Origin of the sequence: Helicobacter labacensis (assembly GCF_003660285.1) — a bacterium.
Classification (GTDB): Bacteria; Campylobacterota; Campylobacteria; order Campylobacterales; family Helicobacteraceae; genus Helicobacter; species Helicobacter labacensis.
The window spans coordinates 1-115,343 of sequence record NZ_QXQQ01000002.1 but is presented as its reverse complement, the minus strand read 5'-3'; the positions used below and the strand labels follow the sequence as shown (position 1 = coordinate 115,343).

Annotated in this window: 107 protein-coding genes, 1 tRNA gene and 7 pseudogenes (1 of these 115 running past the window's edge); 64 read left to right on the top strand and 51 right to left on the bottom strand. The window is 48.1% G+C overall.

The features are described 5' to 3' along the window. Together fliW and EAO33_RS01550 are read left to right on the top strand one after the other, a co-directional pair. Window positions 1-235: the 3' portion of a flagellar assembly protein FliW gene (fliW, locus tag EAO33_RS01555; protein ID WP_120944322.1), read on the top strand. 176 nt of this gene lie to the left of the window's left edge; the window shows 235 of its 411 coding nt (coding positions 177-411); its start codon lies off the left edge, out of view; its stop codon occupies window positions 233-235. A gap of 2 nt (window positions 236-237) precedes the next feature. Next, complete coding sequence (locus EAO33_RS01550) at window positions 238-1,311, top strand: UDP-N-acetylglucosamine--N-acetylmuramyl-(pentapeptide) pyrophosphoryl-undecaprenol N-acetylglucosamine transferase (protein WP_120944320.1); 1,074 nt, start codon at window positions 238-240, stop codon at window positions 1,309-1,311. Here the strand turns inward: EAO33_RS01550 and EAO33_RS01545 are convergent. Both EAO33_RS01545 and EAO33_RS01540 read right to left on the bottom strand, forming a co-directional pair. Beyond that, window positions 1,302-1,577, bottom strand: coding sequence for a competence protein ComB (locus EAO33_RS01545; protein ID WP_120944349.1), 276 nt, complete (start codon window positions 1,575-1,577; stop codon window positions 1,302-1,304). The two genes, EAO33_RS01550 and EAO33_RS01545, sit on opposite strands and share 10 nt — an antisense overlap. Then, a complete protein-coding gene (locus EAO33_RS01540) occupies window positions 1,577-1,846 on the bottom strand; it encodes a TrbC/VirB2 family protein (RefSeq protein ID WP_120944318.1) in 270 nt (89 codons plus the stop codon). Before EAO33_RS01540 ends, EAO33_RS01545 begins: the two co-directional genes overlap by 1 nt. A 345-nt stretch (window positions 1,847-2,191) precedes the next feature. Here EAO33_RS01540 and EAO33_RS08980 point away from each other — a divergent pair, with 345 nt between their 5' ends. Both EAO33_RS08980 and EAO33_RS08975 read left to right on the top strand, forming a co-directional pair. Further along, on the top strand, window positions 2,192-2,425 hold the full coding sequence (locus EAO33_RS08980) for a hypothetical protein (protein WP_162982165.1): 234 nt from the start codon (window positions 2,192-2,194) through the stop codon (window positions 2,423-2,425). A gap of 145 nt (window positions 2,426-2,570) precedes the next feature. After that, the gene (locus EAO33_RS08975; RefSeq protein ID WP_162982164.1) at window positions 2,571-3,494 is read left to right on the top strand and encodes a putative barnase/colicin E5 family endoribonuclease; all 924 of its coding nucleotides are present in this window, start codon (window positions 2,571-2,573) and stop codon (window positions 3,492-3,494) included. Window positions 3,495-4,115: 621 nt separating this feature from the next. Here EAO33_RS08975 and EAO33_RS01530 read toward each other — a convergent pair. Together EAO33_RS01530 and EAO33_RS01525 are read right to left on the bottom strand one after the other, a co-directional pair. Further along, a complete protein-coding gene (locus EAO33_RS01530) occupies window positions 4,116-4,664 on the bottom strand; it encodes a YtfJ family protein (RefSeq protein ID WP_120944316.1) in 549 nt (182 codons plus the stop codon). Window positions 4,665-4,872: 208 nt separating this feature from the next. Continuing rightward, window positions 4,873-6,867, bottom strand: coding sequence for a methyl-accepting chemotaxis protein (locus tag EAO33_RS01525; RefSeq protein ID WP_235852977.1), 1,995 nt, complete (start codon window positions 6,865-6,867; stop codon window positions 4,873-4,875). A 101-nt stretch (window positions 6,868-6,968) separates the two neighbouring features. Here EAO33_RS01525 and EAO33_RS01520 point away from each other — a divergent pair, with 101 nt between their 5' ends. Further along, a complete protein-coding gene (locus tag EAO33_RS01520; RefSeq protein WP_162982163.1) occupies window positions 6,969-7,889 on the top strand; it encodes a tetratricopeptide repeat protein in 921 nt (306 codons plus the stop codon). Between the two features lie 27 nt (window positions 7,890-7,916). Here EAO33_RS01520 and EAO33_RS01515 read toward each other — a convergent pair whose 3' ends face one another. From EAO33_RS01515 to EAO33_RS01465, 12 genes are all read right to left on the bottom strand, one after another. Further along, window positions 7,917-8,186, bottom strand: a complete 270-nt coding sequence (locus EAO33_RS01515) for a glycine-rich domain-containing protein (protein WP_162982162.1) — start codon at window positions 8,184-8,186, stop codon at window positions 7,917-7,919. A gap of 64 nt (window positions 8,187-8,250) precedes the next feature. Next, complete coding sequence (locus tag EAO33_RS08970; RefSeq protein ID WP_162982161.1) at window positions 8,251-8,394, bottom strand: hypothetical protein; 144 nt, start codon at window positions 8,392-8,394, stop codon at window positions 8,251-8,253. Window positions 8,395-8,596: 202 nt separating this feature from the next. Continuing rightward, window positions 8,597-9,313 (bottom strand): SIMPL domain-containing protein, encoded by a 717-nt coding sequence (locus EAO33_RS01505; RefSeq protein WP_120944308.1) that lies wholly within the window; start codon window positions 9,311-9,313, stop codon window positions 8,597-8,599. 20 nt (window positions 9,314-9,333) lie between these two features. After that, entirely contained in the window at window positions 9,334-10,473 is a 1,140-nt protein-coding gene (locus EAO33_RS09805; protein WP_120944306.1) for a methyl-accepting chemotaxis protein, read from the bottom strand. 9 nt (window positions 10,474-10,482) lie between these two features. Continuing rightward, window positions 10,483-10,974: a PAS domain-containing protein gene (locus tag EAO33_RS01495; protein ID WP_120944304.1), complete on the bottom strand. Its 492-nt coding sequence runs from the start codon at window positions 10,972-10,974 to the stop codon at window positions 10,483-10,485. Window positions 10,975-11,042: 68 nt separating this feature from the next. Then, window positions 11,043-11,207 carry a hypothetical protein gene (locus EAO33_RS09695; protein WP_268877445.1) on the bottom strand — a complete coding sequence of 55 codons (165 nt, stop codon included), beginning with the start codon at window positions 11,205-11,207 and terminating at the stop codon, window positions 11,043-11,045. Further along, complete coding sequence (gene lhgO, locus EAO33_RS01490; protein ID WP_268877444.1) at window positions 11,168-12,244, bottom strand: L-2-hydroxyglutarate oxidase; 1,077 nt, start codon at window positions 12,242-12,244, stop codon at window positions 11,168-11,170. The genes EAO33_RS09695 and lhgO overlap by 40 nt, the downstream gene beginning before the upstream one ends. Further along, window positions 12,245-13,204, bottom strand: a complete 960-nt coding sequence (glaH, locus tag EAO33_RS01485) for a glutarate dioxygenase GlaH (RefSeq protein ID WP_120944302.1) — start codon at window positions 13,202-13,204, stop codon at window positions 12,245-12,247. It lies immediately after the preceding gene. 273 nt (window positions 13,205-13,477) lie between these two features. Further along, complete coding sequence (locus EAO33_RS01480) at window positions 13,478-14,908, bottom strand: NAD-dependent succinate-semialdehyde dehydrogenase (protein ID WP_120944301.1); 1,431 nt, start codon at window positions 14,906-14,908, stop codon at window positions 13,478-13,480. Then, window positions 14,905-16,173 carry a 4-aminobutyrate--2-oxoglutarate transaminase gene (gene gabT, locus EAO33_RS01475; protein ID WP_162982160.1) on the bottom strand — a complete coding sequence of 423 codons (1,269 nt, stop codon included), beginning with the start codon at window positions 16,171-16,173 and terminating at the stop codon, window positions 14,905-14,907. Before gabT ends, EAO33_RS01480 begins: the two co-directional genes overlap by 4 nt. A gap of 59 nt (window positions 16,174-16,232) precedes the next feature. After that, window positions 16,233-18,212, bottom strand: coding sequence for an ATP-dependent helicase (locus EAO33_RS01470; RefSeq protein WP_120944298.1), 1,980 nt, complete (start codon window positions 18,210-18,212; stop codon window positions 16,233-16,235). Between the two features lie 12 nt (window positions 18,213-18,224). Further along, window positions 18,225-18,785 (bottom strand): YceI family protein, encoded by a 561-nt coding sequence (locus tag EAO33_RS01465; RefSeq protein WP_120944296.1) that lies wholly within the window; start codon window positions 18,783-18,785, stop codon window positions 18,225-18,227. Window positions 18,786-18,869: 84 nt separating this feature from the next. On the opposite strand from EAO33_RS01465, the gene EAO33_RS01460 reads away from it, so the two are divergent. Further along, a complete protein-coding gene (locus EAO33_RS01460) occupies window positions 18,870-20,138 on the top strand; it encodes a tetratricopeptide repeat protein (protein ID WP_120944294.1) in 1,269 nt (422 codons plus the stop codon). Here EAO33_RS01460 and EAO33_RS09320 read toward each other — a convergent pair. From EAO33_RS09320 to napA, 4 genes are read right to left on the bottom strand one after another with little or no spacing between them, the layout of a single operon-like run. Next, window positions 20,135-20,899 carry a ribonuclease H family protein gene (locus tag EAO33_RS09320; RefSeq protein WP_235852976.1) on the bottom strand — a complete coding sequence of 255 codons (765 nt, stop codon included), beginning with the start codon at window positions 20,897-20,899 and terminating at the stop codon, window positions 20,135-20,137. The genes EAO33_RS01460 and EAO33_RS09320 overlap by 4 nt on opposite strands. Next, a complete protein-coding gene (gene napH, locus EAO33_RS01450) occupies window positions 20,899-21,711 on the bottom strand; it encodes a quinol dehydrogenase ferredoxin subunit NapH (RefSeq protein ID WP_120944292.1) in 813 nt (270 codons plus the stop codon). Before napH ends, EAO33_RS09320 begins: the two co-directional genes overlap by 1 nt. Further along, window positions 21,711-22,442, bottom strand: coding sequence for a ferredoxin-type protein NapG (gene napG / locus EAO33_RS01445; protein ID WP_120944290.1), 732 nt, complete (start codon window positions 22,440-22,442; stop codon window positions 21,711-21,713). Before napG ends, napH begins: the two co-directional genes overlap by 1 nt. 3 nt (window positions 22,443-22,445) lie before the next feature. Further along, window positions 22,446-25,262, bottom strand: coding sequence for a periplasmic nitrate reductase subunit alpha (gene napA / locus EAO33_RS01440; protein WP_120944288.1), 2,817 nt, complete (start codon window positions 25,260-25,262; stop codon window positions 22,446-22,448). A gap of 199 nt (window positions 25,263-25,461) precedes the next feature. On the opposite strand from napA, the pseudogene EAO33_RS01435 reads away from it, so the two are divergent. From EAO33_RS01435 to EAO33_RS01375, 13 genes and pseudogenes are all read left to right on the top strand, one after another. Beyond that, window positions 25,462-26,116, top strand: a pseudogene (locus EAO33_RS01435) (phosphatase PAP2 family protein). A 12-nt stretch (window positions 26,117-26,128) separates the two neighbouring features. Beyond that, complete coding sequence (gene fliF, locus EAO33_RS01430; RefSeq protein WP_120944286.1) at window positions 26,129-27,832, top strand: flagellar basal-body MS-ring/collar protein FliF; 1,704 nt, start codon at window positions 26,129-26,131, stop codon at window positions 27,830-27,832. Beyond that, window positions 27,833-28,861, top strand: a complete 1,029-nt coding sequence (gene fliG / locus EAO33_RS01425; RefSeq protein WP_120944284.1) for a flagellar motor switch protein FliG — start codon at window positions 27,833-27,835, stop codon at window positions 28,859-28,861. It abuts the gene before it with no gap. Beyond that, window positions 28,854-29,645, top strand: a complete 792-nt coding sequence (gene fliH, locus EAO33_RS01420; protein ID WP_120944282.1) for a flagellar assembly protein FliH — start codon at window positions 28,854-28,856, stop codon at window positions 29,643-29,645. The genes fliG and fliH overlap by 8 nt, the downstream gene beginning before the upstream one ends. Window position 29,646: 1 nt before the next feature. Beyond that, a complete protein-coding gene (gene dxs, locus EAO33_RS01415) occupies window positions 29,647-31,494 on the top strand; it encodes a 1-deoxy-D-xylulose-5-phosphate synthase (RefSeq protein ID WP_120944280.1) in 1,848 nt (615 codons plus the stop codon). Between the two features lie 73 nt (window positions 31,495-31,567). Next, window positions 31,568-32,557 carry a tRNA dihydrouridine synthase gene (locus tag EAO33_RS01410; protein WP_205589477.1) on the top strand — a complete coding sequence of 330 codons (990 nt, stop codon included), beginning with the start codon at window positions 31,568-31,570 and terminating at the stop codon, window positions 32,555-32,557. Then, the gene (locus EAO33_RS01405; RefSeq protein ID WP_120944343.1) at window positions 32,557-33,555 is read left to right on the top strand and encodes an outer membrane beta-barrel protein; all 999 of its coding nucleotides are present in this window, start codon (window positions 32,557-32,559) and stop codon (window positions 33,553-33,555) included. Before EAO33_RS01410 ends, EAO33_RS01405 begins: the two co-directional genes overlap by 1 nt. 84 nt (window positions 33,556-33,639) lie before the next feature. Continuing rightward, window positions 33,640-34,086 (top strand): TonB-system energizer ExbB, encoded by a 447-nt coding sequence (exbB, locus tag EAO33_RS01400; protein WP_120944276.1) that lies wholly within the window; start codon window positions 33,640-33,642, stop codon window positions 34,084-34,086. Between the two features lie 2 nt (window positions 34,087-34,088). Then, complete coding sequence (gene exbD / locus EAO33_RS01395; protein ID WP_120944274.1) at window positions 34,089-34,478, top strand: TonB system transport protein ExbD; 390 nt, start codon at window positions 34,089-34,091, stop codon at window positions 34,476-34,478. Continuing rightward, the gene (locus EAO33_RS01390; protein WP_120944272.1) at window positions 34,444-35,262 is read left to right on the top strand and encodes an energy transducer TonB; all 819 of its coding nucleotides are present in this window, start codon (window positions 34,444-34,446) and stop codon (window positions 35,260-35,262) included. Before exbD ends, EAO33_RS01390 begins: the two co-directional genes overlap by 35 nt. A gap of 116 nt (window positions 35,263-35,378) precedes the next feature. Further along, window positions 35,379-35,880: pseudogene (gene petA / locus EAO33_RS01385) on the top strand (ubiquinol-cytochrome c reductase iron-sulfur subunit). 10 nt (window positions 35,881-35,890) lie between these two features. Further along, window positions 35,891-37,123, top strand: a complete 1,233-nt coding sequence (locus EAO33_RS01380) for a cytochrome b (protein ID WP_120944270.1) — start codon at window positions 35,891-35,893, stop codon at window positions 37,121-37,123. Then, on the top strand, window positions 37,120-37,977 hold the full coding sequence (locus tag EAO33_RS01375; protein ID WP_120944268.1) for a c-type cytochrome: 858 nt from the start codon (window positions 37,120-37,122) through the stop codon (window positions 37,975-37,977). Before EAO33_RS01380 ends, EAO33_RS01375 begins: the two co-directional genes overlap by 4 nt. 30 nt (window positions 37,978-38,007) lie before the next feature. On the opposite strand, the gene thrC is transcribed toward EAO33_RS01375, so the two are convergent. Beyond that, on the bottom strand, window positions 38,008-39,447 hold the full coding sequence (gene thrC, locus EAO33_RS01370; RefSeq protein WP_120944266.1) for a threonine synthase: 1,440 nt from the start codon (window positions 39,445-39,447) through the stop codon (window positions 38,008-38,010). A gap of 80 nt (window positions 39,448-39,527) precedes the next feature. Between thrC and EAO33_RS01365 the strand changes: the two genes are divergently transcribed. Beyond that, window positions 39,528-41,219 (top strand): MBL fold metallo-hydrolase, encoded by a 1,692-nt coding sequence (locus EAO33_RS01365; protein ID WP_120944264.1) that lies wholly within the window; start codon window positions 39,528-39,530, stop codon window positions 41,217-41,219. Between the two features lie 75 nt (window positions 41,220-41,294). Here EAO33_RS01365 and EAO33_RS01360 read toward each other — a convergent pair whose 3' ends face one another. Further along, window positions 41,295-41,804, bottom strand: a complete 510-nt coding sequence (locus EAO33_RS01360) for a flagellar FLiS export co-chaperone (protein WP_205589474.1) — start codon at window positions 41,802-41,804, stop codon at window positions 41,295-41,297. Between the two features lie 118 nt (window positions 41,805-41,922). Here EAO33_RS01360 and EAO33_RS01355 point away from each other — a divergent pair, with 118 nt between their 5' ends. The 5 genes from EAO33_RS01355 to EAO33_RS01335 all read left to right on the top strand — a co-directional run bounded on the left by EAO33_RS01355 (window position 41,923) and on the right by EAO33_RS01335 (window position 45,759). Next, window positions 41,923-43,233, top strand: coding sequence for a M99 family carboxypeptidase catalytic domain-containing protein (locus EAO33_RS01355; protein WP_120944262.1), 1,311 nt, complete (start codon window positions 41,923-41,925; stop codon window positions 43,231-43,233). Then, on the top strand, window positions 43,234-43,899 hold the full coding sequence (locus EAO33_RS01350) for a 3-methyladenine DNA glycosylase (protein WP_120944259.1): 666 nt from the start codon (window positions 43,234-43,236) through the stop codon (window positions 43,897-43,899). It abuts the gene before it with no gap. Beyond that, the gene (gene hemE / locus EAO33_RS01345; RefSeq protein ID WP_120944257.1) at window positions 43,886-44,911 is read left to right on the top strand and encodes a uroporphyrinogen decarboxylase; all 1,026 of its coding nucleotides are present in this window, start codon (window positions 43,886-43,888) and stop codon (window positions 44,909-44,911) included. Before EAO33_RS01350 ends, hemE begins: the two co-directional genes overlap by 14 nt. 3 nt (window positions 44,912-44,914) lie before the next feature. Further along, a complete protein-coding gene (locus tag EAO33_RS01340) occupies window positions 44,915-45,112 on the top strand; it encodes a hypothetical protein (protein WP_120944255.1) in 198 nt (65 codons plus the stop codon). A gap of 83 nt (window positions 45,113-45,195) precedes the next feature. Then, the gene (locus tag EAO33_RS01335; protein ID WP_120944253.1) at window positions 45,196-45,759 is read left to right on the top strand and encodes a hypothetical protein; all 564 of its coding nucleotides are present in this window, start codon (window positions 45,196-45,198) and stop codon (window positions 45,757-45,759) included. 373 nt (window positions 45,760-46,132) lie between these two features. On the opposite strand, the gene EAO33_RS01330 is transcribed toward EAO33_RS01335, so the two are convergent. From EAO33_RS01330 to rpsO, 7 genes are all read right to left on the bottom strand, one after another. Further along, window positions 46,133-46,948, bottom strand: coding sequence for an outer membrane protein (locus EAO33_RS01330; protein WP_162982159.1), 816 nt, complete (start codon window positions 46,946-46,948; stop codon window positions 46,133-46,135). A 29-nt stretch (window positions 46,949-46,977) separates the two neighbouring features. Continuing rightward, a complete protein-coding gene (gene flgD, locus EAO33_RS01325; RefSeq protein WP_120944251.1) occupies window positions 46,978-47,955 on the bottom strand; it encodes a flagellar hook assembly protein FlgD in 978 nt (325 codons plus the stop codon). Between the two features lie 31 nt (window positions 47,956-47,986). Continuing rightward, window positions 47,987-48,742: a flagellar hook-length control protein FliK gene (locus tag EAO33_RS01320; protein ID WP_120944249.1), complete on the bottom strand. Its 756-nt coding sequence runs from the start codon at window positions 48,740-48,742 to the stop codon at window positions 47,987-47,989. 244 nt (window positions 48,743-48,986) lie between these two features. Further along, window positions 48,987-49,388: a hypothetical protein gene (locus EAO33_RS01315; protein ID WP_120944247.1), complete on the bottom strand. Its 402-nt coding sequence runs from the start codon at window positions 49,386-49,388 to the stop codon at window positions 48,987-48,989. A 70-nt stretch (window positions 49,389-49,458) separates the two neighbouring features. Further along, window positions 49,459-49,866 (bottom strand): hypothetical protein, encoded by a 408-nt coding sequence (locus EAO33_RS09315; RefSeq protein ID WP_235852975.1) that lies wholly within the window; start codon window positions 49,864-49,866, stop codon window positions 49,459-49,461. 89 nt (window positions 49,867-49,955) lie between these two features. Beyond that, window positions 49,956-50,693, bottom strand: coding sequence for a hypothetical protein (locus EAO33_RS09310; RefSeq protein WP_235852974.1), 738 nt, complete (start codon window positions 50,691-50,693; stop codon window positions 49,956-49,958). Window positions 50,694-50,700: 7 nt separating this feature from the next. After that, window positions 50,701-50,973 (bottom strand): 30S ribosomal protein S15, encoded by a 273-nt coding sequence (gene rpsO, locus EAO33_RS01305; RefSeq protein ID WP_120944245.1) that lies wholly within the window; start codon window positions 50,971-50,973, stop codon window positions 50,701-50,703. 112 nt (window positions 50,974-51,085) lie between these two features. On the opposite strand from rpsO, the gene flhA reads away from it, so the two are divergent. The 8 genes and pseudogenes from flhA (at window position 51,086) to pseC (ending at window position 61,648) form a co-directional block, all read left to right on the top strand. After that, window positions 51,086-53,284 carry a flagellar biosynthesis protein FlhA gene (gene flhA / locus EAO33_RS01300; RefSeq protein WP_120944243.1) on the top strand — a complete coding sequence of 733 codons (2,199 nt, stop codon included), beginning with the start codon at window positions 51,086-51,088 and terminating at the stop codon, window positions 53,282-53,284. Window positions 53,285-53,294: 10 nt separating this feature from the next. Further along, window positions 53,295-54,382, top strand: a pseudogene (locus EAO33_RS01295) (DHH family phosphoesterase). A gap of 26 nt (window positions 54,383-54,408) precedes the next feature. Next, the gene (locus EAO33_RS01290; RefSeq protein ID WP_120944241.1) at window positions 54,409-55,089 is read left to right on the top strand and encodes a hypothetical protein; all 681 of its coding nucleotides are present in this window, start codon (window positions 54,409-54,411) and stop codon (window positions 55,087-55,089) included. 6 nt (window positions 55,090-55,095) lie between these two features. Beyond that, a complete protein-coding gene (pheS, locus tag EAO33_RS01285) occupies window positions 55,096-56,094 on the top strand; it encodes a phenylalanine--tRNA ligase subunit alpha (protein ID WP_120944239.1) in 999 nt (332 codons plus the stop codon). Beyond that, complete coding sequence (gene ytpR, locus EAO33_RS01280; RefSeq protein WP_120944237.1) at window positions 56,094-58,388, top strand: YtpR family tRNA-binding protein; 2,295 nt, start codon at window positions 56,094-56,096, stop codon at window positions 58,386-58,388. Before pheS ends, ytpR begins: the two co-directional genes overlap by 1 nt. Then, entirely contained in the window at window positions 58,388-59,710 is a 1,323-nt protein-coding gene (gene aroA, locus EAO33_RS01275; protein ID WP_120944235.1) for a 3-phosphoshikimate 1-carboxyvinyltransferase, read from the top strand. Before ytpR ends, aroA begins: the two co-directional genes overlap by 1 nt. After that, the gene (locus EAO33_RS01270; protein WP_120944233.1) at window positions 59,691-60,515 is read left to right on the top strand and encodes a 4-hydroxy-3-methylbut-2-enyl diphosphate reductase; all 825 of its coding nucleotides are present in this window, start codon (window positions 59,691-59,693) and stop codon (window positions 60,513-60,515) included. Before aroA ends, EAO33_RS01270 begins: the two co-directional genes overlap by 20 nt. Window positions 60,516-60,520: 5 nt before the next feature. Further along, window positions 60,521-61,648, top strand: coding sequence for a UDP-4-amino-4,6-dideoxy-N-acetyl-beta-L-altrosamine transaminase (gene pseC / locus EAO33_RS01265; RefSeq protein ID WP_120944231.1), 1,128 nt, complete (start codon window positions 60,521-60,523; stop codon window positions 61,646-61,648). 1 nt (window position 61,649) lies between these two features. Here the strand turns inward: pseC and EAO33_RS01260 are convergent, their stop codons facing one another. From EAO33_RS01260 to EAO33_RS01230, 6 genes are all read right to left on the bottom strand, one after another. Continuing rightward, the gene (locus tag EAO33_RS01260) at window positions 61,650-62,156 is read right to left on the bottom strand and encodes an isochorismatase family protein (RefSeq protein ID WP_120944229.1); all 507 of its coding nucleotides are present in this window, start codon (window positions 62,154-62,156) and stop codon (window positions 61,650-61,652) included. A 22-nt stretch (window positions 62,157-62,178) separates the two neighbouring features. Beyond that, window positions 62,179-63,906 (bottom strand): OmpP1/FadL family transporter, encoded by a 1,728-nt coding sequence (locus EAO33_RS01255; protein WP_120944227.1) that lies wholly within the window; start codon window positions 63,904-63,906, stop codon window positions 62,179-62,181. A gap of 7 nt (window positions 63,907-63,913) precedes the next feature. Continuing rightward, complete coding sequence (locus EAO33_RS01250; RefSeq protein ID WP_235852973.1) at window positions 63,914-64,531, bottom strand: HP0838 family lipoprotein; 618 nt, start codon at window positions 64,529-64,531, stop codon at window positions 63,914-63,916. A 9-nt stretch (window positions 64,532-64,540) separates the two neighbouring features. Then, the gene (locus EAO33_RS01245) at window positions 64,541-65,101 is read right to left on the bottom strand and encodes an LPP20 family lipoprotein (protein ID WP_235852980.1); all 561 of its coding nucleotides are present in this window, start codon (window positions 65,099-65,101) and stop codon (window positions 64,541-64,543) included. A gap of 152 nt (window positions 65,102-65,253) precedes the next feature. Next, complete coding sequence (locus EAO33_RS01240) at window positions 65,254-66,621, bottom strand: Na+/H+ antiporter NhaC family protein (RefSeq protein WP_120944221.1); 1,368 nt, start codon at window positions 66,619-66,621, stop codon at window positions 65,254-65,256. Between the two features lie 404 nt (window positions 66,622-67,025). After that, entirely contained in the window at window positions 67,026-67,574 is a 549-nt protein-coding gene (locus EAO33_RS01230; RefSeq protein WP_120944219.1) for a phosphorylase family protein, read from the bottom strand. Window positions 67,575-67,652: 78 nt separating this feature from the next. Between EAO33_RS01230 and EAO33_RS01225 the strand changes: the two are divergent. From EAO33_RS01225 to EAO33_RS01190, 8 genes and pseudogenes are all read left to right on the top strand, one after another. Next, a pseudogene (locus EAO33_RS01225) lies at window positions 67,653-69,261 on the top strand (inorganic phosphate transporter). Window positions 69,262-69,329: 68 nt separating this feature from the next. After that, entirely contained in the window at window positions 69,330-70,619 is a 1,290-nt protein-coding gene (locus EAO33_RS01220) for a hemolysin family protein (RefSeq protein ID WP_120944337.1), read from the top strand. Between the two features lie 10 nt (window positions 70,620-70,629). Next, window positions 70,630-72,108, top strand: coding sequence for a TolC family protein (locus EAO33_RS01215; protein ID WP_235852972.1), 1,479 nt, complete (start codon window positions 70,630-70,632; stop codon window positions 72,106-72,108). Window positions 72,109-72,116: 8 nt separating this feature from the next. Continuing rightward, complete coding sequence (locus tag EAO33_RS01210; protein ID WP_120944217.1) at window positions 72,117-73,109, top strand: HlyD family secretion protein; 993 nt, start codon at window positions 72,117-72,119, stop codon at window positions 73,107-73,109. Continuing rightward, window positions 73,109-74,167: an ABC transporter permease gene (locus EAO33_RS01205; protein WP_120944332.1), complete on the top strand. Its 1,059-nt coding sequence runs from the start codon at window positions 73,109-73,111 to the stop codon at window positions 74,165-74,167. The genes EAO33_RS01210 and EAO33_RS01205 overlap by 1 nt, the downstream gene beginning before the upstream one ends. Further along, window positions 74,164-75,267 carry an ABC transporter permease gene (locus EAO33_RS01200; RefSeq protein WP_120944216.1) on the top strand — a complete coding sequence of 368 codons (1,104 nt, stop codon included), beginning with the start codon at window positions 74,164-74,166 and terminating at the stop codon, window positions 75,265-75,267. The genes EAO33_RS01205 and EAO33_RS01200 overlap by 4 nt, the downstream gene beginning before the upstream one ends. Beyond that, complete coding sequence (locus tag EAO33_RS01195; RefSeq protein WP_120944214.1) at window positions 75,260-75,937, top strand: AzlC family ABC transporter permease; 678 nt, start codon at window positions 75,260-75,262, stop codon at window positions 75,935-75,937. The genes EAO33_RS01200 and EAO33_RS01195 overlap by 8 nt, the downstream gene beginning before the upstream one ends. Next, window positions 75,934-76,275 (top strand): branched-chain amino acid transporter permease, encoded by a 342-nt coding sequence (locus tag EAO33_RS01190; protein ID WP_120944212.1) that lies wholly within the window; start codon window positions 75,934-75,936, stop codon window positions 76,273-76,275. Before EAO33_RS01195 ends, EAO33_RS01190 begins: the two co-directional genes overlap by 4 nt. Here the strand turns inward: EAO33_RS01190 and EAO33_RS01185 are convergent. Continuing rightward, window positions 76,272-76,934 (bottom strand): outer membrane beta-barrel protein, encoded by a 663-nt coding sequence (locus EAO33_RS01185; RefSeq protein WP_235852971.1) that lies wholly within the window; start codon window positions 76,932-76,934, stop codon window positions 76,272-76,274. The genes EAO33_RS01190 and EAO33_RS01185 overlap by 4 nt on opposite strands. 84 nt (window positions 76,935-77,018) lie before the next feature. Between EAO33_RS01185 and EAO33_RS01180 the strand changes: the two genes are divergently transcribed. The 5 genes from EAO33_RS01180 to EAO33_RS01160 are packed head-to-tail and all read left to right on the top strand — an operon-like array spanning window position 77,019 to window position 82,053. After that, window positions 77,019-78,134 (top strand): MlaE family lipid ABC transporter permease subunit, encoded by a 1,116-nt coding sequence (locus tag EAO33_RS01180; RefSeq protein ID WP_120944210.1) that lies wholly within the window; start codon window positions 77,019-77,021, stop codon window positions 78,132-78,134. 7 nt (window positions 78,135-78,141) lie between these two features. Next, complete coding sequence (locus EAO33_RS01175) at window positions 78,142-78,918, top strand: ABC transporter ATP-binding protein (protein WP_120944208.1); 777 nt, start codon at window positions 78,142-78,144, stop codon at window positions 78,916-78,918. Further along, window positions 78,903-79,778, top strand: a complete 876-nt coding sequence (locus tag EAO33_RS01170; RefSeq protein WP_120944206.1) for an MlaD family protein — start codon at window positions 78,903-78,905, stop codon at window positions 79,776-79,778. The genes EAO33_RS01175 and EAO33_RS01170 overlap by 16 nt, the downstream gene beginning before the upstream one ends. After that, window positions 79,775-80,353 (top strand): hypothetical protein, encoded by a 579-nt coding sequence (locus EAO33_RS01165; RefSeq protein WP_120944204.1) that lies wholly within the window; start codon window positions 79,775-79,777, stop codon window positions 80,351-80,353. The genes EAO33_RS01170 and EAO33_RS01165 overlap by 4 nt, the downstream gene beginning before the upstream one ends. Before the next feature lie 8 nt (window positions 80,354-80,361). After that, window positions 80,362-82,053, top strand: a complete 1,692-nt coding sequence (locus tag EAO33_RS01160; protein ID WP_120944202.1) for an SEL1-like repeat protein — start codon at window positions 80,362-80,364, stop codon at window positions 82,051-82,053. On the opposite strand, the gene waaF is transcribed toward EAO33_RS01160, so the two are convergent. Next, on the bottom strand, window positions 82,033-83,031 hold the full coding sequence (waaF, locus tag EAO33_RS01155) for a lipopolysaccharide heptosyltransferase II (RefSeq protein ID WP_120944200.1): 999 nt from the start codon (window positions 83,029-83,031) through the stop codon (window positions 82,033-82,035). The genes EAO33_RS01160 and waaF overlap by 21 nt on opposite strands. 86 nt (window positions 83,032-83,117) lie before the next feature. Here waaF and EAO33_RS01150 point away from each other — a divergent pair, with 86 nt between their 5' ends. From EAO33_RS01150 to EAO33_RS01100, 11 genes are all read left to right on the top strand, one after another. Next, entirely contained in the window at window positions 83,118-84,710 is a 1,593-nt protein-coding gene (locus tag EAO33_RS01150) for a methyl-accepting chemotaxis protein (protein WP_120944198.1), read from the top strand. Between the two features lie 54 nt (window positions 84,711-84,764). After that, window positions 84,765-88,337 (top strand): DNA polymerase III subunit alpha, encoded by a 3,573-nt coding sequence (dnaE, locus tag EAO33_RS01145; protein ID WP_120944196.1) that lies wholly within the window; start codon window positions 84,765-84,767, stop codon window positions 88,335-88,337. Beyond that, window positions 88,337-89,089 carry a pseudouridine synthase gene (locus tag EAO33_RS01140; protein WP_120944194.1) on the top strand — a complete coding sequence of 251 codons (753 nt, stop codon included), beginning with the start codon at window positions 88,337-88,339 and terminating at the stop codon, window positions 89,087-89,089. Before dnaE ends, EAO33_RS01140 begins: the two co-directional genes overlap by 1 nt. Before the next feature lie 3 nt (window positions 89,090-89,092). Beyond that, window positions 89,093-90,445 (top strand): restriction endonuclease subunit S, encoded by a 1,353-nt coding sequence (locus EAO33_RS01135; RefSeq protein WP_120944192.1) that lies wholly within the window; start codon window positions 89,093-89,095, stop codon window positions 90,443-90,445. A gap of 9 nt (window positions 90,446-90,454) precedes the next feature. Further along, window positions 90,455-91,528 (top strand): DNA-methyltransferase, encoded by a 1,074-nt coding sequence (locus EAO33_RS01130; protein ID WP_120944190.1) that lies wholly within the window; start codon window positions 90,455-90,457, stop codon window positions 91,526-91,528. A gap of 52 nt (window positions 91,529-91,580) precedes the next feature. Continuing rightward, entirely contained in the window at window positions 91,581-93,185 is a 1,605-nt protein-coding gene (locus EAO33_RS01125) for an SLC13 family permease (RefSeq protein ID WP_120944188.1), read from the top strand. A gap of 3 nt (window positions 93,186-93,188) precedes the next feature. After that, entirely contained in the window at window positions 93,189-93,965 is a 777-nt protein-coding gene (locus EAO33_RS01120) for a phosphatidate cytidylyltransferase (protein WP_120944186.1), read from the top strand. A 4-nt stretch (window positions 93,966-93,969) separates the two neighbouring features. Continuing rightward, window positions 93,970-95,082: a 1-deoxy-D-xylulose-5-phosphate reductoisomerase gene (gene dxr, locus EAO33_RS01115; protein ID WP_205589472.1), complete on the top strand. Its 1,113-nt coding sequence runs from the start codon at window positions 93,970-93,972 to the stop codon at window positions 95,080-95,082. Between the two features lie 53 nt (window positions 95,083-95,135). Further along, window positions 95,136-95,636, top strand: a complete 501-nt coding sequence (locus EAO33_RS01110; protein WP_120944182.1) for a ferritin — start codon at window positions 95,136-95,138, stop codon at window positions 95,634-95,636. 398 nt (window positions 95,637-96,034) lie between these two features. Continuing rightward, on the top strand, window positions 96,035-96,649 hold the full coding sequence (locus EAO33_RS01105) for a hypothetical protein (protein WP_120944180.1): 615 nt from the start codon (window positions 96,035-96,037) through the stop codon (window positions 96,647-96,649). Between the two features lie 10 nt (window positions 96,650-96,659). After that, a complete protein-coding gene (locus tag EAO33_RS01100; RefSeq protein WP_407920451.1) occupies window positions 96,660-97,796 on the top strand; it encodes a DNA methyltransferase in 1,137 nt (378 codons plus the stop codon). Between the two features lie 40 nt (window positions 97,797-97,836). Here EAO33_RS01100 and EAO33_RS09305 read toward each other — a convergent pair. The 7 genes and pseudogenes from EAO33_RS09305 to EAO33_RS01070 form a co-directional block, all read right to left on the bottom strand. Next, window positions 97,837-98,057: pseudogene (locus tag EAO33_RS09305) on the bottom strand (methyl-accepting chemotaxis protein); the annotation flags it as partial. A gap of 540 nt (window positions 98,058-98,597) precedes the next feature. After that, window positions 98,598-98,828 (bottom strand): annotated as a pseudogene (locus EAO33_RS09300) (PAS domain-containing protein); the annotation flags it as partial. A gap of 334 nt (window positions 98,829-99,162) precedes the next feature. Further along, the gene (locus tag EAO33_RS01090) at window positions 99,163-99,795 is read right to left on the bottom strand and encodes a DNA polymerase III subunit delta' (RefSeq protein WP_120944176.1); all 633 of its coding nucleotides are present in this window, start codon (window positions 99,793-99,795) and stop codon (window positions 99,163-99,165) included. Beyond that, window positions 99,792-100,304, bottom strand: coding sequence for a HobA family DNA replication regulator (locus EAO33_RS01085; RefSeq protein WP_120944174.1), 513 nt, complete (start codon window positions 100,302-100,304; stop codon window positions 99,792-99,794). Before EAO33_RS01085 ends, EAO33_RS01090 begins: the two co-directional genes overlap by 4 nt. Next, window positions 100,304-101,506, bottom strand: a complete 1,203-nt coding sequence (locus tag EAO33_RS01080; RefSeq protein ID WP_120944172.1) for an aspartate kinase — start codon at window positions 101,504-101,506, stop codon at window positions 100,304-100,306. Before EAO33_RS01080 ends, EAO33_RS01085 begins: the two co-directional genes overlap by 1 nt. After that, window positions 101,507-101,977: an RNA pyrophosphohydrolase gene (locus tag EAO33_RS01075; protein ID WP_120944170.1), complete on the bottom strand. Its 471-nt coding sequence runs from the start codon at window positions 101,975-101,977 to the stop codon at window positions 101,507-101,509. Window positions 101,978-102,067: 90 nt separating this feature from the next. Beyond that, window positions 102,068-102,370, bottom strand: a complete 303-nt coding sequence (locus tag EAO33_RS01070) for a c-type cytochrome (RefSeq protein WP_120944168.1) — start codon at window positions 102,368-102,370, stop codon at window positions 102,068-102,070. Between the two features lie 53 nt (window positions 102,371-102,423). On the opposite strand from EAO33_RS01070, the gene hemW reads away from it, so the two are divergent. Further along, window positions 102,424-103,482 carry a radical SAM family heme chaperone HemW gene (hemW, locus tag EAO33_RS01065; protein ID WP_120944166.1) on the top strand — a complete coding sequence of 353 codons (1,059 nt, stop codon included), beginning with the start codon at window positions 102,424-102,426 and terminating at the stop codon, window positions 103,480-103,482. A 10-nt stretch (window positions 103,483-103,492) separates the two neighbouring features. Here hemW and EAO33_RS01060 read toward each other — a convergent pair whose 3' ends face one another. The 6 genes from EAO33_RS01060 to rpsU all read right to left on the bottom strand — a co-directional run bounded on the left by EAO33_RS01060 (window position 103,493) and on the right by rpsU (window position 108,736). Then, window positions 103,493-105,034, bottom strand: a complete 1,542-nt coding sequence (locus EAO33_RS01060; RefSeq protein ID WP_120944163.1) for a flagellin A — start codon at window positions 105,032-105,034, stop codon at window positions 103,493-103,495. 84 nt (window positions 105,035-105,118) lie between these two features. After that, a complete protein-coding gene (accA, locus tag EAO33_RS01055) occupies window positions 105,119-106,042 on the bottom strand; it encodes an acetyl-CoA carboxylase carboxyl transferase subunit alpha (RefSeq protein ID WP_120944161.1) in 924 nt (307 codons plus the stop codon). A gap of 8 nt (window positions 106,043-106,050) precedes the next feature. Next, a complete protein-coding gene (locus EAO33_RS01050; protein WP_120944159.1) occupies window positions 106,051-107,295 on the bottom strand; it encodes a beta-ketoacyl-ACP synthase II in 1,245 nt (414 codons plus the stop codon). A gap of 39 nt (window positions 107,296-107,334) precedes the next feature. Continuing rightward, window positions 107,335-107,571 (bottom strand): acyl carrier protein, encoded by a 237-nt coding sequence (gene acpP, locus EAO33_RS01045; protein WP_120944156.1) that lies wholly within the window; start codon window positions 107,569-107,571, stop codon window positions 107,335-107,337. 181 nt (window positions 107,572-107,752) lie between these two features. Next, entirely contained in the window at window positions 107,753-108,514 is a 762-nt protein-coding gene (fabG, locus tag EAO33_RS01040; RefSeq protein WP_120944154.1) for a 3-oxoacyl-ACP reductase FabG, read from the bottom strand. Between the two features lie 9 nt (window positions 108,515-108,523). Then, window positions 108,524-108,736 (bottom strand): 30S ribosomal protein S21, encoded by a 213-nt coding sequence (gene rpsU, locus EAO33_RS01035; RefSeq protein ID WP_120944152.1) that lies wholly within the window; start codon window positions 108,734-108,736, stop codon window positions 108,524-108,526. Between the two features lie 97 nt (window positions 108,737-108,833). Between rpsU and EAO33_RS01030 the strand changes: the two genes are divergently transcribed. Beyond that, window positions 108,834-108,910 (top strand) — tRNA-Arg (locus tag EAO33_RS01030). 3 nt (window positions 108,911-108,913) lie between these two features. On the opposite strand, the gene gdhA is transcribed toward EAO33_RS01030, so the two are convergent. Continuing rightward, window positions 108,914-110,257, bottom strand: a complete 1,344-nt coding sequence (gdhA, locus tag EAO33_RS01025) for an NADP-specific glutamate dehydrogenase (protein WP_120944150.1) — start codon at window positions 110,255-110,257, stop codon at window positions 108,914-108,916. 56 nt (window positions 110,258-110,313) lie between these two features. Between gdhA and prfB the strand changes: the two genes are divergently transcribed. The 5 genes and pseudogenes from prfB to EAO33_RS09690 all read left to right on the top strand — a co-directional run. Next, the gene (prfB, locus tag EAO33_RS01020) at window positions 110,314-111,405 is read left to right on the top strand and encodes a peptide chain release factor 2 (RefSeq protein WP_120944148.1); all 1,092 of its coding nucleotides are present in this window, start codon (window positions 110,314-110,316) and stop codon (window positions 111,403-111,405) included. 52 nt (window positions 111,406-111,457) lie between these two features. Next, on the top strand, window positions 111,458-112,189 hold the full coding sequence (gene cheZ / locus EAO33_RS01015) for a protein phosphatase CheZ (protein ID WP_120944146.1): 732 nt from the start codon (window positions 111,458-111,460) through the stop codon (window positions 112,187-112,189). Window positions 112,190-112,198: 9 nt separating this feature from the next. Beyond that, a complete protein-coding gene (locus EAO33_RS01010; RefSeq protein WP_120944144.1) occupies window positions 112,199-113,464 on the top strand; it encodes a peptidase U32 family protein in 1,266 nt (421 codons plus the stop codon). A gap of 190 nt (window positions 113,465-113,654) precedes the next feature. Next, window positions 113,655-114,656, top strand: coding sequence for a hypothetical protein (locus tag EAO33_RS01000; RefSeq protein WP_120944140.1), 1,002 nt, complete (start codon window positions 113,655-113,657; stop codon window positions 114,654-114,656). 101 nt (window positions 114,657-114,757) lie between these two features. After that, a pseudogene (locus EAO33_RS09690) lies at window positions 114,758-115,343 on the top strand (outer membrane beta-barrel protein); the annotation flags it as partial.

The following is a 115,343-nucleotide window of genomic DNA, read 5'->3' as shown; positions in this document are numbered from 1 at the left end:
ATTGCTCTTAGAATTGGACGCTAGCTCAGAAGTGGAGGTCTATTGTGTGGTGGTGGTGCAAAAGAATTTAGAGGATTCGATGGTGAATTTTCTAGCTCCTCTCATCTTTAACCCGCGCAATGCTTATGCCGCCCAAATTCCCCTATCCATCATGGATTACCCGGATTTTGGTTTTAGAGAAACCATTAAATCCTTTGTACCACCTGTGCAAGCCAGTGCGCGTGCCAGCTACTAGCCGTGTTTGCTATCAGTGGTGGGGGAACAGGGGGACATTTGTGTGTCGCCAAAGCCTTAGCCCAAGAATTGCTCAATCGAGGTGAATCTCTAATTTATGTGGGTAGCACGGCCGGGCAGGATCGCGCGTGGTTTGAAACAAGCCCCTTATTTGTAGAGCGTTATTTTTTAGAAACCAGTGGGGTGGTTAATAAGAGTTTTATGAGGAAAATCCCAGCCCTTTGGGCGCAACTCAAAGGGGCAAAAAAGGCGATGGGCTTACTTAAAACCCACCGCGTGCGCGCGCTCATCAGTGTGGGGGGCTTTAGTGCTGGACCGGGGAGTTTGGCGAGCATTTTATCGCACACCCCCTTATTTATCCACGAGCAAAATGCCATCCAAGGCGCGCTCAACAAATACACAACCCCCTATGCCAAGCGCGTTTTTGGCAGTTTCACCCCCCCCAAACCCAATCCTAAATTCAGCCAAACCCCCTACCCCGTGCAAGAAATCTTTTTTGAAAAGGCGCGTATCCGCCACAAGATTGAAACAATTTTATTTTTAGGCGGATCGCAGGGGGCGAGCGCGCTCAATGATTTCGCGCTTTTATGTGTGAGAGATCTCCTCCAAAGGGGCTTGAGAGTAATCCACCAATGCGGGGCGCATCATTTCGATCGCATCGCCACTTTATACAAGGGTTTGGGTATCTTAGAGAGTGTAGATCTCTTTGCTTTTGAGACGAATTTGGTAGAAAAAATGCACCAAGCAGACATTTGCGTGAGTCGGGCAGGGGCTAGCAGTGTGTGGGAACTTTGTGCTAATAATTTGCCAACCCTCTTTGTGCCCTACCCGCACGCAGCCACAAACCACCAATATTTTAACGCGTTAGAATTCGAACAAGCAGGCTTGGCTAGGATTGTCCCCCAACGCGCCTTGCGCCCCCCCCAACTCTTTGACTTCATAGAGTGGTTGCAGACCCCCCAAACACAAGGACCCTTGATTTCTCAAGTGAGTTGGGGTTTGAGAAATAAAATCTCTAGCAATGGAGCGCGCGTGATTGTAGACCAGATCCTAGCTGATCTTTCCCCTCAAGCATAAAACGCATCACTGGAGGTTTTGAGTTTAGAACGCGCGATTAAAATATCCGCGATGTCTTCATCAAAAAATTCCAACACACTAAAGAGTAACAAAAACCCCCCATACAACAATAAGGCATAGAGAATACCCAACCAGGGCAATAGCACAAAGGGAATGAAGATAGCTAAAATCCAAGACTTAGCGTTCAACCATAAAAACTTGTCTTTCATGGAAATCTCTTTGAGATTAGGCACAGAGATCACCAATACCGGATAAGCTAAGCCCATCAAAACAACCCCATAAACCACGAAGCTAGAGCGGGGGCTTTAAAAAAGAGCATGATCCCCAACACCACGCCTAAAATGGTGAAGAAAATCTCACGCCAACGATCTAAATTGCGCCACACATAAAAGGCTATACCAATAAAAATTAGCATCAAAATCCCCTTAGCCGTGTTGCTCTTTAATTGCGCCTCAATCGCGCTAAAAAAATCCTCCGTTCCCTGTGCGCATAACACCCCGCCTCCCAAAACCCAGATCGCCCAAAAACGCCTCATTTCTCACCTCGCATTCGTTGTTACATGGTGGCACATGCACGCCCACATTAGGATAAAGGTCAATACACAAACCCCAGCCCTGCATTGTATCCTAATCCCCTAATAACGCCCTTTTATTTTCTATAAAATCGCCATGTCTAACTTTAGCTAGCCTCACTGAGGAGAGGGCAATTCCTAATTTCTTTAACTCTCTTTTAATCCACAATCTTAAGGGGGTAATGGAAATCCCTACGCTTAATAATAGAGAATTACCTCAAAAAAAGGCGGGGAAGTTTTACAGGCGACTTACCCGAACCTCCAATAATCGCTAGGTCCGCAAACACATCGCATTCGTTCACTACAGCGTTGCGTAGCGGGGTAAATCTTAAAAATCCTAGCACAGTTCCGCTTAATTGGCAAATCCTCAAAGAGGGCAGGACAGAAGGCTTAAATAAGACACGGATACTAAAAGCCCTTTTTAGGGCAAGAGAGTTTAGAAATAGCGCACCTAGTGTGTATGAAGTGCGCCGCCAAGAGATAAGCCGTTTAGCAGGGTTATTGCAACTAGACTACCAAGCCCAAGCCAGCGCGCTTTTTTAACAAAGCTCAAGCGCAAGAAGGGGGGTTTAAAGAGTTATTAGAGGGGCTAGCCCAGCCTAGTAGCCAGTTAGAGGCTAGCAACATTTTAAAGGGTGTAGAAAGCATTGAGGAGAAACTAGGCTACTATGGCGGGGATAGCACAAGAGTGGATGACTTGCTAAGAGGGGCGGTGATTGCGCCTAGAGAAAACATTAGTGCGCAATTTGACCATGTTTTAGAAGGCTTAGAAGCTAGCCCATCTATTAAAGACATTAGCCCAAGATTCATTAAAACCCAAGATGGCTACACAGGGGCACACATCAATTTTACTTACAATGGCGTGCCAAGTGAGATACAAATACACACGCCTGAGAGTTGGGGGGTGAAAAAGCAGTTAGACCCGCTTTATAAGGCTAAAAGAAAACTCCAACTAGAGGGGAATTTAAGCAGAAAAGAAGCCAAAGAACTCAGACGCAAGATGAAGGCGATCGCTCAAGAGTCCGACTTAGATAGCAGTTTATTCACTTCGTTTAAGCTCACTTCGCCACAAAAATCACCGCACCAATCTGTAGTCGTGAAAAACTCCTTATCGGACTTAAATGCCACCCAAGAACCCCCCCTAAATTCAAAAGCGGGTTCTTCTTCAGCATCCGGCAACGCATACAACCGCTTAGATTCAAAATTAAACCAAAAATCCACATCTTTAAGTGGGGGTAAGGGAATAGATGAAGCCATTGACAAGCCTTTAGATAGTGTGATCAAAGATAGCACAACCCCGCTTAAGATTGAAGCCAATCCCGCCTTTGGGGAGAACTTTGCAGAGTATGCAGGCAAGGGCAAAGAAGCAGTCGCAAAGCTTTTAAAAGAGCAAAGAGGGCAGGTAGCTGGGGCGTTTTATAGAGAGGGGTTGGGGCATATTAATTTGGTGTGGGGAGCAAACGCACAGGATTTAAAAGGCTTAAAAGATGTTAATGGCAAAGCCCTTAAGCCCTATGGTTTATCTAAAGTCTTAGAAAAACACCTTGGTGATTTTAAGGGGTTTGAGGGGGTAGACATACAGCAGAAGGTGGCAAATGGTTTAGAGCATTAATCAAAAATGGGGAGCTTACGGACGAGAACAATGTAAAAACCATCATCGGCAAGCACAACGGCGCAACTTATTAGGGTAGGTTTATCTAAAAGAGGAGTAACAACAATACTGGTGTTCTTTTGCTTAAGGCAGGCATGAAAACAGACGCGTGAGCGAAGGGTATACCAAAGCTATTGCCCACAATTTAGACCATCAAAAACATTACCAACCGTGCCGTAAAGCCCCTAATTTTAGCTATGGAGGAGTATTCAAAGTAGGAGAATAGGATTAAGCATGACAATACGCGATGTCAAGCTAAAAAGAAAAGCGGATCCCATCCATTCTTTTATCCCGTAGTGAGTAGGCTCGCTTTTGCAAAACGCTTTAAGCGTTGAAGGGTTACAAAGCCATACCAACTAAACCACCCCCAAACTCCTGTGTGCATGCGCCTTTTCCCTTATATTCCTCAACCCCCTCGTTGTGAGAGATTGGTTGGGGATAGTGGAAAATACGCAAAGCGCACAGCATGCATCTCCAAAGCAAGACTTGCGCATTAGAAAAACAGTAACAGCACAGATTACCAATGAATAGCTTTGAAAACCAGCTACATGTTGGACTTCAAAATAGCCCCCAAAGAAATCCCTATTCTTGCTGTAATTTTTTAGCCAAGTCAATCACTTCTTGGATTTGAGCATCACTTAGCTTGCCCTCATGCATAAAGTGCACTTTACCCGCTTTGTCTAGTACCACCACTAAGCTTTCTTGTTTTTTCAAATCCCAAGCTTTTTGTACCACCCCCTCATTGTCCATCACCACTTGACTCTTAGGGTGTTGCCTCTTAGCCTTTTTGGTTTCTCCGCGCACAAAAAGCCCTGTGCCCATGATGGCATCATCTACATTAATGATATTAGTGGTTTGGTATTTATTCTCATCAAAATGCTGGGCGACAATTTTATCCATTAGGGGCTGATTCTTTGCCTTGACACTCTTGCGCCCGGCGATGTGTTGTAAGATACGCACTTTACCGGGTAAATTTTTACTAGCCCACACCCTGTATTGGATAGAATCTCCATTCAAGATCAACTCACCTTTATCTTGCACCACTACATCTGGCAGGGACTGATTGAGGGTAAAATTGACCCCATGCGCCATGCTCAAAGACAATAACAAACTACCCAATAATTTTTTCATAACACTCTCACTTTCAAATTGAGATTTAGAAATTATACTATGTGTTGTTAAACCCATAAAAGTAACTCCAAATGGGGTTTGGGTAGCCATGATGTTTAACTAGCCCACAGAAATACATTCTACTAGCGCTTGATCCTAAAGCGGTGTTTGGCGCACACCAAAGCCCTATGAACACTAAAACTTGAAAAAATTAAGAGTGGGCGCGTAATTAGACTTTAAACATACGCAAAAAGTCGTTTAAATCGATGGTTTGTTGGTTGAGTTCGTTAGAGGATTTTTGCATAGAATCGTTGATCTTTAATAAATCCTGCACACAGATAGCGATTTTATCCCCATTTTCAAGGATGCTTGTGGTGTGCTCGTTGATTTTATGGGTATTGTTAAGATTGATCAAAGATTGATCCACCGCGCTCACAATCACACTAGAGAGATGATTCATATGCTCTTGCATTTGGCTGGAGTGCTGGGATAGGGCTTGCATTAATACTAGATTGCCTTTTCTTTCTTGATTCATCTTGGCGATGGTTTCTAAAATGTGCTTAATGATGGCTTCGCTCTCTGTGATATTTCTTTGGGTGCGCTCTGCTAAAGCGCGCACTTCATCAGCTACCACCGCAAAGCCCCTGCCATGTTCGCCCGCGCGCGCGGCTTCAATGGCGGCGTTCAAGGCTAATAAGTTCGTCTGATCGGCAATCTCCGTGATCGCATCTAAGACGCTTTGGATATTCTGTGCCTCTGTGGATAGGGATTGCATTTCTAAAGCGTCATTTTCTTCGCTGGCTTTATTGCGCTGGACATGTTCGTCAATCACGCCCACCGCCGTCTTGGTTTCAGACACATTTTTAAGCACGCCCTCTAAAAGCTCTCTAGTAGAAATGGACACCGCCACGCTCTCATCCAATATTTGGCGGCTAGAGTGGCTTAAATCCGTGTTGCTGTGGCTGATTTGCTCGATTTGCTTGGAGTTGGAGTCTAAATCTATAGAAATGGCGCTTAAAGACTTAGAAATAGCGCTATTGTCCTGCACCTGTTTGAAGATTCTTTGCAAGGTGTCGCGCATGTATTCAATGAAAACATTCACCGACTTTGTCATCAAGCCTATTTCGTCATGGGCTGCAATGGTGATCTTATCTGTGAAAGCCTTGTTGTCTATGATGTAGCCTAGCGTCTTATTCACCTTTTGCAATCTCTTAAAAATATCGCGCACCACCAAGAGGGATACAGTGGTGGTTAGCGCAACCAGCAACACCTCACAGATTGCTAAAAATTCAAAGTGGTGGGTGTTCTTGGTGATCTCCACCTCAGTTAGCTTTGTGATATCCGCGCTGATGCCATCTTCGACCTGTTTGAGCAAATTGATCTTTTTTGTGATGGTGTCAAACCAAATGGTGGGGTTGATGCCAAAATTGCCTACAAGGTATTTTTCTCTCAATCTTGCGCGCATGGCTTGGACATCTTGAAAACTAGAATCCTTAGAAACTTGTTTGAATAACGCCACGCTTTTGGCATCCCCAAAGGATAGAAAATATTTTTCAAAGACCTCTTGTTTAGCCACTAAAGCGATGAATTTAGTGTAATTGGGATCGGCTGAGGCATTGGCAATGAAGATTCGATTCGCCGTGGCGCGCTCTAGCCCGGACATCTCTTTGGCGTAGAGAAAACTAATATAGCCCATCACAGCGTCAGAGATTTTAGGGTTGGGGATGATGTTGATGGATTGCAACACGCTATCTAAGAAGAGATCGATGCTTGTAGTGAAGTAGCTAACCGTGCTATTGACAAGGGCTTTTTTGTCCTTAGATTCCATCGCGTTGCGCACTTGGGACAAGTTGTCCAAAGAGGCAAGCCCTCTTTGCAAAGCCTGTTTATAACTAGCGTCCAAATGCGCTATAGAGGCTAAAACACTTTTGAGCTCTTTTAGCTTGGTGTCTGTGTTGCGTCTTTGGACCAGTAATTCCTTAGCAAATTGCACTCCATTGCTGGAGAGAAAACCTGCGCTCATCCCGCGCTCTTTTTGCATTTCATGCACCAATGCGGAAAGATATTTAGACACCTCAATCTGGCGCGCTAGATCCTTATTGCGCGCTAAGGAGTTGTAGGTGCTGCGCAACTGCCAAAACATGAAAGACAACAGGGCAACCATTGGGATGGAAATGATCAAAATGATCTTGCTTTGTAGTTTCAGGTTATTGAACAAGCCCAACAAAGACTCCTAGTAAAAATGCTATTGTAATTAAAATAGGCAAATTAAGGTAAATGCTAATGCGCGTTGGTGTAGGGCACATATTGTGCTTAAATGTGGCTATGAAAAAGTTATTGTGCATCGCCTCTCTTCTAATGAGCCTGTGCGTTGCCCAAGATAAGGGCGCGCATGCGCTAGAAATGGCTAATAAAGCACTTGCACAAAACGATTACCAAAAAGCCATAGACTACTTACAAAAGGCGATGACCAGTAATACACTTACACAAAGCGATTATAAAAAAGCTATAGACTACTTACAAAAGGCGGCGGATTTGGGGAATATGGAGGCTTATGGCGCGTTAGGGTATTTGTATTCTCTAGAGGTGCGCACACCCACCTTCCACATCCCCAAAGACCCACAAAAAGCCATACATTACTATAAAAAGGTAGCAGATTTAGGGAATTTAAAGGCATGCTTTAACTTGGCACTACTCTATAGAGAAACCCGAGATTATAAAAACGCTCTGATCTATTTGCAAAAAGCCACTAAATTACCGGACAAAGACGCTGTAGCTAAAGTGTATTTGCTACTAGGCTATATGCATGATGTGGGGCAGGGTGTCCCTAGAGACGCGCAAAAAGCCATGCACTACTACCAACAAGCCGCGGATTTGGGGAATATGATGGCTTATTACAATATCGCTATGATCTACAAACGCGCTAAGGATTATGATAAGGCGTTGCAAATCCTTAAAAAGGCGGCAAAAATGGGATACAATGCGGCTTATTATGGTTTAGGAAAGATGTATGATAAGGGACAGGGCGTGGCGCAAGATTACAAACAGGCATGGCACTACTACCAACAAGCCGCTAAGTTGGGTTATGCGCAAGCTTTTTTTAAATTAGGGGACATGTTAGATAAAGGTCAAGGCGCACCTCAGGATAAACAAAAGGCACGCGCATATTACAAAAAAGCTTGCGATAAGGGCGACCGGGCGGGGTGCGTGGTGTTGGATTTGATCAAAGATGGGATCACCAAATGAGAAATACGCCCCCTCCCCCCATAAAGGCTATTTACATTTTGCAGGGTTGCAAGGACCCGGGTTGCCAACTAAGGATTCTCCAAAGTGGTGCGCATAAAACTTGCGGGTTCTCTCAAACGCCCGTTCCAAATCATCCGCATCGCCCTCAAGCCCAAAATAAGGGTAGTGGTGCAAATACTCCCCAAAGAGGAAAAGACAATCTTGGGTGTAAGCGCGCGTGTCTAGGATATGCATGTGCCAATATTCATCCAACTTTTCATTGGGCGCAAAATCCACATCCGGATAACAAATTTGCAAAGCCAACCAACCTTTATAAAGAGAACAAAGGTGATTAACCTCCTCTTGACTCTTGCCATAATGGCTAACAAGCTTTGCGTTGAGCTTGGTCAATGCTATTAACCAAACTCAAGGCATTGTCCATAACAGCGGTCGCTACGAACTCCGTATTTTCAGGGAGTGCTACCTGTGTGTCGCCAAACTGGCGGGCTACAGAAACCTCAATCATGAGAAACCTTTCCCAAGTAGATTTCCTAACCTAACGCAAACCACCCCAAGGGGAGAACCCACCCACTTAGGATAACTTAGGACACGCTTAAAAAGGTAAGCTCCACTGCTTATAGCCACGCGCTCCACTACACCGCGCTTTAAGGTGCTAGCAGTGGGATTATCCTTTGGGGCGCAGGTGTTGCAGATCCATGCCATTAGCCCTACAGACAGCGCAGGGTAAGGCGGGCGTTTAGGTTTAATTGCATGTGGCGGGGCGCGCTTTCATGGGCGTTGGCAAAGCGGGTAAAATTGTCTTCATTGGTGTAAAAACTGAGGTTTTTGATATAGCACTGCTTGCTGAGAGTCTTGGCAAAGAGCGCGCTCTGGGCTTGGGCTTGGGCTAGCAAAGCGTCTTGTAAGCGCAGGCGATCCTTGCTATTGGCATGCAGGTGCAAAGCGGGGGTGTTTAGCACAAAGAAGGCGTTGTCTGCGGCGATCTTGGCGACCTTATCGCGTAATTGCTCGTAAGCACCCATCTTAGCCACCCCAAAGGTGCACACCATGCTCGCATAAAGTCTATGCCCCGTGAGGGTTTGCTTGTGCTCCACAAAGCTGTAATTGGGGCGCAGGCTGTAGGTGGCTTCTTGGCAAACCTGATTCTTTCTAGCTAAAAGATTGATCTGGGCAAAAGCCTCTTTAATGCTCTCCTCTTGGGCGGCACTCAAATCTGGCGTGTTCAACAAGGCGTTACCGCTACTAAAGATCAAGTGCGCGCTGTAGGTTTCAGGCACAGCCTGCTGGCTTTCCTTGAGCTCTAGGATCACTTGGGTGGCTTGTCCCCTTGTGTGCTTACCTAAGACAAAACGCTCAAAGACCAACCCGCCTATAAACACCCCCAAAGCCAACACCACCCCTAAAGCTAGTTTCACATACACCATTATTAAACCTTTTTCTTTTCTCAAGGGACTTCTGTGGCATCTAAACTACCCAAACGCGCCACCATCGCTTCTACTTCTTCAGCGTTGTAATGCCCCTTGATGTGATCTAGCACTTCTTGGATCAACGCTAAACTCTCTGGTCCGACTGCCTTGTCTAATTCTAAATTGGTCGCCTTATTGGTTACCACACCTCTGTAAAGATTCATTTTCAAAACAATCCATTCGATGCGGCGTTTGAGATGTTCCAAGCCCGTTTCTAATTCTTTGGAGCTGTCCGAACTCTTGTGGCTATTGCTCACAAACAAATTCAAAATCTTCAAAAACTCTTCAAAATGCCCCTGAATTTCCCCACTCAGGGAACTCACTTCCCCAAACTCTTTACCTAGTTTGATGATGTCCTCTTGGAAGTGGCTAAAGCTGGCTTTAATACTGCTGACTTCTTTAGTTACTTTCTCGGCTAATTTGCGGATTTCATCGGCTACCACCGCAAAGCCCCTCCCATGCTCCCCGCTTCTAGCTGCTTCAATGGCGGCGTTCAAAGAGAGTAAGTTAGTTTGATCGGCGATGTCGCTAATGACATTGGTAACTTGCATGACAAAATCCATTTTATTGCGCAAGTCGTCCATCACCACATTGACATTGTTACAATTATCATTGAAATGCAACAAATCCTTATGGATGGCTTCAATTTGATCTTGGGTGCTCAGGGAGTCGTCCTCAATGGATTGCATCAACTCCTTATTGTGCGCGCATTGCTTGACTCGAGCGTCTAAATCGGCTAGCACATCTCTAATCCCGCGCGCGCCCCCGTCCATCTCCGCAAGTCTAAAGACGATCTCAGAGTTATTAGCCACCACGATCCCCTCCACGCTCTTATCCACATGCACGGCGTATTGCTTAAACACCCCCCTATAGCCCTCATGGAAGATATTGCGGTAATCCTTGCCCTCATAGGCGGCTTTCACGCACGCGTCCATTTCCCTAAAAACCGATTCGATCTGATCTAAAAGATCATTTAAACCGTGCGCGATGCCAGCATAAGGGCTTTTTTCATCGATCTCGATGATGCGGTGCTCTAAATGCCCATCCCGCACAGCCCCCACAAACTCCGCAATTTTTTGCAATAGGTCATCCTTACCCTTTGTCAACCAACCTAGCATGCGCGATCCTTATAGTCTTTGTAGTTTATTGACCCAAGCGTCATAAGTGTAACCCTCAGCTTGGAGGGTTTCTTCTAAGAGCATGGTGCTGGCTTGTATACCTCCACGCTTCTCTGCCTCTAGGAGCTTTTGGTATAACCCGCTGACAATGCTAACGGCTTTCCTATTGGGCGCGCGCCGCACAGAGTAGTAGCCCACCACCATGCCATTAGCGTCCACAGAGGCGGTTACATTGGCAAAAACCCAATAAAAATCCCCATCAAAGGTTTTATTCTTGACATAGGCGAAGATCTCTTGTTTTTGCTTGATCGTCGACCACATCATCTTGAAGATCAACTTTGGCATGTCCGGGTGGCGCACCACACTATGGGGCTTGTGTAGCAAATCCCTTTCCCCATTGCCCCCCACAATGTCTATAAAGGGCTTGTTGGCATAAGTGATGACCCCCTTTGTATTTGTCTTGGTTACCAAAAAGTAATTGCGATCCACGAATTTTTCCACAACATCCCTTCAAAGCAAGGTTAGGATATTCTAGCGCATTTTGCTAAAATTCGTCAAAAACGCGCGCCTCATTGTAAGATTTTCTCTAATTGTTGCAAAATGTAGCCCCCTATGGGCAGGGCTGAAGTGGCCGCTGGGCTGGGCGCGTTGCACACATTGAGGGTTCTAGGCGTGTTGCAAAAGAGAAAATCCTCTATGAGCTCCCCTTGCGCGCTGATCGCTTGGGCGCGCACCCGGCCGGGTGGGGGCTTAGATCCTCTAGGCGCAAGCTAGGGCAATACTTTTGCACTAAGGCTAGGTAACTCTTTTTGCAAAAAGAGTGTTTGAACTCGGCTAACCCGGGTTTAAAGTATCTGGCAATCACTCTTCTTACCCCCTTGTGGGCGATCATTTCTTTGATGTCCTGCCAATTCACATCGCTTTTCAAATAGCCCTCTCTTTTGAAGGCAAGCACGGCATTAGGTCCCACGCTCACGCTCCCATCGATCATGCGCGTCAAATGCACTCCTAAAAAAGGCATGCTAGGATCAGGAATGGGGTAGATGAGATGCTTGACAATGTGGTTATGGCGTGGGGCAAGCTTGAAATACTCTCCTCTAAAGGGGCAGATGGTAAAATCCGGGACAATCCCTAACATTTTGACCAATCTATCTGCATGCAAACCCGCACAGGTGATGAGATAATTGCACTCAAACACCCCGCTAGTGGTTTCGATCTTCACTCCTCTAGCGTGTTCGCACAAAGCAAACACCTTGGCATTGTAGACAATCTCCCCGCCCTGTTGTTGGAAACGCGCGCCCAGCGCTTGGGTGATCTCAGGGTAGCTTACGATCGCGCTAGTGGGGAAGAAGATCCCGGCTAAACCCGTGATATTGGCTTCCATTTCTTGGAGCTCTTTAGCGTCCAAGCAGATACGCTCTAAACCATTCTGCTTTGTGCGCTCCAAAAGGGCTTGCATGCGCTCTAATTCTAATTCATCGCTAGCGACCAATAACTTGCCGCACTCCTCATAAGCGATCCCATTATCCTTACAAAACGCCTTAGTGGCTTTATTGCCCTCATAACAAAAACGCGCCTTGAGGGTGCCCGGGGTATAATACACGCCCGCGTGAATCACCCCGCTATTGCGCCCGGTTTGGTGCAAGGCACTCCTAGCCTCTTTTTCTAACAACGCCACCTTGAAATCTGGATACTTTTGCAACAATTGCATCGCCACTGAGTGCCCTAAAATCCCCCCTCCCACCACGACACAATCGTAAATGCGCGCCATTTAGAAGTGTTTGAAGTCTTTGTAACGGCTGAAAGGGTTGGTGCTAAAAGAGAAATACCCCCTTTGACGCATCAATTCGCGGCGTAAATTCTTGTGGGGTTGGAATTTATCGCGCCCGTGCAACCAAAAGAGATTGTTGATGAGCAAGAACTGCCCTACGGGCACGGGAAAAGAGAGCTTGGCTTTAGAGTTCTCTAGCGAATCGCCCAAATCGGCTAGATACACGCCCTCTTCATAATCCTTAGGTTGGGCGAATTGGTCAATGTAAAGCATCACGGGTTTAGCTTGGCTGTCCGCCTCAAACACCGGGTGGTAAACATCGCTGGTAACATTTTTGCTAGGGGGAGCTGACCAACGCATCACCCTTTTAGCCATGTGGTGGTTGTAAAACTTGTCTAGCTCCTCCCAATCATCAAGGTGCAGAAGTTGCGAATCGCCCCCCTCCATGTTTTGCTCATCGATCTTATACATCAGCACATAGTCGGTAACCTCATTGACAAAGGTGCCATCGTTGTGGAGCTCTAGGGGCTTGTCTGGTTTGCGTAGGTAGCTATCCGAATTGTCGGTATTGAGCACCGCCCAGCGCGCATAAAACTGCCCGGTCATTAGATCAAAGTTAGAACGCCCAATCAAATGCACGAACGCGGTGGCGATCTTCACCATTTCATCGCCCTGTTCGGCGCGGTTTACGCCCTGAGGGTCGACTAATAGGGCTCCGGTTTGGCGATCCCCTAGGGCTTTTTCCAAAAAGGGTTTGAGCTGGTGATCGCAAAGCGCGTCCAACATCTGTGCCACCCTGAAGCGCAAGAAAGACTTATATTCCAAAGCCTGCACAGGGTAAACCTCAACAGATTTGAGAAAGGTTTCAATGGTGTCTTGGGACAGAGTTACTTGCAAAAGGCGTGGGGAATAGGGGGTGGGTTTGACATTAAAAGCGTCTGTTTGGATTAGATAGGCCATGGACTCTCCTTTATAGTAGATTAAACTTTTAAAGCCCAAAGTGGCTAGCGATCGTAATGGTTGAGAATTTTAAAGCCAGCCTGCGGGCATTCTAGCACAAACAAGCCACTACGCCCCTTCTTGTGTAGATTCTAGCGTGGCTTGGAGAGTGCATTGGGAATAAACTTAACACAAAATTTAAAACCCCTCTCCAACACAGCGCATGCGTGCGCTTAAAACAACACTGGGGATCTGGCTAAAACCCACAATCTAGGGTTCTCCAACTCTCATCTCTTATTCTTTGAGATTGACGCATAGGTATTTGATCTCTAAATAATCCTCTAGACCATATTTAGAGCCTTCTCTGCCTAGCCCGCTTTGCTTGACCCCTCCAAAGGGCGCGGTTTCTGTGGATACATGCCCGGAGTTTACCCCTACCATGCCGTATTCTAAGGCTTCACCCACTCTAAAGACGCGCGCGAGATTTTGGGTGTAAAAATAAGCCGCTAAACCGTATTGTGTGTCGTTAGCCTTAGCGACCACCTCCTCCTCACTCTCAAAACTAAATAAGGGAGCTAGGGGACCAAAAGTTTCCTCTTTAGCCACCAGCATGCTCTGATTCACCCCGGTTAGAATCGTGGGTTCAAAAAAGCTGGCTCCTAGCGCGCTAGGTTTACCCCCACTAAGAATGTGCGCGCCTTTAGCAGTGGCATCGCTAATGTGCTCTTGCACCTTTTCTACCGCTTTGAGATCAATAAGGGGACCTTGGGTGGTGTGGGCTTCTAGACCATTACCCAGTTTCAAGCCCTCCACTTTGGCTTTAAGCATGTGGGCTACTTTCTCATACACGCCTTTTTGCACATAAATGCGGTTGGCGCACACACAAGTCTGCCCGCTATTGCGGAATTTAGAGAGTAAAATCCCTTCTATAGCTTGCTCTAAATTAGCGTCCTCAAAGACGATAAAGGGCGCATTGCCCCCCAACTCTAAAGAGAGTTTTTTAATGCTCTGAGCGCTTTGCGCCATTAAAACACGCCCCACTTGAGTAGAACCCGTGAAGCTGATTTTACGCACTGCCTCACTCTCACACAGCACTTTAGAGATGAGGCTCGCCTTCCCACTCACCACGCTAAACACCCCCTCAGGCACGCCCGCCTTATGGGCTAATAACATCAAGGCATAGGCACTTAATGGGGTTTGTGTGGCCGGTTTAACAACCATAGAACACCCACAAGCCAAAGCAGGAGCGGCTTTGCGCGCGATCATGCCACTGGGAAAATTCCAAGGGGTGATCGCCCCACACACCCCGATGGGCTGTTTGAGCACAAAGATTTTTTGGTTAAGCACCACGCTAGGCAGAATATCCCCCTCCACACGCCGCGCTTCCTCGGCAAACCAGCGCAGATAATTAGCCCCATAGACAATCTCTGAGCGGGCTTCTTTGAGAGGCTTACCCATTTCCTGAGTAAGAATACGCGCCAAATCCTCAAGGTGCTCTAGCAACAACTCCCGCCACTTGAGTAAAATATTGGCTCTCTCTAGGGCTAACTTGCTAGCCCACGCCTTTTGGGCGCGCTCAGATTGGGCGATAATTTGCTCTAATTCCTCTTGATTCACACTTTTAACATAGGCGATCTCTTGTAGAGTGGCCGGATTGAGCACGGGGATAAAACCCTCTTTGGGGCGTTGGCTCACAAAGGGGTGATCTAACAGTTGAAAATTCATGCCATGACCTTTCTAATGGATTGGGTGATGATATTTAAGGCACGATCAAATTGTTCTTGGGGGATGGTTAGGGGGTAGAGAAAACGAATCACATTCCCATAACTCCCGCAAGTCAATAACAAGAGCCCTTGATCCATCGCCTCTTTTTGCACAGCCTTTGTCAACTCTGGGCTGGGGTGGTTGTCCTTAAAAAACTCCACAGCCACCATTGAACCTAGCGCACGCACTTGGGCGATCTCCTTGAGGCGTTCTTGTTCTTTGAGTTCTTGAAGAGTTGCTTTGAGTTGCGCGCCTAGTTGTTGGGCTCTTTGGTTGAGCTTTTCTTCTTTGATGATCTCTAGCACCTCTAGGGCGGCAGCTGTAGCTAATGGGCTACCCGCATAAGTCCCCCCCAATCCCCCCGGGCTAGGCGCGTCCATGATCTGCGCCTTGCCCACGATCCCAGAGATAGGAAATCCCCCCCCCAAACTCTTAGCCATGCAAATGATGTCCACATCTGTGTTAAAATGCTCCATCGCAAAAGTCTTGCCCGTGCGCGCAAAGCCGGTTTGCACTTCATCAGCGATCAAGACAATCCCATGCGTGTTACAAAAGGCGCGCAACCCCTCTACAAAGTCAGGGGGGGCGGGGTTAAACCCTCCCTCACCCTGCACGGGCTCAAAGATGATAGCCGCTACATCTAAAGGGGAAATAGAAGCCTTACAAATGTGCTCTAAACTCCTCAGGGCATCTTGTGTGCTGATGCCATGCAAGGCGTTGGGGTAATAGGCGTGGTAAACCCCCGGACTCCCCACGCCTAGCTCTGCTTTATAGGGGGTAACCTTGCCTGTCATGCTCACCGCCATTGCAGTGCGCCCATGGAAAGACCCCCCAAAGGCGATCACGCCATAACGCTTGGTGTGCGCTTTGGCGATCTTGATGGCGTTTTCTGTTGCCTCCCCTCCGGTGGTAAAAAAGCATGTCTTTTTAGCCCCCTCAATGGGGGCTAGATCGTTGATTTTTTCGGCTAATGTAACATAACTCTCATAGGGGCTGACTTGGTAGGCGGTGTGGGTGAATAAATCCAGCTGTTTTTTAACCGCCTCAATTACGCGCGGGTGTCTGTGCCCCACATTGAGCACCGCAATACCGGCCGCAAAATCTATAAAAGTGCGTCCGTCCGTGCTTTTAATCGTGGCGTTATGCGCCTCCTGCACAAACCAATCGCACACAATGCCAATTCCCTTGGGTGTGGCTGCTACCCTACGGCTGAGTAAATCTCCCATATCCAATCCTTTATTTAAAATCACCTTTGGCATTGTATAGAAATTATTCTAACTAGGCGTTAAGATTTAGGCGCGATGAGTCCGGCCTCTTGCAAAAAACAAGAGGGCTCATAATCGATGCGTCTTTGTCTATCTTGCTTGGCATAGGAGAGATAGAGGTGATCTTTAGCCCGCGTGGTGGCAACATAGAATAACCGCCTCTCCTCCTCCAAGCTCCCGCTCTGTTTGGCTAGCTTGGTGTTGGGGAAACGCCCCTGCATCAAGTCGATCACATACACTTCTTTAAATTCTAACCCCTTGCTGGCATGCACGCTGAGCAAATGCACCCCCTCTCCGCTGGAAGCCTCTCTAGCCCCTAGGATCATCGCGTTCATAAAGTCCTTGAGGGTGTGGTAGGGCTTGGCTAAATTTTCTAGCAGAGCGATTTTTTCTTGAATCCTGAGCCTAGCCTCTTGGGCGCGCTGGGAATCCACACTCCCATCTTTATTCTTAACGCGTTGGGCACTTAACTTTTCTACAATCTCTTCCCACCACATGGACGCAGCAATGTGGGCAATGCTTTGGCTAGGCTTAAAGGCGCGCGCGCGCCCACAAAGATCAAAGAACGCGCCCAAAAAACGCGCTATGGGGGGAGTGATCTTAGGGTGGCTTAAGAGAGCATGGGTTTTAAAAGCCACAGGCACATCAAAACGCGCGCTATTTTCTGCGCTAAATTGCGCTGCAAACAAGCCCATTTGGGGATTTTGGAAAGGCTTTTGGGCATTAGGGTTGAGCAAGCCCTTTAAACTATCCCCATCGCCCAAAGTTTGCAAGGCATGGTAAAACTCCTTAGCCAAAGCCACGCCCACCCCCGGAGCGTGGTTAAAAATTTCTATCGTGGCGACCATGTCCTTAGGGTGGCTTAAAAATGCGCACACATCTAGGGCTAATTTGACCTCCTTACTCTCAAAGAAGCTCAAACTCCCCTTGCGTTTAGAAGGGATGCCCAGCTGGCGCAAAGATGCCTCACAACCATCTGCGCTCGCGTTATTCCTAAAGAGCACTGCCACTTCCTCCCACCCTCCCTTGTTGCGCGCGATATGGCGCGCGATTCCTTGATATTGGGCTAATAATTCGTCGTATTCTAGCAGGGTGGGTAAGGAGGGGCTAGTGGTTTTGAGCACTTCTAGGCTTTTGGGGTAGAGGCGCGGGTTGTGGGCGATAACCCGGCTGGCTAATTCTAAAATTGCTTGGGAGGAGCGGTAATTTTTCTTGAGGGTGAAGACGCGCGCATGGGGGTGTTTGCGCGTGAAATTGCCGATGATAGAAATGTCCGCCCCATTGAAAGCGTAAATACTTTGATCGTAATCGCCCACACAAAAGAGGCTAGGGGGCTTGAGCGCGTCTAGGATGGAATCTTGCAGGGGGTTTGTGTCTTGGTATTCATCGCAGAGCACTTCCACAAAGCGTTGGGTAGGCGCGATGTCTTGGCGGTAGAGCAAGAGTAGATCGTTGTAATCCACATATTGGTGTTCTTGTTTCAGAGCGTTGAAACGCTCTAGAATCTCTTCATAGATCAGCGCGTAGGGTTCTTGCTTGGGCGCGCGCGCGCCCAACCACTCCCCAAAACTCTCTGGGCTTTGCGCGTTGGTGTAAAGAGAATACAAATCGTAGAGATGCCCGGGGCTATAGAGTTGCTCTGTAAGAGCGACCGGGGTGCTCTCTAACACACCTTTAAGCAAGAGGGCTAATTCCTTGGGTTGTTTCAAGCCCAAATGCGGGTAAATCTCTTTGAGGTGGCGATAAGCAATCGCGTGGAAAGTGCCCGCTTGGATTGATTGGGCATGCGGAGTGTAATTAGCCAAGCGCGCCTTCATCTCTAAGCTGGCTTTATTAGTGAAAGTCAAAAGCAAAATCTCTTGGGGGCGCACCCCTTGTTCTAAGAGGTGTAAGATGCGCCCTATGATGGTGGAGGTTTTGCCCGTGCCCGCAGAGGCAATCACCAAGTTATACCCCAAAGGGGCTTGCAGGGCTTCTTGTTGTTCGGCGTTGAGTTGCAAAAACCAACCTTGTTATTTTTGGGCAGCTTCCACTTCAATATTGAGAGTTACCACATCGCCTATTTTGAGAGTGGACATGTCAGGGGCGAATTTGAAATCCGATCGCTTGATCTGACCGCTTAGAGAAAACCCAAGTTTTTCTGTGCCATTGATCTTAGCTACCCCCCCAATTTGGCTTTTTAGCACCACTTTTTTAGCCACTCCAGCGATGTTTAACACGCCCACCACGCGCCCCTTTTCCTTGTCCACTTTCTCATACTTTTGCATCACAAAGGTGATATTAGGGTGTGTGCCCGTTTTGAAAAAGTCATCAGAGCGCAGGTGATCGTCCCTGTTTTTGTTATTGGTGTCTACAGAAGTGGCTTTGATCGTGGCTTCTAATTTTTTAAAGATGTGGCTGGCTGGATCGAAGTCAATTAACGCGCTGTAATCCTTGAAATCCCCCATCACATAGCTAATTTTGAGATGTTTGATCTTAAAACCAACCCGGCTATGGGCTTTGTCAATTTGGTAAGTTTTTCCCATCAAGAGCGCGCTCAATACACACAAAACCATTAGGGGACGCAACAACATACCATACTCCTTTTTAGAAAATGGCGATCATTATAGCACATGCTTTATGCTAGAATAGGTTAGGATTTTTAATGAGGAGCGAAAATGCGTATGGCGTTGTGGATTGGGGGTATTGTGCTAGGTGTGGGCGTATTAGGCGCGCTAGAGGGGGTAGATGCCTATTTGGCTGAGGCTAAGAAGGCTTATAGAGATCGCCACTATTCTAAAGCCCTAGAGTATTATCAAGAGGCTGCAAATTTGGGGAGTGCAGAGGGGTATAGAGGTTTGGCAAACATGTATCTCATTGGGGCGGGGGTGAAACAAGATTCCCAAAAGGCGCGCGCGTATTTTAAAAAAGCGATGGAGCTCAGACACGAACCCCAAAAACCTCCACACTCTCCCAAGAGCATAACCACTACGCCCACACAAGCGCAGGACTACATGCGCCTAGGGGAGGGTTATGCCAAGGGGCAGGGGGTGGCTTTGGACTTCAACAAGGCGATGCAAGCCTTTGAAAAAGCCGCCAAATTAGGCGATGGGCGCGGGTTTAACGCCATAGCGGACATGTATTACAATGAAAACCAAGGGGTGGAACAAAATTACCCCAAAGCTCTGGAGTATTACCAAAAAGCTGCCAAAATGGGACAGGCTAGAGATTTTAGATTGGGGATGATGTATGCTAAGGGACAGGGGGTAGCGCAGGATTACGCAAAAGCCCTAGAGTATCTCCACAAAGCGGGTAAAAAGGGCGATGGGCGCGCGTGGCAACAACTAGGTTCTATGTATTTTGAAGGCAAGGGCGCGCCCTTAAATTACCAGCAGGCGCGCGCCTACTACCAAGAGGCGATCAAGTGCTATTTAGAGGCCGGACAACAAGGCGATGGACGCGCGTTTTTGCGCTTGGCACAGATGTATGAAAGAGGGCAGGGGGTAGCACAGGATTACGCAAAGGCTTTTGAGTATTACCAGAAGGCTACAGATTTGAAAAGCGCAGATGGGGCTTACCACTTAGCCACCTTGATTTTGCGCCATAAGATTCAGGGTGTCAGCGAAGATAGATCGCAAATTAGCGCGCGCTACCAACAAGCCATCGCTCTTTACCAAGAAGAGGGTAAAAATGGGGACGCAAGCGCTTACGCCAAGCTGGGCTTTATTTACCAACATGGGCTCTATTACAATGGCTGGTTACTCAATAAAGATGCCAAGTTAGCCCTAGAGTATTACCAAAAGGGCGCGCAAATGGGGAACGCGCAGAGTTATTACGAAATAGGGGAGGCTTATAGGCGCGCCCAAGGAGCCCCCTATGACTTACAAAAAGCCAACCAACACTACCAAAAAGCTTGTGCGCTAGGTTATAAAAGCGCATGCCACTAGGCGCGCAAATTGACAATGGCATCTACGACTTTATTGCACCCGTCTTCATTGCGCCGACACCATTTGTATTCTATGTCCGTAAAATCGCATTCTAACACGAAACCCTCACTTTTCAAGCGGTAATTGTTGATCACCGCTTGGTTATCCCCGATGACAAAGAGCTTGTAGCCAGACTCCAATCTATGGGTTCTCAGCATGGCTTGCAGGTGTTTCATGCCTGTTACAATGGCTTGTTTTTCAGCCCTAAAACTCTCATTGAGGCTAGAGTGTAGGGGGCATTTGTAGCGGTTGATCTCTTCAAAATACCCATCTTTAAACACATAGAGGCAAAACCCGCACATCACTTCATCCTCTCTAATCCCCGCATCGGTGTAAAGAAAGTAGGCGTTTTCCAAGTCTTTAGAATCGTAATCTTTAAAAATGGTTTGTTCTAGCGCGATGGTCTTCTCCCCGATGTGATCGTAGGTGCTTTTTGGAGGAATATAGGCGCTCTTGGGCTTACTAGGTGCGCTCTTAGGCGCGCCCAAATAATCCCCTAAATCGCTCAATTCGCTGATCTTAAAGCTCCTGATCTCTAGTCTGCCCTCATAGCTCGTCTTGATCTCATGCAAGCAGGCGCAAATTTGGGCTAAGGCATTGGCGTAGATGGGGTGCAAGATATACACCCCCCCAATTAATTTAGAAAACCCATAACGGCATAGCACTCCCTCAAGCGCGTCCATACCCCCATTATCCTTATTCTCAATGCCTAAACACCACATCACAATCCTTTATCTTTAATTTGTCCTGCGCCAAAACTCCCCTTAATATCCAAGAGACTAAAGCCAAGCGCGTCATCGGCACACACCTCAATGCAACGCCCACAGCGCGTGCACTCTCCAGAATTGACAGCCGCGCTCTTTAAACCCACCATCCATAACACCTGCACTTCCGGGCACACCTCAAAGCACAGGTTACAGCGCGTGCAACGCGTGGCGTGGTGTTGCACTTTTAAAAGCGCGTAACGCCCCACTAGCGCGTAAAACGCTCCCAAAGGGCATAAATGCGCGCAGATGAGCTTATCCCCCACCAAGCTATCCACACAAAAGAGCCATAAAGCCACCCCCACCCACGCGCTAGTGCCAAAGATGATCCCTCTTTGCACGATCCCAATATAAGACACACTCTCAAAGGCGGGCAGGGACAAAACAAAGGAGAGGATCAAGCTCAAAGCCAGCAAGACATAGCGCGTGGCTTTAGGCATCTGCAAATAGGCGCGCGTGAGGCGGAGCTTGTGGCGCACCCATGCCGCGCCATCCACGATGGGATTAATCGGGCACACCCACGCGCAAAAGGCGCGCCCCAAAAATAAGCCATAGACTCCTAAAATGATGAGCGCGCCTAGCAGGGCTTCCCCACTCCAAGTTAAGCTAGCCAAGTAAACCTGTAGCACCGCAAAAGGATCGCTCAAGGGCACATGATCCAAGAGCACGGACGCGCTCAAATTGCCTCTTAAAAACGCATGCGCCCCACTCCATGCAAACAGAGCCAAAATCCCCGCTTGGGCTATACGCCTAGACACAAGATAGCGCATTAGAGATCGCCTTGGTTGAGATAGTCCATCGGGTTGTCCTTATGGGGAGTTTGTGGGGTAGAGGGGCTAGCAGGAGGGGGCGCGCCCATTTTGAGATAGTGCGAATCAGCTTTGCCACTCACAAACGCGCTGGGCAACACTCTAATGGCGGGTTCTTGAGTGATGCACGCGCGCTCGCACAACCCACAGCCCACACACACGCTAGGCTCCACCACGGGCAACATGTAGGCGTGTTTATTGGTGCGATCATCGTGTTTGAGTTCTAGTTTGATCGCCTTGTCCATCAAGGGACACACCCGGTAACACACATCGCAACGCACCCCCCAAAACGCCACACAAGAATGTGAATCCACCACCGCGATCCCCATTTTGAGAGAAGTTATGCCCTGATCGGGTTTGAGGTGTTTGTGATCTAGCGCGTCTGTGGGGCAGGCTTTAATACAGGGAATATCTGGGCAGAGATAGCAGGGCACTTGGCGCGCTTGGAAAAAAGGAGTGCCCACTTTAGGAGAGTCTAGCAAGCTGGCTAATTTGAGCGTGTCATAAGGGCAGGCACGCACACATAGCCCGCAACGCACGCACGCGCCTAAAAAACGCGCCTCATCTTGCGCCCCCGGGGGTCTAAGGGCGTAGGCGCGTTTAGCTTTGAGCAAGGTGGCTAAGAAAAACCCACCCCCCGCGCACAAACACGCCCCCCCGATCGCCTTTTGCAAAAAAGCGCGCCGTTGCATGCCCTAAACTTTGGTGATCTTCACCGCGCACTTTTTGTAGTCGGTCTGCTTGGAAATAGGGCAGGTGGCATCTAGGCAAACCTTATTGATGAAGACATTTTCATCAAACCAAGGCACATAGACTAACCCCACAGGGGGGGTGTTGCGCCCGCGCATATCCACGCGCGCCTTGACTTTGCCCCGGCGCGACTCGATCCACACCGCATCGCCTTGGTTTACGCCCAACCTCTCCCCGTCTTTTTCATGCATGTAGCAGAGAGCTTCAGGCACCGCCCTAAAGAGTTCAGGCACGCGCATCGTCATCGTCCCGCTATGCCAGTGCTCTAACACCCGCCCGGTGGCTAGCCAGAAAGGGTAATCTCGATTAGGGCGTTCAGGGGCTTTCATAAAGGGTCTAAAGAAAATCTTCGCCTTGTTTTCTAGACTCTTGGGCGTGGTGGTGGTGGGGGCTTTGAGATCCCCGCTGACAAGCGTCTTCATCGCCTTGCCATAAAAGGCAAAATCGCTATCAGGAGCGGCTTTTTTGGCGTAATGGTCGTAACGCGTGTTGAAACGCCAGCGGGTTTCTTTGCCATTGACAACAGGCCATCTCAAGCCCCTGACATGGTGGTAATCATCAAAATACGCCAAGTCATGCCCATGCCCGATACCAAATTTGCGGTATTCCTCCCAGAGGTATTTTTGCAAAAAGAAACCATAACCTTTAAAGACTTTGCCATCGCTACCCACCACTTCGCGCTTGTCCCCCCACATGTCTGAATTGGGCGCGCCTTTGGCAATAGGATCAGTGCTTTTATAGCGTTTGGCATGTCTATTGGCAAACAACACCTCATAGAGGGTGTCGCTGTCTTTATAGCCCATTTTGCGCGCTTGATCTAGCACATTGGGCAGAGTGAGTTTGTCATCGACTCTTTGTTCCTTCCACACATCTTTGAGCTTGAAGCGTTTGGCAAATTCAAAGATCTGCCAAGTGTCGCTCATGGCATGCCCCACAGGGGTTACTTGTTGTTTCCAGTGCTGGGATCGCCGCTCAGCATTCCCATAAGCTCCCCATTTTTCATAAATCATCGCGCTGGGCAAGATCAAATCCGCCACTTTAGCACTAATACCCGGATAGCAATCGCTCACCACGATAAAGTTATCCATCTCTCTAGCGGCTTTGATCCAGTGGTTGGCATTGGCGGTGTTTTGCCAAGGGTTATTCACTTGCACCCAAATGAACTTGACCTTGCCATCTTCTAGCGCGCGCATCATTGCCACGAAGTGGTAGCCGGGTTTGGGGTTGATAGTGCCATGGGGCACATGCCAGAGTTTCTCGGCAATTTTGACATGTTGAGGGTTGGTAACCACCATGTCAGCAGGCAGGCGGTGGGCAAAAGTGCCCACCTCTCTAGCTGTTCCGCACGCGCTAGGTTGCCCGGTGAGAGAAAACGCCCCACTTCCGGGTTTGGCTTGCTTGCCTAGTAAAAAATGCACCATATAAGCCTGTTCGTTGACCCATGAGCCTCTGGTGTGTTGGTTAAAGCCCATTGTCCAAAAACTCACCACCTTGCGATCCTTTTCTATGTAAAGTTTGGCAAGTTTTTGCAATTTGTGTTTGAAACTCTCTAGGGATTCGTGCGCATCGCCCTTAGCTACCTGCGCCACATACTCTAAAGTGTAGGGTTCTAGGGCTTGTTTGAATTGGGCGAAGGTGATCTCCCAGTGTTTGCCCGCTTGGTGGCTGTGTTGCATTTTTAAGACATCACCGGCCTTAAGCCCTAAGTGCTTGAGCGCGGTGGCTTCTTGCGCGTCCAAAGTGATGGCGCGCTGTTTGGCGACTGTGTCCTTTTCGCTGGGTCTAAAGCCATGGTGGCTGGGATCTTCGCGCATGCCATAGCCAATATCGGCATACCCGGTGGCAAAAACGATGTGCTTGTCAATGAAGTCGCGATCGATAGCCTCAGGGTGGTTGTAGACGATCTCTCTAGCGATGTAATTCCAAATGGCTAGATCGGTGTTGGGGGTGAAGATGATTTCCATATCTGCCACGCTAGAGGTGCGGTTGGAAAAGGTGGTGAGATTGACCACTTTGACCTTGTCTGGATTATTCAATTTGTGATCGCTCACCCTAGACCATAAAATGGGGTGCATTTCAGCCATATTAGCCCCCCAAGTGATGATGGTGTCCGTAGCCTCTATATCGTCATAACACCCGCTAGGCTCATCAATCCCAAAGGTTTGCATAAAACCAGCCACCGCACTAGCCATGCAATGGCGCGCGTTGGGATCGATATTATTGCTCCTAAAGCCGGCTTTGATGAGTTTGCTGGCTGCATAACCCTCTTGGATCGTGTATTGCCCGCTCCCAAAAATCCCCACCCCGGTTACGCCTAGCTCTTGGTAATACTTTTTGAATTGCTTTTCCATTTCATCAAAGGCTCTTTGCCAAGAGACCTGCTGGAACTTGCCCTTTTTGTCAAATTCCCCCCGCTCGTTGACCCTAAGCAAGGGTTGCACCAAGCGATCCGCTCCATACATGATCTTGGCGTTGAAGTAGCCTTTGATGCAGTTCAAACCCCGGTTGACAGGGGCAAGTGGATCGCCCTTTGTGGCGACAATTTTGTCGTCTTTGGTGGCGACCATGATCCCACAACCCGTGCCACAGAAACGACACACCGCCTTGTCCCATTTCCAATCCGCTTGGGCGTGCTGGGCTTTAGCGGCTAGACTTGGGGGGGTGAGTAGCCCTGCGCTACCTAAGGCTGAAGTGATCGCTACGGATTTTAAAAACTCGCGTCTAGTGGTGTCTTGTGCGTCATCATAGGGTTGATTTGCCATGAGGATCTCCTTAATGTGGATTTGGGTTATTATATTCTAAAATCCGTTAAGGTAGGTAACCATAGGCTATTTATGCTTACTTTTTATCATTTTTTGGCTATCATTGGCGCATTGTTGGGCTTACAATATCAATGGAGCAGAGTCAATGGGGAGTCCCTATAAGCATCTGGTGAGTAACGCGCCTAGAGTATCGCCTACCATGCGTAGATGGGTGGGTTTTATATGGCTATTGGGGGGTGTGCTGTGGGTGTTGTTTGCCCTAGAGGTGTTTTGTGTCAAAACACACCAAGAGTGGGTGGGGCATTTGGACCAAGTGGTGATCGCTTGGGCGCGCGCCTACCCCATTCCTGTAGCGCAAAGTTCTTATGTCAAGTTCGTGGACACCATAACTTTTTTTGCCAAGTCTAAGTTCACTCTAAGCCTAGCCGCGTTGGTGGGGCTTTTTTATATTTTTGTCAAAAAAAATAAGGTGTTGGGCTTGGGGTTCTTCTTGAGCATTGTGTTGGGCGAGAGCGCGCTAAAGGCTTTGAAATTGTGGATCGCGCGCCCTAGACCTAGCACGAATGGGGAGGTGGCTTTGGCGCATGGCTTTAGCTACCCTAGCGGGCATGCCTTAGCGGCGAGTTTGTTTTATGGCTCATTGTTGGTGCTGGTGTGTATGGGTTCTAGCCCTGCGCGCACTAAGTGGGCTTGGGGGTTGATTTTATTGTTGTGGATTTGGCTGATGATGTATACAAGAGTGTATTTAGGGGTGCATTACCCTAGCGATGTGTTGGGGGGGGTTTTTGATGGGCATGGCGTGGGCTTGTTGGTCTATGGGGCTGTATGTGGGATGGCTGAAAAATCCTAGATGAGTGGGGTAGCGCGTGGATTTTAAAGGTTTATTCCAACAGATCATAGACCTCTTTTCAAGGCTCAATAAAGCCCAAAAGATCACCATTGTGAGCGCTTTTGTGCTGGTGGTGGCTTTTTTGATCTTCTTGCTTGTCTACCCCACACGGGGCAAAGACGCGCTTTCAGACTATGGGGTGCTCTTTGAGGGCATGGACAATAGCGATAACGCGTTGGTGTTGCAGTATTTGCAACAAAAGCAAATCCCCTACAAGATTCCCAAAGACGATACAATCCTCATCCCCAAAGATCGCATTTATGAGGAACGAATCGCCCTAGCCTCTCAAGGGATTCCTAAAACCAGCAAGGTGGGTTATGAAATCTTTGACACCAAGGATTTTGGGGCGACTGATTTTGATCAAAATATCAAGTATGTGCGCGCCACTGAGGGAGAGTTGAGTCGCACTATTGAAAGCCTCACGCCTATAGATAGGGCTGATGTGCACATTGCCATCCCTAAAGATAGCGTCTTTGTGAGTAAGGAGATCCCCCCTAGTGCCTCGGTGATGCTCAAAATCAAGCCCAACATGCGTTTATTGCCCAAACAGATTGTGGGGATCAAGAACTTGATTGCCGCGTCCGTGCCTAAACTCACTCCGGAAAATGTCAAATTAGTCAATGAAAATGGCGAACCTTTGGGCGAGGATAATGAATTGGACAGCACGCGTGAGTTAGCCCAAGCCCAATTACACTACAAACAGAATTTTGAAAACCTATTAGAAAACAAGATCACCAATATCCTTACACCCATTGTGGGGGGGCGCGATAAGGTGGTGGCTAAGGTGAGCGCGGAATTTGACTTTAGCCAAAAGAAAAGCACCAAAGAAACCTTTGATCCTAACAATGTCGTGCGTAGCGAACAGAACATGGAGGAAAAAAGAGAGGGCTACCCTAAAAAGCAAGTGGGGGGGGTGCCCGGGGTGGTGAGCAATATCGGACCTGTTCAGGGTTTGGCTAACGATCAGCTCAGAGAGAAATACGAAAAATCCACCAACACCACTAATTACGAGGTTGGCAAGACGATTAGCGAGATCAAGGGAGAATTTGGGGTGTTGACGCGCTTGAACGCGGCGGTGGTGGTAGATGGGCGTTACAAGAAGGTGGATAAAGATGGGGTAGAAAGCATTGAGTATATCCCCTTGAGCGCAGAGGAGATGGATAAGATCAACGCGCTAGTCAAGCAAGCCATAGGCTATAACCAAAATCGTGGCGATGCGGTGGCGGTGAGCAATTTTGAATTTAACGCCAAAGCCACCAAGTACTTGCCTATGACCGCTTATGAGAAATTCGTCCACACCGCCGAACGCTATTTAGGACCTTTCTCTTCACTCTTTAAATACCTCATCATCGCTTTGGTGCTCTATGTGTTTTACAAGAAAGTCATCACCCCTTTCAGCCAGCGCATGCTAGAAATCCACCCCGATGAGGAGGAACAAGTGCAATCGCTTTTTGCCGTGGATGAGGACGATGATGAGGAAGTGGATCGGTTTGGAGAAATGCGTAAAAAGGTGGAAGATCAATTGGGCTTGAGCGCGAGCTTTGATGAAGAAGATGTGAAGTATGATATTATGCTAGAGAGGGTGCGGGGCGCACTCAAGGAAAAACCTGAAGAGGTGGCTTCTTTGTTTAAATTACTCATCAAGGATGAGGTGGCGATCACGAGCACGAAAGGAAACTAGATGGCAAAGCTAACTCCTAGACAAAAAACCCAACTAGACGAATTTACCATGTCTGAAAAGTTGGCGATCTTACTCATGCAAGTGGGGGAGGAAGCCACAGCGGGCATTTTGCGCCATTTAGATGTGGATTCGATCACCGAGATTAGCAAGCAGATCGTGCAATTAGACGGGACGGATAAGGCTGTGGGGGCGGCGGTGCTCGAGGAATTTTTTGCGATCTTGCAATCTAACCAATACATCAATAGCGGGGGGTTGGAATACGCGCGTGAGCTCTTAGTCAAAGCCTTGGGTCCCGAGCAAGCCAAGGTGATTTTAGAAAAACTCAGCCGTTCTTTACAAACCCAAAAGAATTTCGCCTACTTGGGGCGTATTAAGCCCCAACAGCTTGCCGACTTCATCATCAACGAACACCCTCAGACCATCGCCTTGATTCTAGCCCACATGGAATCCCCCAATGCAGCTGAAACCTTGAGTTTCTTCCCTGATGACATGAAAGCGGAGGTGAGCATTAGAATGGCGAGTTTGGGGGATATTTCTCCCCAAGTGGTCAAACGCGTTTCCACAGTGTTAGAGAACAAATTAGAAGCCCTCACTAGCTACAAAGTAGAGGTGGGAGGTTTGCGCGCGGTGGCTGAAATTTTCAACAGATTGGGGCAAAAAGCGGCTAAAACCACTCTAGCGCGCATTGAAAACATTGATGCCAAATTGGCTAATGACATCAAAGAGATGATGTTTACTTTTGAAGACATCTCTGGCTTGGATAATTTTGCGATCCGTGAAATCCTCAAGGTTGCCGACAAAAAAGACCTCACCTTAGCGCTCAAAACCTCTACGGAGGAGCTCAAAGCCAAATTCCTAAGCAACATGAGTAGCCGGGCTAGCGAACAATTCATCGAAGAGATGGCTTATTTGGGCGCGGTTAAAATCAAGGATGTGGAATCCGCCCAGCGTAAGATCATTGAGATCGTGCAATCCTTAGCCGAAAAAGGCGTGATCCAAATGGGCGGTGAGGAAGACATCGTTGAATAATTTTGGCGAAGAGAATTTGATCGCTAAGGACGATCTTAGCAAGCACACCATCGCGCGCTATGAATTCAAATCCATCGCCGATTTAGCCCCTGAGCCCGAACCTGAAAAGCCTGCCCCCCAACGCGCCCCCCAGCCTGAACCCCCCGAACCTGTCTTGACCCGTTCGATCCAGCTAGAAAACGAATTGATCGAATGCTTATTGAAAAAGACCGATGAGCTCTCTAGCCACTTGGCTAAGTTGCAAATGCAATTTGAAAAAAGCCAAGAAGAAAACCAAACCCTTTTGCAACAAGCCCGCGAGGATAGCTATAAATTGGGCTTTAAAGAGGGTGAGGAAAAAGCCCGCAACGATCTGAGCGCGAGCGTGGATGCAGAAAAAAAGCATCTCTTGCAATCTCTAAGCGCGATCGACCAGCAGATGCAACAATCCCAAGCCCATTTAGAAACCTTAGAAAAGGAGCTCAGTAGCATCGCTGTGGAGATCGCTAAAGAAGTCATTATCAAAGAAGTAGAGGAAAAGAGCCAAGAAGTCGCTCTAGCCCTAGCTAAACAACTCTTGCAAAATATCATGGACGCGACTGACATTTGCGTGAAAGTCAATACCCTAGACTACCCCTTTTTATCCCAACACCTCAAAGACATGCCTAAAATCAAGCTAGAACCCAATGATGCCATCGCTAAGGGTGGGGTGTTAATCAGTAGTAGCCATGGCAATATTGATGGGAGTTTGATGTCCCGTTACAAGAATCTCAAAGAGAGTGTCTTAGACAATTTGAAGGTATAAGATGGAAGCGCTCAGGGAGTTGGAAGTTTACGGGCAGACAAGCGCGCATTTACAGAAAGTTTGCGCGCTACTAAGAGAAAGGATTTTGGAGGTTGTGAGCGCTAAGGGTGGGCATTTGAGCTCGTCTTTAGGGGCTATTGAGTTGATCGTGGGTTTGCACAGTGTCTTTGATAAGAATAAGCATCCCTTGATCTTTGACACCAGCCACCAAGCCTACGCGCACAAACTCTTAACAGGGCGTTTTGAAACCTTTTGCACCCTGCGCCAGCTTGGTGGCTTGAGCGGGTTTTGTTGCCCTAGCGAGTCGGTTTATGACTACTTTGTAGCCGGACATAGCTCGACGGCGCTCTCTGTGGGGGTGGGGGTGGCTAAAGCCTACGCGCTTAAAGGGATTGGCGATGTGCCTGTAGCAGTGGTGGGGGATGGGAGTTTGAGCGCGGGCTTGGCTTATGAAGCCTTGAACGAATTGGGGGATCGCAAATACCCCCTAGTGATTTTACTCAACGACAATGAAATGAGCATTGCCAAGCCCATTGGGGCGATCAGCAATGCCCTATCCCAACTTATGGCAGGACCTCTTTACCAGTCCCTGCGCGATAAGATCAAGGCGATTTTAAAATCCATGCCTGAGGGGGTGAGCTATTTGGCAAACCGCTTTGAAGAATCTTTCAAACTCATCACCCCCGGGATTTTATTTGAGGAGTTGGGGATTAGCTACATGGGTCCCATAGATGGGCATGACATAGAAGCCATTATCCAAGCCCTTAAATTGGCTAAAGAAACCAAGGGACCCTTGTTAATCCACGCCCAAACCACTAAGGGCAAGGGCTACAAGATTGCCGAAGGACCTTATGAAAAATGGCATGGCGTGGGACCCTTTGATCTAGCCACTGGTTTACCCACAAGCGCTAAAGATCGCAACAAACCCCTAAGCCCCACAGAGGTCTACTCCCAAACCCTCTTAGACTACGCTACTAAGGATGTTAAAATCGTGGGCGTAACCGCGGCGATGCCCGGGGGCACGGGGTTAGGTAAGCTCATTGAAGCCTATCCGGATCGCTTTTGGGATGTGGGAATCGCCGAACAGCACGCGGTAACCTCCATGGCTGCTCTAGCTAAGGAGGGATTTAAACCTTTCGTGAGTGTTTACTCCACCTTTTTACAGCGCGCCTTTGATCAGATTGTGCATGACACAGCGATCATGACTTTACCTGTGAAATTTGCCATCGATCGAGCCGGGATTGTGGGCGAAGATGGGGAAACCCATCAAGGTTTGCTAGACATCGCCTATTTGCGCCCCATCCCTAATATGACCTTGCTAGCCCCTAGAGATAACGCCACTTTGAAGCAGGCGATCGCCTTTGCTCGAGATCATGCCAGCGGACCCTGCGCCTTTAGATACCCACGGGGGGGGTGGCTATTGCCTGAGGGGGTGTTTGAAGCTGTGCCCTATGAGCATGCCAAGAGCGTGCTATTAAAAGAAGGGCAGGAGGTGCTCTTTGTGGGCTATGGCAATGGGGTGGGGCGGGCTTACCAAACCCTGGAGATTCTTAAGGATTTACAAATCGCGCTCTTGGATTTATGCTTTTTAAAACCCCTAGACACCCACTTAAAAGACATTTTACCCCGCTATGCGCGCATTTATGTCTTTAGCGATTCCTACCAAATCAATGGGGTGGGGAGCGCACTATTAGAATACCTAGCACAAATAGATCACTCTCCCAAACTCAAGAGTTTTGAACTGCCCGATCTCTTCATCAGGCATGGCAACACGGCTTTAGTGGAGAAAAGTTTAAAGCTAGACCCCCCCAGCCTAGCCCAAAGAGTGTTAGAGGATTTAAGCATTTAAAGCGTTTTGTGGCGATCTTTTTAGGGTGTTGTCAATGGCGCGCGTTAAGAGAAAATTAGCTAACATGCGCGCGATGGCGAGACTTGAATTTGATAACTTATTATTTTTAGCCCCTTTGGCAGGTTATACCGATCTGCCTTTTAGGAGTGTGGTGAAACGCTTTGGGGTGGATGTAACGGTGAGCGAGATGATAAGCTCCCATGCGCTGGTGTATGCCTTTGAGAAAAACGCCAAGATGCTGGAGAAATCCCCCGATGAAAATCCCTTTAGTGTGCAAATCGCAGGCTCTAAGGTGGAGATCGTGCAAAGGGCGGTGGAATTGCTCAATGCCATAGAGGGGATCGATATTTTGGATTTTAATTGCGGTTGCCCCGCCCCTAAGGTAGCCAACCATGGCAATGGAAGTGGCTTACTCAAGGATTTAAACCACCTAGTTAAGCTCTTGAGGGTGGTGCGCACACACACCAATAAGCCCTACACCAGTGTAAAAGTGCGTTTGGGTTTTGAGCGCAAAATCCCAGAAGAGATCGCGCACGCGCTCAATGATGCGCCGGTGGATTTTGTAGTGGTGCATGCGCGCACGCGTGCCGATCGCTACAAGAAAGAGAGGATTGACTATGAGAGTGTGCGCTTGATGCGCCAGATTTTAAACAAACCCTTGGTCGTCAATGGCGAGATTGACAGCGTGCAGAAGGCTAAACAGGTGCGCGCTTACACAGGGGCGCAAGGAGTGATGATTGGGCGTGCCAGTTTAGTTAAACCTTGGATCTTCTGGCAGATCAAGCATGATACGCAAGAGTTACCCCCCGTGCTTAAAAAAGACTTGGTTTTAGAACACTTTGATAAGATGGTGGATTTTTACGGGGCTAGGGGTGTGGTGATGTTTCGCAAAAATTTACATGCCTATGCTAAAGGACATGTGGGCGCGAGCGCATTTAAAGAGTGTGTCAATTGCATGGGTGATCCGCTAGTCGCACGCGCCCAAGTCGAAGAATTTTTCAGCCACGCGCAAGTCTTGCACGATCTCCCCCAGATTATCTCCTTAAACAACCAGAGTTGTTAATGCGCTTAGCCGTTGCGATCTTCTTAGCCACGCAGGTGTTAGGAGCGGTAAAAAACCATGTCTATACGGGGGTGCGCCTAGGATCAGCCCAGGGGTCTTCTAGCACTTTTAGCCAGCAAGTGAGCATGCATAACCCTAGTGTCATGCCCAATGGCGCGCCTGTATGCCCCCAAAATCTCTGTCAAGGCGATTTGCTAAAGGGCACTTACGGCACGGATAAAAACGCGAATTTTGCCTTTACCTACACTTTGGGCGATGAAATCTTCTTTGACAAATTTGCCATTAGCGGGTTGCGTGTCTATGGCACGCTAGAGTATGTCAGTGCTAATTTAGGCAGATTGACCAGTATCGCCAACCAGGGGGGGCAAAACTACAACCCCAAATACATCAAAGCCATTGACCCTTCTACAGGGGGGGTGATCCCCCAAAGTATTAGCCATGGCAATGTACCCAGTGGGTTTAAAAATGTGGGGGGGGATTTAGCCGTGCCAAGTGGCTATAGCTCGCCCTGCGCGCCCTTGAGCGCTAATAACCCCTTGGGTATTTGCCCCACGCCCAACCCCCAGAGTAGTCTTTTAGGGCACAGCGCGCATGCCTTGAGTTTTGGGTTTAATGTAGATATGTTTTTAAATCTCCCATTGGATTTTTGGATCAAGAAAATTTACTCCAAGATGTTCTTTTTCAAGGTGGGCTTGTTTGTGGGCGGAGGTGTGGAGTATACGATGTTTTGGAGCGATCGCTTTGTCAACCAAGTCCTAGGGCGTAAGACGCGCTTTTTTGCGGCCGGGAGTGGCTTTTTTGTCAATGTGGGGACACAGATGTATGTGGGCGAGCACAACCGCGTGATCGTGGGGTGGAAATTCCCCTATTACAAGCTCAGTGCGCAAAATTGGTATAATTATGGCAACAGCAATGTGGGCACCCAGCAAACTCTCAAACAAAGTCTTAGCATCGTGCCCCATAGTGAGTTTTATGTGGGCTATGCCTATTTATTTTAAACATACACGAAAAATTTTTTAGCTTGACTTTTTATTACAAAATCAATACAATCAACACCCTTTACACTACACTAAAGGCTTGGTATGGGCGAAGGTTTTTCTGTTAAACTCATTGGGGAGTATGTGGATATTGGGGTGTTTAGCGTGTTAGGGCTGATGGGCTTTTTAGCACTTTGGTTCACCATTGAACGCATTATCTTTTACGCGCGCCTTGATTTCAAACTTTATGACGATCCCGATAGATTGGATCTAGACCTGACGAAGAATCTCACCATGCTTTACATCATCTTTTCTAACGCCCCTTATGTGGGGTTATTGGGCACTATTTTAGGGGTGATGGTAACTTTCTACGACATGAGCACTAGCGCGACTGGGCTGGACGCTAAGGCGATCACCTTAGGGCTCTCTTTAGCCCTGAAGGCAACCGCCTTTGGTTTGGTGGTCGCTATCCCCACCTTGATGGTTTACAATATGTTCTTGCGCAAAGTAGATGTTCTCTCTGAACAATTCAAATTGAGTCGTAAGGCGTAACGATGAAAGTTAGACTACGCCGGGGAGATGGTCTGAATATTGTGCCTTTCATTGATGTAATGTTGGTATTGCTGGCTTTAGTCTTAAGCGTGTCCACTTTCATTGCGGAAGGTAAGATCAAGGTCAATCTTCCCAGCGCGGCTAGCGCGCAAAAAATGGAGCAACCCGAAAAGAAAGTTACGATCGTGGTGGATAAATCCGATGGAATTTATGTCAACGACAAGCCCCAAAGTTTAGACGATCTCAAAGCCTTGATCGCCAAAACCGATCCTAAAACCCTCGTGGATCTGCGTAGCGACAAAGACTCCAAATTTGGCACTTTTGTTGAGATCATGGACATTCTCAAAGCCCAAAACCATGAAAACTTCTCCATCTCTACAGAAACAAAGTAGATTTTCTACGGGGGTGAGTTTCGCGATCACAGCGGTGATCTACGCCGTGGGATTGTGGATAGCCTTTGCTAGCTATGAAAAAGTGGAGAGTCTAGCCCAATCAGGCACCAAGACTCTCACCATGAGTTTAGCCAGCATCAACACCCACTCCAACCAGCTCCAGCACGCCCAACAAGCCCCCCAAACTCCCCCCCAAGAAAAACCTAAAGAGAAACCCAAAGAAGAGCCCAAAACCCACCACAATGTCCACCACAAAATCCAGCATAAGCCCAAGCCTGAGCCTAAACCTAAACCTAAACCTAAACCAGAGCCTAAGCCAACCCCAAAACCTGAGCCTAAGCCCAAACCAGAGGTAAAACCAGAGCCCAAACCAGAACCTGCTAAACCGGCTAAAGAAGAGGCTAACAAGCCTAGCGAACCCACGCCCAAACAGCAAAAACGCGAGGAATCCAACCAGAAATCTGAGGGGGCGCAAGCCAGCGCGCAAGCCTACAACCCCGGGGTGAGCAATGAATTTTTGATGAAGATCCAAATGGCGATTTCTTCAAAAAATAGATACCCTAGAATGGCGATGGTGCGTGGGATTGAGGGGGAAGTTTTGGTGGAGTTTACTCTCAATGCCGATGGTAGCACCACAGACATCAGGGTGGCTAAGAGTTCAGGCTCAGAGATTCTCAACCGCGCAGCGGTGCAGGCAGTAAAAGAAGCAGCTAGACTCTTCCCCACCCCCAAACAAACCGTGCATTTGAAAATCCCCATTGCCTACACGATCAAAGAAGAATGAGCAGGCGCGCTGGTTACGCGCCACTTTGGAGGGGCTTTGAGCTATCCCCCCAAAAGCATAGTATTAAACTTTTTCATGTAAAATCGCCTTTTGCAATAATTTAAGCAGGAGTGATGATGGCGGAGATGAATCGGCGCGACTTTTTGAGCATGGCACTAGCTGGGGTAGCGGGCGCAGGTGCGCTAGCTAGCTTGGTGGCTATGAAAAAGACTTGGGACCCCTTGCCTAGCGTGGTATCCGCAGGTTTTACTAGCGTGGATGTGAGCAATATGAAAGATGGGGAGTTTTCTAGTGTGGAGTGGCGGGGTAAACCGGTCTACATCATCAAAAAAGACCCTAAGGATGCCTTCGATCCCAAGCGCGATTTTAAGATTCAAGGCGGGGTGTTCACTGTGGGGGTGCAATTGCACCCATTTGGGTTGTATTCCTAATTTTGAATCCATCCAAAAAGGTTTTTTATGCCCCTGCCATGGCGGGCGTTTTACCAGCAATGGGGTGAATATCCCGGGCACCCCTCCGCCTCGCCCCTTTGAGATCCCCCCCTTTAAACTTGAGGGCTCTAAGATCACCTTTGGCGAAGTGGGTCCAGAGTATAAAAACATGGTCGCGCACGCATAAAGGATAGAGAATGGCAGAAATCAAAAAAGCAACGGGGGTTGTGGACTGGCTAGATCAACGCTTAGGGGTGAAGAAACTCACCAGAGTATTGGCGACAGAGTATTGGATTCCCAAAAACATTAACTTTTTGTGGGCGATGGGGGTGATCTTGCTCACCCTCTTTGGTTTGTTGGTCATCTCAGGTATTTTCCTCTTAATGTATTATAAGCCCGATGCCAAATTGGCTTATGACAGCGTGAATTTTACCATCATGCAAGAGGTCGCCTATGGCTGGCTTTGGCGACACATCCACGCTACGGCTGCGAGCATGATCTTTGTGATCCTCTATATCCATATGTTTGTGGCAATCTACTATGGCTCTTATAAAAAGGGTCGTGAGATGATTTGGATTAGCGGGATGCTCTTGTTTGTGATCTTTAGTGCAGAAGCCTTTAGCGGTTATATGTTGCCTTGGGGGCAAATGAGCTACTGGGCAGCCTCAGTCATCACGGAGTTATTTGGCAAAATCCCGGTCATTGGTCCTGATCTGTTGGTGTGGATTCGGGGTAATTATGTCGTAGCAGACGCGACACTCACGCGCTTTTTTATGTTGCATGTCTTTTTATTGCCTGTGGTGATCTTAACCATCGTGGGCATGCACTTTTATTCTTTGCGTATCCCCCATGTCAATAACCAAGAGGGCGAAGTGTTGGACTTTGAAGCCGAAGAAAAGAAGTTTAAAGAGGGTAAAAAGAAAGAATCTAAGGTCATCCCCTTTTGGCCCGTCTTTCTCTCTAAAGATATTTTTGTGGTGTGCGCCTTCATGGTCTTTTTCTTTTACTTGGTGTGCTACCATTACGAATTTGCTATGGATCCTATTAACTTTGAGCGCGCCAATAGCCTTAAAACTCCGCACCATATTTACCCCGAGTGGTATTTTCTATGGAGTTATGAGGTCTTACGGGGCTTCTTTTTCAATGGCAATTTAGGCTTAGTCGCCTTTGGGATCGCCCAAGTGATCTTCTTTTTATTGCCCTTTTTGGATAATAGCCCGGTAGTCAAACCTGCCCACCAACGCAAAGCCTTCCAAATTTGGTTTTGGGTGCTCGTGGTGGATATGGTGGTGCTCACCATCTATGGCAAATTGCCCCCTGTAGGGAATAATAAATATGTGGGCTTTGTGGCTTCAATCATCTTTTTAGCCCTCTTTTTTGTGGTCTTGCCCCTCATTGCGCGCGCTGAGAAGAAAGGGGGCGCACAATGAAAGAGCTTAAAATCCTAGCGATTTTGATCGTGGTGATTGGGGTGCTTTACTGGGGGGTAGAACCCTATGCGCATAGCGTGATGGAGCCCAAAGTGCCCCCGGCTGACTTTGCTTTCAAGGATTTAAAGCCTATTGATCTGAGTAAGGGCGATGCGACTAAGGGTAAGGATTTAGTTGCCCAAAATTGCACCGCTTGCCATAGCCTTGAGAGCCAAAAAATCCCCGCTCCCATGGACCATGCTAGTGCTGGGGCGAGCTTTGGGGTCGTGCCTCCCGATCTCTCCCATGTGGGTGCTGTGCTCAACCCCCAATTCTTAGCCCACTTCATCAAAGACCCCGTAAAAACAGCTAAACTTGCTCACAAATACAAGGACGATAACCCCTATCCCATGCCCGCTTTTGCCCAATTTAGCGATCAAGATTTATCCGACATTGTGGCTTACCTAGTTTCTATCGCGCCTAAAAAGCTAGAAGATAAAGAAGTCTTTGCCCAAGCCTGCCAGCGTTGCCATAGCATTACATACGACAAAGAACACGCGCTCAGCGATCCTAAAGACTTGCACCGCTATTTAGGCGCGGAAGTGCCCGATCTCTCCATGATGATTCGCTCACTAGGGCGTGAAAAACTAGAAGTCTTTATCAACGATCCTCAAAAACTCTTGCCCGGGACAGCCATGCCTAGAGTGGGGCTCAATAAAGAATCTCAAGAACAGATCATCCATTACCTAGAAAAAGTGGGGGATAGCAAGAAACACCAACGCGATGCGCTAGGTATTAAGATCATGGTCTTCTTTGCGGTAATGACCTTGCTTGCCTATGTGTGGAAACAAAAGGTGTGGAGAGAAGTTCATTAGCAAACAAGGGGGGTTAGCGCGCAACGCGCGCTAGAAATTTTCTAGCCATGTTTTAATGTAATTTTGCAGATCGCTTACACCCACGCGATCTTTATGTATAAGAGGCTTACTTAAAAGCTCTTGCACTCTAGCAGGGGGCATAATCCCCTCTTTAGCTAAAACTTGCAGAGCTTCTTGATCGTCTTTGGCTTGTTTGCCTAGAGCTAGGGCAGTGGTGTGGGCAAACTTACTCCAAGAGGCGGTAGAGACCACCACACAGGGCAGGCGACTCTCAAGGTGTTCATAGGCATAAAGCGCGGTAGCGGTGTGGGGGTCTATTAAATAGTGCTGATCGCAATAGGTGCGCGCGATAGTATCTAAGCAATGCGTGTCATCACAGCTAAACGCCTCAAAATGCGCGCGTAAGCTTTGTAATTCGCTAGAAGTGAGGGCGTAGTATTTTTGATCTTGGAGTGCTTGCATGCACTCCTGTGTGCGCTCAGAGCCAAAGAGGGCAAAAAGTAGGCGTTCAATATTGGAGCTTTTAAGAATATCCATCGCTGGAGAGGGGGTTTTGAGCAAACTACGGGTGCGTAGGTCATAAACTCCCGTGTTAAAAAACTCCGTGAGGACATCATTAGCATTAGACACCACGCTAATTTTTTCCACAGGTAAGCCCATCGCTTTAGCATAGAACGCGCCTAGGGCATTGCCAAAATTTCCACTAGGGATCATAATTTTAATGGGATCGCCATACTGGATCGCTCCAGCGCGCACCAAATCCAAATACCCCCAAATGTGATAGACCATCTGGAAGATAATGCGTCCAAAGTTGATCGAATTAGCCACACTCAAATGCAAATCTTTTTGGGCTAAATGTGTTTGAAAGTCCTCATCATGCAAGAGGGTTTTAAGCGCGCTTTGCGCGTCATCAAAATTTCCCTCTAGCCCAACTACCTTGAGATTGGGCGCATCTATTGTTTGCATTTGCAGGGCTTGGATTAAACTCGTGCCTTGAGCGGGGTAAAGACAAAAGACATAGGTATTAGGCAGATTAGCAAAGCTAGCTAGAGTAGCTGGACCGGTATCCCCGCTAGTAGCCACCATGATCAAATACTTTTCTTGGCGTGCTTTGGCTAACTCTGAGAGCAACACCCCAAAGGGTTGGAGTGCCATATCCTTAAAGGCTAGAGTGGGACCATGAAAGAGTTCTTGGACATAGAGGGAGGGACTCAAGGCATGCAGGGGGGCAATAGCCTCAAACTTGGAGTAACGCTCAAGGGCGCGATCTAAGAGAGCGGGGTTGAGATTGAGCTCTAGGGCTTTAAAGAGAGTTTGGGTGGCTTGGGCGTAACTCAAGGGCAGGTAGGTAGAAAAATCCACTTGGGGGAGGTTTTGAGGCACGCACAAGCCTTGACAACTAGGATCGAGCAGAGCGCGCTCAAAACCCCCTATGGCTGTGCCACTTCTACTATCTAGCAGTAATACCATTGGTGATCCTTAAGAGTTGGGGATTTATTGGCAAGATTTTAGTATAATGCGCCTTTATTTTTAGCCTATGGAGGCCCGCTTTGCCGCCCAAGAACGCTTCTAGTTCGCCCGCACCCGTCAAGTTGCGCCGTGTGGGGCTTTTTGAAACCAACACTAATACCCAAAGTCTCTCTGTGCGGGGGTTATTAGAGGGGATCAATGACATGGGCGAATTTATCATTAAGATGAAAAAGCATGTCAAAATGGGTGAAAAGCCAGAAGTCGATTGGATCATCGACACCATTTGCGATCACAGGGGAGATAAGCTTTTGCATAACAAAGGCATCGCTTCCTGCCCACATTGCATGTGGAATTTACACTTGAGTAGTTTGAGTTATGACAATGGACGCAAAAAACAACCCCTCAAATACCGCATTGAGGGGCGCACTCTTCAGATTGAAACCTCTACAGATTTAGCTAACCCCTACCAATCCAGTTTTAAAGGGGATTTTAAAATCCGCTATCTTAACCATGCCTGTTTGTATATTGAAGCAGGCGGGATCAAATTCATCACCGATCCATGGCTGCTAGGTCCTGCCTTTTTGGGGGCGGGTTATTTAGAGAAAGCCAGCTGTAAAGAGGCGTTGTATTGCTTGGTGCATGCGGATTTTATTTTTATCTCCTCTAATCGCTCTAGCTGTTTGCATCCCCAAACTTTAGCGTTTGCTCCCAGAAGTAAGCCCTTTATTGTGGGCAATTTTGCCTCCAAGAGTGTAGAGCGCGCGCTAAAAAACTTAGGCTTTTCTAATATTTTTCCTTTGGAGTTTCAAGAAATCTACGAGTTTAGCTCGTTTTTCCAATTCAGTGTTTTTAAAGCCGGTGATGACTCTGAGGATAGTGGGCTTTACTTGTGTCTTTGCGGGCATGATGTGCTCATTAACCCCTATGCTAACTACATCAACCGCTTCAATCTACCCAGTGGGCTAACCTTACTGTGCACTGCCTTTTTTGGGGAAACTTCGGGTTTTCCCTTTTGTGTGGATAATTACAGCGGGCAAGAGAAAAAAGCCCTGCATAATGCCCACCTAGAGGGGCAAAAACAGCAATTAGAAAAGCTTATCCATTTGACCAACCCCGCTTATGTGATGCCCATTGCTACTCCCTATTTACAGGAGAGTAGTCGAGATGCCATCATCAAGCGCATCAACACCCATAACGATATATCAGAGTGCAGTAAGATTTGCGATCTCTACAGCCGCACACACAGAGAAAACCCGGTCAAATGTTTGCCCCCTAATGACGCGCTCACCTTAGAATTTAAAACCGCCGACTTGGTGCAGTGGCAAGAAGAAATCCACACCCTTAAAAAAGACTTGCCCGCTAAATACACGCAATTTTACGCCAAGACTTTCAGCTATGATCCCCATAAACTCATGGGTTTTCTCAAACTCTCTGCCTATAAAGCCTACCAAATTGTGAGTTTCATCCCCACTAACGACAATTTTGACAAAGTAGTCGCACCCATTGTAGAGGCCAATTTTGTTACGCAAAGTTTCAAGATTGTAGAAGAGAAGGCACTCATCTCTGTCCAGCAGGGTTATCGTGTGATGCAACTGCGCGTGCGCCAAGAAATTTTAGCCTGCATCGTGGAAAACCATCTCCCTTTTGAAGAGATGTTACGGGGTTTTCACTGCCGTATCAAGCGCAACCCTAACGCCTATGAAGCTAGTTTCTGGTATCACTTCAGCCATCTTTACAGCTCCCCTAAAGCCTATAGCCTGAAACTAGATTGATGCCCCATGCTTGGTGCTAAGAGTCCGCCCTTGCCGGGTTCTTGGGTGCTGGCGCGCTAGGCGCGCCCAAGAGGTTTAAGAAGTTTTAACGCAGAGTAGCGCGCTTTTGTCAAAGTGGGGGGTGTTGAGAGTGGGGGGTTTTTTGAAGACCTGTTTTTGGCTCACACTCTCTTGGATGCGTGCCAACGCGTCTTTAATGTCTTCCAAGCCCTCTTGCAAACACGCGCGCATACCCTCTAGCCCCTTGGAAGCTAGCACCTCTAGGGGGTTTTGGATCTCTAGGTGCAAAGACTCTTGGGAATCTAAACTAATTTGCAAGCCCACACCAAAGAGTTCCTTATCTTGAAAACGCGCCTTGGCGATCACTTCCTGCATAGAAGTGCGCGCATCCGCCTCTAGTTTAAGCAAGTTTTGGCAGGCAATCTGCAAGGTCTGTAACACCCCAATACTCTCATTCAAACCCTTGATCTCGTGGTTGAAATGCTTGATTTTGCTAGTTTTTTGCTGGGTGTCTAGGATTCCCAAATCCGCGGGATCAATCGCCCCCAAGTGCTTTTTAAAGATTTCTAGCATATTCTCTCTCATGTCCATCCTTATAGCAAGATAGAAAAACCAAGCATTTTTTATTCCCTCCTTTTGGATCAATCCGCGGGCTTTTTAGATATAATGGCACTTCAGCTATCCTTCATCCAAGAGAGAGTTAATGAGAGTACTATTATTGTGTCTGGCGTTTGTGTTGCCTTGTTTGGCGCAAGCGGAAAAATCCGTGCATGTCATTAAAAAAGTGGGGGATCAAAAAGGTCCCACTTTGTTGCTCATGGGCGGGATTCAGGGCGATGAACCCGGGGGATTTAACACCACTAATATTTTTTTAACCCACTACAAGATTTTATCTGGCTCTGTGTGGGTAGTGCCCGTGTTGAACCGCTATTCTATGCTGTTGAACCACCGGGGAGTTTATGGGGATTTGAATCGTAAATTTGCCTATTTAAATCCCAAGGATCCCGAATACCCCCTCATCCAATCTATCAAGCACACCATCACTGCCCCCGATGTGAATGTGGTGTTGCATTTACATGATGGGAGTGGCTTTTATCGCCCCCATTATGAAAGTGCATTACTCAACCCTAGGCGCTGGGGCAATTCCTTCATCATCGATCAAAACAACTTAGCCCACACCACCTTTGGCGATCTCAAACATATTTCAGCCAAGACAACAGAGCACATCAACGCCCACCTCCTCAAACCCCTACACCGCTACCATATCCACAACACCCACACGGCAAGGGGAGACAAAGAAATGGAAAAGGCTTTGACTTACTTTGCGATCAAGCATGACAAACCCGCCTTTGCCAATGAGGCGAGCAAGGAACTCACTCTAGCCCAACGCGTCTACTACCACCTATTGGCTATAGAGGGTGTCCTAGAGGAGTTAGGGATTCGCTACAGCAAAGATTTCGCGCTCACTCCTTTGGCGATTTATCGCCTCATCAACGATCAAAAACTCCAAGTAACTTTGAATCACAACACCACTCTTCCCCTCTATGGCTTGCGCGATCACTTACATTTTTTTCCCTTCCCCAAAAACGCGCCTGTGAGTCAAATCCCCCTAGATTCACAAAGCTATATTTTAGGTCTTTTGCCCCGTAAAAACCAAATTTGGCTCAAATACGGCAACAAGCTCATGACACGATTTATGCCCGAATACATGCCCTTTGATCACAGCCTTAAAGACATCAATATGGAGATTGACAATGAGGTTAAAACGATCGCTCTAGCCAGCATTGTCAATGTCAAGGGGAGTTTTAAGGTGCTACCTAAAAAGGGCTACCGGGTCAATGTCATTGGGTTTTCTCTTAAAAATGAGGGGAATAAACCCAATGAAGTGGGGGTGAAGATCGCCCATAAAAATCTCTTAGCGCGTTTTTCAGTAGATAGAAAGGGGCGCATTTATCGCGTAGAAGTCTATAAAGGCAACGCCTTTTGTGGCATGATCTTGGTGCGCTTTGTGTAGATGATCTCTAGTTTAGGGATTTTACGCGCGCTCAAAGCTCTCAATTTACTTAAAAACGCCCCGCCCCTGTGGTGGCCCCATGCCGGGAGTTTTGAGGTGGTGGTGGGGGCGATCTTAACCCAGCGCACGCGCTGGGAGAGGGCGCGCTTAAGCTTAGAAAATCTTAAAAAATCCCAACTTTTAAGCCTAGAAAATCTCGCCCAAATCTCCCCTCAAGAGTTAGCCCCCTTCATTGCCCCTAGCGGATTTTACCGCCAAAAAGCGCGCTATTTGATCGCCTTGAGTTGCCATATCCTGCAAGACTTTAAAGACTTTGCCAACTTTCAAGCCCAAGTGAGCCGAGATTGGCTTTTGACCCAAAAGGGAATCGGTTTTGAGAGTGCTGATAGCATTTTAAATTACGCCTGTTTGCGCCCCGTGCTGGTGGTGGATGCATACACCTACCAGCTCTTAGCCTCTTTAGGACTAGAATTAGAGGATTACCACGCCATGCAAGAGTTTTTCATGCAAGGCTTGCAAGAAAATTTAGAAAACACTCTAGCCCTCTATGACCACCAACTGCCTTTAGCCAGCATTTACGCGCGTTTGCATGGCAAGATTGTGGAGTGCATGCGCGCTAAAATTGCGCTTAAACCCCTTTTAAAGGATTGTGATGATCTTTATTGACGCGTGTTTTAGGCGAGCAACCCCCTATACCCCCATTTGGATGATGCGCCAAGCGGGGCGTTATTTACGCGAATACCAAGAGGTGCGCCAAAAAGCTAAAAACTTCTTAGATCTCTGCGCTAATGTAAAGCTTGCTAGCGAGGTAACCCTCCAACCCATAGAAATCTTAGATGTGGATGCGGCTATTCTCTTTAGCGATATTTTGCTCTTGCCTTATGCTATGGGGCTACCCCTAGAGTTTCTCCCTAATGTGGGTCCTAAATTCACCCACACCATCACCAGTTTAGAGGACATCCAAGCCCTAAAACCACAAGCTCACCAACAATTAGACTATGTCTATGAGATTGTCTCTAGCGTGCGCGCACAATTAGACAAATCTAAGGCACTCATTGGCTTTAGTGGCGCGCCTTGGACTTTAGCCACTTATATGATCGAGGGGCAGGGGAGCAAGACTTACCAGCACTCTAAAAAGTTACTCTATAGCCAGCCTGAAGTGTTACACGCCTTGCTAGATAAGCTCACTACAGAACTCATCGCCTATTTGTCCAAACAAGCAGAGGCGGGAGCGGATGCCTTGATGATCTTTGATTCTTGGGCAGGCGCGCTAGAATTAGAGGCGTATTTAACTTTTGGCTGGAATTACATTCAAAAAATCACCCGCGCGCTCAAAGCCAAGCACCCTAATATCCCCCTGATTGTCTTTCCTAAGGGCGTGGGGGCGTATTTAGCGCATTTGAACGGGGATTTTGAGGTCTTTGGCTGTGATTGGGGCACGCCCTTAGCTATGGCTAAAGAGATTTTAGGCGATCGCTATGTTTTGCAAGGCAATTTAGAACCCGCAAGACTGTATAGCCAAGTAGCAATGGCTGAGGGGGTGGAGCGCATTTTAAAAGTGATGGGGGAGTTGGGTTTTATCTTTAATTTGGGGCATGGCATGATTGCAGATTTGCCCCGCGCGCACGCTTTAGAATTAGTGCGCTTAGTGCGCCAAAAAACCCAGTTTAAGGGGTGATTGATGGGGCTTTGTAAATTTTGTAACCGCCCAGCAGGGTTTTTGCGCAAGCAACATAAAGAGTGTTTGCAAAAACACACACAGGCACAAGAGCAGATCCAACTAGCCATCCAAGAAGCCTACCAACAGCATAATCGCCCCCCAAGAGTTAGAAACTTTAAGCAACTCTTTAAGCCAACACGCCACAAGCGCGTTTATTGACTCGTCCCTGCAAAGAGATTTGATCGCTAAAGGGGTGGGGCACGCCATTGAGAAAGCCTTAGAAGATGGTCTTTTAAGTGTGGATGAGGAAAAGGATTAGGGCTCTCATTGCCTTTTTTCAACTCTCACAAGAGATATTAGACAAGTGGGGATACTATAGACGACTCACGCAAGCCCATATCTTGCGCCAAGTGATGGAGGGGGTACTACCCCAATGCCTTAACTTGATGGGCGACCCCCTGCCCTTTGTGTTCCAAAAGGGCGAAAAACTCCTTTGGGTAGAACAGGGCGTGGCGTATTATGAAACCAAAACGACAAGCCGCTATGTGGGAGGTTCGCAGGGGGTGAGCGTGCGCATTATGAAGGGGGTGTATTACCGCGTGGGGGCTTTTAAGGGGCGCAGAATCCAAGAGGATCAATTACAATACATTGACACGGGGGTGTTGGCTATCACCACCAAGCATTTGTATTTTGCTGGCAAGGCTAAGAGTGTGCGCCTCCCACTTGCTAAACTCATCTCCATTGCGCCCTATGAGGATGGCATTAGCGTGCATAAAGATGGCGCAAGCGCTAAACCCCAAGTCTTTTACAATGGGGATAGCTGGTTTTTATACAACCTACTCACCAATCTTAATAATTTGGGCTAGACTCCTGCTAACTTCATGTATCTGAGTTTAGGTTCTCACCGTTTTCACTTTCATGCCTTTTTTAGGCGCGCGCTAGACAAAAATTTTGAGAGAACCTATGCCAATGAATAGATTCATGAGCTTAAAAAAGTAACACTCTAGCAATCGTGATTTTAAAAGCCCCCACATAAGCTCATTGCAGAGTCCTTGTAACACATCTTGTAAGCCCAAGAAAGATGTCGGAAGAAAATAAAAGATTTAGGGCAAGTTTACCAGCAAGCCTCAAGAGTGAGTATAAGACAAAACCAACGCGCCCGCTAAAATGCCAAAGAGAGCCACAAAGACCCACTCAGGAGGATAACACCACCCCTTGCCCTTAGCTTATCCCACCTGCCTAAAAGTTGTAAACATAATTCACAAAGACAGAAACATTGCGCTTATAGCTGATATTGAGGCTTTGTGCCCCTCTCGTGCCATTGAGGTAGCTATTCAGGCTCAAAGGGATGCGTAGCCCCACTTCAAACCCATTGTGCTTGCTGACATTGCTACGAAAACCTATATTCAAAGGGATTTGGAAGTAGGTTGTGTGTTGGCTCACATGGTAGCCCTGAACTCTCATAAAGTTAGCTAGGGCTTGGTAGGCTTTGGCATCTTTAAGCAACCATGTGCTACCTGCCAACATGAAGCCCACAAACACCCCTGTGGTGTAGTGCCCCTTCGCGTTTTCATAAAAGTTATAAAGCGCATCCATCCCAGCCCCATAAACCATATTGCTTAAAGCTGTGTTGTACGCATTTGTGAGTGTGCCATATTGGTAGCTAAAGCTTCCATAGTAGCGCAAGCCAAAGCGTTTTTTCTTGCCAAAGAAGTGTTTATAACCCAGTTGTGCGTTCACCCCATACAAATTCCCACTGGTGTGCCCACTTTGCATAGCCGCAATGCTAGAGGGCGTGAGCGCTAACAAACTTGGGTGGTCTTTGGCGTAGGCTTTGAGCTTGGTTTGTGTGGCGTGCAGGTAAGCTAAGAGAGTGCCTAAGTCTTGGATCGCCCTGCCCTTGGCTTGACGATTTTGTGGGTTCAAACTCTCCTTGGATACTTCCGCAAACAGCCCGTCTATTTTTTGGGTTAACGAGGTGTTTAAGAGGGTGTTTAGCAAGCCTTGTTGCGCTTGCGCCACTTGGGCGATGAGTTGTTCTAGTCTAGTTTGCAAGCCAGCTAAATCGTAGCTTGTGTGGGAGGCTAGATGGGGTGGGAGGATTTAGGGGGGGGTGTCGAGTGCGCGCTAGGGTGGGTATTTTGGGGGGGCGTGGGCTGGGATTTAGTGCTTGCCACCTCTTTGGGGGCTGTGGGGGCTTTAGCCTGCACTAGGTGGGCTAGGTGTTCGTGTTGCTCTTGTTGGTGGCGCGAGCTGGACTTGTCGTAAAACTCTAGCGCGCTATCCATGGGCAAAACCATCTCTCCCATGCGCAACATCGGCTTGCCCTTGTTAAACACCACGCTTTGCACCTCCCCCCTGCCTATGCGCGTGTGGAGGTATTTATTGCTACTGGGGTCTAGATTGTATTCGGCTGTGATCTCATAAGTGCCCGGGGGCACGCGCTTGCCCTCCTGATTCAAACCATCCCACTCAAATTCTATATAACCTTGTTGCCCATTTTTCCCGCTCAAGGGCAAAGTGCGCACCAGCTTTTTTTCTGCATCAAAGATTTGCACCCCCGGGTTGCCCTCTGAAGCTTCAATGGGTTGATCGAAGTAAAGCGCGAAACTCACCTTGCCTTTCCCCACATTGATCCCCTTGACATCGGTTTCGGCGATCTTGCCAATCATGCTCACGCTATTCAAACCCGAAGCTTGGGTCATCAACGCGTTGGACTTGAGGCTATTGTCCACGCCCTTATCTAGGTGATCTAGGGTTTCTTTGAGTTTGCCTTGAAAATCTCTAAGAGATTGGTTAGTGTCCTTGCTCGATTGCATCGCATCGGCCACTTCCTTCATGGTCTTCTTGTTTTCCTCTTGCATCTCCACTTGGGTGAGTTGCGCGGTCTGGGTGATGATCTTGTCGGTTTCCATAGGGGCGGTGGGGTCTTGGTTTTTAAGCTGTTCTAAAAACAACTTCATGAACGCGTCCTTGTCCAAGCCATTGGCGATCTTGGGCTCGTGTTTCTTTTTCTCCATGGCTGCTTTTGCCCCGGTTACTTCTGCTAAATCAATGGGCATGCCCTTCTCCCTTTGTGGTATAACCCCCCCATTATACCCTTAATCTGCTGATCTTAAGCGTAGAGTCCCCCACTCTTAGAGGGGGGGCATTCGTGTCTTTAGAGGGGCTTTGGGGGGTATGGGGGTTTTGGCTTTGGGGATTGTGGGGGTTTTGGCTGTGTTGCTGTTGGGGGTTGCTAGAACCATGCCCGGTGTTATTGTGCGCGATAAAACTCACATCTACATCACTAAAGCCCATTTGGGCTAAATTGTGGCGCAATTCGTTGTTGTAAGAGGATAATAAGGCGGCAACAGGCGCGCTCGAGCTCACACTCACTTGGATATTATTCCCCACCTGTTGGATCACCACCTCCACCTTGCCTAGTTTATCTGGGTGGAGCTCCATAGAAAGTTTTGTAATGGGGGGTTTGAAATCCACAAGAGCTTGTTTGAGTTCGGCACTAAAATTCTTAAGGGTTTCTTTAATCAAAGGAGCTTTGGGAAGTTCTTTATCTTGGGCATGTTGGATGGGCGCATGGGACACACTCTCTTTAATGGCTAGACTGGGTTTTTCCTCCTTTTGCTCTTCAGGGCTAATTTTAGTGCCAGCTGGACCTTGTAAGGGCGCGTGGGGGGCATAAATGGAGGGAGGGAATTGCACAAGGGCTTGTTTAAACGCCTGCTTGATTTCGCGATCGTTGGTTTCGTTATCTTTAGGGAGGGTGTGCCCATAGAGTTTCTGCGCATGGAGTTTAGCGCTCTCTTGTTTGTTTTGGGTGATGCCTTGGTGGGTTAAAAGCTGACTCAAGGGGGCTTTGGGCGGGGGGCTCGCAGTGGCTTTGCTCTCTTGCTTGGGGGTGTCCGTATTTTTGGGTTCAGGGGCTTTTTTTGTCCTTGAGAGAGGCTGTGGGTTTTTTTTGCATGTCTAATAGGTGCTGGGTGGAAAGGGGGGTTTTAGATTCAGGCTTTGTGGGGGGGCGCGCTTTTTTTCATGCTTGAGGGAACTCAAGCCCAATTTCTTAGCCCCTTCAAGCTTCTTGATGTCGGAGAGTTTAGCGTGTTTGGAGGCGTTTTTTATCCGCCAAGAGATCGGTTTTGGGGGTTTTGGATTTTTGGGGCGTGTGAGGGCTTTTGGAGGTTTTATCAGGCAATGGGGGCACTTTTGGCATCTTGCCTTCTAACAAGTGGGCTAGGGGGGTGGTGTGGTTGGGATCAGGATTCTTAGAAGTCTTTTTCTCTTGGGCTTTAGCTAGGGCAATGGGTAACGCGTCTTTTTTGTGCTTGTCGATCTTAGGATCGGCAAGTAGGGGGGTTTTGAGTTGCTTTTTTTGGTGGGCTAAAAGCTGTTTGAACGCGTCTTTATCCGCGGCTAAGGTCTTCTTGGACGCAGAAACAGGGGTCTTACCCTTGCTGGATGTTTTGGCGATCTCTAAGCTCGTAGGGTTAAGAGCCATAGATATCCTTTGCTTGTTTTAGCACTACAAGCAAGAATGATACCGCATAACACCCACGCGTTGGATAACACTAAGAGGGCGCGCGCGCCCCCACCATCCCCATCACCACCATCCCTACAAAAAAACTCCCTTCAATGAAAAAGGCAAAGGGATCAAAACCAATCCCCAAGAAAATGTAAAAACCTAGCAAAGCCAGCATGAAGAGGGCAAGTTGGGGCTGAGATGAGCGTCTCATCCAAAAGATACGCGCCACTACAGCCCAAAACGCCAAGAGCACCCCCAAGCCCACCAAGCCCTTATGCGCAAGCGTGTTGAAAATCTCATTGTCGTATTTGCCCTTACAATCGCTATGTTCCACACTATGGTGAGAATGCGCTAGCGCGATGATTGTGCCCATGTGCTTGCAACGCGCGCTCAAACTCATGCCAAATAATGGAGAGAGGCGCACAATGGCTAAGGCTTCCTTCCAGCGATCCAAACGCGCCCCGATGCTAGAATCCGCATTATTGTGGGCGTAGAGTTTGAGATCGTGGCTAAAACTCTCTTGGACTCCCCTTGGTGTTTGAATCAGGCGCGCCCTTCTAGTATCTGTTCTCCCACAAACAACCCCCCCAAGAGCGCGCCAAGCACCAACATATGGGGCAAAGCGCGCCAAGACTTTTGGGTGTATAAAATCAGGCTTGAAAGGATGATGAAAGTTAACCAAAAGGCGATCCACGCGCTACGCGTGCCACTCAAGATCACCACAACAAAGCCCACCACTAACGCCGCGCTAAAAAATAGCTTTTCAGCGCGCCTAGAGGTGTAGAGCGCATAGATATAGCACCCAAAGATCGCCATAGCACTCAGGGTTACAAAACCCACAATGGTGCTCCAAGCGCTCACGCGCCCTATTCCAAAACCTAGCCTCTCCACCAGCGCGATTCCCCCATTGCATAGACAGGTTAGTGCCATGCCATAAAAAATGGGGCGTTGGTGCAAGCTGAGGGGGGCATTGCCCAAACACACCAGAGCGATCGCCCCTAGCAGGTAGATCAAGGGCATGTTAAGCAGGCGCAGATTATACGAAAAGTGTTCTAAACTGCCGTCCATGAAGAGATTGGGTAACACACTTGCAAACATGAGCACCCACACCCACACCAACCACTTGTGGGCGCGGGGCAATTGCAAAGAGGGCTTGTATTTGAGATAATAGCCCAATGCGCCTAGGGCTAAGATAACAAGCAGAATCTGGGCTAAGGGTTTTTTACAGGAAGTTAAAAAGAACAGCGCAAAGACAAGAGAAAAGAAACTCGATGCGCCCAAAAATACCCTAGCGGTTTTTGATGCCTAGTGCTTGGATCACTTCCAAATAGCGCTCATGCTGGGTGCGTTTGAGGTATTTGAGTAGGTTGCGCCGATGCCCTACCAACTTCAACAGCCCTAAACGGCTGGAGTGATCCTTGGGATTGTGTTTCAAATGCGCGCTCAAGTCGCTAATGCGCTGGCTAAGAAGCGCGACCTGCACTTCACTAGACCCCGTATCGCTCGCTTGCCTGCCAAATTTGGCGATGATCTCTTGCTTTTTTTGCGCCCCTAAGGCCATGTAAACTCCTAATCTAAAATTTTAACAAGGCGCGATTATAGCCTAGAAAAGTGGAATTTTACATGAAAGAGTGTAAAATACCCCCATTCTACACAAAGGGCGTATAAGAGGCGTGGCGGGCAATAAATCTAAAAATGTTCTCAAAAAGGCTTTTCCATTCTTTAGGCATCTAAGCCAGTCTAAAGACTTAACGGTTGTCGCCTTTGTGATCGCCATTTTGGGCATCATCATTGTGCCTCTGCCCCCTTTCTTGCTGGATTTTTTGCTGACTATCTCCATTGCCCTTTCTGTGCTCATCATCCTAATCGGGCTTTACATCACCAAGCCCACAGACTTTAGCGCTTTCCCAACTCTGCTCTTGATTGTGACGCTTTATCGCCTCGCGCTCAATGTCGCCACGACCCGTATGATTTTAACACAGGGCTACAAAGGTCCTAGCGCGGTGAGTGATATTATTAGTGCCTTTGGGGAATTTACGGTGAGCGGCAATTATGTCATTGGGACAATCATTTTTAGTATCTTGGTGCTGGTTAATCTCTTAGTGGTTACCAATGGCTCCACCCGTGTAACTGAGGTGCGCGCGCGCTTTGCTTTGGATGCGATGCCCGGTAAACAAATGGCCATCGATGCGGATCTAAACTCCGGGCTTATTGATAGCGATGAAGCCAAGAGGCGGCGTGGCGCTTTGAGTCAAGAGGCAGATTTTTATGGTGCGATGGACGGGGCAAGCAAGTTTGTCAAAGGCGATGCGATCGCCTCGATCATCATCACCTTGATCAACATCATCGGGGGCTTTTTAGTGGGCGTGTTCCAAAGGGACATGAGTATCAACGCCAGCGCATCCACTTTTACGATTCTCACTATTGGAGATGGTTTAGTGGGGCAAATCCCTGCGCTCATCATCGCCACGGCTACGGGCATTGTCGCCACGCGCACCACCCAGCATGAAGAAGAAAACTTTGCTAGCAAGCTCATCACCCAACTGACTGACAAGAGTAAAACCTTAGTCATCGTGGGCTGTATTCTTTTGCTTTTTGCTAGCGTGCCCGGGCTGCCCACCTTTTCGCTCGCCTTTGTGGGCAGTTTGTTTTTATTCATCGCATGGCTCATTTCTAGGGAAGGCAAGGACAATTTATTTGCCAAGTTTGAGAGTTGGCTGAGTAAAAAAACCGGGGTTGATCTCTCTGCTAGAGTCGCCACACAAACAGAACCAACTCCCATCACCCGCCCCCAAAAGAGCGCGGAGGAGATCAAAAAAGAAGAAGAGCAGGCTATTAATGAGGTGCTTAAAATTGAATTTTTAGAGCTCGCTTTAGGCTACCAGCTCATCTCCCTAGCCGATGTCAAGCAGGGGGGGGATTTATTAGAGCGCATTAGGGGCATTAGAAAAAAGATCGCTAGCGACTATGGCTTTTTGATGCCCCAAATTCGCATCCGCGATAATCTCCAACTCCCCCCAACCCATTATGAGATTAAGTTGAAGGGGGTGAGTATTGGCGATGGGAGCGTGATGCCCGATCGCTTTTTGGCGATGAACACCGGCTTTGCGGGCAAAGAGATCGAGGGCATCCCCACTAAAGAGCCCGCCTTTGGCATGGACGCTTTGTGGATCGAGCCTAAAGACAAAGAGGAGGCAATCATCCAAGGTTATACCATCATTGACCCCTCCACGGTGATCGCCACGCATACGAGCGAATTAGTCAAAAACTACGCCGAAGAGTTTATCACTAAAGACGAGGTCAAATCCCTTTTAGAGCGTTTGGCTAATGACTACCCGGCCATCGTAGAAGAGGCGAAGAAAATCCCCACAGGTGTGATTCGCTCCGTCTTGCAAGAACTCCTGCATGAAAAAATCCCCATTAAAGACATGCTCACCATCTTAGAAACCATCACCGACATTGCCCCCAGTGTGCAAAACGACATCACCATTCTTACCGAGCAGGTGCGTGCCCGCCTCTCAAGGGTCATCACCAATATTTTTAAATCCGAAGATGGGACGCTTAAATTACTCACTCTAGGCACCGCCACCGAGCAATTTTTATTAAACAAGCTCAAAGACCAGGCTTCGGGTAAATTCTTGCTTTTAAACGCCACCGAGATGCAACAACTTATTGAAAACATCTCTGCCGAATCGATGAAGATTTTACAGCGTGGGATCGCCCCGGTGATCCTCATTGTCGATCCAGAGCTACGCCGTCCGCTTTCTACCAAAATGGAGCAATTTAAGATCGACATTGTGGTGCTAAGCCATGCCGAGCTAGACACCAACGCCAAATACGAGGTGTTAGGCACCATCAACATTAACTTTTAAGGACTAAGACATGCAAGTTTTTCATTTATCCCACATTGATTTGGACGGCTATGGTTGCCAATTTGTCAGCCGCCATTTTTTTGAACAAATCACCTATTACAATGCCAATTATGGTAAAGAGGTCTCCGCAAGGCTCAAAGAGATCATCAACGCGCTCAACAAACAGAACCCCCAAAAGGCGTTGATCTTAGTTACAGATTTGAACTTGACTTTGGGCGAGGCGGAGTTTTTGCAAAAAGAAAGCGAAGCGTTGCGCTTGCAGGGCAAGGAGGTAGAAATTTTGCTTTTAGATCACCACATCACAGGGCAAGATGCCGCACAAGCCTATTCTTGGTATCATTTAGATGTGGATCGCAGTGCTTCTAAGATCACTTACGAAACGCTCAAAGAGCGTTACAACCCTCTCCAAGAGGCGCGTTGGAGAAACTTGCCCCGATGGTGGAGATGATTAATTCTGTGGATATTTGGCAAGAAGAGGGTTTTGGCTTTGAGCTGGGCAAGGTGTGCATGCGCATGATCGCCACCACCCATGAGCTTAACCGATTCATGTTTGATATGGAGCACCGGGATTATAAGTTTGCACTCCTAGAACAGGTCCCCCTCTACATCCACCAAGAAAATGGAGCGGTGCGCTTTGATAATGATCTTTTTAGGCTTAAAAAGATCGCTCTAGGGGGGGATCCGGATGCTGAGATAATGGATAATATCGCTTCAAACGCCCAAGTGGCGTTGCTTTCGCAAAAAAAAGAGGCGTGCAGTGTGGCATGTGAGGATAAAAGGGGGTTTTTAAGTTACAGCATGGGGGGGATTAGCGTGCTGGCAAATCTCTTTTTGCGCGAAAACCCTGAATTTGACTTTTACATTGATGTGGGTTTTAGGGGCAATGTGAGTTTGCGCTCCAATGGAAAATGCGATGTGAGTAGCATAAGTAAACAGTATTTTAACGGAGGGGGGCATAAAAACGCCAGTGGGGGCAAAATTGAGGGTTTTAAAGAAAGTTTTGGCTATTATGACATCAAAGAACAATTAGAAAGGGTCTTCGCACAAGAGACTACGGAGGGGTCTGATGGTTTTTTTGCCAACCGATTTGGATTTTGAACTTATCAAAATAATAAAGGGTTTTCATGAGGTCATTAGTTGTCGCTTCTTGTCTGTCTGTCGCTTTCATCACGGGGTGCGCAAAGCTTAGCGTCAAGCCTGAACAGGTGTCTAGGTATAATAATGGGGTGCAGGTGCTGACATCTAGCCAGCCCCACTCCAAGGTGCAAGTGGAGGTCGCCCAAAAGCAACTCAAGGGCTTGGACGATCCTCCCTTAGTGCTGTATGTAGGCGCGCAACTCACGGGAGGAAATCCCCTAGACTTTGATAGTAGTCATATTAGCGTGCAGGAGGGGCAAGAGAATTTGCCCGTGTTAAGCTTTAAGCAAATGCTTAAATCCAGTTACGATTTTGACCCCGTGTTACAAAAGTTCAACATCGCCGTGCCTTCTACGCCTATTACAGGGGATAATATCCCCTCACCCATGTTCTACTATGGGCAGGGGGCTTTCCTAGCCTATGATATGATGATGGGCGTGCCCTTTATGATGATGGATGACGCACAGACTGCAGCGATCATGCAAGATGAACGCCAAGCCTTTAAAATCATGGCGATCAACTATTTGAGGCGTTCCACTCTCAAGCCCGGAGGCAAGGCTAAGGGGGGATTTGTGGTGGTAAACCCTAAGCATATCACTGCGGGCACTTTAGTGGTTAGGGTGGCTCTCAACGATGAGGTGCATACCTTCAAAATTGACATTAGGTAGACTCTCTTGCAGGTTTTAGACGATCTCTTGGCGCGTGTTGCCCATGTGCGCGATCTCAAAGAGTTAGAGGATCTACGCCTGCAGGTCTTGGGCAAAAAGGGGATACTCACCCAAGAATTTACCCAACTTAAAAACTTAAGTGGGCAAGAAAAAGCCCATAAAGCCCAAAAACTCAACCAATTTAAGGAGGCTTTCACCCAAGCCCATGCCCAGCGCAAACAGGCTTTACAAAATTTAGAGCTAAAGGCGCGCTTGCAAGCTGAAAAACTCGATCCTAGTTTAGCCAACACCCATATTAGTGCTAGTCTAGGGCATCCACTCAGCTACACTAAAGATCGCATCATTGAATATTTCACCCAGCTAGGTTTTAAATTGCACTTGGGAGAGTTAGTGCAAGAGGAATTTTACAATTTTGATGCGCTCAACATACCCGCCTACCACCCCGCGCGCGCCATGCAAGATACTTTTTATTTCAAGGATCATAAGCTTTTGCGCACCCACACCTCCCCTACCCAAATCCATGCCATGCAAACCCAAGAGCCCCCCATTAAAATGATCGGGGTAGGTCCTACCTTTAGGCGCGATTATGACACCACGCACACCCCCATGTTCTCTCAAGTAGAGGGTTTAGTAGTAGATAGCGCGCACAAGGTGCATTTTGGGCATCTCAAACAGGTTTTAGAGGACTTTTTGCATTATTTCTTTGGGGATATCCGCGTGCGCTGGCGATCTAGCTTTTTCCCTTTCACCGAGCCTAGCGCAGAGGTGGATATTAGCTGTGTGTTTTGCGCTCAAGGGGGGTGCAAGGTGTGTAAGCACACCGGTTGGCTAGAGGTGTTGGGGGCAGGGTGCGTGCATCCGGGGGTGTTTAAACATGCGGGGCTAAACAATGTGAGTGGATACGCCTTTGGGATGGGGATTGAACGCCTAACCATGCTCAGTTGTGCGATCAATGATCTTAGAAGTCTTTTTGAAACCGATTTGAGATTACTAGAGGCGTTTTGATGTTACTCAATACCCACACTTTGGAGGATTTTTTAGAGGGTAGTTTGCCCGATGTGCCCACTTTATGTGCGGATTTAAGCCGTGTAGGCTTGGAGGTGGAGGGAGCTAGCCCCTTTGAGTTGCCCCAAGAGGTCGTGCTCGCACAAGTCCTAACTAAGGACAAACACCCCAACGCAGAAAAACTTAGCATTTGCCAAGTGGATAGCGGTAGCAAGGTGTTACAAATTGTCTGCGGGGCGAAAAATGTGCAGGCGGGGCAGTTTGTGGCGTTGGCTTTGCAAGGGGCGTATTTACCTGCCTGCAAGCTCAACATACAGGCGAGCACACTCAGGGGTGTAGAGAGTTTTGGCATGCTCTGCTCAAGCGTGGAGCTGGGTCTGCCTAAACTCTATGAGGGGATTTTGATCCTAGATAGTAGCCTTAATAGAGATCAGCCCTTAAAGCTAGGCACACCTCTAAGAGATTTACCCTTTTTTAAAGGCACACTTTTAGACATCGCCCTAACCCCCAATCGGGGGGATTGCTTGAGTGTGCTAGGCGTTGCGCGCGAAATCAGTGCGCTTTATAAACTGCGCTTAAAATCCCCTCCCAAACTCTCTTTTAGCGCGCTAACAACCCCCCCAAGTCTGCCTCAAACTCTGCCCCCCTGCGCGCTCTGTTATGGCACACTGGAATTAGACACGCCCTTTTTGCCCCTAGAGATCGCCCTCACTCTAGCCTTGCAACACAATTTACAAGAGAGTTTGGTCTCTAATCTCTTAGAATACAGCACCTATTTAAGCGGGGTGATCTTGCAGGCTTACCCGAATGTGCCCTTAGAAGTGTTGTCCTCAGAGGGCTTTTTATACGCCCAGCACGCTAACAAAACCCTAGCCACGATCGGGGTGCGCGCCCCCACTCCCCCCCAAACCTCCCCCTATTTGCTAGAGGCTAGCTTTATAGAGCCTAGTCATTTATGCCAATGCCTACACTCTCACCCTCAAGAGAGCACCCCCACGCTCACCCACCACTCCCAGCGCGGGAGCAACCCACAGGTGCAAGAGGGCTTAGAGTGGCTAGCCTTGTTACTCACTCGTTTTTACCCTGAGGCACGCTTGCAAGTGGGCACGCCTCTAAGCACCTTTAGCCCTCCAAGTCTTAAGCTCACTCTTACAGAAATCGCCAGTATCTTAGGCATGCCAATTAGTTACCAACAAGTCCATGCAATCTTAGAGAGTTTGGGATTTGGCTTGCACGCCCAAGAGGACACACTCACTATCCAAGTGCCCCCCCATCGCCATGATATTGAGGGCGTGCATGATATTGCCGAAGAGGTGTTGCGCTTTGTGGGCATTGAGAACATTCCCCCTGCTTTATTGCACACCAGCGAAACCACCAGCGCCAACCCCCACTACACCCGCTATTGCTTTGAGCGCACCCTAGCCACCAAAGCCCTTGCCTTGCAATTTAAGGAGGTGGTGCATTATGTCTTTGCCAAGAGGGAACGCTTAATAGAACTAGGTTACCCCGTATTGCCCCAAGAACTTGATCTTCTCAACCCCATTAGTGCCGATCTCAACACCCTACGCACCTCTTTAATCCCCGGACTCTTAGAGGCAAGCGCCCACAATAAAAGCCTAGGCTTTAAGAGTGTTGCCCTTTTTGAGTTAGGAAGCATTTACAACGCCAAGCGTGAGGAGGCACAAAGTCTAGCCTTTCTAGCCAGCGGGTTTAAAACCCCCCCCCACTACCCCCACCCCAAAGGACAAACTTGGGATTTTTATGCCTTCGCGCGCGCGATCTCTAGTGTGATCGGGGCTTTTGATTTAGAACCCATCGCCCAAGAGCAAGAAAACCCCTATTTAAACGCCACCTACCACCCCTACCAAAGCGCGTGGATCATCCAAGAGGGGCAAAAAATTGGCGTGCTGGGGGCGATCAATCCTATCTTAGTCCAACAAGAAGATTTATTAGAAGGCTTTGTCGCTGAAGTGAATCGCGCATTGCTCAACCAAAAGCCCTACAAGGCTCAAGAGTTTTCAAAGCTGCCCACCAGCTTTAGGGATTTGACTCTACTTATAGATAAAAATTGTCCTTTTGTGGCTCTCAAGCAACGCCTTTTAGAAGCACGCATCCCCCATTTAAAAGAAGTCTTCCCCCTAGACATCTATACAGAAAATTCTGAGCAAATCGCCCTAAGTGTGCGCCTTAAAATCCAATCCCAAGAATCCTTGATGGAGTCGCAATTACAGGCGATCACCCAGCAAGCTTTAGGCGTGCTAGAGCAACATTTTAACGCCAAGCTCAAATCTTAATGCTACACATCGCCCCCGCGCCAAAATTTGATCTCAGCTTAGATCACCTGCCCTCAGATAAATCTTTAAGTCATCGCGCGCTCATTTTTGCGCTCTTGTGCCAAAAACCTTGTTTTGTGCAAAATTTGCTCACAGGTCAAGATTGCCTAAGCACACTCAACATCGCTAAAGCACTAGGCTTAAGAGTGCAAAAGCACGCCCTAAACACCCTCAAGCTCACCCCCCCTAAACAATTTTTACACTTCAATGAGCCCACAAAGCCTTTAAATTGCCGCAATTCGGGCACAACCATGCGCCTTTTTAGCGGGCTGCTTGCTAGTAGCCAGAGTCAAAAAAACCACTATATTTTAGTGGGCGATGCCTCTTTGAGCAAACGCCCGATGGGGCGAGTCATCACGCCCTTAGTCCAAATGGGCGCACACATCCGGGCGCGCGCACAAAACACCCTAGCCCCTTTAAGCATTCTAAGCGCGCCCCTGCAAGGCTTGCACTACACTAGCCCCATATCCTCTGCACAACTCAAAAGCGCATTGCTTTTAGCCACCCTGCAAGCCAAAGACCCCCTTATCTTTAGTGAGCCCTCTTTAAGTCGCGATCATAGCGAGCGCATGCTAAAAGCCCTAGGCGCAAAGATTGACATTACCCCCACAGCCATCAGCCTAGAGCCCTTAAGCCAGCCTTTAGAGAGCTTTGAGTGGTGTATCCCCGCTGACCCCTCTAGCGCGTTTTACTTTGCCTTAGCTGTGGTGCTTGTGCCCCAAAGCGCGGTGTTGCTCAAAAATGTTTTACTCAACCCCACGCGCATAGAAGCCTTCAAAGTATTAAAGAAAATGGGCGCGCATGTGGAGTTTCACCCGCACACTACACAAATCGAGCCTGTGGGGGATATTTATGTGCAACACCGCCCCCTTAAAGCGGTTGAGATTAAAGAGAATATCCCCTTTTTGATTGATGAATTGCCCGCTTTGGGCGTGGCGATGAGTGTCGCACAAGGGGTGAGCGTGGTAAAAAATGCCAAAGAATTGCGCGTCAAAGAGAGCGATCGCATCGCCACCACTCTAGCCAATCTAGCCAAAATGGGGATTGAATGCGTGGGCTTTGAAGATGGCTTTCAAATTAAGGGCGGGACTCTTAAACGCCCCAAAGAGCCCTTAGAGAGTTTTAACGATCATCGTATCGCCTTAAGCTTTGCGATCGCTTTGCTAGCCTGCGGGGGGAGCTTGAAAAATAGCGCGTGCATGGCGATCTCTTTCCCCACATTTAAAGAAATTTTGGGGCGTATCACCCCCATAAAGGACACCCATGCAAGTGAAAATGGCTAAGAATTATGGCTTTTGCTTTGGCGTGAAACGCGCCATTGAGATCGCCCAAAAGAATAAAAATAGCCTCACACTAGGCTCGCTCATCCACAACCCCAAAGAGATCAAACGCCTAGAGCAAGATTACAATGTGCGCGTGCAAGAGGATGTCAATGCCATTGAGCCCCATAAAAGCGTGATTATCCGCACGCATGGCATCCCCAAAAACGATCTAGCTAAACTCAAGGACAAAAAGGCGCATATCATTGATGCGACCTGTCCCTATGTGATCAAACCCCAACAGATTGTAGAAAAAATGAGCGCAAAGGGGTATCAAATTGTCATCTTTGGGGATGCCAACCACCCTGAAGTAAAGGGGGTGATTAGCTACTCTAGCACGCCTCCCTTAGTGGTGGGCTCTTTGGAAGAATTACAGAGCCAAAATTTAGCCAAAAGAATCGCCCTAGTCTCCCAAACCACCAAACAAACCCCCAAGCTTTTAGAGATCGCTAGCTTTCTCATCGCGCGCTGTGCGGAGGTGCGTATTTTTAACACCATCTGTAACGCCACCTTTGACAATCAAGAAGCGGTGAGGGAACTTAGCCAAGAGGTGGATATTATGGTGATTGTGGGGGGCAAGACCTCTTCAAACACCAAGCAACTCTTCCACATCGCCAAAGAGTTTTGCCCAAATAGCTACTTGGTGGAGGATTTTAACGATCTCAATCCGGAATGGTTTAGCGGTAAAAAACTCTGTGGCATTAGCGCGGGGGCATCTACTCCTGATTGGATCATTGAGAGTGTGCGCCAAAGCATTATGGGGTTTTGAGCGCAATGAACCCCTATAGCACCCAGTGCATTGATCAAAGCGATATACAAGCCGTAGTGCAAGCCCTACAAGGCGCGCATCTAGCACAGGGACCCCTGGTGGAAGACTTTGAAAAAGCCATGGCGAGCTATTTAGGCGTTGCGCATGTGCTTGCATGCAATAGTGCTACCTCTGCCTTACTGATGACCTACCAAGCCCTAGAGTTAGCAAAGCATTTTGCAATCACCACTCCTCTTAGCTTTGTAGCCACAGCTAACATGCTCTTGGCATGCCAAGCCACACCACTATTTTGCGATATTGGCGTAGATGGCAATTTAAACCCCGCACTCCTAGAGGAAACCTACCACACGCACGCCCAAAGAGAGCGTATTAAAGCGGTGGTGAGCGTGGATTATGGGGGGCGGAGCGTGGAAGTGCAAGCTATCAAGGAGTTTTGCGCACGCTATGGATTGTATTTTATCTCTGATAGCTCGCACGCGCTAGGGGGAAGTTATCGGGGGCAAAAGATCGGGAGTTTAGCCGATGCCACAATCTTTAGTCTGCACGCGATCAAACCCATCACCACCGCTGAGGGGGGGCTCATTACCACGCATGACAGCGCGCTTTATCATAAACTCAGGCTATTGCGCGCGCATGGGGTGGAGAATCGGGGTTTTGATGTGGAAGTGCGGCATTATGGCTATAATTTTAGAATGAACGAATTGCAGGGGGCATTGGGTCTAAGCCAGCTTCCTAAACTCGATGCTTTTATTGCCGTGCGCGAAGAGATCGCGCGCTTTTACGATCGCACCTTTGCCAATAACCCCTATTTTACCCCTCTGCATACGAGCTTACCCCCCCATATCACTAGCTCCAACCATCTCTATCCCCTACTCTTACACCCTAGCTTATGGGAGAAAAAACACGCATTGTTGCAAGCTCTCCTAGAGGCGCAAATAGGCGTGCAAGTGCACTACAAACCCATCCATACCTTTAAGCTCTATCAAGAACGCCTAGGACTCTTGGACTTCCCCAAAGCCAAAGACTTTTATCAAGCCACACTTTCATTGCCCTGCCACCAAAAGATGACTCTAGCCCTAGCCCAATACAGCGCAGACACGCTTTTAGAATTGTGCGCGCGTCTTTCTAGCTAATCTATTTGATAAGTTTAGAGATAGCCCTAAAGCTAGGGTGGGTGTAGGTTTGTAAGCACTCAAAAGCGACTATCTCGCTACTCAAAATGCGCGCCCCGCAACTTTGCAAATCGGCTAGAGCTAGGGCTTTGTTATTCATATCCCTAGAGCTGGTGCAATCTTGCAAAACCACCACCTCAAAGCCCGCACGCAAGAGATCTTTCACACTTTGGTAAACGCAGACATGCGCTTCGATACCTAGCACCACCAAGCGCGCCTTAGGTGGCAAAAGGGGAGCTAGTATAGGCGCAGCACTGAAATGTTCTTTGGTGTGGGGTGTGCCTAAAAAGGCTTGTAAGGGCGCGACACTGGGACCTAGCTTACTAGGATTTTGTTCGCTAGCCAAAATCTTAAGCTCCAACTCTTGGGCGATCTGCAAGAATTTCACGCAATTAGCCAAGAGAGTTTCTGCTTGCGCCATAACAGGAAGCAATTTTTCTTGGATATCTATAACAAGTACATGGAACATCAAACCCCTTTAGATGGAATATTCACCAACGATAACCCAAAGACGCTGAAAAAATGCGTAATTGACCAATATCTTTGGATTGGTAGTAGCTATCGCGGTTGCTCTTGAAAGTGAAAGTGCCTCCCCAACCGATGTCAAAACCCCTAAAATTGTATTTAGCCCCAAAGGCGATGGAATAGCCATTGGAATCTGGAATCCCAATAGCGTCTTGGGGGCTGGGGGCTTGGTCGTAACTGAGCGCGCCCATTAAGCGCAAACTCCTGCCCATGTAGGTCGTGCCGATTCTAAAAGTGTTGGTGTCGCGCCACCCATTCCCCATATTCATTACCCCGCTAAAATCCGCCAAACCTACCATTTTTTTAAGGGTAGCGGAATTGAGATTTTGCACCGTGCCCCCAATCCCTTGGTAGGACGCGTTGGCAAAATCTGGGGTTACCAAAAACTTATTGCCCTGACTCCAAAAAGTGCGTTCATACACCCCCTCTACGCGCAAGCGGTGTTTGAAAAACTCGTGTGCGTAGGCAATATTGATCACTTGGGGCAAGGAGACATTGATATTTAGATGCCCTCTTGTAAGCACATTGCCTAAGCTAGGACCTAATTTGGTGAGCGCGGTCAATCCCCCACGCATATTAAAGGTAACGCTACTATTGTAGACTACAGAGAACATGCCATTTTCAAAAACGCGCATGCTCGCCCCGATCTTATAGCCCCCCCCCCAAGAGCTCCCATTACTCTGTTGGACAACCTGAGAAGTGCCATAGAGATCAGAGATGGCTTCTTGCAAGCCACTATAGCGCATGATTTGCTTGAGTCCATTGTAATAGGTCTCACACACAGGACTATTTTGATTCATTTGGGCGGTGCACTGCATAGCTGGACGGTAGCCAATGCTGGCAAGTTGGTCGCGCATAGAGCTTGGTACCTGCTGGCTAAAGACATTATTGGGTAAACCTATAATCTGACTCCCAGTGAGCACAGAAGCGCCATGCAAGGGCACATAAACGGTGTTGTCAAACTTGCCCGTAGCGTAGAGTCCGCGCGCGCTCACGCCTACAGAAAAGCGATCGCCAATGGTGTAACTCACGCTGGGAGCTAGCTCCAACATCATAATAAAGACATTTTGCAAAAACTCCCCACCCTGACCATTCCACTTCATACCCAGCCCCGAGGGGGCGGTAAAACTTCCCCCAAAGGTGAAACCATTGTGGTTACGGGTTTTATAAAAGAATTTGGGGAGGACAAAATTAGTCGTGCCCGTCCACCCGCTCACCACCTGCGCGCTGGGCATAGAAGCCACGGTGGTAACCTTTTGGTTAGTGAGTCCTTGTAAATTATTGATGAGTTGTTTGAGCGCAGGAATACCCCCATCTATGAGCTTTTGGGCTGCAGAGGTAGCCACCCCCCCCAAACCCAAAATATTGATAATGGCTGCGTTATTGGCTTTGCTAGGATTCATCACTAGGCTAGTTTCTGAGTAAAGTCCTTGGTTGGTGCCAGGCACCATGAATTTAAAGGCAGGGATATTAATGACCGTGCTAGTGATCTCAAATTCGCTTTCATTTTCTCCCCAGTCATTATCAAAGCCCATATTAGCTGGGTTGTAATAACTCGCGTCTGCGCCCCGTGCCCCAGCGATGTAGGCGGAGTTAAGCGCGGTGCCATTTAAGCTTTGCTCGGAAATCTTAAAGCCATTGGCTTGCCCCAATACCGGCACCAGCACCACCCACGATCGCCACCACCAACGCACACGAACCTCACTTAGGGGGGTGGTATTGCTGGATCACGATGGCCGTGCCCGTGCTCATGTTTTGGAATAAGATTTTATCGGGTTTGCGTTCGTAGTAAATCACCTCTGCGTTTTGCACAAAGCGTTGGATCACCACTCCATTGGGTTCTATGCGCTTACCCATCCCATTGAAAATATCGCGCCCTAGCACGATGTCATCGAAGAGATCCCCATAACTCACCTTGCCAAAGAGGTCCCTAGCCGCGCTCCACTTAGCCGAACAAATGCCTGAAAAACATAGGTAGTTTTTCTTGATCACAATTTCTCCGGCTTTCTTGCTGAGTTGGTAGAGCTCGATTTGCAGATCACCTTCTTTATTGCGTTCGATCGTGCCATAGTCATAAAAACGCAACACGGGCGTGTAAATGTAAATGAGCTTGAAGCGTTCTAGGGCTTTTTGGCGCGCGAGCTCTGCCTCTTGCTTGCGTTGGGCAGCACTTTTTTTAATGAAGAGCTTTTTATGCGCCTTGTGTGTTTTGTGGGGCTTGGGTTTGGGGGGCTTTTTGTGCGCGCAAGAAACCAACAACACCCCACAAAACGCCACACCCAAACACGCCGACCACCTAGCTAACAAAGAAGCAACCACGCAATGAGATCAGCCTCTTGCCTGGTTGAAGACATTATACCAAATGCGTCCGTCTAGTTTGAGCTCCATACTCACCTGGCACAAGCCGTCTTTGTAGATCGTTTCTGTGATCTCAGCGTTGCGGATCAAGGCGTTCACCTTCGTTTTAATCACAGAGTTTTGCAAGATCATGTCTTTGACTGTGTCGGTGGCGTTCACCCTAATCCCATACATTTTCTCGCCCAACTGACGGTAACCATCTACAATAGCCGCGCGTTTAGCCAAAGCCAAAGCTTGGGAGGGAGAAATGGTGGATTCGGGCGCAACCCCCATGCCCACCGCACTAAGTTCGATCACATTGGTGGGGGTGAGAATAGGTGTGTTAGGCACCATCGCAGGCGCACCCCCCCCACTAGAGAGATTGCCCTGTGAAGAATTGTCAAAACGGGTTTCAATTTGGGGCTGGGGTTTGGGAAAATTTGGCATCGGTGGCTTGCTAGTGCTATTAAAAGTGGTGGGGGGATAAATGGGGGCTTGCAAACCCGTAGCTGAGGGGGGAATGAGTTGCGTGGCTCCCGCGCGCTTAAACATGCCACAACCTCCCACAACTAAAGCCAAGCCCACACAAGCGCACAAAGGGACAAAACTCCATGTTCTAGTGCTACCACCCACGCATGCCTTTTGCTCCATCTTACTACCTTTGAGTCATTTAGCCCGCCATTATAGCACAAAAAACCCTAAAACTATGCCTGAGCGCTGGTGGTTTTGGGCGTTAAACTCTTCAACACCAGCGCGCTGTAAGCACCCCAGAAAATATAAAGCAAGGTGAAGACTCCTAAGAGTCCCTGATACCATAACAAGGGTAACACCGATAGAAAATCCACCCCTCCCTTGGCAAACCCCAGTAAAATGAGCATCTGCGCGCCATAGGGGATAAGTCCTTGAAAAATGCAAGAAAAGATGTCCAAGATCACCGCGCTTTCACGCCGATCCACACCAAATTTCATGCTAATTTTCTTGCTGATCTCCCCCACGATCACAATCGCCACGGTGTTATTGGCTACAGCCAAATCCACCGCGCTCACCAAAGTGGCGATCCCCACTTTCGCGCTTTTAGGACCAATAATGCACTTTTCAATCTTGCTAATCACCCATGCCACCCCCCCCTCACGCGTTACCATAAAGGCGATCCCCCCGGTTAACAAGGAGAGCAGGAAAATCTCTTGCATATTGCTAAAGCCATTGTAAATCTCCTTGCCAAAACCTAGCAGTGTGAAGTTGCCATAATACAACCCAATCCCTCCAGAGAGCACCACCCCCACGAACAACACTAAGAAGACATTGAGTCCCAAAAGCGCTAAGATCAACACCAAAATATAGGGGAGAGTCTTGACAAATTGGAAATCATGCACACTCAAGGGCACCACACTCTCAGGTCGTCCAAAGATCAAAAGCAAGATCACGGTGAGCAAACTTGCGGGCAGAGCGATGTAGAGATTGATCTTAAATTTGTCGCTCATCGCCACATCTTGGGTGCGCGTGCTTGCGATGGTAGTGTCTGAGATGATGGAGAGATTATCTCCAAACATTGCCCCCCCTAATAAGGCTGCTAAGATCAAGGGCATGGATAGCCCGCTTTGTGTGGCTAAACCCACCGCAATAGGACCTAATGCCACAATCGCGCCCACACTCGTGCCAATGGCTGTGGAGATGAAAGCGGCGATCACAAACACGCCTGCAGCCAGATATTCTACAGGGATGTAAGTTAACCCTAAATTGACCGTGGAATCCACCCCGCCCATCGCTTTACTCACCACCGCAAAAGCGCCAGCCAGCAGATAAATCACGCACATGGTCATGATATTTCTATCCCCACATCCGGCTAAAAAGTCGTCAAATTTTTGGTTTAAATCGCTCTTGAAAAGCAAAAACGCGCTAGCGACCCCCAAACTAGCGGCTACAGGTCCGGGCAGTTGGTAAAAGCCCATTTTTACCCCGATTAATTCTAAATAAATCCCTGTGCCTAAGTAAGTAATGATGAAAACAAAAAAGGGAACTAGCCCTAGCGCGCTAGGCTGGGCGTGGTAAGTGTCTTGTTTAAACTCCTGCATGCGTGTCCTTTGTGCGTGAAATGGGTGTGTAATAAAAGACCACCCATGCACATCAGATCGCTAAGGTGTAAGGAAAAACGCCTAGCTCTCTGCCTCACGACAAAAGACGACATAAAAACCCTTTACTACAAAACTGAGCGACTAGCCTAACACAAAGAAACTTTAAATAAGCTTGGTAGATAGAGCACCCCCCGCCTTAAGGGGGGCGACAACCCTTAGTCTTGGTTGTTGCTGTTTTGGCTATTGTTGTTGTTGCTACTATTGTTAGTGCTACCACAACCACAGCTATTGCTATTGTTGCTATTGTTGCTATTGCAACTGTTATTAGCGTTGTTACTCATAGCGTTCTCCTTATCGTATTTGGAAGCCTCAAACTCCCATGCGCGCATTGTAGCCCATTTTCTTTAACACTTTCCAAACGCCTCCATCCACGCTTCCAAGCGGGCTTTAGCCCGATCGTGGTTGTCTAAAAACTCTTGGTGGGCGTGGGGACTTATATAGTTAGTAACACAGAACACACCCACGCTAGGAATCTTAAAACTCTGTGCTACTCTTAAAAGAGTGAAAAACTCCATGTTCTCTAAAGCGATGCCAGCGCCTTGCATTTGGCGCGCAAAATCGGGACTTGTGTGGATGTAGTTGCTGGAATTGACTTTCACAGCGGGCAAGCAGATTTGATCCAAGAGCGCGCTGTGGGCTTCTAGATAATTTTCTAGGGGGGTGTAGCTTTGATCGCACACAAAACTCTGTTCGATCTGGTAACCCTGCGCGCTTTTGAACAAGGACAACATGGGCAAGTTAGGATCATAACTTCCTGCGCTCCCCACAAAGATCAATTCTGTAGGGCGTTCTAACAAACACAGGCGTGTGAGAGTGATCGCGCTCTCTATAAGTCCCACTCCCACCCCCCTAGCCATGCCAATTCTCTCTAGGGATCCCGCGCATACAAACATACCGACACCTCCTATCCCACTCTAAAGCATTTCTCTTTAAGCAGTTCTTAGAGTATTTTATACTAAAGTGCGCGCACAATGAAAGCTAAAGACGCTTCCCCTTTTAAACAAGCCTTTAAAGAACTCCAAAGAGATAATGTCAAGATCACCCTTGCTATCGTGTTTGTGGTCTGTATTGCTGGCATGGCTCTAGTCTTAGGGCATGTCCCCATCCATTTTCCCCTACTTGCCTTAGCCACGGTGGTGGGGGGCTACATGGCGATGAACATCGGGGCTAATGATGTGGCTAATAATGTGGGACCCTTGGTGGGCTCTCAGGCGATCACCTTGGCGATGGCGATTTTATTAGCCGCGCTTTGCGAAGTGTTGGGCGCGGTCTTAGCCGGATCCGATGTGGTGCAAAGCATCAAGGGCAAGATCATCAACCCCGCCCATATAGAGAACACGGCGGTGTTTGTGGGCATGATGTTGTCAGCCCTGCTCTCTGGGGCGCTGTGGTTGCACCTGGCTACAGCCATTGGCGCGCCCGTTTCTACCACGCACTCCATTGTGGGGGGGGTGTTGGGGGCGGGCTTGATGGCCGGGGGAGTGGGGGCTGTGGAGTGGCATTTTTTAGGGGGTATCGTGGCTAGTTGGGTGATCTCGCCGATGATGGGGGGGGGGATTGCGATGGGCTTATTGGCGACTCTTAAAAATGTCTTAAGCGACAAGGAGAACAAAAAACAAGCCGCTTTGAGAGTGATGCCCATTTTGGTGGGGATCATGGGAGCGGCGTTCACTTGGTATATGATCGCCAAAGTGCTGGGGAAGAAAATCCCCTTAGAGTGGTGGCAGGAGGTTCTCTTGAGTATCGCGGTGGGTTTGGGAGTCTATGGGCTGTTTAAATCCTATGTGCTAAGGAGACTCCCGCTACTAGAAAACACAAAAGAGAGCGTGCATACCCTCTTTACCTACCCGCTCATCTTTGGAGCAGCCCTTTTGAGTTTTGCGCACGGGGCTAATGATGTGGCTAATGCCGTGGGTCCCTTGGCGGCTATCGTGCAGAGTTTACAAGAGTGGGGTAACCACGCGATCCCCACTAAGGCTTACGCGCCCTTGTGGATCATGTTGATTGGGGGGCTGGGGATTGCCTTGGGTTTGAGTTTGTATGGACCCAAACTCATTAAAACCGTGGGGAGCGAGATCACGGAATTAGACAAAATGCAAGCCTTTTGCATCGCAATGGCGACCGTGATCACCGTCTTGTTTGCCTCTAAGCTAGGTTTGCCTGTGAGCTCAACCCATATCACCATCGGGGCGGTCTTTGGGGTGGGCTTTTTGCGTGAGATCTTGCAAAGGCGCACTTTAGCCATCAAGCAGATGATTTTAGACGCGCACGCAGGCGAGGACGCTAGCGTGATTAAAAATTTCTTAGAACGCTTTGAAAAAGCCAACCCCAAACAAAAAAAAAGAAATGCTAGCCTATCTCAAAGCCTTGAAAAAAAATAACAACACCTTGGAATACTCCATTGGGTTGAGCAAAAAAGAACGCAAGACGCTTAAAAAAGCCTATAAAAGTGAATTGGTGCAACGATCGGTGATCAAGAAGATCATTACCGCTTGGGTGGTAACCGTGCCTATTTCCGCCTTGTTGGGCGCGCTAGGTTATTATTTGGTTGCCGTGTTTGACATCGTGGAACGGTTGTAGGTGGGCGTGTGTCCGCTATAGCCTTCCTCATTTAAGGAGAGCCCTTGGGGCTTTACGAGCCGATTTTGATGTTTGGATTAGCCTTGTTGTTGGTCTTACTCAACGCGTTTTTTGTGCTGTCCGAATTTGCCATTGTCAAGGTGCGCCGATCTAAGCTAGAGGAGCTGAGTTTACACAATAACCAAAACGCCACCCTAGCCCTTAAAATCAACGCGTCCATTAACACCTATTTGAGTGCGACCCAGTTGGGGGTAACCTTGTCTTCTTTGGGTTTGGGTTGGTTAGGAGAACCCGCTATCGCGCACTTTATCACTCTGTTGTTGAAAAAGTGGTTGCATTTTGAGAGCCTATACATTTTTGCGCATAGTTTGAGTGTGGCGATTTCCTTTAGTTTCATCACACTCTTGCATGTGATTTTAGGAGAGATTGTGCCTAAATCTATTGCCATCGTGCGCTCAGAGAGTGTGGTGCTTTGGATCGCGCGCCCCTTGCATGCCTTTTGGTTGATCTCCTACCCTGTGGTGAATCTCTTTGACTTTTTGGCTAAGATTGTGCTTAAAATCTTTGGGATCGAGCCCCAGCATGATAGCACCCACTCCGAAGAAGAGTTAAAGATCATCGTGGGCGAGAGTCTAAAGGGAGGGGTGATCGATTTTGTAGAAGAAGAAATTATCAAAAATGCGGTGGATTTTTCGGACACGAGCGCGCGCGAGGTGATGACTCCTAGAAAGGACATGGTGTGTTTGGATTTGCAACGCCCCTACAAAGAAAATATCCAAACCATGTTGAAAAACCCTTTCACGCGCTACCCATGCTGTGATGGCAATAAGGACAATATCTTAGGCTTGATCCACATCAAGGATGTGCTGTCGGCCTCTTTGTTGGACGCTAAAGAAGTGCAGAACTTCAAACACCTGCTAAAAGACATGCTCATTGTGCCTGAAAGCGCGTCTATTTCGCAAATTTTGCTCAAAATGAATAACAAACGGGTTTACAGCGCGCTGGTGGTGGACGAATATGGGGGTACTTCTGGCTTATTGACAATGGACGACATCATTAAGGAGATCATGGGTAATATTTCAGACGCGCATGATTTGAGCAAGGAAGGTATCAAACGCCTAGATGAAAACACCTTTGAGTGTGATGGCATGGTGGATTTAGAGAACATGGCCGAATTGCTCAAGATCAAATTTGATCCAGATTACGAACAGGTAACTTTGGGGGGGTATGTCTTTAGTTTGTTGGAACGCCTGCCAGAAGTGGGCGATGTGGTGGGGGATGCGCATTGTATCTTTGAGGTGTTGGATATGGACAAAGCCCGGATCAAAAAGCTCAAGCTCATGAAAAAGAATCTCTAAAGGGGTGTTTATGAAAACTAGGCTGGCTAGGTATTTGAGTGTGTGTTGTGTCGTGGGAGGCTTGCAAGCCCAAAGCGCGTTTTTACAAGCCCCGCCCCAAAGCGTTGACTCCCCCATGCTCTCTCTCAAACAGGCATGGAATATAGTGCTGGCTAATTATGATGGGATCAAAGCCCAAGATTACGCGCAACAAAAGGCTAAAAAACTCAGCACAGCGGCTAAACTCTCTTTTTTGCCCCAAATCGATTTGAGCGCTTTTTATGTGCACTTGGCTAAACCCATCACTGTTTCCCCCTTCAAGGGCAACCAAGTCAAGATTCAAGAATTCGCTGGGGGTATGGAACGCTTTTTGGGTCAACCAGCCTTGGCGCATTTGGGTGGTGCGGCACTAGCCCAAGGCATTGGCGGGATGATGGGCATGTTAAGCCAGCCCTTCTTATTTTCTAAAGAAAATGTGGTATTGGGAGCGTTGAGTATCATTTACCCCTTGTATATGGGTGGAGCGCGTTTTTACATGAGTAAGCTTGCCTCTTTGGCGCATAAGGAGTCTATGGAAGTTTCGCGCCTAAAACGCCTCTCCACTTTCCAAGAATTGGTCAAGATTTACTACGGCTTGGTGTTAGATAGGGAGGTGTTAGGCGTGTTGCAAGATGTGGAAAAGGGGCATTTAAAACATTACCAAAACGCCCTAAAACGCCAAAAGGCAGGGCAAATCGCACGGGTGGAAACACTCAGCGCGTCCGTGGCTTATGAAAAGAGTAAGATCAAAACCATGCAGGCTAAAGATGCCCTAGAAGTCGCCACTTTGGCTTTTAACACGATTCTTTCTAAAGAGAGTGTAGCAAACACCCACTTTGCTCCCAGCGCGAATCTGGACATCCACCCCAAACACCTGCCCAATCTCAACTTCTTTGTGCAAGAAACCTTGAGTTCTTACCCGGTGTTAAGGAGTTTGGCGATCAAGCAAAAGAGCGCAAAGGAGATGGTGAAATTGGAGATTTCCAAATTTCTGCCCCATTTTAATTTCTTTGGAGCCTACATTATGAAAGAGAATAATTCTACCTTCATGGACATGGTGCCCCAGTGGTTTGTGGGTGTGGGGGCGCGCCTGCCCATTTTAACCCCCACAGGCAGAATCATGCACTACCAAGCAGCAAGGATCGATGAGTTGCAAACCAGCGCGTTGCAAAGCCAAGCCAAAAAGGACATGGAACTCTTGGTGCACAAGACTTATTTACAATGCCAATCCTATCTCAAAGAATACCAGAGTTTAAACACCAGCATTGAATTAGCCAAAGAGAATTTGAAATTGCAAGAAGAGGCGTTCAATCAGGGCATGGGCACAAATTCTTTAGTCGTGGATGCGCGCAACTCTCTTTCGGGCATTTTAGTGGAACAAAAAACCAGCGCGTTTAAATACATCAGCGCGTTGGTGGATTTGATGGCTCTTGGGGATCACATCGATCTCTTTTACGATTACGCGCATTAGGACAGCACATGGCTAGCACTGCGGATAAAAAACCTCTAGTTCTCATCTTAAGTATTTTGATCGCCCTAGGGATCTTAGGCTGGCTTGGCAAACTCTATTACCAAGCCTATAGCCATAAGGTGGACAGATTGCAGGGTTTTATAGAAGCTAGGGAATACAGCGTGAGCTCCAAATTAGCCGGGCGCATTGAGAGCGTGGTCGTCAAAAAGGGGGATCGCATCAAAAAGGGCGATTTAGTCTTTACCATCCACAGCCCCGAGGCGGAGGCTAAATTATTGCAAGCTAGCTCGAGCCACAAGGCTGCGGCTGCTTTGCGCGATGAGGTGTTAAAGGGGAGTCGTAGCCAAACCATCAAAAGCGCTAAAGATGTCTACCAAGCCGCTAAAGCCCAAAGCGACTTGGCTGAGGAAACCTATAAACGCGTGCAAGAACTCTATGACAAGGGTGTAGCCAGCTTGCAAAAACGCGATGAAGCCTATGCGGCTTTCCAAAGCGCCAATTACAATAAAGAAGCCGCGTTCCAGCAATACCAGCTAGCGCGTGAGGGGGCTAGCCAAGAGAGCAAGATCGCCGCTAAAGAAAAAGCCCAAGCGGCTTTAGGGCAACTCAACGAAGTGCAGGTATTTTTGCGCGATAAAAATGCTTATAGCCCCATTGATGGGGAGGTGAGCAATGTTTTACTCTATAGCGGAGAATTAAGCCCCAAGGGCTTTCCGGTTGTCTTAGTAACCGACACCGCGCACGCGTGGTTGAATTTGAGCGTGCCAGAAAAATATTTGAAACAATTTGGTGTGGGGGCTGTGTTTAAGGGCTATGTGCCCGCTTTGGATCAAAGTCTAGAATTCAAGGTTACCTATGTGAGTGTGATGGGGGATTTTGCCACTTGGAAAAGCACAAGTAGCAGTAAGAGTTATGACATGCGCTCTTTTAGCATTGAAGCCACCCCTTTGAGTGAGATGGCGCGCCTGCGTGTGGGTATGAGTGTGTTGGTTAATCCTTGATGTGGTCTAAAATCAGGCAGGACACCTATAGCCTTGTGCTGTGTTTGGGCGCGCCCTTGTTGTTGTGGGCGTTGTTGGCGGGAATCTTTTATAAAGAACTCCCCACCAAACTCCCCATAGGGATTGTGGATTTGGATCACAGCCACCTTAGCCAAGAGATCACACGCGCTTTAAACGCGAGTAGCACCCTTGCCTTGAAGCGTTTTTACCCCTCCCTTAGCGATGCCAAAGTGGATTTGGACAGCAAGCAAATCTATGGAGCAGTGGTGCTTACCACAGATTTAGAACGCCACACCAAATTGGGGATCAAAACTCCCGTGGTGCTTTACTACGATGCGGAGTTTGTGCTGGTGGGCAAGGCGATTTTGAGCGCCTTTACCCAAGTGCTCATGACCTTGAATGTCAAAAATGATGTCGCCGCCAACTTGGGCGCACAAGGGGATCTCAACACCGCTAAAGCCCTAGCCTTCCCCCTACACGCCAATATCCACCCCCTTTACAATGAAAACAACAACTACGCGCAGTTCCTGCTAGGGGTGATCCTGCCATGCATGTGGCAAATCCTTATCGCTTTGGGCATGCTAAACTTTTTGCAACACAGCACCAATACCCTGCAGGCTTTTAACGCCCTGCTTCTCAATTGCGCTATTTTCAGTGTGTGGGGGATTTTAATGTTGGGATTTTTAAAGCCCTATTATACACATTTAGGGTTGCTCTTGGGGGGGGTGGTGTTGATGACACTCAGCATTTCTAGCGTGGTTTTGCTCTTGCACACCCTTTTCAACGATCCCATTAGAAGCACTTCGGTGATTGCGGCTTATACCGCCCCCTCGCTAGCCTTTGTGGGGGTAACTTACCCGGTGAGTAACATGGGCGTGTTAGGGGAGTTTTGGGGGTCTTTATTGCCTGTAAGCTACTTTATTAAAGCTTTGATCGCCCTAGCCCACTATAGCGATGGGGCACTCTTGGCGTGGCAATCCTTATTGAAAATGGGGTTTTTCTTGCTGTTCTTGCCCTTGGGCTTGTGCTTATCTTATCTCAAAGAGAAACGCGCATGAGGGTGTTTTTAGAGGAGTTTAAAGCCATTTTTACGCATGCCGGGGTGCGCTTTATCATCATTGTAGGACCCTTGTTTTACGCCTTTCTCTATCCCTTGCCCTATAAAAACGACATCGTAACACGCCAGGCAGTCGTGCTAGTGGATTTGGATCAAAGCACGCTTTCTAGACGGCTTGTGCGCATGTTAGAGAGCGCGCCCAATATCCATATCACGCATTTTTCCCAATCCCCCCAAGAGGCTAAAAAATTATTAGAAACAGAGAAAGTCTACGCCATTGTGTTGATCCCTAAGTTTTTTGAGCGCGCTATTTACACCAGCACCCCCGCACGCGTAGAGCTCTACACCAATGCCAATTACTTCCTCATTTACAGCGCGATCGCCAACGCGGTAGTGGATGTGCTAGATGCCCTAAGCGATGCGATCAAAACCCATAAAAGCCTATTTGAAAGCGAGATCGCCAAAGAACACAGCCTCTTTATCTTGCAAACCATCCCGCTTTACAACCCCTCTGTGGGCTATCTTAACTACGCCATCGCCAATGTCTTTATTTTCATTTTGCACCAAACTTTACTCATGGGAGCTAGTATGCTTACCTGCGCGCAAGGGCGTTCTTACCCCCAATTCTCTAGTGCGCTGGGTTTTATTTGGGTGCGCTGTGTGTGTTTTAGTCTGATCTACGCCTTTTTAGCCTTGTTCTACTTGGGAGTGCTTTTTCCCTACTATGGGATTCATATCCATGCTAACCCCTCTGTGTTGCTAGCGATCATGCTGGTGTTTTTGATGAGCACAGCAAGTTGTGGGGTGGTGTTGGGCACTTTTGTGCGCAAAGGCGTGCAAGCAGCCCAAATTGTGCTGATCTCTTCTTTACCCTTGATCTTTATGGTGGGCTTTATTTGGCCCTTAGAACTCTTGCCTAGCTTTTTGCGCCTCCTCTTGCAGATTGTGCCTGCCTACCATGGCATCTCTTCTATGGTGATGTTAAACCAATTAGGCGCGCCCTTGAGCGCGCTCTTTGGGCATGTGATCTATTTGGTGGGAATCTTGGGGTTAGCTCTGTGTGTGGGTGCGTGGCGACTCTCAAGGAAATCTCTTGCCTAGCTTTTTGGCTTTTAAAGAAGCCTTTCCCCACACCATCCCTTTGTTAGTGGGTTTTATTCTAGTGGGTGCGACTTTTGGGGTGTTGGTGCAACAAGCCGGGTATGGATTCTTGATCGCGGTGTTTATGAGTGTGTTTATCTACGCCGGCGCGGTGCAGTTTTTGGTGGTGGGTTTGTTGGGCGCGCATGCGGACTTGCTCAATATTTTTCTCTTGGTGGCATTGCTCAATGCGCGCCAAATTTGCTACGCGATCGCCATGCTTGAGCCCTTCAGCGCATCGGGTAAGCGGGTGTTTTACCTCTCCCACACCCTCACAGATGAAAGCTTTTCGCTTCTAAGTTTTGCTAAAGCCAAGCAGAGCGATCCTCAAGATTTCATGTTAGCTGTCTGCTTGCTTAACCAGGTGTATTGGGTGGTGGGGACGGCTTTGGGAGCGATCTTGGGCGAGGGGTTTAGCCTCAATGTGGAGGGCATTTCTTTTATTGTGGCGGGGACTTTTTTGGTGATTTTTATGGAGCAGTGGCGCGCCACAGAACGCCACGCCCCCGCGCTCATCGGCTTATTGAGCGCGCTGGGGTGTTTTTTGCTCTTTGGCAAAACCCATTTTCTCTTACCCACATTATTAGTGATGGTTAGCCTTTTTATCTTCTTTAAAAAGCGTTTGGAGTGAGCGATCTGTATGTGTGGCTAGCCCTCATCATCACAGCCACCACCACCTATTTTATCCGCATCTTCCCCTTTTTGCTCTTTAACGCCAAACGCCCCGCGCCTAAGATATTGCTCTACTTGGGGCGGGTTTTGAGCTTGGGCGTGGTGGGGATGTTGATTGTCTACAGCCTCAAAGACGCGCCTTTTTCTATTCCCCCCTATGGGCTTAATGAAGTGTTAGCGGTGGCTTGTGTGGTGATCTTGCATGCCCTCTTGCGTGTCTTTGCGCTGAGTGTTATCGGGGGCACAGCGCTTTACATGTGGCTGGTGCAAAGCGCGATCTTAGTGCAACTCTTTTAGAATTTGTAAAGGTACATGCAATTGAACATCAAGGAGGTTTCAAAGCGATCGGAGGCAAGCAGGGTTTTATTAGTGGGCAGGAGTTTTACACCTACCTCAAGGCGGTGTTTGGTGTAAAGCGTGAGAGTGATCCCGCCCTGCACAATGAGTCCAGCCGTGTAGATCACATGCTTGTTTTTAAAACTAAAATCCGCATCATCGGTGTAGATCACTGCCCCAAAACCCGCCCCCCCATATACCCCTAAGAAATGCTGGTAAGAGCGCGTCAAATGGATCTCTAGGGGGATTTCTAGCCCTAGGCTAGCCACCCCATAAAAAGAGTTGGAGGGGTTGTATTTGGCGCGCCAATTCACACTGGAAGTGGCTAAATCCAACGCGATAAATCCGCGTAATCCGATGTAATTTTGAAAAAAGGTCTGCAACCCTCCCTTGAAACTCAAAATGGCAGGGAAACTTTTCAATTTGGTGTTCTTGTAATCTTTTTTGATATTGATCATCCCAAAACCCATGCCAAAATACCCGCCATTTTTTAATCTGAGCTGTTTGTGTTGGTTGTAAAGGCGCGTATAAGTGTCCTGTTCTTTGAGCCACATCTTTTCTTGTGCGCCCAAGGCGATCTGCAAACCCCAACCCAACAAGACAATCCGTGCGCGCTTCAAACTACTACCCGTTATGCTTTTATTGTATAATAGCACACAGCCCCCACAATTTTAATGTGGATGACTTTTGCACTAAGGGATCTTGTGGTCGCGACAGCACCTGTGGGTTATGTGGAGTCTAATACCCTGTTTTTGCGCGGAGATTGGGATTTTAAAACCCCTGCAGGCGCGCTCAAGCAATTAGAGGGCGTGATTAAGAACGCCCCACCCATCCAAGCGATTGATTTTAAAGAAGTGGGGAGTTTGGATTTCGTCTTCTTGATGTTACTCTACGATCTGCTTGGGCGTAAGAAGCCCGCGTTTCTCAACGCCAACATTTACAACGGGCGGGTGTTGGAGGTGGTGGAGAGTTGGGTAAGAGAGGACCCTAGCATTTTGGCTAGAGAACAACCCAGCCGTCCCAAACACAATCCCATCGCCAAATTAGGTCAGAGCGTGGCTTCCTTTTTTAATACCGTGCTCAACACCTTTAATTTCTGTGGCATGGTGCTTTATTTTTTGGGGCGCGCGTTTATCAAACCCAAGAGTCTATGCCTAACCCCCCTCATCCACCACATCCATGAGAGTGGGTTTAAGGTGTTGCCTGTGAGCATTCTAACCGTCTTTGTGGTGGGCTTTGCGATCGCTTTGCAGGGGGCAATCCAGTTGCAAGAATTGGGTTTTCCTTTGATGAGTATTGAGATGACCGCCAAGCTAGCCCTAAGAGAGATGGGTCCCTTTATTTTAACTTTAGTGGTGGCAGGGCGGAGCGCCTCTAGTTTTACCGCCCAGATTGGGGTAATGAAGATCACCGAAGAACTCGATGCGATGCACACCATGGGGCTTAATCCCTTTGCATGGTTAGTCCTGCCCAGAGTGTTAGCCCTAGTGATCGTGATGCCCCTGATGGTTTTTATTGCCGATGCCTTTGCGCTCTTGGGGGCGATGGTGGCGATCAAATACCAGCTAGGGGTTACCTTTAGCCACTATGTCGCGCGCTTGCATGAGAATGTGGGTTTGAGTCATTTCTTTGTAGGGCTCATTAAAGCCCCCTTTTGGGGTTTTGCCATCGCTTTGGTGGGGTGTATGCGCGGGTTTGAAGTCAAGGGGGATACCGAGTCCATTGGCACACTCACCACTATAAGCGTGGTGAACGCGTTGTTTTGGATCATCTTTTTAAACGCGTTGTTTTCGGTGATCTTTAGCAGATTGGATATGTAGGTTCGCTATGACGACACCGCGTTTGATTGAGGTTTGCGATCTCTACACCGCTTATGGCGCGCATGTGATCCATAAGGGCGTGAGTTTTTCGGTTTACAAGGGAGAGGTTTTGGCGATCTTGGGGGGGAGTGGGAGTGGGAAGAGCACTTTACTAAGGAGCATGATCTTACTCAACAAACCCCTAAAGGGCACAATCCGCATTTTTGGCATGGATATTTGGCAACTCAAGGAGGCACAACGCTACAAACTCTTCCACCGCATCGGGATGCTATTCCAATTTGGCGCGCTCTATAGCTCTTTGAGCGTGTTGGAGAATGTGGGGATCATGCTTGAAGAGCACAGTGCCTACCCCAAAAGCAATATTGTAGAAATCTCTAAAATGTGGCTCGATCGCGTGGGGTTAAGCAAGCAAGTTTACCACCTCTACCCCTATGAGCTCAGTGGCGGGATGAAAAAGCGCGTGGGGCTAGCAAGAGCGATGGCGACCAATCCAGATATTTTATTCTTAGATGAGCCCACTAGCGGGCTAGACCCCTATTCGGCTGATAAATTTGACGCGCTGATTCTCTCGCTCAAAGAAGCCTTAAAACTCACCGTGGTGATGATCACCCATGATCTAGACTCCATTAAAAACGCCGTAGATCGCTTTATCATGCTCAAAGACGGGCTGATTAGTTTTGATGGGACTTTGGCTGAATTTGTGCAACGCACCAAGCAAGTGCCTTTAGAAGAGGGCAATCTATTCAATTCCACACGAGGAGAGAAGTTTTGGAAAGACATGTGAATTACACCTTGATTGGGGGGATTTTCTTGGCTTGTGTAGCCAGCATGGCTATTTTCATCATGTGGCTAGGGCATGTCAATTTTGAAGAAGAGGACTACTTGCGCTATGTGGTCTATACAGACAAGGATTTAAGTGGGATTGGGGCTAACACCCCCATTAATTACAAGGGAATCCAAATTGGCACGATCAAAGCCGTAGGTTTTGATCCCCAACATTTAGGGGTGGTTAAACTCACTATTGACATCAAAAGCAAAGTGCCCATCACCAAGGACGCGACTCTCAAGGTAGAATCACAGGGCTTGGTGGGGATCAAATATCTAGCCTTGATTCAGGGCAAGTCTAAAGAGTTTTACACCAAAAGCGATTCTGAGCGCATCTTGCACTACGAACAGAGTTTTTTAGAAAAGCTTAGCAATAGCGCGGGGCATATCTCCAATGAGGTGCTAGGGATCATCAAGAGCATCGATCAAATTCTAAGCCCGGAGAATGTAGAAAATATCCACAAGATTATCGCCTCTATCCAACAGAGCGCGCAGGGCTTGGATGCGACTAAAAACGACTTAGATCGCCTCCTAGTTAAAGCGCACCAAACCCTAGAAAAAGGCGATGTCTTGTTATCCAAAGGCGATACCCTGTTTAATAAGGGCAGTGTCTTGCTCCAACATGGCGATCAACTAATCCTTGATGTCGATCACAAGGTGCAACAGGGGCAATTTGATCTAAAGAGCATGTTAAGCCCCCTACTCATGCAAGCCCAATTGAGTTTGCGCAATATCGATCAATTCGTGCAAAAAGGATCGTTGCTCATGGATAAATTTGACACCAACCCCTATAAAACTCTCTTTGGGGAACATAAATGAGGGCTTGGTTGATCGCGCTGTTTGTGCCCCTGTTGAGCGGGTGTTTGAATCTCAATCTCAAACAGACCTTGCCGGAGATAAGCTATTACGATCTCAACACCCAAAGCGCGCCCCCTGTGTGCGCCCACCCTAAAAGCCTTGCTTTGGTGGGGGTGTTGGGCGCGGATTTGATCAACACTAAGGACATCTTGATCAAACGCTCTGATGGGCGCATTGAGCGCGCCAGCAGAGAAAAATTTGCGGACTTACCCATCAATATGCTTAAAAACATGCTCGTTTTAGAGGCGATGCGCCAATGTTTGATCTTGAGTGTGCCTCCTAGCAACGCGCAAGATAGCCTTAAACTCAGCTTGCTCTCCTTGGGCTTGGTCCAAGAGGGGCGCGTTTACAAAGCCCAGATTGTGCTCTCTGTAGACACCAATACCCAGAGTTTCATGGTGTTAAAAAGCCAACCCACCGCGCTAATGCCTGAAAACAAGGATATAGAACTCCCCATAGGCGCGATTCAAGCCCTGCAACAAGTCAGCGCGCAGGCGATCGCACAGGTCATTAACCAAGTGAAAACCAGCTTATAAGGACGGGCATGCTAGAGAACGAACGCAGCAACCATGCACCAGACAGCTTTGAAGAGGTCTTACAAGAAGATTTAGAATCTAGAGATGAGGAGAGTCAATCTAGTGTTTATAAGGAATTTTTGGACATGGCGCATAAAGCCTATAGAGAACGCCATTATGAAGAAGCTCTCTCTAGCTACCAGCAAGCCGCAGAACTTGGGAGTTCTAGGGCTTTGGTGTATTTAGGCGTGATGTATGCCAATGGGAGGGGGGTAGCCCAAGATGACGCTAAAGCCTTGGACTATTTCCAGCAAGCTGCCAATCTGGGCGACACACAGGGTTTTGTCAATTTGGGTGTGATGTATAACTTGGGCAAGGGGGTCAAAAAGGATTACCAAAAAGCCTTAGACTACTTCAAACATGGGGCTAGTTTGGAAGATGTGAACGCCTTGAATTACTTGGGGTTAATGTACCGCACGGGCAATGGGGTGGGTGTGGACTATGCTAAAGCCCTAGAGTATTACCAGCAGGCTGCCGATCGCGGGAGTGTGAAAGCCTTGGTGAGCTTGGGGAGCATTTATTACACCGGGCATGGGGTGAGCAAGGATTATACCAAAGCCCTAGAATACTTCCAACAAGCCGCTGATTTGGGCGATGCACGCGCGTGTTATAACCTAGCTGTCATGTATGAAAATGGGGAGGGGGTGGAGCAGGATATAGAGAAATCCCTAGAACTCTTCAAAGAATCCGCGCAATCAGGCTTTGCTCAAGCCACTTGCGCCTTAGCTAACATGTATGAAAGGGGCGAGGGGGTGGAGCAAGACATGGACAAGGCGATCGCGCTTTATCAAGAGGCTGGAGAAATGGGGAATGCGGATGCTCTCTCTAATTTGGCGACTTTATACCGCACCGGTAAAGGGGTGGAACAGGATAAATACACGGCGATTGCTTACTACAAAGAAGCCGCAGATTTAGGTGATGCGCAGGCTTTTGCCAATTTGAGTGCCATGAATACCCAAGTGAGCAATCACAAGGCGCAAACTCTTTATAATTTAGGCGTGGTTTATACCGATGGACAGGGGGTGCCAAAAGATGAGGCTAAGGCTTTAGATTATTTCCAACAAGCCGCCAAACTTGGGCATGCTAAGGCTAATTACAATTTGGGGGTGATTTATAATAGGGGGTTGGGAGTGCAAAAGGACGCGATTCAGGCGTTCTCCCATTTCCAAGAGGCAGCTAGATTGGGCGATGACAAGGCTTATTACAATTTGGGGGTGATGTGCGAATATGGCAGAGGCACGCCACAAGACATCCCCCAAGCCATTCTCTACTTTGAAGAGGCGGCTAAAATGGATAATGCTAGTGCCCTGCACCATTTGGGTTCGCTCTACCATATAGGCAAGGGTGTAGAAAAAGATATTCCAAAAGCCTTTGCCTACTTCCATAAAGCCGCGCAGTTGGGTTCGATCAAGGACTGCTACAATGTGGGGGTAATGTATAGTATGGGTGATGGGGTGGAGCGCGACATCGAACAAGCGCTTAGTTTTTTCCAAAAGGCTGCCAATGAGGGCAATTCTAACGCGCTGTATAACATGGGGTTGATCTACTACCAGGGCGAGGGGGTGCAAAAGGACTTGGATAAGGCTAAAGATTGCTTCAAGCGCGCAAGCGAGTTGGGGAATAAAAAAGCCAGCGAAATCTTAGCTGTTTTGAAGAGTTAGCAATTCTTGGGCGTGCCCAATCACCTCCTCAGGGGTGATCTCTTGCATGCAGGCATGGGGTTTGATTGCCCCCCCGGGCTGGAGCGGGCAGATGCGCTTTTTACAAGGCGCGCAGGGCAGGTTTTTAGAAATGAGGCGCGCATGGGGGTGTTGCCATGGGCTAGTTTCTTGCATGTCAGTAGGACCAAAAAGGGCGATCAAGGGGATTTGTAAAGCCGTGGCAATGTGCATAGGACCGCTATCATTGGTGATAAAGAGATCAAGGGTGGCTAACATGACGATGAGCTCTTGCAAAGTGGTTTGGTTGCAAAGATTGATGAGTTTAGGATGACTCCCAATGAGGCGCGCAATTTCTCCCACCACTGCTAAATCCCCCTGCGCGCCAAACAAATACACTTCATAGCTTTGATCTAAAAAATGCGCCCCCACTTGGGCGAAATGCTTTGCACTCCAACGCTTCGCGCTCCCATAAGCTGCCCCCGGGTTGAGCCCGATGCGCTTACCTAGTTTGTGCGCTGGGGGGGTGTGGAGTTTGAGGGGGGGAGGGGTGGGGTCTAAATGGGGGATACACGCGCTTAAAAGGTGGTAATAACGCTCCACTTGGTGGGCATTAGCAAGGGGTTTAGGGGTGTGTGTGAGCAAAAAAGTGCGCCCAAACTTGGCATAACCAATGCGCATGGGGGTTTTTGTGAAGTAGAGTAACAACGCGCTGTAAATGTGGTTGGTCAGCGTGATTGCTAGATCGCAGATGCCGATGCGTTTAGCCAGTTGGTAGGTGGCTAATAGGCGATTCTTGGCTTGCTTGGTGGTGTCAATGATGGTAGTAATGTTAGGATCATCTTTAAAAAGCGCGCACACCACAGCAGAACCCACAAGAATAAATGCGCTCTCTTTGTAGTGAGACCTTAAAGTCTCAAGCATAGGGGTTGCCATCACCCCATCGCCTAGCCAATTAGGCAAACGCAGTAAAATTTTCATGCTCAACCACACCCGTTAAGATCGTAGGGGGTATGTTACGATAGAACATGTTATATTCACTTAAATTTATCTAATATGGACGGGTATTGAAAAGCATCAGAACTAAGGCGACAATCTATGCCATGGTAGGGTTTTTGCTGGTGATGGGGGTGGTTTATGTTTCCTTGCGCGCGGGGTATGAAAATCTAGCGACCAAACAGAGTGTAGAGCTCATCCAAGTGTTAAACCAAGCCCTAATGAATAGTGTGAAAGAAGCCGCGCTCACAGGGGACCCCCAACAGCTCAAATTGGTTATCCATGATAGCACCAGCATTGAAGGGGCGCAGGTGAGCTTTGTGCCCTCTAAGGAGGTGATCGCGTTGTTTGGGTTAAATGAGCCTTTTACAGACAATGTAGAAATGCAACAGATTTTCAAAAACAAAGACCCCCAAAGGCGCACCCGCCTGATTTCTGAGGGGAATCAACACCATATCCTCTTGCGCCAACCCTTTATCGCCGATAAGCTTTGTCTAAATTGCCATGTCAATTCCCAACTAGGCGATGTGATCGCGATCTTGAATGTGCGCTTTGATCTGACCAAAACCTACGATCAAATCTTTAGCAACACCCTTAAGACGCTGGGTTATATTTTGGGGGTGTTCTTGGGTATTAGCCTCATCATGTTTTTTGTGGTGGAGAAGGACCTTTTTAAACCCTTAATGCGTTTGAGAAGCATGGCAGGCACGCTCACCCAAAGCAAGGAAGCGGATTTGACAAAACGCCTAGAGAGCAAGGTCTTAGATGAGGTGGGGAGCACCTCGCATTACTTCAATCTCTTTATCCAAAAGATTCAAGGCATTGTGCAGAGTGGGAAAAATATCCTCTCTTCTAATGTTGCCATTAGCCACTCTATTAAAGAAACTTCTCAAAGTTTAAAATCTAATGAAGTGCATGAAACCACCAGCATTGAAACTATGCACCAACTCAGCCAAGAGGTGGACAAAAATTCTAGCGCAGCCCTAGACTTGCTAGAGCGCGCCACCACCACGATTCAGAGCGCCGATCGCATGATGCAAGAGTTTTCTCAAAGTATGAATGGTTATGTGCAACTCTCCCTAGATGCCTCTAAAAACCAGATTGAGATCGCCAACGACTCCACAACCCTCATCGCCCAAGCTAACGAAATTAAGGGAGTGTTATCCATCATTGAGGGCATTGCCAACCAAACCAATTTACTAGCCCTGAATGCCGCCATTGAAGCCGCACGCGCGGGCGAGCATGGGCGCGGGTTTGCGGTGGTGGCTGATGAGGTGCGCAAACTAGCCGAGCAAACCCAACAGTCTTTAGCAGAGATTGCGGGCATGGTGAATGTGGTAACCCAGAGCATTGAGGGGATGGGCGGGCGCATTAAAAAGATTGCTTTGGAGTCTGAGCAAATCTCTAGTGAAGCCTCCGGCTTGGTGAATCGAATCGATGGGGTGCAGGAGAGTCTATCTATCTCTAAGCAAACCTCCCTAGAAGCGATCGCTAGCAATCAAGAGATCTGTTCTAAAATCCAAGAGATCGCCAAAGTTACCCAAGATCTAGTAGATATGTTTAAGAACATGAAAAGCGAGCGCGCCAAACTAGAGGGCAATGTTAAAGAAATGCTCAATAACAACGCCCAGCTAGACTCAGAGTTTTCTAAATTCAAGGTATGAGGCTTTTAAGAGGCTTTTTAGCCCCTCTGCTCTAGCATGTGGCAAAGGACACACATGGAAAACTTTACTCATTTACATTTACACACCGAGTACTCCCTACTAGATGGGGCGAATAAAATTAAAGTCTTAGCCCAGCGCATTAAAGAGTTGGGGATGACCAGTGTAAGCATGAGCGACCATGGCAATATGTTTGGGGCGATCGATTTTTACACCTGCATGAAAAAAGAGGGGATCAAGCCCATTATTGGGATTGAAACCTATTTACACAATGCCGAAAAATTAGACGACAAACAGTCGCGCCAACGCTTTCACCTCTGCCTCTATGCTAAAGATCAAGAAGGCTATGCCAATCTGATGTATCTAAGCTCACAGGCTTTTCTCAAGGGCTTTTACTACTACCCACGCATTAATAAAAAACTGCTCAAAGAGCGCGCTAAGGGCTTGATTTGCTCGAGCGCGTGTTTGCAAGGAGAAATTAATTGGCATCTCAACCTCAACAACCCTAGAAATAAGCAATATGGCGCAAAGGGCTATGAGGAGGCTAAGCGTATCGCCTGCGAGTATCAAGACATTTTTGGGGATGATTTTTACATGGAAATCATGCGCCATGGCATTGCCGATCAACTCTACATTGACGAGCAACTCATCAAACTCTCCTTAGAAACCGGGATTAAACTCATCGCCACCAATGATACCCACTACACCAAGCAAACAGACGCACGCGCCCAAGAAATCGCCATGTGTGTGGCGATGAACAAAACCCTAGGAGATAAAGATCGCTTAAAGCACTCCGTGCATGAGTTTTACATCAAATCCCCCGCGCAGATGGCTGAAATTTTTGCAGACATCCCCGAAGCCCTAGAGCACACCCAAGAGATCGCACGCAAATGCCAGCTAGAACTCGATCTTAAAGATGACTCCAATCCCCCCACCCCTCCGCGCTTTAAATTCACTAAGGAATACGCCACTAAAGAGGGGCTAGACCTTGAGCAAGACGCGCTTTACTTTGCCCATAAAGCCAGAGAGGGCTTAAAAAAACGCCTAGAGATCATCGAACCTAGCCAGCATGCCATTTATAAAGAACGCTTAGAATACGAGATCAAGACCATAGTAGACATGAAATTTGCCGGCTACATGCTCATTGTGTGGGATTTTATCCGCCATGCGCGAGAAAATGGTATCCCTGTGGGTCCGGGGCGTGGCTCAGCTGCGGGAAGCTTGGTCGCCTTTTGTTTGCAAATAACAGACATTGACCCACTCAAATACGACCTACTCTTTGAGCGCTTTTTGAACCCCGAGCGCGTGAGTATGCCCGATATTGATACCGACTTTTGTCAAAGACGGCGGGGCGAGATGTTAGACTACATGGTCTCCAAATATGGAAAATACAATGTCGCCCAAGTGATCACCTTTAACAAAATGTTAGCTAAGGGGGTGATTCGCGATGTGGCGCGCGTGCTGGATATGCCCTATAAAGAGGCTGATGAGATGGCTAAACTCATTCCTAATCGTCTAGGAATCACCCTTAAAGAAGCCTTTGAATTAGAACCCAAGATCGCGATGCTCATCAATACCAACGAAACCGCCAAGCAGGTTTGGGAGTTTGCCCTAAGCCTAGAGAATCTGAACCGCTCTGCGGGCAAGCATGCGGCTGCGCTGGTGGTGGATAGCGAGCGCGAACTCTGGCACAAGACCCCACTTTACACCAGTGAGCGCACGGGGGGAATTGTTACCCAATACTCTATGAAGTATTTAGAAGCGGTGGATTTGATCAAGTTTGACTTTTTGGGGCTCAAAACTTTGAGCGTGATTGATGACGCGCTCAAACTCATTGAAAAATACGCCCATAAAAAAATCGACTTTTTAAGCATGGACATGGACGACCCAGAGGTTTACAAGACTATGCAAGAGGGCAACACCATTGGGATCTTCCAAATTGAATCGGGCATGTTCCAAACCCTCAATAAACGCCTACGCCCCTCTTGTTTTGAGGACATCATCGCCACCATCGCTTTAGGGCGACCCGGACCTATGGAGTCGGGGATGGTGGATGATTTTGTCAATCGCAAACACGGATTAGAGCCCATCACTTATGCTTTTGAGGCACTAGAACCCATTTTGCGCCCCACTTATGGGACCATTGTCTATCAAGAGCAAGTGATGCAGATTGTGCAGACCATCGGGGGCTTTTCTTTGGGCGAGGCGGATTTGATCCGCCGTGCGATGGGTAAAAAGGACGCACAAATTATGGCAGATAACCGCGCCAAATTCATCGAGGGGGCGCGCAAAAAGGGTTACGAGGCGGACAGGGCGGGTGATCTTTTCGATCTGATCGTCAAATTTGCCGGTTATGGCTTTCCAAAAACCCACTCGACTGCTTACGCCATGCTCACCTTCCAAACCGCCTATCTGAAAACCCACTACAAACACGAGTTTATGGCAGCGATGATCAGCAGTGAATGCCGCCACATTGAGGAAGTTGCCCACTATGTAGAGGAGGCGAGCTCTATGGGCATTAAAGTGCAACGTCCCCATGTGAATGTGTCCGATGTACGCTTTAGGGTGCAAGAGGAGGGGGGAGAAAAATATATTGTCTTTGGTTTGGAGGCGATCAAGGGGGCGGGTGAAGGACCTTTGGGCACTCTGGTAGAAATCCGCGAACAACAGGGCGCGTTTAAGGATTTATGGGATTTTATTAGCAGGATCGACTTTTCTAAGTTTAGCAAGCGCATTTTAGAGCCCTTGATCAAGTCGGGGAGTTTGGACAATTTGGGCTACAATCGGCGCACCATGCTAGAAAATTTGGATGCGATCTGTGAGGAGGGGCGCAGAAAGGACAAGACAAACGCCCAAATGCGCGCGGGGTTGTTTGCAGACGCGCAGGTGGAGCGCGCCCATTTGGAGCTAACTCCCTATGAGGAGTATGATACTAACACTCTATTAGATTTTGAATACGAATGCATGGGGATTTATTTTTCAGGACACCCCTTAAATGAATTTAAGGATCAAATCAAGCCTTTAAAAAATATCCTCAAAAGCACGGATATTAAACGGGTGGAGTTGGGGAGTAATGTGGTCTTAGTGGGCAAGATTTTAGAGCTCAAGCGCAAATTAGGCAAAAAGAGTAAAAAGCCCTATGGCGAGGCAGTGATTGTAGATTCATCCGGGCGTTTTGAGCTGATGCTTTTTGAGCGACAACTCAACACCTTGGAACAATTAGATAGCAATTTACCCCTAGCGTTCAAATGCAAGGTGGAGGAACAAGAGGAGGTCGCGCGTTTGCGCCTCTTTGAGATCAAAACCTTGGAGCAGATCGCCACAGAAAAGATCGCTAAAGTGCGTTACAAAGCAGAGGCACAACCTAGCGACATCGAGCCCTTAGACTTGCAAGCCGACTTCAATAAGGGCACTTCTTGCTTGCAGGGGCAACCCTTGTGTTTAGTTGTAGATACTAGCGTGCCTGTGGAGTTATTTGCCCACTTAAAAGAGGTCGCCCACACGCACAAGGGCGAGCGTGCGCTATGCGTGATCTTTAAGCAAAAGGATAAAAAGATCACCATTAGCACCCCTTTAAGAGTGAGCGCGCAGATTAAAGAGAGCTTTAAAAATTATCAGTGGGTGGATTGATGCGCTTAAATCAGTTTATCGCGCGTTATGCGCATTGCTCGCGCCGTCAAGCCGATACCTTGATTGCAGAGGGCAAGGTCAAGATCAACCACCAAATCGCCAATTTCACCACGCCTCTAAAACCAGAGGATAAAATCTTTGTAGAGGGCAGATTGCTTAAAATCCCCAAAGCCCCGCGCTATAGTGTGATCCTCTACCACAAGCCTAAGGGGGAGCTAGTGGCGCGCAAGGATAATCGCGCCCGTCGCACTATCTTTGAGAGCTTGGAGCGTAAATTCGCCCATTTTATCCCTGTGGGGCGTTTGGATTTTGCCTCTAGTGGGCTTTTATTATTGAGTGATCATAGTGGGGTAGCTAGCGCGTTAATGCACAGCGCGCTAGAGCGGGTGTATTTGCTCAAAATTGAGGGACCTATTACCCCTGAGATTGTAGAGGGCATGCAAACAGGGATTTGCTCCTCTAAGGGCGCACATCCCAAAAATCCTAAACAGAGCCTGCAACTCCCCCCCTTTGCCCATTGCCACATCCTCAAAAACCACCCGCATTTTTCTAAGCTCAAAATCACTCTCACAGAGGGCAAGAATAGAGAATTGCGCCGCTTTTTCGCCCATTTTGATCGCGCGGTGTTAGATTTACAACGCGTCTCTTATGGCTTTACCCATCTTAATGCCCTCCCGGTAGGCAAAACCCGCTATCTAAACCCCAAAGAATACCAGCATTTACATGCTTTTTTAAAAGATGTGAGGCTTTAAGACATGTATCCCCTAAATCAATCATTGCAAGAGCATGAGGAACAAGCCACAGGCTTGCCCGGTGTGGGCAGACACCCCCTAAAAAAATTATTACAAGAACATGCCCCTAATGGGGTGGAGTTTGTGGAGTTGGGGGAGGTTGCGGATGTGGAGATTAGCAAGGGGACAACTATCAGCAAGCAAAATACACGACAAGGGCATATTAAAGTAGTGGGGGGCGGGCTAAGTTATGCTTATTTACATAACAAATCTAATCGCCCCAAAAACACCATCACAATTAGCGCATCAGGGGCTTATGCGGGCTTTGTTAATTTTTGGAACGAAGAAATTTTTGCCTCAGATTGCACGACTATTAATAGCTCTTGTATACCCGCTAAATTCATCTACTATGCCCTGAAAAGTATGCAAAAACGCATTTACAACTTAGCACTTGGGGCTGCTCAGCCCCATGTTTACCCAAAGGATATTAAAACCCTCAAAATCCCCCTCCCCCCCTTAATCATACAAGAGAAAATAGTAACCATTCTTGACGCCTTCACAGAGCTTAGCGCAGAGCTTAGCGCAGAGCTTAGCGCAGAGCTTAGCGCAGAGCTTAGCGCAGAGCTTAGCGCAGAGCTTACAGCAAGAAAAAAACAATATGCTTACTACCTCAATGCGCTTTTAGACTTTGGAGAGCCTCTATTAGCTAGTGCGCCCTCCAGCCAGGGCCACCCTAGCCCTATGCGCGCCACAAAAGAGATTCAACATGCCTTGTTAAAAACAAGTTTTAGAATAGAGTGGGTGGAGTTGGGGGAGGTGGCAACAATCCAGCGCGGAGCTTCACCAAGACCTATTGGCAACCCAAAATGGTTTGACCAAAATTCATCAATACATTGGGTTAGAATTGCCGACCTTGAAGGCAAGTATCTTACGACAACAACCCAAAAATTGAGCCAAGAGGGGATTAAAAAAAGCCGTTTTGTGCCAAAAGGGCATCTAATCATGAGCATGTGCGCCACTCTTGGGGAAGTCGCTATTACAGATGTAGATTGTTGCATTCATGACGGCTTTGTCTGCTTTTACGATCTCAGCCCAAAAGTTGATATAAACTTTTTATTTTATTGGCTACATAAAATCAAATACCAGTGGCGCAAACTCGCACAATCAGGATCGCAAGCCAACCTAAATACTAATCTGATAAAACAGGCGTTAATCCCCCTCCCCCCTCTGATAGTGCAAGAAAAAATTGTAGACATCTTAGACCGCTTCCACACCCTCACCACAGACCTACAGCAAGGCTTGCCCGCTGAGATACAAGCAAGGCAAAAGCAATATCATTACTATTTAAACGCCCTGCTAGAGTTTGACTCCAAGTAAGGGCAGGGAGTGTTAGCCACGGATCGCATTTTACAGGGAGATTGCTTAAGAGTTTTGCCCACTCTACCTCCTGAGAGTGTGGATCTCATTATTGCCGATCCGCCCTATTTTATGCAAACTCAGGGGGAGTTGTTGCGCAATAATGGGGAGGTCTTTGCAGGGGTGCGTGCAGAGTGGGATCGCTTTGAAAGCTTGCAGGCTTACGATTCTTTTTGTGTGGCGTGGCTCACCGAGTGTAGGCGGGTTTTAAAGGCGCATGGGAGTATTTGGGTGATGGGCTCGTTTCAAAATATCTACCGCTTGGGCTATTTGATGCAAAACTTGGGTTTTTGGATTCTCAATGATATTATCTGGGCTAAACCCAATCCTGTGCCCAATTTCAAGGGGAGTCGCTTTTGTAACGCCCATGAAAGTTTACTATGGTGCGCTAAGGACAAACACGCCCGCTACACCTTTAATTACAAAACCATGAAAGCCCTCAATGACAACAAACAAGAGCGCAGTGTCTGGCATATAGGCATTTGCATGGGGGCAGAACGCCTAAAGGGCGCGGATGGTAAAAAGCTCCACCCCACCCAAAAACCCCAAGCCCTCTTAGAAAAGATCATTCTCTCTAGCAGTAAGCCCGGGGATTTGATCTTAGACCCCTTTTTTGGCACGGGCACCACAGGAGTAATAGCCAAACAATGCAAACGCCACTTCTTAGGCATCGAGCAAGACCCTCTTTTTGTGCAAGAAGCCACCAAGCGCATCGCCAAGATCACCCCTATTACTAACCCCCTCATAGAGGCTAGCCTAGAGATCAAGCCCCCTAAAGTGAGCTTAAAAGAGCTCATCTTAGCGGGTTTTTTGCAAGAAAAACAAAAATTTTACGACAAACAACAAAATTACATCTGTTATTTACTAGAGGATCGTTTGCATGACGATCAAGAGCATTTGAGTATCCACCAAATGGCAGCTAAACACTTAGGCAAGAAAAACCACAATGGTTGGGCTTACTTCTATGTCTTTTGGGAGGGGGAGTTTGTGAGTATAGATGTGTTGCGCTACGCCTACGCGCGCCGCCCCATTCTTAAGATTTAAACAAAATGTTAAGCCTTCTAGCTTAAACTCAAGTTTTGCAAAAGGATGCTCAATGAAGGGTTTTAAATTCAGTGTGCCGTGGGTGGGTTTTTGGGGGGGGTTGGTGCTGGCTTTGGGAGTGTATTACGCCCTTAGCGCGCATTTAGATGTTATTAAACATGTCCTCACTAAACCCGGGCTCAAATTAGATTCTTTGCCCATTGTGGCGGGGGTGGCGATCTTAATGGGGGCTTGGTGGATGAGTGAAGCCATCGAGTTGGTGGCAACAGCCCTTTTACCCTTAGTGCTCTTTAGCGCGCTGGGTGTGGCAAGCTTTAAAGAAGTGGGGGCTTCTTATGGGAGTCCGATCATCTTTTTATTCATGGGGGGTTTCGTGCTGGCGATGGCAATGCAACGCTGGAATTTACATAGCCGTATCGCGCTTAGAATTATTTTACTTGTGGGGACAAGCCCTAGAGCCTTAGTCGCCGGTTTTATGTTAGCGACCGCCTTTTTATCTATGTGGGTTTCTAATACAGCGACTGCTGTGATGATGATGCCCGTGGGCTTGAGTGTGCTAAGTCTTGTGGCTAAACTACTCAAAGAGCAAGAACACCCTAACAAAGCCCAATCCCTAGATGACCCTCTCTCTTACAAGTCCACCCATGGCGGGGCGTTGCACACCATCATGCACAAAACTAAAGAGGTATCCCCCACCCCCACTTATCGCACCAATTTTAGTATTTGTTTGATGTTGGGCATCGCTTATAGCGCCTCTATTGGCTCGCTAGCCACCTTGATTGGCACGCCCCCCAACGCCCTACTAGCTGGCTATATGCAAGAAGCCTTTCATCTAAAAATTGGTTTTGGACGCTGGATGATCTTAGGTGTGCCCATCGCCTTACTTATGCTCTTTGGGGCGTGGTTTTTGCTGACCTTTGTCATTTTCCCTATCAAGATCAAAGAAATCCCGGGGGGTAAGGAGGTGATCGCTGAGGAGTTGCAAAAGCTAGGACCGATGCGTGGAGCAGAGATCTGGGTTGCTTCTTTATTCGTGCTGGCGTGCTTGAGTTGGATTTTTTTGGGTAGCATTTTACACTCTATGGGGATTAAGATCGCCAATTTGGACTCCATTATCGCGATGGGTGTGGCGACTTTGCTTTTTATCATTCCTACCCAACAAACCCGCCTGATTGACTGGGAGACGATGAAAAAACTCCCCTGGGATGTGCTCTTGCTCTTTGGAGGGGGGCTAGCCTTAAGCGCGCAATTTAGCAAAAGTGGGCTATCTCTATGGATTGGGCATCAAGTGGCGCATTTATCCCATCTCCCGCTATTGCTCTTGATTGTCTTAGTAACAACTTTAGTCATCTTTTTAACCGAAATCACCTCCAACACCGCCACGGCTGCGGCTTTTTTGCCCGTGATTGGGGGAGTTGCCCTAGGGTTGGGCTATGAACACTCTCAAGCCCTCTTTTTTACCATTCCTGTAGCCTTAGCCGCCACTTGCGCTTTTATGTTGCCTGTAGCTACCCCACCTAATGCAATCGCCTATGGCTCGGGCTATGTGCGTATCCAAGAGATGATCAAAGCCGGGCTATGGCTCAATCTCTTAGGGATTGTGCTCATTAGTGCGATCGCTTACGCCTTTGTAGGGCAAATCTTTGTTGGGAGTTAGAGGATGGATTTTTCTAGATTGAAGGGGGAGAAAACGCGCTATATCACCGGAGTGCTCTTGATCGCGCTTGTGGTGGTGGTGCTATTGAGCCAGGATATGTGGGTTTTTTGGGCGGTGCTAGGTGTGGTGTATTTGCTAGGGTTTTATGAATCCTTGCGTCTTTATGAAAAGATTCACTCTCTTAGTTTTGCTTTTTGGCATTATGGGCTGGCTGTGGGGGTGTGGGGGTTTGCTTATATTAGCCCGCGTCCTATTGAGAGCGCGTTATGTGTGGGGATGTTTTTTGCAGGTGTCTTAGCCTTTAGGGCAAAGCCTATAGCGCAGGTGCTACCCCTCATTTACCCCACCTTGCCCTTTGTGGTGCTCTTAGCCTTGTTTAAGGATTTTGGGGTGCGCGGGGTGGTGTGGCTGGTGGTGGTCGTGGTGGTGGCTGATGTGGGGGCTTACTTTGGAGGCAGATTGTTAGGTAAAATCCCTCTAAGCCCCACTTCGCCCAAAAAAACCCTAGAGGGCTCTTTTGTTGGTCTAGGTTTATCTAGCGTGCTTGGGGGGTTAGCAGGTATGTGGCATGGGGGTTTTGTATGGGCGTTGGGGGTGAGTGTTGTGGTAGCCTTGAGCGCGATTTTAGGCGATCTCTTTGAGAGTTATCTCAAGCGCAAAGCTGAGGTTAAAGACAGCGGGGCGTGCTTGCCCGGGCATGGGGGGATTTTAGATCGCTTAGATGCGATGCTCTTTGGAGGGATAGCCTTGCATTTTTTACTCTTCTTCTCCCATGTCTAAAAGCGTGGTGATTTTAGGGAGCACGGGCTCAATTGGGACTCAAGCCCTAGAGGTGGCACAAAACTTAGAAGTTGAGCTAGAGGCTTTGAGTGGTGGGCGCAATGAAGCCTTATTATTGCAACAAATCCACACCCATAAGCCCCAAAAAGTCTTTTTACCCCAGCCTAGCAAGGCGTTTTTGCGCGATTTGCCCCCTCAAGTCGCCCTTTTTGCTGGCACGCAAGGGCTAGAGGAGATGTTGCAGGCTTGCCACTCTTTAGTAGTGCTCAACGCTCTAAGCGGCTTTGCTGGACTAAAGCCCACTTTGAGCACTCTTAAACAGAATAAAACCCTTGCATTAGCCAATAAGGAATCTTTAGTCGTAGCAGGTTGGCTCTTAGACACCGCGCAGATGATCCCCATTGATAGCGAACATTTCGGGCTATGGAATTTGCTACAAGGTAGGGATATTCAAGAGGTCGCGCAACTCTATTTGAGCGCGAGCGGGGGGGCGTTGCGCGATTTAAGCCCTGAGCAAATCCCCCACCAAAGCCTAGAAAAAGTCCTAAAACATCCCAACTGGGACATGGGCGCGCATATCACTATCAATGCGGCTAACATGCTCAATAAGCTTTTTGAGGTGTTGGAGGCGCGTTGGCTCTTTGACACAAAGGCGATTGATGCCTATATTGAGCGCACCTCTAGCGTGCATGCCCTTGTGCGCTTTAAAGATCAAAGTCTGCACGCCCAGCTCTCCACTCCAGACATGAAACTTGCCATCGCCCACGCTCTAGCTCCCAAGCAAGCCTGCCAACAAGCCCATATCGCCCCCCTAGATTTGTGCGCTTTGCCCCCCTTGCAATTTGAGCCCATAGACACGCGCAAATATCCCCTATGGGCTTTAAAAGACACCCTATTAGAGAATCCTAAATTAGGCGTGGTGCTCAATGCCAGCGCAGAGGTGGCTACCCAAGCCTTTATAGAGGGCAAAATCCATTTTGGAGGGATCGTCCAAGTGGTAGAGCAAAGCCTAGCGTGCTTTGAAAAAGAGGTAAATGATGTGGCTAATTTAGAGGATATTAGCGCGCTGGATCAACAGGTGCGTGTTTTTGCCACAGTTTTACCCCTAAAGCCTTGACTTTATTTCTCATTTATACTATAATAATGATACAAACTTATAAAGGAGTTTCCATGTTGCCTTCAGAATCAGTCAAGTTGCTTAACAGCCAAGTGATGGATGAGTTTTTCTCTGCCAATCTGTACATGAGCATGAGCTCATGGTGCTATACCCATAGCTTTGATGGGGCGGGGTTGTTCTTGTTTGAACATGCCAGCGATGAATACGCCCATGCCACCAAGATCATCACCTATTTGAACGAAAATGAGGTGGGCGTGCAGCTCAAAGAAGTCAAGGCCCCCGAACATGCGTTTAAAAATTTGGTAGAAGTCTTTGAAAAGGCCTACAAACACGAACAGCACATCACCCATTCCATTAACACCTTGGTGGATCACATGTTGGCGCACAAAGATTACGCCACTTTCAATTTTCTGCAATGGTATGTGGCCGAACAGCACGAAGAAGAGGTGCTTTTCAAAAACATCTTAGACAAGATCAAATTGATGGGCGAGAGCGGGCATGGCTTGTATTTGGCCGATCAATACATCCGCACTTTGGCTAAGGACAAAAGCTAAACTGTTGTGCCTCCCTTGGTAAGCCTCCCAGGGGGGTTTGCTCTTAGTATTGTGCCAGCACTCCGAGCACAGATTTTTATGCAGATGTGTGTAGCCCCCTCCAAAGCCAACTAGGGGGCTCAAACAAGGATTTCTATAACCTAAATAACGCCAGCGATCTGCTCTGGCACTTCTTTGCCCCCGGACTCTTGCCCAATCAGAAGCGTTCATGGTGGATACCTTATTGTGGAGACTTGCAACAAGGATAAACCCGCATGGATTTAGAAACACGCAAGCAAAAACTCCAAACAGAGATCGCCACTTGGATTGAGGAGTGTCGCCCTCCGTGCGCATCTAGGATTTAAGGTTGCATTTAACATTTCTCACTACATTCTACAAGAACACGATGTGGGGTTTTTGTGAGCACAGTTGGTAGTGATTCTTCCTTGTTTGATAAGGGTTGCTTTGTTCCTATAGATCGTAGCTTTGTGCTACAGGGTTATAAAGCCCTTAGCAAGATCGCGGATATACAACGGCAATACAATAAGCTCGACAATGACTCTTTTTTAAATGAGCTAAGAGATAGCATGATCGCGCTGTATTTGGGTTATGATTGTATCAATACAGATAAACATGGACTGGACGCTAAAAAAGCTCAAGGTGCGGAGTTTTTAGAGATTAAACAGGTTTCTTTTTCTAGCCAAAGTTGGAGTGCCACCTTCAACGACACAACTTTGCAAAAGGCATGGGTATTTAAAGACCATCGAACGACTTTGGCTGTGGGAGTGTGGGAATCGATGGCTGAACTCCTGTTTATTGTCTATGGACGACACAAAGGCATAGGGGAATACTTAGAGCGCAAAATTGTGGAGTGCAAACAAGCCCAGAGGCGATCCACACAAACCATTAGCGTTCTAAAACTTCTTAAGGATTATGCATTCCGTATTAAACCCATTGCAGATCAGCAAAGATGCCAGAATTTACTCGAACTCAAGTATGGCGCTCGATTTAGAGACTCATTTGATGGGGCATAAGGTTTTTATGATGGATGCGCTAGATTGTTTGGCGCGACTAGAAAATGAAAGCGTGCAAACTATTTACATCGATCCCCCCTACAACACCAAGGGCGCATTTGAATACCACGATCGCCGTATAAATTATGAGAGGTGGATCGAAGAGCACTTACTGGCAGCTAGGGGCGTGCTTAAAAATCAGGGCTGTTTGTTCGTTTCCATTGATGATCACAAAATGGCGACTCTTAAACTCATTCTAGATGGCGTTTATGGCGCGCAAAATTTTTTAGGGGTCTTCATCACCAAGCAAGCTACTCGAAGCAACGCTAAACACATCAACACAATCCACGAGTATGTTTTAAGCTACGCCAAAGACAAGAGTAAAGCCCCGCGTTTTGAGAGTTTAAGGGTGCAGATGCCCATGTATCAAGCCCCCTTGCAAGCGCTCATGCGCTGTGTTAAAAGCGCTTTCAAGCAACACGGACAACACAGAGCCCAAGAAATTCTCAAACAAAACATCGCCACTCTAAGCCAGCAAAGTGCCCTGCGTTTTTTAAAGAATTATAACCTAGTGGATAGTTCAGGTGAAATCTACTTCGCTAAAGACTTATCCACGCCTAGCGCGCCTAGAGAAGTGCGTTTGACAGAAATTGGGCTTTTCTTAGCGCCTTTAAAAAATAGGGGATGGTGCAGTGATGCTAAATTCAAAGCCTTGCATGACGCAGGTAAGCTTGTGTTTAAAAACAAACGCCCCTATGAAAAACACTATCTTAAGGAATCTAAAGACAAAGTCTTAAGCGTGCTGGATTTCTACAGTCGACAGGGCACAAAAGACTTGGAAAAACTAGGTTTGCGCGGGGTGTTTAAAACCCCTAAACCCGTTGCGCTCATCAAATATCTCATCTCTTGTTGCACGCCCAAAAACTCTATCGTGTTGGATTTTTTTGCTGGCTCAGGCAGTAGCGCACAAGCGGTGCTAGAACTCAACGCACAAACAGATGCCCGGCTTTGCTTTTATCTGTGCCAAAACAAAGAGCCTATCAAAAACAACCCTTTAGCATGCGCGCGCCTAAGGGCTGAAGGTTTAGAACCCCACATCGCCAATATCATGCGCTTGCGCTTGCAACAACTAAAGGCTTCTTATAGTCTGTTTGAAGACATCTCCTAAGGTTTTTTTAGCCTTTTTGAACCCCTTATAGATGCGCGGGTTTGAGTAGAGCACCAATCTCGCTGGTGGCTTCGCTGGTTTTGTTGGCTAACTTCCCCACCTCATCAGCCACCACCGCAAAGCCTCGTCCATGCTCGCCTGCGCGCGCGCCTCAATGGCGGCGTTTAAAGCCAACAAATTAGTTTGCTTGGCGATGCCATCGATCTTAGAGATGATTTGGGCGATATTATCCAAACTCTCCTGAGTTCTGTGGTTAAATTCCTCCTCTTTGGCGTAAAACTCTGCCTGCTTTTTTTGCGCCTCGATATTGGAGAGCACGCCCACAATGCGCCTTGTATTCACCCCCTCCACTTGCTTGCTAATCCCTGTGGCTTGAAATTCGTAGGTGTAGAATTGTTGGTTGTCATGGTGCTTGAGGGTGAGCTCTAGTTTGATGGGATCGGGGGTTTTATGTGAGGCTAGACTTTTGGCGATCTGTTCTAGGGTGTTTAAAAAGAGGGGTTGACTCTCTGTAGAAAAGCAGGAGAGTAAAGACTGCAAGGAAGGGGGGTGTTGCTTACCCACCACCCTTGCGCTTAGGCGTGGGGAAAACCAACAGGTGTTATTTGCAGAGAGTAAGTTATCTTCTTGCAAGCATAGATCAAAGATGCGATCGGAGATGAGAGAGAGAGATAGAGTGAATCGTTCTACGATATTGTCTAATTCCTCCTGACTATGTATTTGCTCCTCAATGTCTTGCAAGGCTCCAGCGATGAAGATGGGATCGCCCTGGGCGTTGCGCTTGGCTAATCCAGTAGCCCGGTAATGCTTGTAAACCTCCTGTTTGGTCTTGATCCGATAGATAGCACTATAATTGGTCTTCCCGCTCTTGTCTTTGAGCGCACTCTCAAAGAGAGATAGGACACGCGTTAAATCTTCAGGGTGCACCCTTGCCATCCAAGAGTTAAGCACATTGGGAAACTCCTCTTCAGTAGAAAAGCCCAAGAGATTGCGGAGCTTATCTGACCAATAAAAGGGCGTTTCTGGTTTCATTTGCCCATCGCTAGGGTAGTGCATATACCACAGCCCATCTCCGCTCGCTTCGCACATGTTCTCAGCGATGTAGAGGCGTTGCTTGAGGGTTTCTAAATCTTTGTCTTGTTCTTGTATGCGCCTTTTACTCTCTTGTTCTTGTTCTAATTGCGCGCTTTGCTTATTAAATATTTGAGCTAGGGCTTCTAGAACCTGCTTGGCTTCAGGGCAAGGGGTGGGCAGAGCCAAGAGTGCGGAGGTGTCTAGGGGAGTTTGGCGCAAAGTAGAGGCTAAATCTTGCAAAAATAACACATAGGGTTTGCTAAACATCAAAGTCCTTTTAAAGGGGTTGATCCTAAAATTGTCGGCTATCTCTTAATTCTAACACCTTTAAGAGTAGAGGTAAGAGATTGTAGCTAGGGCGATAATAGAGATAATTAGCATGCATGGCTTGATCCACACTGTGCAATAAGTCCAAATCTAGGGGGATCGCGCTTTCGTGCAAGGCGAATAAAAAGGCTTCGATATGGAGTTTGCTCTCCTCGGGACTTAGATTTTTTCTATCCAAATCCTGTAAATATGTGTAAATATCACCCAAAGTGCAGGCGCAAAGGTCTAAGCCAAAGCGCGCATGGCTGGCTTTGGCGCGCCGATCCTCACAGCTTAGGCGTGAGAGGATAGTGGGTAAAAGCGCGTGTTTGTGCTTGGCGATGAGCACAAAGCGGGTGTGAGCGGGGGGCTCCTCTAAGATTTTTAACAAGGCGTTTTGGGCAAAGACATTGAAATGGTGCGCGGCAACGATATAGATTTTTTGCCCGGGGTAACTTAGCACACAGGTGCGCTTGATCTCTTGGGCGTGCTCTATTTTGAGTTCTTCTTCTAGGCACATTTGCACCAATAGTGGGCTTTGGGCTTGCGCCTCTAATTGCATTTTGTAGTCTAGGGCTTCTTGTTTGGGAGCATTGGCAAGAATAAGGGTGTTACTCATTGTGAACCCAACTGCCCTAACATACTCTCAAATAGCACACTCTCAAACACCCGATAGAGTTGGAGCAATTTGAGGTCTAGTAAGGGGTCTTGTGCGCTTAATAGCCCCTTCTTAGCGTCTAATAGCCACAAAAAATGCGCCTTATTAGAAATCCATTCGCTTAAATCCCCTTCTTTACCCACATACCAAAACATGTAATTGCGGTAAGTCAAATCCAAGAGATCGCCAATCACAGGCCATTCACGCGAATCTGGCAACAAGGGGGCATACCCCAATAAACCATCTACAATGGGCACAAGAGGGCGCAATTTCTTGGCGTTCAGATGCGCTAACACATAGTGTTTAAACCAAGCGCGCTCTTGATCCACGCACAGCAACACACTCCCGCCTTCTAAAATATGGCGGACACCCTTGGCAAATTCTCCCCAATCATAGGATTGGAACCATGCACGCCCCAACTTGGCATGCTGTTCTTGCAGGATTTGGCAAGCACGGCGGGCTAATTCCATTACAATTCTAGTTTGAAAGCTTTGTGCAGGGTTTTTAAGGCAAGCTCGGCTAAGGAAACCTCCACCACCACAGAGATTTTGATCTCGCTGGTGCTAATCATCAAAATATTGATATTCTCCCTAGCTAACGCTTTGAAAGCCGCGCTGGCGATCCCAGAGTGTGAGCGCATACCCACCCCCACTACAGACACCTTAGCCACTTGGCGATCGCATTCCACAGAACCAATATCGCGCACATTTTTTAACACCCGTTGGCAAATCTCGACATCTTCTTCGGGCAGAGTGAAATTGATATTGGTCTTGCCATTTTTCCCAATGGTTTGCACAATCATATCAATATTGAGATTGGCTTCGGCTAATAGCCCAAAAATTTCCCCAGCAATCCCGGGGTAATCGCACGCATCAATGATATTCACCCGCGCTTGATCCTTGTCCAAGGCGATACCGCTCACAATGGGTTTTTCCACAATTTGCTCCTCTGAGGTGATGAGAGTGCCCGGGTTATCGTTAAAAGAATTACGGGTGATCAAGGGGATATTGTATTTTTTAGCCAGCTCCACAGATCGGTTAAATAACACCTTAGCCCCCATAGAAGCCAACTCCAGCATTTCATCGTAACTAATTTGGGCGATCTTGCTAGCCTTGGGCACAAGGCGCGGATCGGTGGTGTAAATGCCATCTACATCGGTGTAAATCTCACACAAGTGGGCGCGCAACGCTCCAGCCAGCGCGACCGCGCTCAAATCGCTCCCCCCTCGCCCCAAGGTGGTGATCTCCCCACTCTTGCTAACCCCCTGAAAGCCCGCCACTACCACAATAAAATTTTGCGCCAATAAATCTTGGATACGCGCGGTGTCTATCTCTAAAATCTGCGCGCGTGTGAAGTGCATGTCGGTAAAAATCCCCGCGTCTTTGCCACTCAAAGAATACGCCTTTTGCCCCAAGGACTCCAAGGCGATCGCCAAAAGCGCGCTAGAAATCTGTTCGCCACTACTGAGCAGGCGATCCAATTCTCTGCGGTTGAGTTTGTTACCAAAGGCATGCGCGAGTTCTAGTAGATCGTCTGTGGTGTCCCCCATAGCTGAAACCACCACCACTACATCTTCAAAACGCGCCTTGCTTTGGGCTACCCTCTGGGCTACTGCTTGGATACGCGCGCAACTCCCCACGCTACTGCCCCCAAATTTTTGCACCACCAGCACTTACAAATACCCTTGTTGTCTAAAGTAGCCAATGACTTGGCGATACACTTGGCGTTTGAAGTGCACCACTCTAGAAAAGAGCTCTTTGGGTTTGACAAATTCGTAACGATCAAATTCGGGGGAGGGAGTTTGGATATTAATGGAGGTGTTACTTTTCAGGCGCACCAAAAAATAGCGTTGTTTTTGCCCATCAAAGGGGTAGAGTTTCTTAGTCATCGTGGGAGGGAAGTCATAAGTGATCCACTTGGGGTATTCTGCGATCACCTCTACAGCGTTTGTGCCGATCTCCTCTAGTAATTCGCGATACAAGGCTTTGAGTGGAGTTTCGCCCTGATCGATCCCGCCTTGAGGGAATTGCCACGCCCCCTGAATATCAATGCGTTGGGCGACAAAAAACTCGCAATCCCTAGGGTAACAAGAGGAGAGCACCACAGCAGCTACATTAGGACGATAACTCTTTTGCGTCTCCATGTGTAATCCTTTATCAGTGCCATTAAAACACCAAGCTAAGAGATTATAACACACAGGGCTAAAGTGCAGATAAAACCCCCTCCAGCCCATTTACTTTTTAAGGGTGGGGATGTATTTTGCCAACGCGTCAATATCCGCATCGCTGAGATTTTTGGCTTGGCTATGCATGATCGCCCCCGAACCATAGCGATTGAGCGAGCCGGCCTTATATCCCATCAAATCCTCTTTGATGGTGGCACTATCCAAAGTGTTCACCACATGCCCTTTCCCAAAAGCCTTTTTATCCATAGACGCCCCATGGCAACCCGCACATTTCTTCACCAACACCGCCGCATCAGCACCCCAAAGCAAACTCAAACCTGCAAGCGCACCCAAAAGCACCACTTTCTTCATAGCCAACTCCTTACCAAAATATGCCATAATGGTATTATTTCAAGGATTAAGCCATGCTTAAAACCAGCCCTCCCCCCGAAAGTCTTTACATCCACATCCCTTTTTGCCAAAGCAAATGCGGGTATTGCGCCTTTAACTCCTTTAGCGGGCTAGATGGACTCAAAGATGGCTATGTCAAGGCACTCTGTCAGGATATAAGCGCGTCCCTAAAAGGGGCATATTTGCAATCTATTTTCATCGGGGGAGGCACGCCCAATACGCTGGGCATCCAACACTACGAACAGATCTTTAATGCCATCACCAGCCACGCGCGCTTAAGCCCCGATGTGGAGATCACCCTAGAAGCCAATCCGGATTTACTCTCTTTGCAGTGGTGTGTTGCGCTTAAGAATTTTGGCATGACGCGCCTGTCCATAGGGGTGCAAAGTTTCTTAGAACCCAAGTTACGCTTTTTGCAACGCGATCATAACCCTGACAATGTTTACAAGGCTTTAGAATACGCCTCTAAAAGTGGCATCGCACATTTGAGCATTGATCTCATTTACAACACCCCCCTAGATACCCCTAAGAGTTTGGAACAAGAGGCAGCCCAGGCTTCTAACTTACCCATCGATCATCTCTCTGCCTATAGTCTCACTTTAGAGGATCAAAGCAGATTAGCTCACACCCCCCTAGAGATACTGCCCCGCCTAGACACACACATGCAAGCCTGTTTGATCGCAGGGGGGTTTGTGCCCTACGAAGTGTCTAATTACGCTAGAAATTACCAATGCCTGCATAATTTAGGCTATTGGGGGGGGTTGGAATATGTGGGCTGTGGGGCGGGCGCAGTGGGGCGCGTAGGCCAAACACGCCTCTATAAACTCAAAAGTGTGCCAAGCTACACCGCCAACCCTCTATACACCCACAAGGAGCCCTTGAGCACCACGGATTTGGAGTTAGAAGCCTTGTTTTTGGGTTTGCGTTGCAATTTGGGGGTTAGCACCGATTTGCTAGCACCCCAGAAAGTCAAAACCCTGCTAGAAGAAAAAGTGTGCTATTTGGAAAGAGGGCGACTCATTGCCCAAGACTTTTTTTTGGCTGATGAGATCGCCCTATGGCTAAGCCACTAGGCACGCGCCCCTAGGTCAAAAGGCGCAAGATATTTTGCTGGACGGTGTTGGCCTGACTCATCGCGTAACTACCAGACTGCGCCAAGATGTTATTCTTGCTGAAATTAGCACTCTCTTGGGCGAAATCCACATCGCGGATTTGTGATTCAGCGGCTTTCACATTGACTTGGGTGATGGTGATATTGTTCACCGTGCTCACCATTTGGTTTTGCACAGAACCCAAGTCAGAGCGCACTTTATCGAGCATTTTTTGCGCCGATTCGGCAATGTCCATCACCACCATCGCGCCGCGCAAAGTGGTTACCCCAGAGCCTAAAGTGAGATTTTCAGCCGCAAGGGTTTTATTGTAATTAGCCCCAGAAGCTGAACGCACCGCTTGGTTAAACTCCCCAAGCACATCTCTAAGGTTAACCGTGGTGCTAGCGGGCGCACCCTTAGCAAACCCGATAGCCGCATAGCCAGCAGACGCGCTCACATTAGCCCCAGAAACCACCAAAATATCCCTAGCGTCTTGTCTGACTAGAGAAAGCCGCCCGAAGTTCAAAGACCCCTGAGTGATATTTTGCCCCCCATCCAAAGTGTCTAAAGCCAAGCCCTGCGCGTCCACATTACTAGATTTCGCTTTGATATCGATCCCACGCCCATCAATACTGCGTAGATTCAAGCGTCCCACAGAGTCGGTATAGGCTTCTACGCCAGTTTGGGCGGTAACCGCGTTTAAAGCAGCCACCAAACGCCCATCGCTGTCGTTTTTCTTGATTCCAAGAATGTTGCCGATCTGAACCCCATTCACCACCAAACCACTCAAGCTCCCAGATTTGATCGCGGTGTCAGAAGTGGTGATGACATTGGCGTTGGCGCGCACCCCAGTCGCGTTAGAGTTTTTATTAATAACCTCTGCCAATACGCCAAGCCCTGTGCCCGCGCTTGTGGAGATTTTCACACTCTCCAAAGACACATCATGCACCCCATCCACTTGCTTAAAGGTCAAAGCCACCTCACCGGCTGCGGTGATATTCTTTCCGGTTACAATCTTGACTTGACCGATCTTATCAGAAGTGGCCGCACCGATGCTCGCCTTGATGGTCTCGTTGGAATACGCCCCCACTTGGAACTCTTTATTAGAAAACATCCCAGATAACAATGTCTGTCCGTTATAGGAAGTCGTGGTCCCGATGTTATCCAAGCTTTGGATCAAGCGGATGATGTCCGCCTGAAGTGCTTTTCTAGATTGGGCGTTTTGCCCGTCCTGTGCGGCTTGCGTGGCTTTCACCTTGATCGTGTCTAGGATTTTGATCTGCTCGTCCATCGCCTTGTCTGCGATTTGGATAATCCCCATACCATCGTTGGTGTTGGCGATCGCCTGCCCCAAACTTTTAGCTTGCGAACGCAAGGAATCCGCGATAGTCATCCCTGACGCGTCATCGGCAGCCTTATTGATTCGCAAACCCGAACTCAAGCGTTCAAGCGACTCGCGCAAATCGCGCTGGGTAACTAGACCCACGGCGTGGGCGTTTAACGCATTGATATTCGTATTAACCTGAAATGCCATAATAACTCCTTGTTAATCTAACCTAAAGCGTCCCTGCTTTGGTGTTCCTATATCGGTTATAATTCAAAATTATAAACCCCCACACTAGGCGAAAGCCCCGCAACGCATCAATTTTTCATAGCGCAATGCCAAAAAATCCTGCGCCTGAATCAAGGGAAGTTGGTTAAGAAAGTAGTTTTTAATCGCCAAGCTGGCTTCTAATTTATCACGATGCGCCCCTCTTTGGGGCTCTAAGATAATGTCATCAATGAGTTTAGCCTGCTTGAGATCATTGGGAGTGATTTTCATAGCCTTGATCGCCACCTCTGCCTTACTAGGATCGTTCCACAAAATAGCCGCACACCCCTCTGGGGAAATCACGCTAAAGACAGAATATTCCATCATCGCCAAGCGATCCGCCACGGCAATCGCCAGCGCTCCCCCGCTACCTCCCTCGCCAATGATAATAGAGATAGTGGGCACTTTGAGCACGGCGAACTCTTGCAAATTCCTAGCGATCGCCTCGCTCTGCCCCCTCTCCTCAGCTCCGATCCCCGGGTAAGCCCCAGCGGTGTCCACTAACATCAAAATGGGTAAATTGAATTTTTCGGCAAATTTTGCGCTTTTCAGGGCTTTCCTATAACCCTCTGGATTGGGCATGCCAAAGTTGCGCCTGAGTTTATTCTTAGTGCCTCGCCCCTTTTCCTCTGCGATCACCACCACAGCCACTCCGCCGATCTTGCCAATAAAACTCACAATCGCCTTATCATCGCTGAAATGGCGATCCCCAAACATCTCATAGCGGTCTTCTAAAATCAACTCTATATAATCCATCGCGTAGGGGCGATCGGGGTGGCGGGCAAGTTGGAGGCGTTGGTAGTCTGTCAGGTTAGCATACACGCTCTTAATTTCTTTGCTCAGGCGCTTCTCTAAAATGTCCTGTGCGTCTGTGTCGCCCCTAATAGAAGCCATTTCAATGTCATCTTGAATCCCCTTGATGCGATTCTCAAAATCTAAGTAAACTGCCACACTTAAACCTAAAGGGCTTTAAAAACCACCACTGCGTTGGTGCCTCCAAAGCCAAAGGAGTTACTCATGACTGCCTGCAATTTAGAGGGACGCGCCTCATTAGGGATATAATCCAAATCACAACCCGGGTCCTTAACTTCTTGGTTGATGGTAGGGGGCATCACCCCCCTTTGGAGTGCCATTAAAGAGATGACCGCTTCAATCGCTCCAGCTGCGCCTAAGCAATGCCCGATCTGCCCCTTAGTGGAGCTCACCGGGGGGACATTCTCTTTACCATTGAAGACATTTTTAAGCGCGATCGTCTCGTAAAGATCATTATAACTGGTGCTAGTGCCATGCGCGTTGATATAGCCCACCTTTGCGCCATGCTCGCTAGCCATCTGCAAGGCATAGCGCATGGCACGATAAGCCCCCTCGCCATTGGGTGCTGGTGCGGTGATGTGGCTGGCATCCCCACTCTCCCCATAGCCCACCAACTCCGCGACTATCTGCGCTCCGCGCCCTTTAGCGCTTTCATATTCCTCTAAGATTAGCGCCCCAGCCCCCTCGCCCATCACAAAACCATTGCGCTCTTTATCAAAAGGTCTAGACGCTTTGAGGGGCTCTTCATTGCGGTTAGACAGAGCGCGGATAGAAGCAAAGCCTCCAATCCCCACAGGGCAAATCGTGGACTCCGCGCCCACTACCAACATGCGATCGGCACCGCCTAAGAGAATGGTTTTGTGCGCCTCAATGATGGCATGCGTGCCAGCCGCGCAGGCGGTTACGCTAGAAATATTGGGACCCTTAATGCCATATTCAATGGACACAAACCCCCCGATCATATTCACCAAAGCGGAAGTGATGAAGAAAGGGTTGACTTTTCTAGGACCTTTATCATAACAATAAATGGAGTTGGCTTCAATATTGCCCAAGCCCCCAATCCCAGACCCCGAACTCACCCCCATTCTCGTAGCAAACGACTCCGGGCATCTGCCCTCCACAAGGATTTGACTCTCCACCATCGCCTCTTGGCTTGCCAACAAGGCTAGTTGGATAAAACGACCTGCCTTTTTCACATCTTTGAGATTCATGACAAAAGCGGGGTCAAAATTGGTGATCTCAGCGGCGATTCGCACGGGGAACCCCGTTGTGTCAAAACAAGAAATTGTCCTAACTCCGCATTCTCCACGCACAATGGCATCAAAGGCAATCTCTTTGTTTAGACCTAGGGCGTTCACCATACCCATGCCCGTTACTACAACCCTACGCAACAACTCTCCTTTCAGTCATGCGCCAAGACGAACACGCCACTACGCTAGTTTATGCTCTTCAATAAACTTAATCACATCGCCAACGGTTTTGATTTTTTCTGCTTGATCGTCAGGAATATCAATCCCAAATTTCTCTTCTAAAGCCATGATCAGCTCCACCACATCCAACGAATCGGCGTTGAGATCTTTGATAAAATCCGCCTCCTCTGTTACCTGCGCCTCGCTCACATTCAACTGCTCCACAATCACCGCCCGAATTTCCTCAAACAACGCCATAAAATCTCCTATCCAAATTTTCCAATTAAGCCGAAATTCTAGCCTAAAATCGCTTCAACAACCTTAAATAAGGTTACTTGTGCTCCAACACATCTACGATCCGATATAGGAAGTAAATGATCACCAACAACAAAATTAAAAACACCCATTTCATCGTTTCTCCTTTAAGAGGGGTTTTTGCCTACATATACAAGCCACCATTGACTTTAAGGGTTTCCCCGGTGATGTAGCTAGCCAAATCGCTAAGCAAAAACGCCACCGCCCCCGCCACCTCTCTAGCCTCCCCTAAGCGGGCTAGGGGGATATTCTTCAAATAGCCCGCCTTAAGTTCATCACTCAGCCCGGCATTCATGTCTGTGGCGATAAAGCCCGGGGTGATACAATTAAAACGGATATTACGCAAAGCCCCCTCATAGGCAAAGGATTTACTCATGGAAATCACCCCACCCTTGCTAGCCGCGTAATTAGTCTGCCCTAAATTCCCTCTCTCAGCGATCACGGAGGAGAGATTCACCACGCTCCCAAACTTCTGTTTGCCCATCACTCTCAAGGCTTCGCGACAGCCCACAAAAACCGACTTCAAGTTAGTTTCTAGCACATGCGTAAACTCTTCAGTTTTCATGCGCACAGCCAGCCTGTCTAACACAATTCCGGCATTATTCACCAAATAGCTCAAACCCCCATCGCTCTCCACAATGAGCCTTATCCCCTCCACAAACTCCTCTTCACTGGTAACATCAAACTTAAGCAAAGCCGCACGCCCCCCCAAGTTTTCAATGTCCTCTTTTAGGGCGTCTGCGCCCTTGTGATCATTGCGGTAGTTGATCCACACCTTCAGGGGTTGATCGTCTTTATTACGGTAACGCCCCAACAAAAGAGCGACAGCGCGCCCAATCCCGCGATTGGCTCCGGTTACCAGCACATTATGCCCGCTAAATTCCACAAAGACCCCCTACAGCTTGGATTCATAACGCCTTAGCATATACAGGCGTTTTAAGATTTTCTTCTTGGCGTTGATCTTCTGCTTTTTGCGCTTTTCGGTTTTAGACTCAAAAAAACGCCGCGCACGGCATTCTGTCACGATCAAATTGCGATCGGTTTGCTTCCTAAAACGCCGATAAGCCTCATCAAAACTATCGCTCTCTCTAACCTTAATCCCGGGCATGCCATCACCTACTTTCTTGCTGATTTGCCTCATCTTAACAAGTTTTTGTAAAATTTAACCTAAAACTGCGCAAATTTTGTTATAATGGGCGTTTCGGGTGCTCATAGCTCAGCTGAATAGAGCAACAGGTTGCGGTCCTGTAGGTCGGGGGTTTGAATCCCTCTGAGCACACCACTTCTAATACCCTTGATCGATCATCGCATCAGCGACTTTTCTAAACCCAGCGATATTAGACCCTAAGACTAGGTTTGTGGGATCGCCAAACTCCTGTGCAGTTTGGGCACTGTTTTCAAAAATTTCTTTCATAATAGTGCGTAATTGGCGATCCACCACTTCAAAACTCCAAGGGTTCATGCTCGCGTTCTGCGCCATCTCCAACCCGCTCACAGCCACCCCGCCCGCATTAGCCGCCTTGCCCGGACCATAGCAAATCTTAGCCTGCAAAAACATTTCTGCAGCCTGGGTGCTAGAGGGCATGTTAGCCCCCTCCACCACGCATTTACAGCCATTGTTTAGCAGGGTTTGCGCGTCTGTAAGGCTAAGTTCATTTTGGGTTGCGCTAGGAAAAGCCGCAAAGCAGGGCACACTCCACACCCCATTAGTGCCACTCCTGTAGTCTTTAGCGGCGGTGTATTGCGCGTTGCGCTTGTGTTGTGCGTATTCCTCTATGCGCCCCCCGCGCACCTCTTTAATCTCTTTGAGCAAGTCTAAATCGATTCCCTCAGAATCATAAACCATGCCCTTTGAATCGCTAGCTGTTACAGGGAGTGCGCCCACTTCGTAGAGTTTTTCAATGGTGTAAATCGCCACATTCCCACTCCCAGAAACGCTACACACCTTGCCAACCAAGTCTTCTTTTCTAGCCCCCAGCATTTCTTGGGCGAAGTAAACACAGCCATAACCAGTCGCCTCCTTTCTAACCAAACTCCCCCCCCAATCTAAGCCCTTGCCCGTCAACACCCCATCAAAGCGATTCACCAATTTTTTATAGCGCCCAAAGAGGTAGCCAATCTCACGCGCTCCCACCCCAATATCCCCGGCGGGCACATCGGTTAGCGCGCCGATGTGGCGGTAGAGTTCGTCCATAAAAGCTTGGCAAAAACGCATGATCTCTGCATCGCTCTTGCCCTTGGGGTCAAAATCGCTCCCCCCCTTAGCCCCGCCCATGTTAAGAGTGGTGAGGGCGTTTTTAAAAATCTGCTCAAAACCTAAAAACTTGATAATGCTTTCATTCACACTGGGGTGAAACCTCAAGCCTCCCTTATAAGGTCCAATGGCGGCGTTAAATTCGATTCGACAACCCCGATTGACTTGGATCTTCCCCGCATCGTCCATCCACGCCACACGGAAAAAAATCTCGCGATCGGGCTCGACTAAGCGTTCTAAAATGGCGTGTTTTTGGTAGATAGGGTCTTTGAGCACAGGAGCTAGAGAGTGCAACAACTCGGTAACGGCTTGGTGAAACTCGCGTTGGTGTGGGTAGGTTTTTTTGATCCCCTCTAAAATTTGGGTGGCATACATGAGCGTCCTTTAAAAGTAATAATGTTATGTTACAAGAAAACCCTTAATGGAATGTCATGGACGCTTACCAATACAGCGAGTTACTCAAGGACTTAGAGAGCAAGTGCCAAAATATCGCCCAAATCATCAAGCCAGAAAGTTTGCAGGACGCGCTCGTTTCTTTGGAACGCGAACAAGCCAATCCCCTCTTTTGGCAGGATAAAGAACGCGCCGCCTCTAAAAACCAAGAGAAGGTCAAAATAGAACGGCTTTTAGCCACTTACCAGAGCGCGAAAAATGCCCTAGATGAAGCGCGCGAACTCTTTGAATTAGTGCAAGATGAGGATCCGGACACCTTGAGTCAACTCTTTGAAGACGCGCCCCATTTGCAAGCGCGTGTGCAGAGTTTGGAGGTGGGGGTGATGTTGGCTAACGCCCATGACGGGCGCGATGCGCTTGTGAGTATCCAGCCGGGTGTTGGGGGGGTGGAGAGCCAAGATTGGGGGAGCATGCTCTATCGCATGTATTTGCGTTGGGCAGAACGCAAGGGCTTTAAGGTGGAGTTACTAGATTACCAAGAGGGCGAGGAGGCAGGCATTAAGGGCGTGGCTTTTATCATTAGAGGAGTCAATGTATATGGCTACATGAAAAATGAAAATGGGGTGCACCGCCTTGTGCGCATGTCCCCCTTTAATGCCAATGGCAAAAGACATACCAGCTTTGCTAGCGTTCAGGTGAGTCCAGAAGTGGATGATGACATTGATATTGTGATTGAGGATAAAGATATTAGAATTGATACCTACCGCGCCAGCGGGGCAGGCGGGCAACATGTCAATAAGACCGAATCGGCTATCCGCATCACGCATTTTGCCACCGGCATTGTGGTGCAATGCCAAAACGATCGCAGCCAACACAAAAATAAAGCGATGGCTCTTAAAATGCTCAAATCCCGCCTCTATGAATTAGAGCTACACAAACAAAGAGAACAAAATAGCGCAGAGGAAAAAAGCGAAATTGGCTGGGGACACCAGATTAGAAGTTATGTGCTAGCCCCCTACCAGCAGATTAAGGATGCGCGCTCTGAGATCGCCTATAGCAATGTGGAGGCGATCTTAGATGGGGATTTGGACGCGATGATGGAAGCCGTGCTCGTCTCTAAGGCGCAATAAGCTAGACGCAAAAGTGTTTAGCTATAATTCAGCCCAAATTCAAGGAGAGTGAATGACGCAAGAAGAATTAGATGCCTTGATCAACGCGGGGGGCTTGGAAGCGATGGAGCCCTTGGACAAGGAGGCAGAACGCAACGAAATGGCGCACCCTAAGGAGGAAAAAGAAAAGACTTGGGATGATGCTTACGAACACTATAGGGTAGATCAAAAAATGGCAGAAAAATACGGCAAGGTGGATTCTGAGGAATGGCCTCCCCCCCCTCCCACTGAAGAGCACAAGGTGGTGCACCAGCTAGATGATGTTACGCGCGATTCGGAGGTTAAAGCCACCCAAGTGTTCGACCAACTGGACTACATTAGCGCGAGTTCGGAAAATATCGCCAAGATACTCAAGCAGATCAAAGCCCCCTTGCAAAAGCATTTAGAAATTTTTGAAACCCTAGCGCAAGCCTTTCCCTTGATTCGCACTTTCCAAACTTCCCTAGAGGAAACCCAAGAAATTTTAAAGGGGATCGATCGAATCCAAGAGAGCGCAGAGGGGTGTTTAGATAGCGCGATGCAGGCAATGGACATCATGCAATTTCAAGACATCCACCGCCAAAAGATCGAACGGGTGATCAATGTCATGCGCGCCCTCACGCAGTATATGAACTCTCTGTTTGAGGGCAATATTGAGGATTCCAAGCGCGTGAGTTCTGCCTCTTACATCATTGGTGATGATAGCGAGAGTGTAGCCAGTGAAAGCGACATTGAGGCATTAATCGCGGCTTTTGGGAAGAAGTAACCCCCTTGTATGCCTGTAGAATTGCTAGCCCCCGCAGGGAATTTACATAAGCTCAAAATCGCCCTAGATTATGGCGCAGATGCGCTCTATGGGGGCTTAGGGCAGTTTTCTCTGCGCAGTCGCGCCTCTAAAAATTTTGATTTAGAGAGTTTTAAACAAGGGGTGGAGCTCACCCACGCGCGGGGTAAGAAATTTTACGCCACGCTGAACGCCTTCCCTTTTAATTCCCAAATCAAACTTTTAGAAGAGCATTTATACAAACTTGCCGATTGCAAGGTGGACGCGCTCATCATCGCTACAATTGGTGTGCTCAAACTGGCTCAAAAACTCACCCCCCACATTCCTATCCATCTCTCCACCCAAGCCAATGTGATGAATGTCTTAGACGCGCAAGCCTTTTATGAAATGGGGGTCAAGCGCATTGTAGTCGCTAGAGAGATGAGTCTAAGCGATGTGATTGAGATCAAAAAAGCCCTCCCAGATTTAGAATTAGAAATTTTTGTGCATGGGAGCATGTGTTTTGCCTTTTCGGGGCGTTGCCTCATCTCAGCCTTGCAACATGGGCGTGTGCCTAACCGGGGGAGCTGTGCCAATGATTGCCGTTTTGACTATGAATATTACATTAAAAACCCAGATACGGGCGTGATGATGCGCCTTGAAGAAGAGGAGGGCATAGGGACGCATATTCTCAATGCTAAAGATTTAAATTTGGCTAGCCATATTGGCGCGATCTTGGATAGCAAAGCCATTAGCGCGCTCAAAATTGAGGGGCGCACCAAGTCTAGCTATTATGCTGCTATCACCACTAGAACCTACCGCACCGCCATAGAGGACTATTATAACAACCAGCACCGCCCCGCGCTTTACCAAGCCGAATTAGCCACGCTTAAAAACCGCGGTTTCACGCAAGGCTATTTGATCCAGCGTCCCCACCAACGCCTAGACACCCAAAATTTTAAGAGTGCGATCAGCGAGGGGGATTTTCAAGTCAATGGGGAGGTGTTGGACAATGGGGAATACTTTCTGTGCAAATTCACCACCAAGCCCCATGTCAATTATGAAATCATCTTGCCCTACAAGGCGCATCTAGCCCCAATCCTCAATGAGATTGGCAAGATTTACACTTTTGAGGATCGCTACTATCTATGCTTGTATAAAATTCTCTTGCAAGATGGCAGGGAGTTAGAGGCTATCCATAGTGGCAACACCCACCCAGTCAAGCTCCCCGCCAAGCTCCCTGCACATAGTTTTTTGCGCACTAGGGAGGTGTCTTGATGGAATGTGCGTTGCGCCGTGTTCTGTAATCCCCAAAAAGCGAATTTTTATAGATTTTACAAAGGCAATTATGGTTACAATAACTCCATGCTAAGGTTTGTTGTTGTCTTAGCTTGTTGGCACACGCTTTTGCTAGCCCACCCCCTTGCCTCGTATTTGGACGGACCATTTTTCTCCTTTGGGATGAGTCTTGGGGGGGGGTAATTCTGTGGAGAGCGTGCGCAGTGTGCCCAGCAATAACACGCAAGAAATCCAAGCCTACCACCAAGAACTCCAAGACTACAACAACGCCATCGCCAAACTCAAGGCTAACCAAGCCCAAACCATCACCCAGCTCAAAGCCCTAGCCCAACAGCTCCAAAGCCTAAACCCCAACTCGATCGCGCTCAACACGCTTTTAGCCAAAATACAAAGCTATATCGCCAACCCTAGCGGTGATCTTAGCCAAATCACCACCAGTGTTACGGATTACCAAAACTACCTCAATAAAATCCTAACAGACTACCAAGATGCCAACCAAAACCTAGTCAACCAAGCCCAGAGCGCGCTCAAAAAATACCAGCAAGCCCTAAGCCACTCCACCAGCCAAAACCAAGTGATCTTGCAAAATGCGATCAAAACCTTTGACTCTTACAACACCCAGATCGCCCAAGTGGCTAAAGAACTAGGCATCCCCTACACCCCCCTAGCTCTCCCCCCGATCTTGCAGGGCAATATCTCTAGCTTAACGCCCGCGCAGGTGAGCCAAGCGATCGCCACCCTCAGCGGGGATATTAGCCATATGATTTCTGTGGTGAGCGGGGATATTCAAGGATTAAGCAAGGCTAACCAAAAGATCGCCATTGAAAACGCCAACAAGCTCTCCACCCTCACCAATGATAAAACCACTGCCATTAGCCAAGCCCTTAGCCAAATTACCGGCTTAACACAGATTGTAGGGCGCGCTTTCCATAACCAGTGGGTGCGCTATGCGGATGGAAAAACCTTTTTTTTAAATAATGGCACGACTGGTAAATCATTCATCAACGCGGGCGACACCTGCGTGTTTGATATTATCATCAATAACCAAGCGAGTAGTATCAACAATTGTGGTTATGAAGGGGGGACAACGAGCCTCTTAGCCAAATTTCAAAAAGCCACAGCCAAATATGGCTTCACCCCCAAGAGATTTGGAATACCCTCTTTAATGTAGCAGAGCTCCAAAAAAATGTCTATATTGGTCCTTCTAACTGCGCTTATGGGGGCTGTGTCCATGAAAGCGTGAGCGTAAGCTCCCAAACAGCCATGAAAGGCATGGAGAGTTTTTTTAACTTCATGGATGGCTATGTGGGAAATGCCAATTTTGTGGGCAATTTTGCCAATTCCAGCCTCTATAACACTTTAAGCCAAGCTTTAAATAAGGGAGATTTCACCACCGCGACTAATTTTGTGGACGCGTATGTCAACACCTTTGTGCCCGACATGCTCCAAACCTTTGTGCTCAACCCGGTGTGGTTTATGAGCGTGGTACCCGGAGCGCATAGCCACAATGGTCCCCCTGCCACCCCTTCGGCTTCTGACAAGCAAGAGGTCTTAAAGAATTGGAAGAGTCCCAATGTGAAATACTGCTACGATTCACCAGCCATAGGTTTGGATTTTTCGGAAGGCTATGCGGTGTGCGGGTATAACTGGTGGGCACAAGCGATGTTTATGGGTTATTTTGGGTATTTGAGTAACCAAACTAGCGGGGTTACCAACATCTTACAAGCCCAACTCACCCCCACAACAAGCGCGATTACCAGCGCACAGAGCGCTACTAACGCCCTTAGCAGTTACAAACCCCAACAAACCTACCCCATCCCCCCCACCGCCTCCATCCCCAACAACACCCCCACCTCTG

Coding starts and splice junctions, on each gene's coding strand:
- EAO33_RS01545 (WP_120944349.1), bottom strand. CDS start 1,577: ATGGGCTTAGCTTATCCGGTATTGGTGATCTCTGTGCCTAATCTCAAA.
- EAO33_RS01540 (WP_120944318.1), bottom strand. CDS start 1,846: ATGAGGCGTTTTTGGGCGATCTGGGTTTTGGGAGGCGGGGTGTTATGC.
- EAO33_RS01530 (WP_120944316.1), bottom strand. CDS start 4,664: ATGAAAAAATTATTGGGTAGTTTGTTATTGTCTTTGAGCATGGCGCAT.
- EAO33_RS01520 (WP_162982163.1), top strand. CDS start 6,969: ATGAAAAAGTTATTGTGCATCGCCTCTCTTCTAATGAGCCTGTGCGTT.
- EAO33_RS08970 (WP_162982161.1), bottom strand. CDS start 8,394: ATGATTGAGGTTTCTGTAGCCCGCCAGTTTGGCGACACACAGGTAGCA.
- EAO33_RS01505 (WP_120944308.1), bottom strand. CDS start 9,313: ATGGTGTATGTGAAACTAGCTTTAGGGGTGGTGTTGGCTTTGGGGGTG.
- EAO33_RS09805 (WP_120944306.1), bottom strand. CDS start 10,473: ATGCTAGGTTGGTTGACAAAGGGTAAGGATGACCTATTGCAAAAAATT.
- lhgO (WP_268877444.1), bottom strand. CDS start 12,244: ATGGCGCGCATTTACGATTGTGTCGTGGTGGGAGGGGGGATTTTAGGG.
- glaH (WP_120944302.1), bottom strand. CDS start 13,204: ATGGCCTATCTAATCCAAACAGACGCTTTTAATGTCAAACCCACCCCC.
- EAO33_RS01480 (WP_120944301.1), bottom strand. CDS start 14,908: ATGAATTTTCAACTGTTAGATCACCCCTTTGTGAGCCAACGCCCCAAA.
- gabT (WP_162982160.1), bottom strand. CDS start 16,173: ATGGGAGATTTACTCAGCCGTAGGGTAGCAGCCACACCCAAGGGAATT.
- EAO33_RS01465 (WP_120944296.1), bottom strand. CDS start 18,785: ATGTTGTTGCGTCCCCTAATGGTTTTGTGTGTATTGAGCGCGCTCTTG.
- EAO33_RS01460 (WP_120944294.1), top strand. CDS start 18,870: ATGCGTATGGCGTTGTGGATTGGGGGTATTGTGCTAGGTGTGGGCGTA.
- EAO33_RS09320 (WP_235852976.1), bottom strand. CDS start 20,899: ATGTGGTGTTTAGGCATTGAGAATAAGGATAATGGGGGTATGGACGCG.
- napH (WP_120944292.1), bottom strand. CDS start 21,711: ATGCGCTATCTTGTGTCTAGGCGTATAGCCCAAGCGGGGATTTTGGCT.
- napG (WP_120944290.1), bottom strand. CDS start 22,442: ATGCAACGGCGCGCTTTTTTGCAAAAGGCGATCGGGGGGGCGTGTTTG.
- napA (WP_120944288.1), bottom strand. CDS start 25,262: ATGGCAAATCAACCCTATGATGACGCACAAGACACCACTAGACGCGAG.
- fliG (WP_120944284.1), top strand. CDS start 27,833: ATGGCAAAGCTAACTCCTAGACAAAAAACCCAACTAGACGAATTTACC.
- dxs (WP_120944280.1), top strand. CDS start 29,647: ATGGAAGCGCTCAGGGAGTTGGAAGTTTACGGGCAGACAAGCGCGCAT.
- EAO33_RS01410 (WP_205589477.1), top strand. CDS start 31,568: ATGGCGAGACTTGAATTTGATAACTTATTATTTTTAGCCCCTTTGGCA.
- EAO33_RS01405 (WP_120944343.1), top strand. CDS start 32,557: ATGCGCTTAGCCGTTGCGATCTTCTTAGCCACGCAGGTGTTAGGAGCG.
- exbB (WP_120944276.1), top strand. CDS start 33,640: ATGGGCGAAGGTTTTTCTGTTAAACTCATTGGGGAGTATGTGGATATT.
- exbD (WP_120944274.1), top strand. CDS start 34,089: ATGAAAGTTAGACTACGCCGGGGAGATGGTCTGAATATTGTGCCTTTC.
- EAO33_RS01390 (WP_120944272.1), top strand. CDS start 34,444: ATGAAAACTTCTCCATCTCTACAGAAACAAAGTAGATTTTCTACGGGG.
- EAO33_RS01380 (WP_120944270.1), top strand. CDS start 35,891: ATGGCAGAAATCAAAAAAGCAACGGGGGTTGTGGACTGGCTAGATCAA.
- EAO33_RS01375 (WP_120944268.1), top strand. CDS start 37,120: ATGAAAGAGCTTAAAATCCTAGCGATTTTGATCGTGGTGATTGGGGTG.
- thrC (WP_120944266.1), bottom strand. CDS start 39,447: ATGGTATTACTGCTAGATAGTAGAAGTGGCACAGCCATAGGGGGTTTT.
- EAO33_RS01360 (WP_205589474.1), bottom strand. CDS start 41,804: ATGAGAGAGAATATGCTAGAAATCTTTAAAAAGCACTTGGGGGCGATT.
- EAO33_RS01355 (WP_120944262.1), top strand. CDS start 41,923: ATGAGAGTACTATTATTGTGTCTGGCGTTTGTGTTGCCTTGTTTGGCG.
- EAO33_RS01350 (WP_120944259.1), top strand. CDS start 43,234: ATGATCTCTAGTTTAGGGATTTTACGCGCGCTCAAAGCTCTCAATTTA.
- hemE (WP_120944257.1), top strand. CDS start 43,886: ATGATCTTTATTGACGCGTGTTTTAGGCGAGCAACCCCCTATACCCCC.
- EAO33_RS01340 (WP_120944255.1), top strand. CDS start 44,915: ATGGGGCTTTGTAAATTTTGTAACCGCCCAGCAGGGTTTTTGCGCAAG.
- EAO33_RS01335 (WP_120944253.1), top strand. CDS start 45,196: ATGAGGAAAAGGATTAGGGCTCTCATTGCCTTTTTTCAACTCTCACAA.
- flgD (WP_120944251.1), bottom strand. CDS start 47,955: ATGCCCATTGATTTAGCAGAAGTAACCGGGGCAAAAGCAGCCATGGAG.
- EAO33_RS01315 (WP_120944247.1), bottom strand. CDS start 49,388: ATGGCTCTTAACCCTACGAGCTTAGAGATCGCCAAAACATCCAGCAAG.
- rpsO (WP_120944245.1), bottom strand. CDS start 50,973: ATGGCCTTAGGGGCGCAAAAAAAGCAAGAGATCATCGCCAAATTTGGC.
- EAO33_RS01290 (WP_120944241.1), top strand. CDS start 54,409: ATGAGGTCATTAGTTGTCGCTTCTTGTCTGTCTGTCGCTTTCATCACG.
- ytpR (WP_120944237.1), top strand. CDS start 56,094: ATGTTACTCAATACCCACACTTTGGAGGATTTTTTAGAGGGTAGTTTG.
- aroA (WP_120944235.1), top strand. CDS start 58,388: ATGCTACACATCGCCCCCGCGCCAAAATTTGATCTCAGCTTAGATCAC.
- EAO33_RS01270 (WP_120944233.1), top strand. CDS start 59,691: ATGCAAGTGAAAATGGCTAAGAATTATGGCTTTTGCTTTGGCGTGAAA.
- pseC (WP_120944231.1), top strand. CDS start 60,521: ATGAACCCCTATAGCACCCAGTGCATTGATCAAAGCGATATACAAGCC.
- EAO33_RS01260 (WP_120944229.1), bottom strand. CDS start 62,156: ATGTTCCATGTACTTGTTATAGATATCCAAGAAAAATTGCTTCCTGTT.
- EAO33_RS01245 (WP_235852980.1), bottom strand. CDS start 65,101: ATGTTTAAGCGCGCGGGAGCCACGCAACTCATTCCCCCCTCAGCTACG.
- EAO33_RS01240 (WP_120944221.1), bottom strand. CDS start 66,621: ATGCAGGAGTTTAAACAAGACACTTACCACGCCCAGCCTAGCGCGCTA.
- EAO33_RS01230 (WP_120944219.1), bottom strand. CDS start 67,574: ATGTTTGTATGCGCGGGATCCCTAGAGAGAATTGGCATGGCTAGGGGG.
- EAO33_RS01220 (WP_120944337.1), top strand. CDS start 69,330: ATGTTTGGATTAGCCTTGTTGTTGGTCTTACTCAACGCGTTTTTTGTG.
- EAO33_RS01215 (WP_235852972.1), top strand. CDS start 70,630: ATGAAAACTAGGCTGGCTAGGTATTTGAGTGTGTGTTGTGTCGTGGGA.
- EAO33_RS01210 (WP_120944217.1), top strand. CDS start 72,117: ATGGCTAGCACTGCGGATAAAAAACCTCTAGTTCTCATCTTAAGTATT.
- EAO33_RS01205 (WP_120944332.1), top strand. CDS start 73,109: ATGTGGTCTAAAATCAGGCAGGACACCTATAGCCTTGTGCTGTGTTTG.
- EAO33_RS01200 (WP_120944216.1), top strand. CDS start 74,164: ATGAGGGTGTTTTTAGAGGAGTTTAAAGCCATTTTTACGCATGCCGGG.
- EAO33_RS01175 (WP_120944208.1), top strand. CDS start 78,142: ATGACGACACCGCGTTTGATTGAGGTTTGCGATCTCTACACCGCTTAT.
- EAO33_RS01165 (WP_120944204.1), top strand. CDS start 79,775: ATGAGGGCTTGGTTGATCGCGCTGTTTGTGCCCCTGTTGAGCGGGTGT.
- EAO33_RS01160 (WP_120944202.1), top strand. CDS start 80,362: ATGCTAGAGAACGAACGCAGCAACCATGCACCAGACAGCTTTGAAGAG.
- waaF (WP_120944200.1), bottom strand. CDS start 83,031: ATGAAAATTTTACTGCGTTTGCCTAATTGGCTAGGCGATGGGGTGATG.
- dnaE (WP_120944196.1), top strand. CDS start 84,765: ATGGAAAACTTTACTCATTTACATTTACACACCGAGTACTCCCTACTA.
- EAO33_RS01140 (WP_120944194.1), top strand. CDS start 88,337: ATGCGCTTAAATCAGTTTATCGCGCGTTATGCGCATTGCTCGCGCCGT.
- EAO33_RS01135 (WP_120944192.1), top strand. CDS start 89,093: ATGTATCCCCTAAATCAATCATTGCAAGAGCATGAGGAACAAGCCACA.
- EAO33_RS01125 (WP_120944188.1), top strand. CDS start 91,581: ATGAAGGGTTTTAAATTCAGTGTGCCGTGGGTGGGTTTTTGGGGGGGG.
- EAO33_RS01120 (WP_120944186.1), top strand. CDS start 93,189: ATGGATTTTTCTAGATTGAAGGGGGAGAAAACGCGCTATATCACCGGA.
- EAO33_RS01110 (WP_120944182.1), top strand. CDS start 95,136: ATGTTGCCTTCAGAATCAGTCAAGTTGCTTAACAGCCAAGTGATGGAT.
- EAO33_RS01100 (WP_407920451.1), top strand. CDS start 96,660: ATGGATGCGCTAGATTGTTTGGCGCGACTAGAAAATGAAAGCGTGCAA.
- EAO33_RS01090 (WP_120944176.1), bottom strand. CDS start 99,795: ATGAGTAACACCCTTATTCTTGCCAATGCTCCCAAACAAGAAGCCCTA.
- EAO33_RS01085 (WP_120944174.1), bottom strand. CDS start 100,304: ATGGAATTAGCCCGCCGTGCTTGCCAAATCCTGCAAGAACAGCATGCC.
- EAO33_RS01075 (WP_120944170.1), bottom strand. CDS start 101,977: ATGGAGACGCAAAAGAGTTATCGTCCTAATGTAGCTGCTGTGGTGCTC.
- EAO33_RS01070 (WP_120944168.1), bottom strand. CDS start 102,370: ATGAAGAAAGTGGTGCTTTTGGGTGCGCTTGCAGGTTTGAGTTTGCTT.
- hemW (WP_120944166.1), top strand. CDS start 102,424: ATGCTTAAAACCAGCCCTCCCCCCGAAAGTCTTTACATCCACATCCCT.
- EAO33_RS01060 (WP_120944163.1), bottom strand. CDS start 105,034: ATGGCATTTCAGGTTAATACGAATATCAATGCGTTAAACGCCCACGCC.
- acpP (WP_120944156.1), bottom strand. CDS start 107,571: ATGGCGTTGTTTGAGGAAATTCGGGCGGTGATTGTGGAGCAGTTGAAT.
- rpsU (WP_120944152.1), bottom strand. CDS start 108,736: ATGCCCGGGATTAAGGTTAGAGAGAGCGATAGTTTTGATGAGGCTTAT.
- gdhA (WP_120944150.1), bottom strand. CDS start 110,257: ATGTATGCCACCCAAATTTTAGAGGGGATCAAAAAAACCTACCCACAC.
- prfB (WP_120944148.1), top strand. CDS start 110,314: ATGGACGCTTACCAATACAGCGAGTTACTCAAGGACTTAGAGAGCAAG.
- cheZ (WP_120944146.1), top strand. CDS start 111,458: ATGACGCAAGAAGAATTAGATGCCTTGATCAACGCGGGGGGCTTGGAA.
- EAO33_RS01010 (WP_120944144.1), top strand. CDS start 112,199: ATGCCTGTAGAATTGCTAGCCCCCGCAGGGAATTTACATAAGCTCAAA.